Origin of the sequence: Aeromonas jandaei (genome assembly GCF_037890695.1) — a bacterium.
In the GTDB taxonomy this organism is placed as follows: Bacteria; Pseudomonadota; Gammaproteobacteria; order Enterobacterales; family Aeromonadaceae; genus Aeromonas; species Aeromonas jandaei.
Genome location: NZ_CP149571.1, coordinates 3363487 through 3478829, shown reverse-complemented (window position 1 = coordinate 3478829; position 115343 = coordinate 3363487). Strand labels below are relative to the sequence as shown.

Genomic DNA, 115343 nt, shown 5'->3' with positions numbered 1-115343 from the left:
TCAGCAATCTGGAGCACTTCAAGATCGGGTTTGCCATATCGATCCCGGTGCTGCTGGTGGCGGCGCTCAACTTCGTCTTCATGCCCTTCTCCCTACGCTATCTGCTGAAACCCTTCTTTGCGTTTCTCTTTGTGACTGGCGCCATCGTCAGTTACACCATGCTGAAGTATCGGGTCATGTTCGATCAGGAGATGATCCAGAACATCTTCGAGACCAACCAGAGCGAGGCCTACTCCTATGTCAGCCTGCCCATCGTGCTTTGGGTTGCACTGGCCGGTGTATTGCCTGCCGTGCTGCTCTTCTTTGTCAAAATCGAGTACCCGAAAAAATGGTATCTGGGGCTGTTTCAGCGCGCCCTCTCCATGGCAGCATCCCTGGCTGTCGTGGGCATCATAGCGGCGTTTTACTATCAGGATTACGTCTCGGTCGGGCGCAACAACCAGACGCTCAATCGCGAGATAGTGCCGGCCAACTTTGTCTACAGTACCACCAAGTATCTCTACAAACGTTACGTCGCCGAGCCCATTCCGTTCACCACCCTGGGTGATGATGCCAAGCGAGTCGTGAAAGAGGATAAACCGACCCTGATGTTCCTGGTGGTGGGGGAGACAGCCCGCGGCAAGAACTTCTCGATGAACGGCTATGAGAAAGAGACCAACCCCTTTACCAGCCAAGCCGGGGGCGTGATCTCCTTCAAGGACGTGCGCTCTTGCGGCACGGCCACAGCGGTGTCGGTGCCCTGCATGTTCTCCAACATGGGGCGCAAGGAGTTTGATGACAACCGGGCCCGCAATAGCGAAGGTCTGCTCGATGTGCTGCAAAGAAGCGGGGTCTCCATCTTCTGGAAGGAGAACGATGGCGGCTGCAAAGGGGTGTGCGATCGGGTGCCCAACATCGAGATCAAGCCAAAAGATCACCCGCAGTTCTGCGACAAGAACACCTGCTATGACGAGGTCGTGCTGCAGAACCTCGACGACGAGGTGGCGCAGATGAAGGGCGACAAGCTGGTCGGTTTCCATCTGATCGGCAGCCACGGTCCGACCTACTACAAACGCTATCCGGATAACCATCGCCAGTTCGTGCCGGACTGCCCGCGCAGCGACATCGAGAACTGCAGCGATGAAGAGCTGGTCAACACCTATGACAACACCATCCGCTACACCGATTACGTGATTGCCGAGCTGATCACCAAGCTGAAAAAGTATGAAGATAAGTACAACACGGCGTTGATCTACCTCTCTGATCACGGCGAGTCGCTGGGGGCGATGGGGCTCTACCTGCATGGCACGCCCTACAAGTTTGCCCCTGACGATCAGACCCGGGTGCCAATGCAGGTCTGGATGTCGCCGGGCTTTGCCAAAGAGAAGGGGATGGATCTGGACTGCCTGCAGCAAAAAGCGGCAGACAATCGCTACTCCCATGACAACCTCTTCTCCTCTGTGCTCGGGATCTGGGATGTCAGCACGGCGGTGTACGACAAGCGGCTCGATATTTTCAGCCAATGCCGCACCGTGCAGTAAGGTGAGGGCCGACTCGGGGCGCCACTGCGCCCCTTTTTTATCCCCGAAATTGTTCAGTTTTAATGTATGACTCGCTTCATTTGTTTAGATGCTATGTACGAAATGGAGCCGATTGCCATCAAAAGAGGAAGCGAAAATGGCCAAACCTGGCGCTACAGGGATCACCCGGATTATCCATGCCACCCGTTACAGCATGAAGGGGCTTTCGTCCGCCTGGCTGCATGAGGCTGCCTTTCGTCAGGAGCTGCTGCTGATCATATTGCTGATGCCGCTGGCCTTTCTGGTGGGGGATGGGCTGACCCAGATCCTGCTGCTGATGGTCATCAGCTGGCTGGTGGTGATCGTGGAGATCCTCAACTCCGCCGTCGAGGCGGTGGTAGACAGAATTGGCTCCGAACATCACGAGCTCTCCGGTCGGGCCAAGGACATGGGCTCTGCCGCCGTCTTTATCGCGCTGGCGCTCAACGTGTTGGTGTGGGGGGCGCTGACCGGCCGCAATCTGCTGGGCTGGTGGTGATCAGCCGTAGTTGACGAGAGCCCGAATACAAAAAGAGAGGGCGACCCTGTGGTCGCCCTCTCTGTTTTCATCGCCGCTCAGGGTGTGGTGAGGGTCATGTGCTTGGTGATGGCCTGATAGAGCACCGGGTAATCATCCTCAAAGTGGTGGCCGCCCGGCAGAGTGACGGTGGTGACGTTGGGTTGGTTGAGACGGGGGCAGAGGCGGTCGTCGTCATCGTCATCGGCACCTTGCAGGCAGACCATCGGCAGATCCCGGATGGTTTTCACCTGCGGCTCGGTCGGATAGCTGCGCGCCTTGTGGGTCAGCATGTCGCTGACGTGGATCTCGAAGTCCGAGCTGGTGGAGGGGGAGAGCATTACGGCCCCGACCAGCCCCTGACGATAGTGCTCCGGCAACCGGTTGATGACGAAGGGGACAATCTCGGCACCAAACGAAAAGCCGACCAGCAGCCAGCGGGGGCGCTGCCAGCGCGCCTGATAATCATCGAGGATCCGCTCCAGATCGGCGGTCACCTGCTCCGGGGTTTTCTTCTTCCAGTAGTAGGTCAGGGAGCTCCAGCCCACGACCGGCATGCCGTGCAGCTGAAACTGGGCGCTCAACCCCTTGTCGAGGGCCGCCCAGCCACCATCGCCGCTGAGAAAGATCACCATGGGGGCGTCGGATGGCTGCTTGACCGGCAGCTCAATCAGGCTCAGGTCATCCTTGACCGGGGCGGCGTGCGCCGCAAAAGATGAAACGGGCAGTACGAGACTGAGTAACAGCAATATCAAGGCTCTCATTGGCCATGCTCCTATTTCTTGATCAGCCCCAGCGGGCCGCGGCTAATCAGGGTGATCAGGTGAGTCAGGGTTCTGGGCAGTACCAGCTTGCTGCTGCAGAGCAGGTAGCGGGGTTCCCAGCGGGGCGAAAATTTCTCCTTGTAGCGTCTGAGCCCCTGAAAGTTGTAAAAACGGCTGCCACGCACAAACAGGGTATTGCCAAGACGGGCCCAGTAGCTGTTGAGCGGGTGATCGTTGAAGCCGGACATGGGGGCCATCCCCAGATTGAAGCTGGTGTACCCTTGCGCCTTGCCCCACAGCAGCAGCTCGACAAAGAGAAAATCCATTATGGGGGCGGTGCCGGTATCCAGGCTGTAGCGCATCAGATCGATGGAGAGCATCTCCTTGTTATCGCTCACCCAGAGGTTGGCAAAGCCGACGATCTGCCCCTCGTGCCAGACCAGCGCAGCCGGGCTCAAGGTCAGGTAGTCAGGCTCGAAGCGGCCGACCGAGAAGCCCTTCTCCTTGCCCATCTTGCTCTGCAGCCAGGTATCGGAGACGGTCTGCAATCTGGGCAGCAGGGGGGCTATGGCGCTTGCCTCGACCACCTCGAAGGTCAACCCTTCCCGTTTGCCCTTGGCGTGGCTCTGACGCAGGTTGCGCAGCCGGCTGCCCGCCAGATCGAAGGTAGCCAGATCGACCATCGCCTCTTCACCAAGCTTGAAGGGGATCAGCCCCAACTCCAGATAGAGCGGCAGATAACGGGCCGAGACCTGATAAAAGACCGGATTGGCGTCGTGCTCATCGCACCGCTCGCGAAATTGCCAGAGCAGCTCTTCGATCTGCTCGGGGCGACCGACGGGATCCCCCATCACAATCCAGCTGTTGCCCTCGATGCCATACATCAGGAAGGCGTCGCCGGCGGGGTGGAACAGCAGGGACTTGTCCTGCAACTGGGCCAGATAGCCGTGGATCCCCCCTTCGCGCACCACCAGCTCGTGGGCGCGCGCCAGCGTCTCCTTGTCCGGCTTTTCACCGACTACGCGCAGCGGTGCAAGCAGCTGGGCAACCCCGGCAACGGCCAGCACGGCCACCACGCTCCCCATGGCGCGCAGGCCGCGGGCAGCCCCGCCGTGGGGCGAGAAGTGGAACCAGAGGGCGTGGTCATACTCCACCTGACGGTAGGAGAAGAGCAGCAGCCACAGGGCTCCCAGCAGCACGGCGCCGACTGAAATGAGCCAGCCCGGGGTGTACTGGGGATAGAGCAGCGACCCCTTGCGATAGAAGAGAGAGCGGCAGGGGGTCATGATGAGCAGGAAGCTGCCGAGCAGCAGGGCTGACTCCCAGTCACCCCCCTTGAGCAGGGAGAAGGCGATCCCCAGTGCCAGCAGCAGCTGGGTGATGCGAAACGCGGCGTCGTGACGGCGATAGAGGCTGCGCGCCAGCAGGATCAGGAGGATACCGCTCACGCTGCCGAGCACGTGGGAGAGCTCCAGCAGGTGGAGCGGCAGCACCTGCAGCCACACCTCGATGTGGCTGCGCATGGTCGGGATCATGCCCGAGCAGAGCAGCAGGCTGCCGGCGGCGAAGGTACCGACGCTGATAAGGGCTGGCAGAAACTCCTGAATGGCGCTCATGATCCCCTGCAACCGCTGCCAGCGAGCCTTCTGTTGCAACATCTCCTGACTGGTAAAGAGCAGCAGGGCGCAGAGGAAAGGCAGCACGTAATAGATACAGCGGTAGAGCAGCAGCGAGGCGAGCAGCTTGTCGGCCGGCAGGTAGTGGGCCAGCAGCAGGCTCATGCTCGCTTCGAACACCCCGATCCCGCCCGGCACGTGGGCCAGCACCCCGAGGAAGCTGGCCAGCACGAAGGCACTGAGCAGCACGGGGTAGGGGACACTATCGGCGGGTAACAGCACAAACAGCACGGCGGCGGCGGCCATCCAGTCCGCCAGTGCGACCAGCAGCTGCAGCAGGCGTACCTTTATCCCGGGCAGGATCAGGCTGTGTTCGCGCCAGGAGAAGCTGGGACGGGGCCAGAGCAGATAGCACAGCACCAAGAGCAGGGCGCCGGCGCCGGCCAGATGGAGCAGGCTGTATATCCAGCTTGGCCAGTCGGGTAGCAGCTGGGCCGCCGTGCTGCCGAACAGCAAGGCACTGCCGCCCCAGCCGAGCAGCCCGAGGAAGAAGGTGATGGAGCAGAAGAGTACCACCCGTGCCACCTCGCCGGTCGCCAGCCCGAGGGCGGAGTAGATCCGGTAGCGCACCGAGGCACCCGTCAGCAGGGCGAAGCCCAGGGTGTTGGAGAAGGTGTAGGCGATAAAGGAGGTAACACCCACCTGCTGCCAGGGGAGCCGTTTGCCCAGCGCGTGCAGCGCCAGCATGTCATAGCCGCAGAGCAGGCCATAACTGAGCAGGGTCAGCAGCAGGGCGCCAGCCAGAGTGGGCAGCGGTTGTGACCAGATGGCGATACGAATATCGTGCCAGTGCCATGAATGGGTCAGATGATAGAGTACGGTCAGTGCTGCGCCCAGCAGCAGCAAGCTGCAGAGCGGGCCTAGCCATTTAATGAGATGACGCCACATTCCATGTTCCTATTGTCAGTTCAAACGATGAGCGTTGATGAGGTTACGGTAATGGGTTGGATGATGCGCGATAGCCTGAATAATGTGCGGCAGTGTCATGAGGTTATTACGATAGTCGGCATGATGGAACAGCAATGATCTTGTCATGTGGAACCTGCTTGGCAGAGGCAGTTTTCATCATGACCAGATGAAAAGGGAGGCGACCAGCCTCCCTTTTATCTCTCCGCTCTACTCTTGCTCTGTTATGTACAGATTGACGGTCTGGTCGTCACTCAAGGGTCAGAGGCGATTACTTGGTTTTCGGCGCGACTTTGACGGACGGTGCTTTGTGCGCAGTTTTATGGTGCTTTTTCACCACCTTGGTCTGGGTCGCTTGCGGAGCGGCAGTTTTGGTCGGGGTGGCAGCCATGGTGAAACCGGAAGTCAGGGCGAAAACGGCGGCCAGAGTCAGGGGAATGATTTTTTTCATGGTCAATTTCCTTATTCGGATTGGTGGTATGGAGCATTTCTCCATGGCTTCATCCTATGACGCTGACCGCGGTACTTCAGTGAGCACTTGGTGACGGTTTGTATCCAAATGTACAGGGAGGGTGAGGCAGAAGCGGGCCCCCTTGCCGGTGGGAAGCAATGCCACATCACCGCCGTGGTGGAGCGCTATGCTGCGCACAATGGCAAGTCCCAGCCCGGTGCCGCCGGTACGGCGATCCCGACTCTGATCAAGACGCACGAACGGCTCGAAGATCTGGTGCGCCAGTGCGGGGTCGATACCCGGCCCGTCGTCGCTCACCTCCAGCAGATAGTTCTCCTGCAGCCGCGAGATGGAGAGGGTAACCTCGCTTTCGGCGTAGCGCAGGGCGTTGCCGATAAGGTTCTCGACGGCGCGAGTCAGCAGACGATGATCGCCGCACCAGGGCATCTTGATGGGAGGCAGCGCGAGGGTCAGGTGTTTCTCCGGCCGCAGTGCCTGCCAGTCGCCGAGGTGATGCTCTGCCCAGCTGCCCAGTTCCAGCTTATCCCGCTGCAGCGGCAGCTCGGGTCGATCCAGCTTGGCGTAGGTCAGCATCTCTTCGATAAGGGAGTCCAGTGCCCCCAGATCCCGCTCCAGTGCCTGCTGCTCTTCTGCTGCAGGGGCAGGGTCGAGCATGGCAAGCCGATAACGCAATCTGACCAGCGGGGTACGCAGCTCATGGGCGATGGCATCTGTCAGCTGCTTGCGACTGGTGAGCATGGCTTGCAGCTGGGCTGTCATCTGGTCGAAGGTACGTCCCACCCGGGCCAGACTGCTGCCCGGCGGCAGGTTGGTTCGGCAGGAGAGATCGCCATCGCCTACCCGGCGCGCCGTCTGCTCCAGTTGCAGCAAGCCGCGCCAGTGGGGACGCAGCCAGAGCAGGATGGGCAGCCCGAGGGAGAGGCCAATGACCAGCAGTAGCCCCACGTCGACCCAGTGCAGTTCGTGCAGGTAGGAGAGATAGGGCACCGGGCCAACGATAAGCACCTGATCGGTATCGGGGATCCGTTGCAGGAAGGTGTCATCCTCCTCGACGATGACAATATTGCCGGCGGCAAGAAATGCCTGATCCTCGCTGGCAAGGGGCTGATGGGCCAGCTCGCCAACCTTGAGGGGGAGGGTGAACTGGCTGCTCTGCTCGGCCAGCCGATCTGGCCAGCGCTCGGGCGAAATTCTGGCCAGCTCGTCGGTCAGCAGGCCAAGGGATCCCTGCATCATCCGTTCAAGATAACGGTCGCCGGCTCGCTCGGCGGTGACCTGATAGACCACGCCAACCAGCAGAATCGCCAGAGTGAAACAGCCGATCAGCAACAGATAGAACTGGATAAACAGACGGCGCATGGTTGTGCTCCCTGATTAAGGCTATTCCCAGGCGTGAGGGACGAAAAGGTAGCCCTTCTGGCGCACCGTCTTGATCCGGGTCGGGTTGTCGGGGTTATCGCCCAGTTTGCGGCGCAGGCGGGAGATGGCCACATCCATGCTGCGATCCTGACCGTCATACTCTCGGCCGCGCAGGCTGCGGAACAGGGCTTCCCGCCCCAGGATCTGGCCGGCGTGGCTGGCAAGCTCCCATAACAGATCAAAGTCGGCAGTCGAGAGGGCAATGCTCTCGCCATCGAGGCGAACATCCCGCCCCGGCCCATCGACCAGCAGACGGCCAAATTGCAACTGCTGCGGCACACTGCCGGCGGCGGCGATCGGTTGCGCGGCAGTTTGCTGATGCTGGCGGAACTGCACCCGCAATCTGGCCAGCAGCACGGGGGGAGGCGTGGTTTTAAGGATGTAGTCGTTGGCACCCAGCTCCAGGCTCAGGATCTGGTTCATGTCGCTATCCAGCGAAGTGAGCATCACGATGGGGCCATCAAAGCGTGGCCGCAGATCCCGGCAGAGGGACATACCATCCTGTCCCGGCAGCATGATATCGAGCAGCACCAGATCCGGTTGTTCGGCTTCGACCCGGGCAAGTGCCATATCGCCTCTGGGTTCGAGGATCACTTCCATATCGTGGCGGCCGAGCCAGCTGCTGATGAGCTGGCCAATCTCGGGATCATCTTCAACAAAAAGAATGCGTTGCATAGAAAAGCTCCAACCGGAAGCAGGAGAAAAGAGGAGCTGTCAGCATATCAACGCCACCCGGGAAATACAGAAAAAGAACGAGGGAGGGTTATATGGGACGCGCGATGAATAAGAGTGATAGCCGGGGTGGCGGAGCAATGATGAGGCTCTGGGCCATTAGCATTTCAGCCACTCAGGGCGCAGTGCGATGAGACATGCGGGGATATAAACGAAGAAAATGGCGGGGTAGAAACAAAAAAACCGGCCTAGGCCGGTTTTTTGACAAGCCAGAAGGCTTGTATCTTGCCGTATTGGCAGCGTTGTGCCAAACGACGGAATAATGGGGTGGCTGATGGGGCTCGAACCCACGACAACCGGAATCACAATCCGGGACTCTACCAACTGAGCTACAGCCACCACTGAAAACTGCATTGATCCGTCAACGAATTGAGAATCAATGGCGCGCCCTGCAGGATTCGAACCTGCGACCCACGGCTTAGAAGGCCGTTGCTCTATCCGACTGAGCTAAGGGCGCTTTTCTCGACCCGCCTGAGTGGCAAATCGATAAACTTGGTCGGTGATAAAGGATTCGAACCTTTGACCCTCTGGTCCCAAACCAGATGCGCTACCGGACTGCGCTAATCACCGAAATTGTTGCTTTCAACGTGCCAGCATAACGACATGAGCCGTACTGGGCAACGGGGCGGCATCATAACCAAGCAAAAGAGCCAGCGTCAACGACTTTTTCCCCCAGTAAATTCAAGTGCCTACTTATTGCCCGTTGCAGGCCAGACCTCTCTTGGACGCTAACATCCCGGCTAAAAAAATGCGACAATGCGCGGCAGTTGAACACATGGTGAGTGGAGAACGATGTCTGCCAAAATCATAGATGGAAAACAGGTTGCGCAAACGATTCGCAGCCAGGTCGCTGCACAGGTCCAACAGCGGTTGGCAGCAGGGAAACGGGCTCCAGGGCTGGCGGTCATTCTGGTGGGGGCAGATCCTGCCTCTCAGGTTTATGTCGGCAGCAAGCGTCGGGCTTGTGAAGAGGTCGGTTTTCACTCTCGCTCATATGACCTGAGTGCTACTGCAAGTCAGGATGAGTTGCTGGCGTTGATCGATCAGCTGAATGATGATCCAACTGTTGACGGGATCCTCGTTCAGTTGCCGTTGCCGGATCACTTCGATACCACTCTGGTGCTGGAGCGGATCCTCCCTGACAAGGACGTGGACGGTTTTCATCCGTACAACGTGGGCCGTCTTGCACAGCGCATTCCTGCACTGCGTCCCTGCACCCCGAAAGGGATCATGACGCTGATTGAAACCACCGGTATTAAAACCCATGGTTTGCACGCCGTTGTGGTCGGCGCTTCCAACATCGTCGGGCGCCCCATGACCCTCGAATTGCTGCTGGCGGGCTGCACGACCACGACCTGTCACCGTTTTACCCGGGATCTGGAGGATCAGGTTCGCCGCGCAGATTTGCTGGTAGTGGCGGTCGGCAAACCCAATTTTATTCCCGGAGAGTGGATCAAACCGGGGGCGCTGGTTATCGATGTGGGCATCAACCGTCTGGCGGATGGTTCGCTGGTTGGGGACGTGGAGTTTGAAACAGCGCGCAGCCATGCCTCATTCATCACCCCGGTTCCCGGTGGTGTTGGCCCCATGACGGTGGCCAGTCTGATGGAAAATACCCTGATAGCCTGCAACGAGTACCATGACTAAAGCGTGACAATGGTGCGTGCGTGGCTAATGCCAGGCGAGTCACATAAATGAAAATAAAAAACCGGTTGCTCAGAGAGGAACCGGTTTTTTATTTATCCAACGGGTTTTCGTTTATATATTTTGTGCTTCGTTCGGCACAATGACGGAGGCGTGATTTCCTTTCGGCCCCTGTTGCAGTTCAAAGTGGACAGCCTGACCCGCTTTCAGGGTCTTGTAGCCCTCCATTTGAATGGTGGAGTAGTGAGCAAAGATATCTTCACCACCCCCTTCCGGACAGATAAACCCAAATCCTTTTGCGTTGTTAAACCACTTAACTGTGCCGGTTGCCATACTTCTACATCCTTTTATTGATTACCCAGAAGTCGTTGAGTAACCTGCGCCAGCCCATTATAACTAGGGACATGAGCCCATAGCAGACGGGCACAGATTAGCAAGTAACCAATCTAGTCTAACTTTTGAGCGAGTCAAGGAGTTGTTAACAACTGATGTGATCTGGTTAACAAGTCTATTGACAAGCTTGTGTGAGACGGTAGTAATCTAGAGGTACCAAAGCGCGATTATGAGCAAGCAGAAAGAACTCTTTGCTAATGAAGAGATTGCAGAAGCAGAGAAAACAAAGCTGCAGCCGCCACCCATGTATAAAGTTGTGCTGAACAACGATGACTACACCCCGATGGAGTTCGTGGTGGAGGTGCTGCAAAAGTTCTTTGGTATGGATTTGGACAAGGCGACTCAGGTCATGCTGAGTGTGCATTATAGTGGTAAGGGTGTCTGCGGCATGTTTACCGCAGAGATCGCCGAAACCAAGGTTGTCCAGGTCAACACCTATGCACGTAACAACGAACATCCACTGCTATGCACTATGGAAAAGGCTTGAATCTGATGACTTGATGGCGAGTGTGACACCACATTGTAGCTGTACTAGGGGAGGTGCCTATGTTGAATAAAGATCTGGAAAAGACGCTGAACGAGGCTTTCAAACAGGCTCGTGACGAGCGCCACGAATTCATGACTGTCGAGCACCTGTTGTTAGCCCTTCTGGATAACAGCTCAGCCCATGAGGCGCTGAGCTCCTGTGGTGCCGATGTCGAGCAGATGCGCAAGGAGATCCGCGCATTCATCACTCAAACAACCCCGCTTATTCCGCGCGATGACGAAGATCGGGAAACCCAGCCGACCTTGGGCTTCCAGCGCGTACTGCAACGTGCCGTCTTCCATGTGCAATCTTCCGGCAATACCGAAGTCAGTGGTGCCAACGTACTGGTCGCCATCTTCAGCGAGCAGGAGTCTCAGGCCGCTTACTTCCTGAAAAAAGCCGAGATCAGCCGCCTCGATGTGGTGAATTTCCTCTCCCACGGGGTGCGCAAAGACAGCAAACCGGATGTCAGCAATAACAATCCAGAATCTGATGATGATGTCTCTGCCGCCCAGATCGAGAGCTTTGCCACCAACCTGAACCAGCTGGTGCTTGAAGGGCGTATCGATCCGCTGATCGGCCGTGATCAGGAGCTCAATCGTACCATCCAGGTTCTCTGCCGCCGCCGCAAGAACAATCCGCTGCTGGTGGGGGAAGCGGGGGTGGGCAAGACTGCGATTGCGGAAGGTCTGGCTTACCGTATCGTCAAGGGCGATGTGCCCGAGGTGATTGCCGGTAGCACCATCTACTCGCTGGATATGGGGTCTCTGCTGGCAGGAACCAAATACCGCGGCGATTTCGAGAAACGCCTCAAGGTATTGCTCAAGCAGATTGAGCGTCAGGAAGGGGCCATCCTCTTTATCGACGAGATCCACACTATCATCGGTGCAGGTGCTGCGTCAGGTGGCCAGCTGGATGCCGCAAACCTTATTAAACCGCTGCTCTCCAATGGTTTGCTCCGTTGTGTTGGCTCTACTACTTATCAGGAATATGCCCAGATCTTCGAAAAAGACCGCGCCTTGGCTCGTCGTTTCCAGAAGATCGATATCACCGAGCCGACCGTGGATGACACTACCCGTATCTTGATGGGCCTCAAGAGCCGCTATGAGGCTCACCATGGGGTGCGTTATACCGCCAAGGCGATTCGTGCAGCGGCAGAGCTGTCCGCCAAGTACATCAACGATCGTCACTTGCCGGACAAGGCAATTGATGTGATCGATGAGGCGGGGGCTGGCCAGCGGTTGCTGCCGGCGAGCAAGCGCAAGAAAGTGATCAACGTGCAGGAGATTGAAGCGATCGTCGCCAAGATCGCCCGTATTCCGGAAAAATCAGTCTCCTCTTCGGATAAAGAGGTACTGAAGAACCTGGAGCGTAATCTCAAGATGGTGGTCTTTGGTCAGGACAAAGCCATCGAGGTGCTGACCGATGCCATTCGCCTCTCGCGCTCAGGTTTGGGTAACGAGCGTCGCCCGGTAGGTTGCTTCCTCTTCGCCGGCCCAACCGGGGTGGGCAAGACCGAGGTTACTCAACAGCTTGGTAAGGCGCTGGGTGTGGAGATGCTGCGCTTTGACATGTCCGAGTATATGGAGCGTCACACCGTCTCCCGTCTGATTGGTGCGCCTCCCGGATATGTTGGTTTTGAGCAGGGTGGTTTGCTGACCGATGCGGTAATCAAGCATCCTCATTCCGTCGTGTTGCTTGACGAAATTGAGAAGGCGCACCCGGATGTCTTCAACCTGCTGTTGCAGGTGATGGACAACGGTACCTTGACTGACAACAACGGGCGCAAGGCGGATTTTCGCAATGTCATTCTGGTGATGACCACCAACGCCGGTGTGCAGGAGACCCAGCGCAAGTCGATTGGCTTCCAGCAGCAGGATCTGAGCCACGATGCCATGGCGGTGATCAACAAGACCTTCAGCCCGGAGTTTCGTAACCGGCTTGATCACACCATCTGGTTCAACCATCTCGACATAACAGTGATCCACCAGGTGGTCGACAAGTTCATCGTTGAGTTGCAGGTGCAGCTGGATGCGAAAGGGGTATCTCTGGAAGTATCCGAGCGTGCCCGTCACTGGTTGGCCGAGAAGGGGTATGACAGAGCCATGGGGGCCAGACCTATGGGTCGGGTCATTCAGGAGCACCTCAAGAAACCGTTGGCTAACGAGATCCTGTTCGGCTCACTGGTTGATGGGGGAATTGTGAAGGTTGAGTTGGTAAATGACAGCCTCAGCTTTGATTTTCAGGTCAATGTTGAAGCTGTTTCCCACTAAGTAACCGTAATTAGAAAACGACAAAAAACCCCAACCGAAAGGTTGGGGTTTTTTGCTGAATTCCTGGCTTAGCGAGAGCGGAAAACAATACGTCCCTTGGAGAGATCGTAGGGAGTCAGTGCTACCGTTACTTTGTCTCCAGTCAGGATACGAATGTAGTTTTTGCGCATCTTGCCGGAAATATGAGCGATAACCACGTGACCATTCTCCAGTTCCACACGGAACATGGTATTGGGCAGGGTTTCGAGAATAGTGCCCTGCATCTCAATACTGTCTTCTTTAGCCATTGAATCCTCTTGATAAGCCACAACAAAAAACCGCTGGATCATGCCGGATTTAAGGCTATGTGTAAAGTTTACTCGGGCTTGCCGTCGATTTTTTTCCATTCTCCATGAATGAGCACCTCGTGAGGGAGGTAATTGCGCTTGTAATTCATCTTGCGGCACGCCTCAACAAGATAGCCGAGATAGAGCCAGCTTCGTCCGGTACGCCTGGCCAGATCAAGCTGACTCAGAATGGCAAAGGTGCCGAGCGAGCGGTCGGCATAATCGGGGTCGAAGAAGGTATACATGGCGCTGAGTGAGTGGGGCAGCAAATCTGTAGTGGCTACGCCAATAAGGCGACCCTCCTTTCTCATTTCCAGATAGAGGGGTGGCATCCAGTCGCAATGGAGAAAACCGCGGTACTGTTTGCGGTTGGGGGGATACATGCTGCCATCTTGATGGCGTTCGCTGATGTAGCGTTCATAAAGCTGGTAATACTCGGGCTTGTCATCGTAGCTCAGGACGATGTCGATATCCCTGTTGAGCTGGCGGATGCGTTTTTGTCCCCGGCTGGGTCTGAAGTGCTCGCTGTGAATGCGTAGGGATTGACAGGCATGACAGGCGGGGCAGTGGGGACGATAGATGTCGTTGCCACTGCGGCGAAATCCGGCGGTCAGCAGGCGTTCGTAACCGTGGGCGTTGAGCAGGTTGTGATCCATCAGAACCAGCAACTGCTCCTGCTCATGATCCAGATAACTGCAGGGATGCTTGGGGGTTAGCCCAACCTTGAGGATCACTTCTTCGGTCATAAGCGGATCTCTCCCTCTTGCCAGCATGAATCCAATAGCGATTGGCGGCTCAGTTGCGCCAGTTCGGCCAGAAAGCGCGCTCTTGGCCACTCCTCAATGCCCAGTGTGGCCAGAAACGGATTCTGCATCTGGCAGTCGACAAGGGCGCCTCCGTGCCGGGCAAAGTGGCGACAGAGTGCCACCATGGCCAGCTTGGCACCGTTATCGATATGGCTGAACATGGACTCGCCACAGAACAACCGGCCAATCGACAGACCGTAAAGGCCCGCTTGCAGTTTTCCCTCTTGCCAGATCTCGACCGAATGAGCGTGGCCCAGACGGTGCAGCCGTTGGTAGGCTTCGATCATGGGTTGACTGATCCAGGTGCCATCGGCTGTGCGACGAGGCGCGGCGCAGGCATTGATTACCTCATTAAAGGCGCGATTGACGGAAATATCGAATGGGGTGCGGCGGATAATCTTCTGCAAGGTGCGCCCAACATGCAGCTCATCAGGGCGGATCACACCGCGCGGATCCGGTGACCACCACAGGGTCGGCTGGTGTGGTTCGTTCCACGGGAAGATCCCCTTGTGGTAAGCTGCCAGCAATCTGGCAGGGGAGAGATCCCCGCCGATCGCCAGCAGACCGTTGGGCTCTTCCAGGGCATGCGAGGGGTCGGGAAACCAGCAGAGCTCATCATCCAGTTGAGTGAGATAGCGAGACATAAGGCAACGAGGTTCGTAGATGAAGGCCATTATCCTGATAGTATCCAGCTTGCTCTGCTTTGTCACTGCGCCCGTCGGGGCCGAGGTTTACCAGCGCAACACGGCTCGCCCGGTCAATCAGGTGGTGTTTGGCCAGGTCGAAACGGTGCGCAATATTACCCAGCGCCAGATCCTGGAGTCGGAGCGTTCCGGCTGGAAAACCCTCGGCGGTGCAGTACTGGGCGGCTTGCTTGGCAACCAGTTTGGTGGCGGCCATGGCCGTGAAATTGCCACTGCTGTCGGGGCGCTGGCCGGGGCCGCTGCGGCGCAGCAGTATCAGTCAGGTGACACGGTAGTGGAGAACAAACTGGTCGAGCTGCTTATTCGCAACGAGCAGAACGGGCTGGTCAATGTGATCCAGGATTATGATCCCGCCATGGTCTTCAGTAGCGGCGATAAAGTACGCATTCTCTATTTTGATGACGGCGTGCGAGTCGACAAGACGTTTTAAGCCGGTTGATATCAAAAGGTGTCGAGAGGGGAGATAACCCGCAGACTTTCCGGTTGGCAGAAAGTCTTGCGGGCGGTAATACACGGGACTGCGCAGGAAACTAGATGGCGCTCTCTTGCGAGACTATCTTGTCACGGCCGGTGTTCTTGGCCTGATACAGGAGCCGATCCGCTTCGCTCAGCGCCTCGTCCATGGATACCCGCCCGACACTGACCACACCATAGCTGGCGCGAACAAAGAGCGGAACATCCGGTGACAAGGGGTGCTGGCGCAACTGCTGACGCAGCCCTTCAAGACGCTTGATCAACACGGGGACGGTGCAGTGGGGCACCATCAGGGCAAACTCCTCGCCGCCAAAGCGGGCGATCATGGCATCGGGGAAGAACTGGGTCAGCTGGCGGGTCAGATGGCAGAGTAGCTGATCGCCAATGGCATGACCCCAGTGATCGTTGACCTGCTTGAAGTGATCCACATCGAGCACGCAGAGTGAAAGCGTACTCTGCAGCCGCTGCTGCTCCTCGAACCATTTCTGCCCTTCGTTGAACCAGTAGCGCCGGTTGTAAAGACCGGTCAGGTAGTCGCGATTGGCCGACTCCTGAATGCTGTTGAACTGCTCGAGCGCCTCCAGATTGTGGCTGACCCGGCACTGCAACTCTTCCGGCTCGAACGGCTGGTTGAGAAAGTCGTTGGCCCCCTGTTTCAGGTAGCGAGCGGAGAGACCGCGCTTGTCCGAGACCGAGATCCCGATAATCGCCAGCTGTTGCTTGCTGTAACGCTCTCTCAGCATGCGCACCAGACTGATGCCATCGATCTCCGGCATGTAGTAGTCGACCAGTGCCAGCCGGATGCCGGGGTATTGCTCCAGCATCGCCATCGCTTCGCGCGCGTGACTCGCCTCGTGCACCTGCAGCAATTGCTTGCGCAACTGGGCCATGGTGCGGTGGCGGGAGGTGCGCGAATCATCGACGACCAGCACTTCGATGGACTGGTTGAGATAGAGGCGGTGCACCAGGCTGACCGCATACTGCAGCGAGTGGCGCGAATCCTTCATCACATAGTCCAGTACGCCGGTTTCCAGCCAGGCGGCACGTTTATCCTCGCTGATATCGGCGGTGAGGATCACCACCGGCAAGCCGCGCTCCAGCAGCACGCTGACCGCTTCCCCGCGAGGTGCATCCGGCAAGGTCAGATCCACCAGGGCGACCACATACTCATCTCCCCGACAGTGACGGGCACCTTCGAGGGTATCAAAGGCGTCGATCTCCAGACCGGTCTGCTGGGCTATCGCCTGGGTCAGCATACGGCGGATCGTCAGGCTATCTTCGACAATCAATATCTTCTGTTTCATTAGACTCCTTCAAATAAAAAAGGCATACCGACTGGTATGCCTTATATCACATATGCGCTTATTTATTGCGCATCGAGATAGCGTTCTGCATCGAGGGCAGCCATGCAGCCGGTACCGGCAGAGGTGATGGCTTGACGGTAGTTGTGGTCAGCCACATCGCCGGCAGCGAAGACCCCTTCAATGCTGGTCTGGGTGGCAAAACCGTCGAGGCCGCCACGTACTTTCAGATAGCCGTTTTGCATCTCCAGTTGGCCATCGAAGATCTGGGTGTTGGGCTGATGGCCGATGGCAATGAAGACGCCCATCAGCGGCAGCTCGCTGGTGCTGTTGTCCTGGGTGTTGCGCAGGCGCACACCGGTGACCCCCATCTGATCGCCCAGCACTTCGTCCAGGGTCTGGTGAGTGTGCAGCACGATGTTGCCACTCTCGACCTTGTCGTGCAGACGCTTGATCAGGATCTTTTCGGCGCGGAACTCGTCGCGGCGGTGAATGAGGTGCACCTTTTTGGCGATGTTGGCCAGATAGAGCGCCTCTTCCACGGCTGTGTTGCCGCCGCCGATCACGGCCACTTCCTGATTGCGGTAGAAGAAACCGTCGCAGGTGGCGCAGGCGGAGACACCGCGCCCCTTGAAGGCTTCTTCAGAAGGCAGGCCCAGATATTTGGCGGAGGCGCCGGTCGCGATGATCAGGGCATCGCAGGTGTATTCGCCGTTGTCGCCCTTGAGGCGGAACGGGCGCTGGGTCAGTTCGACGCTGTTGATGTGATCAAACAGAATGCGCGTATCGAACTTCTCTGCATGAGTTTTCATGCGCTCCATCAGGGCCGGGCCGGTCAGGCCTTCCGGATCGCCGGGCCAGTTCTCTACCTCGGTGGTGGTGGTCAGCTGGCCACCTTGCTGCATACCCGTGATGAGCAGGGGATTGAGGTTGGCGCGGGCGGCGTAGACGGCAGCGGTGTAACCGGCCGGGCCGGAGCCCAGGATCAGCAATTTGCTGTGAGTGACTTGGCTCATGATGTGATTTCCGAGACGTGATGAGTTTGCGCGATTGTAGGTAATTCGTGATCCGGGGTCAAAGGCCAGTGAGTCGATTGTTTCAATCGCCTTCACGCATCAACGCACGGTTTTGCCGAGCACTAAAAAGAGATAAAAAAACCGCCCATCGCGGGCGGATTTTCACTCATCTTCAACTGGCGCTGGCCAGAGCAGATCAGTTCAGCAGGGTCAGGGGATCCGTGTAGGCAAGGCCATGAGCCACGGCAACCTCCTTGCAGGTGAGCTTGCCCTCCATCACGTTGAGGCCGTGCAGCAGGTTGGGATCGCTCAGCAGCGCCTGACGATACCCTTGCTGGGCCAGCTTGATGATGAAGGGGAGGGTGGCGTTATTGAGTGCCACGGTCGAGGTTCGAGCCACAGCCCCCGGCATGTTGGCCACGCAGTAGTGCACCACATCATCGACGATGAAGGTGGGATCTTCGTGGGTGGTGGGGTGCGAGGTCGCCACGCAGCCACCCTGATCGATAGCCACATCGACGATAGCCGAGCCCGGCTTCATGCGCGCAATGTGGTCACGGCTGACAAGTTTTGGCGCAGTGGCGCCCGGTACCAGCACGCCGCCGATGACCAGATCGGCCGCCAGCAGATGGCGTTCCAGACTTTCGCTGTTGGAGTAGACCACTTTGGCCGCACCCTGAAACTCGTTGTCGAGACGGCGCAGGGTATCGACGTTGTTGTCGAGGATGGTCACGTCTGCGCGCATGCCGATGGCCATGCGAGCTGCGTTGGAGCCAACCACGCCACCACCGATGATCACCACCTTGGCCGGTTCGACACCGGGTACGCCGCCGAGCAGCATGCCGCTACCGCCGCGGGATTTCTCCAGCGCCTGGGCACCTGCCTGAATAGACATGCGACCCGCGACTTCCGACATGGGCGCCAGCAGGGGCAGACCGCCACGGCCGTCGGTGACGGTCTCGTAGGCGATACAGATGGCACCACTTTTCAGCAATGCCTCGGTTTGTGGCAGATCCGGTGCCAGATGGAGGTAGGTAAACAGGGTCTGACCCGGTCGCAACATGGCACACTCGACAGGCTGGGGCTCCTTGACCTTGACGATCATCTCCGCCTTGGCGAAAACCTCGGCGGCAGAGGCCAAAATTTCGGCACCAGCAGCCGTATAATCTGTATCGCTAAAGCCAATCCCGTTTCCGGCACCGCTTTGGACGAAAACAGTATGGTTTCGTGCTGTCAGTTCACGTACACTGGCCGGAACCATGCCTACGCGATATTCATGGTTTTTTATCTCTTTAGGTACACCGATAATCATGCTATCCCTCGTCTATCGATTGGTGTTTCATGTTGCCAAAATGTTAACCAACATTTGCGCCTAGTATATTCAGGTATTGACAGGATTTGTGACCATAATTATAAAATGAATGGTGATTCTTACCAAAAAATAGCCAAAGGATGGAATAAAATGATGGAAGCTAAGAGTCGGCTAAAGGATTTGGACAGGATTGACCGCAACATTCTCAATGAACTGCAAAAGGATGGCAGGATCTCGAATGTTGAGTTGTCCAAACGAGTTGGCCTGAGTCCTACACCGTGTCTGGAACGGGTTCGTCGCCTCGAGCGACAAGGCTATATCGAAGGGTATGCCGCGATTCTGAACCCTCATTATCTGGATGCGTCCCTGCTGGTCTTTGTGGAAATTACCCTCAACCGCGGTGCCCCCGATGTGTTTGAACAGTTCAACAAGGCTGTTCAGGTGCTCGAGGAGATCCAGGAGTGCCATCTGGTCTCGGGTGATTTCGACTATCTGCTCAAGACCCGGGTAAGCGACATGTCGGCTTATCGCCGCCTGCTGGGTGAGACCCTGCTGCGCTTGCCGGGGGTCAATGACACCCGCACCTACGTGGTGATGGAGGAGGTCAAGCAGAGCAGCCGTCTGGTGATCAGCACCCGATAAAGCAGATTATGCCGTGGTATCTTTTCCATATGAGACACTGCGACAGTCAGAAACGAGCGGCCGGTTCGCTCGTTTCTTCTTGTAAAGATGATTGCAAATATGGCCCCGTCCCATCAGGCACAGGCTGACAATCGATGGGCTTTTCGGGGATACTAGGCCCCCTTATTTCCTGCATTACATGTTTTCAGAAAGGAGCCGGAGTTTGGCCGATAAAAAGCTGTTTACTCCTTTATCAGGTACACAACGGATCTTCGAAGCCGTCTTGATCGCCATCACTCTGATGGCCGCTTATCTTCTGCTTGCCCTGTTGTCCTATCATCCCGCCGATCCCGGTTCGTGCCCCAGACCTCGTGGGAAGGGGAGGTCAAGAACCTCGCCGGCAGCGCAGGCGCCTGGCTTGCCGATATCACTATGTTTACCTTTGGTGCCTTCTCCTATCTGGTTCCGCCGCTGGTGGTGCTGTTGGGCTGGAGTCTTTTCTGGCGGCCAAGCCGTCTGCTCGATGTGGATTACCTCACTCTCGGGGTGCGGATCATCGGCTTTATCCTGACCGTGCTCGGCATGTCGGCCATCGCCAGCATGAACTTCAACGATCTGCAGAACTTCTCCGCCGGTGGCCTGGTGGGGGATGTCATCGCCTCCGCCGTGGTACCGCTGTTTGGCGGCGTGGGTGCCAACCTGATGCTGCTCTGCTTCGTGGCGACCGGCATCACCCTGTTTACCGGCTGGTCCTGGCTCACCATCGTCGAGCGCATCGGTGCCGCCTGCACCGGCTCCGTCAGTGCCATCTACCACTTCCCGGGCACTCTGGGTCGCTGGTTGACCGGTGGCTGGCGTCAGCCTCGCGTTGAGGGGCCGGATCCCCTGCTTGAAGGGGGCGTGGGCGCCATCGAACTCGATGAAGAGGATGAGGACGATCCCCACAGCAACTGGGGTCGCCGCGCCAAAGGCAAAAACCAGAAAGGCTCCAAAGAGGAGTGGTTGCCTGAACTGGACGACGATACCTTCGAGTTTGACCCGCAGTTTGATGATGAGGACGATGAACCCGCGCCGGTGGTCAAGGCCAAACGGCCTGCCCCTGCCAGCACGCGTCGCCAGAGCGCCCTTGCCGTCGCCGATGATGAGGACGACGAAGATCTCGACCTGCCGTGGGCTGAGGGCGAGGATGCACCGGTAGCTCCTGTCGTCACCATGCCGACCAAGCCCAAACGTCGCGTGCAGGCCAACCTGCCGCCGCTGCCGAGCCTTGAGCTGCTGGATCGTCCACCCGCCAAGACCCAGATGATGAGCAAGGATGAGCTGGATCGGATGGGTCGTCTGGTGGAGGCCAAGCTTGCCGATTACAACGTGCAGGCTAAGGTGGTCGGTGTCTATCCGGGCCCGGTTATCACCCGTTTTGAACTGGATCTGGCGCCAGGCATGAAGGCGAGCAAGATCACCAACCTGTCCCGCGATCTGGCCCGCTCTCTGTCCGCCAGCAGCGTGCGAGTGGTCGAGGTGATCCCGGGCAAAACCTATGTCGGTATCGAGCTGCCCAACCGGGTGCGCCAGACCGTCTACCTGCGCGAGACCCTCGACTGCGATGCGTTCCGCGATAGCCGCAACCCGCTCACCATGGGCCTGGGTCAGGACATCGCCGGCGAGCCGGTGGTGGTGAACCTGGCCAAGATGCCTCACCTGCTGGTGGCCGGTACCACGGGTTCCGGTAAGTCGGTGGGGGTGAACACCATGATCATCTCCATGCTCTACAAATCTTCGCCGGACGATCTGCGCTTCATCATGATCGACCCCAAGATGCTGGAATTGTCGGTCTACGAAGGGATCCCGCACCTCCTGACCGAGGTAGTGACCGACATGAAGGATGCCGCCAACGCCCTGCGCTGGTGTGTGGGCGAGATGGAGCGTCGCTACAAGCTGATGTCGGCAGTCGGGGTGCGCAACCTCAAGGGCTATAACGACAAGGTACTGGCGGCCATCGAGGAGGGGGACCCCTGCTGGATCCGCTGTGGCGTCCGGGCGACTCCATGGATCAGACGCCGCCGGAGCTGGAGAAGCTGCCCCATATCGTGGTGGTGGTGGACGAGTTTGCCGACATGATGATGATCGTCGGCAAGAAGGTGGAAGAGCTGATTGCCCGTATCGCCCAGAAAGCGCGAGCGGCCGGTATTCACCTTATCCTTGCGACCCAGCGTCCGTCGGTGGATGTCATCACCGGTCTTATCAAGGCCAACATCCCGACCCGCATCTCGTTCCAGGTGTCGAGCAAGATCGACTCCCGTACCATCATCGATCAGGGCGGCGCCGAATCTCTGCTCGGCATGGGTGACATGCTTTACATGCCGGCCGGTACTTCCAACCCGACCCGGGTACACGGCGCCTTTGTCGATGACCACGAGGTGCACAAGGTGGTGGCGGACTGGAAACTGCGCGGTGAGCCGAACTACATCGACGAGATCCTCTCCGGCGAATCTGGCGGTGAAGGTGGCAGCGGCGAATATGGCTGTAGTGACGATGAAGAGCTCGACCCCCTGTTTGACGAAGCGGTCGCCTTCGTGGTGGAGTCCCGCCGTGGCTCGACCTCCAGTGTGCAGCGCAAGTTCAAGATTGGTTACAACCGGGCTGCTCGTCTCATCGAGCAGATGGAAAATCAGGGTATTGTGAGCGCCCCGGGTGGCAACGGTCAGCGCGATGTGCTGGCTCCGCCGCCGGTGCGGGACTAAGGCCCACCCTTTTACTGTTATCCTGGCCATGCCCCTCACGGGCGTGGCCTTTTATCGAGATGGTCGTTATGAAAAGCATGATGAAAAAACAGCTGTTGATCGGATCCATGCTGCTGGTTGCCAGCAGCCAGGTGTGGGCCGACGCGGCCAGCGATCTCAAGCAGAAGCTGGCCAGTGTCAGCCTCTTCTCCGCCAAGTTCTCCCAGACTGTCTACGACAGCAAGGGCAAGGAGCTGCAGCGCGCCAGCGGCGATCTGGTGGTGCAGCGCCCCAACCATTTCAACTGGCATACCACGGCGCCTGACGAGAGCCTGATCGTGGCCGATGGCAAGGATGTCTGGGTATATGACCCCTTCGTCGAGCAGGTGACCGCCCTTAAATTGAAGGATGCGGTGCTCAATACTCCCTTCGTGCTCATTACCGGCAATGACGACAAGCTGTGGAAGAACTACGACGTGACCCAGCAGGGAGATGTCTACACCGTCACCAGCCGTGATCCGAGCGAGCTTATCGCCTCCTTCCGCGTCACCTTCGATCGCGACAACAACATCAGCCGCTTCGATGTGAAAGAGGCACAGGGGCAGTGGACCGAATTTACCCTCAATAACTTCAACCGCAAGCCGGTGCTCAAGGGCAACGAATTTGTCTTCAAGATCCCGAAGGGGGTCGAGCTGGATGATCAGCGCTGATGAGCAATCTCTCGCTGGATTTCTCGTCGGACTTTCGTCCGCTGGCGGCCCGGATGCGGCCGCAAAACCTCGACCAGTACATAGGTCAGCAGCATATCCTGGGGCCTGACAAGCCCCTGCGCAAAGCGATCCTGGCCGGTCACTGCCACTCGATGATCCTGTGGGACGCACCCGGGACCGGCAAGACCACGTTGGCGGAGCTGATGGCTCACTACTGTCAGGCGGAAGTGGAGCGACTCTCGGCTGTCACCTCCGGCATCAAGGAGATCCGCGCCGCCATCGACAAGGCCAAAGAGAACAGCTGGCGCGGAGTGCGCACCATCCTCTTTGTGGATGAAGTACACCGCTTCAACAAGAGCCAGCAGGATGTGTTTCTGCCCCACATCGAAGATGGCACCATCACCTTCATCGGTGCGACCACCGAGAACCCTTCGTTCGAACTCAACAACGCGCTGCTCTCCCGGGCCCGGGTCTATCTGCTCAAGCGATTGGAGGAGGAGGACATCCTCGCCATGATCGATCAGGCGATGCAGGACCCCCGCGGTCTCAATGATCCGGCCCTTGCCTTTGCCCCCGGCGTCAAGGAGGCACTGGCCAAGGCGGTGGATGGTGACGGGCGCAAATCCCTCAACTATCTGGAGCTGCTGGCTGACATGGCCGAGCTCGATGGCAGCGGCCACAAACTTATCGACAGCGCGCTGCTCGCCGCCGTGGCGGGGGAACATGTGGCCCGCTTCGACAAGGGGGGGGATCACTTCTACGACCTCATCTCGGCGGTACACAAATCCATTCGCGGCTCGGCGCCGGATGCGGCGCTTTACTGGTATGCCCGTATGGTGAGTGCCGGCTGCGATCCGCTCTATATTGCCCGCCGCTTGCTGGCGATTGCCTCGGAAGATGTGGGCAATGCCGATCCGCGTGCCATGCAGGTGGCGCTATCTGCCTGGGATTGTTTCCACCGCATCGGACCGGCGGAAGGGGAGCGGGCCATCGCCCAGGCGATCGTCTACCTTGCCTGTGCGCCCAAGAGCAATGCGGTCTACACCGCCTGGAAGGCAGCGCTCAATGATGCCAAAAACCTGCCTGACTTCGAGGTGCCGGTGCACCTGCGCAACGCACCGACCCGGCTGATGAGCGATCTGGGTTATGGCGCCGAGTACCGTTACGCCCACGACGAACCGGGTGCTTATGCCGCAGGTGAGGAGTATTTCCCGCCCGAGCTTGCCGGCAAGCAGTACTATCAGCCGACCGATCGTGGCCTTGAAAAGCAGATCGGCCAGAAGCTCGATTATCTGCACGAGCTGGATCGACAGAGCCCGCAAAAACGGGGCCGATAGCCACTCATTTTGGCCAGCAGAATGAAAATTGGTCAGACACCGGAATAATTGGGGTGTTTGACCCCACAAGTTGGCAAAAACGACCCAAATAGTCCCTGTTCGGGCAGGGGGGCGGTCTGCTACACTGCCCCTCTGACCCCGTTGGTTTCGGCCTGATACCATCTTCTTGATTTCGAAGGCCTGACTCTCAAAACGACGGGGGCGCCAACCGATGTTAACTTCCGGATCTGTTTTCCCGCCCGTCATGATGACTCAGGCCCAGATCCCTTTTACAAAAAGTAGGTAACCCATGCTGGATCCCAAATATCTGCGCAGCGACATCGACGAAGCTGCCGCTCGTCTGGCGACACGTGGCTACGCTCTTGACGTAGCGGCTGTCAATGCTCTGGAAGAGAAGCGCAAGGATCTGCAGTCCCGTACTCAGGAGCTGCAGGCCGAGCGCAACGCCCGCTCCAAGTCCATCGGTGAGGCTGCCCGTCGCGGTGAAGATGTTGCTCCGCTCAAGGCTGAAGTGACCAAGATCAACGACGAGCTGGAGACCAGCAAGGTTGAGCTGGATGCTTTGCTGGCCGAGCTGAAAACCATTGCCGACGCCATCCCCAACCTGCCGAGCGAAACCACCCCGGTTGGTCGTGACGAAAACGACAACGTGGAAGTACGTCGCTGGGGTACCCCGCGTCACTTCGACTTCCCGGTACGGGATCACATCGATCTGGGTGAAGCAGCCAAGGGCGTTGATTTCAAGAACGGCGTCAAGCTCTCCGGTTCCCGTTTCGTGGTGATGAAGGGCCAGATTGCCCGTCTGCACCGCGCCCTGGCCCAGTTCATGCTGGATCTGCACACCCTGCAGCACGGTTACACCGAATGCTACGTGCCTTATCTGGTCAACCCGGACAGCCTGTACGGTACCGGCCAGCTGCCGAAGTTCTCCCAGGATCTGTTCAATACCGGTATTGACGGTGAAGGGGAAGAAGAGGGCAAGGTGCGCAAGTTCTCCCTGATCCCGACTTCCGAAGTGCCGCTCACCAACATGGCTCGCGACGAGATCTTCGAAGAGCAGGAACTGCCGATCAAGATGACAGCTCATAGCCCGTGCTTCCGCTCCGAAGCAGGCTCTTACGGTCGTGATACCCGTGGCCTCATCCGTATGCACCAGTTCGACAAGGTCGAGATGGTACAGCTGGTTCACCCGGAGAAATCCTGGGAGGCGCTGGAAGAGATGGTGGGTCACGCCGAGAAGGTGCTGCAACTGCTGGAGCTGCCGTATCGCGTGATGGCGCTCTCTACCGGTGACATGGGCTTCTGCGCTGCCAAGACCTACGATCTGGAAGTGTGGCTGCCGGCCCAGAACACCTACCGCGAGATCTCCTCTGTCTCCAACTGCACCGACTTCCAGGCGCGTCGCATGCAGGCTCGCGTGCGTGTCGATGGCAAGCCGCAGCTCATTCACACCCTGAATGGCTCCGGTCTGGCTGTAGGCCGTACTCTGGTCGCCGTGATCGAGAACTACCAGCAGGAAGATGGCCGTATCGCCATCCCGGCTGCGCTGCAATCCTACATGGGCGGCCTGACCCACATCGGGTAAGCGCCCGTTGCAGACGACAACGCCATGGCCATGCCATGGCGTTGTGCATTCTGGCGCCGGTCAACCGTTTTTATCGTGAATAAATCTGCGTTTTCGGCGCCTCTTTGAACATGTAACACAATTTTATCAAGCATTGCGCAATCGTTTTTGTTAGACTGCGCCGCAATTTCGCAGGACATCTTTTTCTATGGTCTGGATTGATTACGCCATCATCGGCATCGTCGGTTTTTCTGCACTCATCAGCTTGGTGCGCGGCTTCGTCAAAGAGGCCATGTCTCTCGTCACCTGGTTCGTTGCCTTCTTTATTGCCAGCCACTTCTATCCTGATCTCGCCGCCTATTTTACCTCTTTCTCCGATGCGCTGGTGCGCAACGGTCTGGCCATCGCGGCCCTGTTCGTGGCAACCCTGATCCTGGGCAGCGTGGTGAACTACGTGGTGGGTCTGCTGGTGGACAAGACGGGGCTCTCCGGTACCGATCGGGTGCTCGGGGTCTGCTTCGGCGCAATTCGCGGGGTACTGATCGTCAGTGCCCTGCTTTTTTTCATGGATACCTTCACCAGCCTCTCCCAGAGCGACTGGTGGGCGGCATCCAAGCTGGTGCCGGAGTTCAAGCCGGTGATCCAGTGGTTTTTCGGGTTCATGCTGAACTCTTCGAGTTTTCTTAAACAGGTATAGCGACTTCGAGGTAGCAAATACATGTGTGGTATTGTCGGTATAGTAGGCACCACTCCCGTCAATCAGGCCCTCTACGACGCCTTGACGGTGTTGCAGCACAGGGGACAGGATGCCGCCGGGATTGTGACCATTGACAGTGGGAACTTCCGGCAACGCAAGGCCAATGGCCTGGTCAAGGACGTGTTTGAAGTGCGCCACATGCAGCGCCTGCAAGGGAACATCGGCATCGGTCATGTCAGATATCCCACCGCAGGCAGCTCCAGTGCCGCTGAAGCCCAACCTTTTTATGTCAACTCTCCTTACGGGATCGTGCTTGCCCACAACGGCAACCTGACCAACGCCAAGGAGCTCAAGGAGCAGCAGTTCCGTGTCGCGCGCCGTCACATCAACACCACTTCGGATTCCGAAGTGCTGTTGAACGTGCTGGCTCACGAGCTGGACCGCTGTGACAAGATGGCGCTGGCGCCTGCAGACATCTTCGCTGCAGTGCGCAAGACCCATCAGCAGATCCGCGGTGCCTATGCCGTGGTGGCGCTGGTCATTGGTCACGGCCTCATCGGGTTTCGTGATCCCAACGGCATTCGCCCGCTGGTCCTCGGCCGTCGTCAGGATGAGCAGGGGCAGGTGGAGTACATGCTCGCCTCCGAGAGCGTGGCGCTCGATGCCATCGGTTTCGAGACGGTGCGTGACATCGCGCCGGGTGAGGCCATCTACATCACCGAGCAGGGCCAGCTCTTCTCCGAGCAGTGTGCGGAGAACCCGCAGATGAGCTCGTGCATCTTCGAATATGTCTATTTTGCCCGTCCCGATTCGTGCATTGACAAGGTGTCGGTCTACGCCGCCCGTCTCAATATGGGTCGCAAGCTGGGTCAGAAGATTGCCCGCGAGTGGGAAGATCTCGATGTGGACGTGGTCATCCCCATCCCCGAGACCTCCTGCGACGTGGCGCTGGAGATCGCCCACACCCTGGATCTGCCGTACCGTCAGGGCTTCGTGAAAAACCGCTATATCGGCCGCACCTTCATCATGCCGGGCCAGACCCAGCGCAAGAAGTCGGTTCGCCGCAAGCTCAACGCCATCAGCTCCGAGTTCAAGGGCAAGAAGGTGTTGCTGGTGGACGATTCCATCGTGCGCGGTACCACCTCGGAGCAGATTATCCAGATGGCCCGTGAAGCAGGGGCAGCCAAGGTTTACTTCGCTTCGGCAGCGCCGGAAATTCGCTTCCCCAACGTCTACGGTATCGACATGCCCACTGCCAACGAGTTGATTGCCCACGGCCGCGAAGTGGAAGAGGTGTGCAAGCTTATTGGCGCTGATGGCCTCATCTTCCAGGATCTGGAAGATCTGGAAGCGGCGGTGCGGGAGATCAACCCCGAACTGCGCCACTTCGAGACCTCGGTATTCAATGGCCACTATGTCACTTCCGATGTGGATCAATCCTACCTTGACCACCTCAATGCCTTGCGCAGCGACGACAGCAAGGCTGTACGCGAGTGGCAGGAAGGGACCAGCAATCTGGAAATTTTTAACGAAGGTAGTTAAACGTTTTCTTTTGGTCTGGTTTGCATAACGCAATGGGAGCCTTGGCTCCCATTGTTGTTTTTGCCGCTAGGTGACGAAGGGGGAGAGATGGCATCTGTTTGAAAAAACAGCGCTTATCTTGCCAGATATGGGCATGCAACGGCTGATCCGCTAGCATAGGGCCACTTTTCTCATACGCCTTTAACGAGAGTTCAGATGGATGATCTGCTAGCCCCCGTGCGCCAGTTCTTGCAGTGCGAAACCCCTGACGAGTGGGTGGAGATGGCGCGGGATCCGACCCGTTTGCCAACCCTGCTTATCGATCACGCCAACTGTGAAACCAAGGCTGCACTCACTGCACACAGTCTGGTGCGCCGCTACTGCCTGCCCAAGGGAAAGCGTCATCTGCTGCCCAAACTGGAGTTCTATCGCGAGCTGGACGCCATTCCGGAGAAGGCCGAGATCCTGGGCAAGCGCACCATGGGCGAGTCTGATCGCTCGGTCTTTGCCGAGCTGGAGCGCAATCCGCTGCTGTTTCCCATGGTGCGGCTCATTCAGGAGGAGTTGCACCACTTCGAGCAGGTGCTGGAGATCATGCAGGCCCGCGGCATCGAATATGGTCCGGTCACCGCTTCTCGCTATGCCCGGCAACTGATGCAGCATGTGCGCACCCATGAGCCCGCCACCATCGTCGACAAGATGATCATCGGTGCCTATATCGAGGCGCGCTCCTGCGAGCGTTTTGCCAAGCTGGCGCCCCATCTGGACGAGGAGCTGGGGCGCTTCTACGTCTCCCTGCTGCGCTCCGAGGCGCGCCACTATCAGGATTACCTCGCGCTGGCCGAGCAGTATGCGGGGGAGGACATCAGCGAGCGGGTCGCCTACTTTGGCAAGTTGGAAGCCGAGCTTATCTCGTCGCCAGACCCCCAGTTCCGGTTTCATAGCGGCCTCCCTGTCACATCTGACAGTTGTTGACGCACAGGGGGACAACTACTATTGCCCTGTTCCTACTACGAGCGACAAGTAGTTACTTTTGAGCGCAATTCCCGGCCTTGAGCCGGGATTTTTTTATCCTCCTCATCAGCTCACTGTCAGCACTCCTGTTGAATTTTCACTCACTTTTCCCGTAAGCCCGTCAATTTGTATGGCGTCGTGTCGCCGTTTTTTATGGCGATAAAGTGGCCATTCAGGCGGCGCGAGCTTGTAGAAACGGGCGAAACCGTGTACTTTTTTGCCTTCGCAAGATTTGAATAACCAATCAATAGGAGCGTGTATGCGCATTGTTCTGTTGGGGGCTCCGGGCGCCGGTAAAGGTACCCAGGCTCAGTTCATCATGGAAAAACACGGTATTCCCCAGATCTCCACCGGCGACATGCTGCGTGCAGCGATCAAAGCGGGCACCGAGCTCGGTCTGAAGGCCAAAGCCGTGATGGACGCAGGTCAGCTGGTCTCTGACGACATCATCATCGGTCTGGTCAAGGAGCGCATCGCTCAGCCGGATTGTGCCAAAGGCTTCCTGTTGGACGGTTTCCCGCGCACTATTCCTCAGGCGCAAGCCATGAAGGATGCAGGCGTCAACGTTGATTTCGTGCTGGAGTTTGATGTGCCGGACGAAGAGATCGTCAAGCGCATGAGCGGCCGTCGCGTTCACTCCGGCTCTGGCCGTACCTACCACGTGGTGTTCAACCCGCCGAAAGTGGAAGGTAAAGATGACGTGACCGGTGAAGATCTGGTGATCCGTGCCGACGACGAAGAGACCACAGTGCGCAAGCGTCTGGATGTATACCATCAGCAGACTGCTCCGCTCATCGGCTTCTATGGCAAAGAGGCGGAAGCGGGCAATACCCGTTACGTCAAGATCGATGGCACCCAGCCGGTTGATCTGGTCAGCAAGCAGCTTGCCACCATTCTGGGCTAAGCGTTAATGCCGGCACAGTCCCCTGGGCTATCAGGCAAATGATAAAAAGGGCCCAGCGGGCCCTTTTTTGCATCATGACAGATAGACAGGAAGCCAATGTGACCACGAAAACCGGAATCTTGCTGGTCAATCTGGGTACCCCAGCCGCCCCCACTACCGCCGCCGTCAAAGCGTTTCTCAGCCAGTTTCTGCACGATCCCCGGGTCGTCGATCTGCCACGCTACCTCTGGTGCCCGTTGCTCCACTTCATCATTCTGCCAACCCGCTCTCCCAAGGTGGCCAAGCTCTATCAGCAGGTGTGAACCGAGCAGGGTTCGCCACTGATGGTGATCAGTAAACAGCAGCGGGCTGCGCTGGAGCAGGAGCTCAAGCGTGAAGGGGTCGATGTACCGGTCGAGCTTGCCATGACCTATGGTTCTCCTTCGCTGGAGGAGGGGTGGCAGGCACTCAAGGCCAAGGGGGTCAACCGGGTGATCCTGTTGCCGCTCTATCCGCAATATTCGGTCAGTACCACGGCATCCGTGTTCGATGCCTGGGGCCGGGCGATGAAGCATGAGCGCAACCTGCCCGTGGTGCGGCTCATTCGCGATTACCATGCCCACCCCGAATACATTCAGGCGCTGGCGATGAGCGTGCGTCGTCACTGGGAGCAGCATGGCCGGGGTGAACATCTGTTGATGTCGTTTCACGGTATCCCCGAGCGCTACGAGCAGGAGGGCGATCCCTACGGTCATCAGTGCCGCCATACCGCATCTCTGTTGGCCGATGCGCTCGGGCTGGAGGCGGGGCAGTGGACCGCCAGTTTCCAGTCGCGCTTTGGCAAGGAGGAGTGGCTCAAGCCCTATACCGATGAGACGGTGGGCGGCATGCCTGCCCGAGGCATCAAGCGACTCGATGTGATCTGTCCGGCCTTTGCCGCCGATTGCCTCGAAACGTTGGAGGAGATCCAGGTGCAGAACAAGGAGATCTTTATGGCTGCCGGTGGCGAGGAGTTTGGCTATATTCCGGCGCTCAACAGCGACCAGGCCCATATCAGGATGATGGTCTCGCTTATTTGCCGTGAATTGGCATGAGTGACCGGCTGTCAGTTAAACAAGGAGTCGAGTCATGGTACATATCACGCTGATCTACGCAGGCTTGCTGGGGCTGCTGTTTCTGGGGCTCTCCGCTTGGGTAGTCAGACGCCGCGCCCAGTTCGGGGTGATGATAGGGCAGGGGGAGGCCCCTGAGTTGCTGGCGGCGATCCGGGCTCACGGCAACTTTGCCGAGTACGTACCGCTAACCCTGTTGCTGATGGCCCTAAGTGAAATTGCCGGTGCCAGCGCACTCTTGCTGCATGCCGGCGGCATCATGCTGCTGGTTGGTCGCGTACTGCATGCCATTGGCATCCAGATCCCGCGAGCACCCAATGTTCCCCGTTTCGTTGGCACCTTGCTGTTCTGGCTATCCCTCGGGCTATTCTCCGGGTTGACCCTTTTTCACGGCTTGATCAACGGGTGAATCCTCCCTTTGGATCGCATGTCAAAAACCATCCGCTTTCGGGTGGTTTTTTTGTGGTTAAAGGGCAAACGTTTTTCCTCGCAACCCTTGTCTATACTGACTCCATTATTTAAACAGAGCGACTTTTCGGTGCGACAGATTGTGTTAAAATCCCGCCCCTCTTTCCCCCAGAGCACAAGAACATTGCCATGAAATTTCCCGGTCAGCGCAAGTCCAAACACTACTTTCCTGTGGATCGTCGTGATCCCCTCATCTCCCAGAGTGCGGTGCTTTCGGAGCGGGGCAAGGCCTATGTGGTCGGGATTGACCAGACGCTGGTCGACATCGAAGCCCATGTCGATCTGGCGTTTCTCGAGCGTTATGGCCTGAGCCGTGGCCACTCCATGCTCATCTCCGATGAAGTGGCCGAGCAGATCTACGACGAGCTCAAGAGCAACAACATGGTAGTGAGCGAATTTGCCGGTGGCACCATCGGCAACACCATGCACAACTACTCGGTGCTGGCTGATTCCCACTCCATCCTGCTTGGCGTCATGAGTCAGGACATCCGCATCGGCAGCTACGCCTATCGTTACCTCTGCAATACCTCTTCTCGCGTCAACCTCGACTATCTGCAGCCGGTAGACGGCCCGGTCGGTCGCTGCTTTACCTTCATCACCGAAGGGGGCGAGCGCAGCTTTGGCATCAACGCCGGCAAGATGGATCATCTGGATGTCGAGCACATCCCTGAAGAGATCATCAAGGAGTCCTCCGCTCTGGTCATCACCGCCTATCTGGTGCGCGGTGAAGATGGCACCCCGATGAAAGATGCTGCCATGGCCGCTGTGCGTTATGCCCGCGAGGCCGGTGTGCCGGTGGTGCTGACTCTGGGTACCCGTTTCGTCATCGAGTCCGATCCCCAGTGGTGGCGTGACTTCATCAGCGAGAACGTCACCGTGCTCGCCATGAACGAGGAGGAGGGCGAGGCCCTGACCGGTTTCTCCGATCCGCTGGCCGCAGCCGACAAGGCGCTCGACTGGGCGGACATGGTGCTCTGTACCGCCGGTCCGGTGGGGCTCTATATGGCTGCCTACACCGAAGATGACTTCAAGCGCGAGACCACCTTACCGCTGCTGCCCGGGGTTATTCCCGAGTTCAACATGTACGAGTTCAGCCGCCCCATGGCGCGCGCCAAGTGCCGCAAGCCGGTGCGGATCTACTCCCATATCTCTCCCTACATGGGCGGGCCGGAGAAGATCAAGAACACCAACGGGGCAGGGGATGGCGCGCTTTCCGCCGTGCTGCACGACATGGTGGCCAACTCCTATCACCGGATGAATGTGCCCAACTCTGCCAAGCACATCTCCGAGTTCCTCACCTACTCTTCACTCTCTCAGGTGTGCAAGTACGCCAACCGGGTGAGTTATGAGGTGCTGGCCCAGAGCAGCCCGCGCCTCTCTCGCGGTCTGCCGGAGAAAGAGGATAGTCTGGAAGAGGTTTACTGGGAGCGTTGATCCCGAATTGTTGCAAAACACCGCCATTGGCAGATGTTTTGACGTGAAAAGGGGCCTTCAGGCCCCTTTTTTCCATCAATAACCCCAATATGCTTGAGTCCATGTCGCTTTTGCGACACCATTTGGCCACCGCATTGCCGGCCGGCAATGCCGCCGCACCTGAGAAAATGAGAGAGCCCCATGAGCATGCTTACCGAGAACCTTGACGCCAATTTCCAACTTTTTATCGAACAAGTCCGCGAGTCGGGTCAGGTGTGGGGCCTGCGCTATGGTGAGGACTGGGTGGTCTGCCGCTCTGCCGAGTTTGAAGATGCCGACGTCATGCCGCTCTGGTCTGCCGAAGAAGATGCCCGTCTGCACTGCGTGGACGAGTGGGCCGATTACGAGCCGGAAGTGATCGATCTGGAAGAGTTTCTCGATATCTGGATCAACGATCTGGATGAAGACGATGTGCTGGTCGGCCCGAACTGGAACGCCGATCTGGAAGGCCAGGAGCTCGAACCCATTGAGCTGGCCAAAGCGCTGGTTGAACTGGACGCCTGAAAGCGCCTCCATTGATGGTCTGAATGTACAGAGCATCAAGATTGAGACCGGTATTCGTGAGAATACCGGTCTTTTTTATGGTCGAATGGTTGCGTTGATGAGTTAAATGCCAATTTGCCTTTGCACCTCATCGGGGGATGGTCCGATCATCAACCTTTTGCCATGGGGGGCGCCATGTTTCTATTCGATGTCGCAGGAGCGACGGGAGGACGGGCCAGCATCCGCATCCAGGCGCTGGATTGGGCACAATCCGGGCCGGTCATTTTCCAGTGTGACGATGATGCTCTGGCGGTCGTGCTGCTGAGCGGCTGTCGCTGCGATTCGGTCGGCTTCTTCAATCTGCTGGCTGGCTGCAAACCGCTCTATGTCGAGCAGTGGCTTGCCTATCTACAAGAGAGTGGCCGTATCGGCAAGTGGAGTTTCCAGACCGAAAGCCCGGCCGACAGCCACTATCTGGCAAGAGCCGGTCTGGATAATGAGGAGTTGAATACCCTGCTGGCTCAGGTTTATCAGGTAGCGGGGTTCAATCGCCTGCAGATCAATCGTTACCTCAAGAACCGCCACAACCCCACCACTCTGGCGACCCGTTACGATCAGAAAGAGCTGGAGCGTTATCGCCAGCTCAACGAGATCATTCTGACTCTGTTGAAGTTGAAACATCCTCAGTAAAGAGACCAAGCTGGCTGATATCCGGTCGCAAAGGTTGCGGCCGGGCGATCAGGTAGCCTTGCAGTCCATCGACATACATTCCCTGCAGCAGCTGCTTCTGGCCTAGCTGCTCAACCCCCTCGGCAATCACCTGGCACCCCATCCGGTGCGATACATCGACAATCATCCGCACAAATTGCTGGTTGGTCTGATCCTGCTCCAGTCCGGTGATGAGCGCGGGGTCGAGCTTGATGTAGTCAGGTTTCAGTTCGCGAAACAGGGTGAATGAGCCGATCCCCTTGCCGAAGTTGGCGATGGCCGAGCGGCTGCCATTGCGCCTGAGCAGTTCAAACACCCGCTTGGCGCCGGTCAGATTGCGCTCCAGATGTTCCTCATCGAGTTCAAACACCAGATTGGCGCTGGTGTTGGGATCCTTGAGCAGCTGTCTGTCCAGCCAGATCAGAAAGGCGCTGTTTTGCAACAGGTTGGATGAAAGATTGATCCCCCAGCGACTCTGGTTGGCACCAAAGGCCCGGTACTGGCGCATGATGTGGGTGATGACCAGCTGCTCCAGCCGCATCACCATATCCAGCCGCTGTGCCATGGCAAAGAGGGTATCGGTGGGCAGCGCTGTGCCATCGCTGCCAGCAAAGCGGGTATAGATCTCGTTGTAGGCCAGCATGCTGCGATGCAGCGGCTGGATCGGCTGATAGGTAAAGCCGAGCCGCTCCTGCGCCAGCACCTCAGTCAGTACGTCGCGCCAGTGTTGCTGGCCCTGCATGTCGGAGACATTGTCATCCTGCTGAATGGCCCAGCCATTGATGGTTTCGGTCTGGGCGCGGGCCAGTGCCAGATCGGCCCGGGCCAGCACGGCCTCGATTTTCTGGCCGCTGCTGAGCTTGGTCAGCCCGGAGTAACCGGTGCTCTCCAGCTCGTGTTGCTCCTGATAGTGATCGAACGCGACTTTCAGATCCTGCCCCAGCAGGTGAGGGGGGATATTGGCGGCCGGTTGCACCAGCACCGCGAAGTCAGCCCCCGAGATGCGATAGACCTGATTGCCGGGAAACCGGCTGACCACCCGCTTGATGAGCGCAGCCATGTCCTTGATGTAGGCATCCCCCGATTGAAAACCCCGCTGGGCGTTGATCTTGCCAAGCTCGGTGGCGCGTACCAGCACCAGCGTCGCGGTCTGGGTATCCTGATCCCGTTGCAGCAGCTCCGTCATGTCGCGGCGAAAGGCGTGGCGGTTGAGCAGTTGGGTCAGCTCGTCGGTGGTGGCCAGATTGCTCAGCTCGGTGAGTTGGCGATGGACGTGCTGCTCGGCGCTTTCAAACTGCTCCAGCAATTGTTGCAACGCTTCTTGCGAGCGGGGAGTTTCCAGTAACTGCGGATCCCGGCTGCGCAGTGCTTTTATCCAGAGCTGTTCCTGATGTTGCTGAATGCCGCCCAGGGTGCGCAGAGCCAGCATCAGCAATAGGGCCATGCCGATCAGCGTGGTGCCCAGAATCAGAGCGAGCGTCAGCGGAGTGCTCTGCATAGCCAGCCAAACCCCTTGCAGAAGCAATAGAGGTATGGCCACTATGATGGCGATCAAAACGAGAGGGCGTCCGAGCTTGTGAACCATCTTGTCATCCTTGAAGTGGCTGCTTTATGAGGAAATTTTAACCAAGCTTACCAAGCAAAACATGTTATGACTCGCAACTCGGATAAAAGGGCCAATTGAGATCGGTTAAATGTGAGTGAAACCACTTTCAGTGCTACTGAAACAGGCGAAGATGGGTTGAAAATAGATCAAACAAGGCAGAGGTAAATCATGTTGTTAGAGCCCGAAAATAGTGCCAAAGCACGTCAGTTGTTGAACCAGAGTATGGCACTGGTGTTGGCGGGAGGACGTGGCAGTCGCCTGAAGCAGTTGACCGACAACCGCGCCAAACCGGCCGTCCATTTCGGCGGCAAGTTCCGCATCATCGATTTTGTACTCTCCAACTGTATCAACTCGGGGATCCGCCGCGTGGGGGTAGTAACCCAGTACAAATCCCACAGCCTGCTGCGCCATCTGCAATCAGGCTGGTCTTTCCTGCGCTACCAGATGAACGAGTTCATCGATCTGCTGCCTGCCCAGCAGCGGGTGGACGAGGTGCACTGGTATCGCGGTACTGCCGATGCCATCTATCAGAACGTCGACATCATTCGCGACTACGGCCCCAAATACATAGTGGTGCTGGCGGGGGATCACATCTACAAGATGGACTACGCCGCCATGCTGCTCGATCACGTGCGTCTCGGTGCCAAGGTCACGGTAGCCTGCATCGAGGTGCCGCGCGCCGAGGCGTCAGCCTTCGGCATCATGGATATCGACGAGCAGCGCAAGATCCGCGCCTTCGTGGAAAAGCCGGCCAACCCGCCCGCCATGCCGGGGTGCGATGATCGCTCCCTTGCTTCCATGGGGATCTACATCTTCGAGGCGGAGTACCTCTACCAGCTGCTGGAGGAAGACATTCTCAACCAGGACTCCAAACACGACTTCGGGATGGATGTGATCCCCCGCATCGTGGAGGAAGGGCTGGCCTTTGCTCACCCCTTCAACATGTCCTGTGTCGGGGCACGCGAGGGACAAAAGCCCTACTGGCGTGATGTAGGTACCCTGGACTCCTTCTGGGAAGCGAACATGGACCTTGCCTCCGTGTTGCCCGAGCTCGATATTTACGATCAAAACTGGCCCATCTGGACCAGCCAGACCCTGACGCCACCCGCCAAGTTCGTGCAGGACAGAAATGGCCAGCACGGCATGACCATCAACTCCATGTTTGCCGGCGGAACCATCGTCAGCGGTTCGTTCGTGCTCAACTCGGTGCTCTTTACCAACGTGCGGGTGCACTCCTTCTGTACTCTCGATCAGGCAGTCATCTTCCCGGGGGTCGAGATCGGTACCGGCTGCCGGCTGCGCCGGGTGGTGGTGGACAAGGGCTGCAAGGTGCCAGACGGGCTGGTGGTGGGCGAGAATGCCGATGAGGATGCGCGCCGCTTCTATCGTTCCGAGCAGGGTATCGTGCTGGTGACCAAGGAGATGCTGGACAAGCTGGGTTAACCCAAGCGAATTAATTGAAGTGCCCTGAAATGAAGAGTCAGACGCTGTAATGCAAAGGGAGCCATCAAGGCTCCCTTTTTCATCCGGGTGAAGGGTGCGGATTACTCGCTGACCACCGCTTTGGCGGCCATCACCATGGCGGTGCCGTGCTTGCCACCGGCGGCGGTCACTTGCGGGACGCCATCTTCGTCGGTGTCACCACCGGCGCCTTCGATGACGTTCTCGCCGGAGTCGCCGACCCACTCGGCCATCTGCATGCCGCCGTTGACGGTGCCGCGGAACCAGCTGACGTACTGACCGGTCAACTTGGCCAGCTCCAGTTCGGGCTCCTTCTCGGCCCCTTCGTTGCGCAGGTTCAGCATGGCAGAACGCAGCGCGCCGGAGATGGCTGCCTGGGTCCAGGGAGTGTACTCGCCCTTTTTGCCAGCCAGCCAGGTGCCCGCTTTGGCACTGAAATAGGCCTTGTCAGCGGCGATAAACAGCTCGCGCGCGGCGGTGCGGTACTTGGCATCGGAAGTCGCGAGGAACGCAGCGGTCAGGCCGCGGATAGCAGCAAACTGGGCATCAACGGATTGCGCCTTGTCTACCTTGCCACCCAGTGTCAGACCATCGTGTACCAGCCCGTTGTGCCCCTTGAGATTGGCAAGGATGAAATCGGCCTGTTTGCGGATAAGCTCGAGGGCCTGCTGACCCTGCCTGGTCTTGAGGTTCAGCTCGCCGTTGTCACCGGCGGCGTAACCGACCGGTAGCGCATCCTGAGCGCGCTGGAAGATCTGCAGGGCGACCAGTGCGTAAGCCGCGTCAAAGGTGGTGACGTGCTTGCCCTGTTTACCCGCCAGCCAGCTATCCACCAGAGTGCCGGCTTTGCCATCAAAGTGCAGGGCGGTCAGGTTCTTGAAGGTGAAGCTGGAGAGGTTGAGCGCCAGCGAGAAGGCGTCGCTGCCTGCCACCGCCTTGCCCAGATCGTTGGACTGGTTGGCCTTGGGGGTTGCGGCAAACGGCTCGCCGTCAAACACGGCGTGGAAGGCCGGATTCTGGTTGGTGTTGGCCGTGCGCTGGTCGCTGAATGCGTAGAACTCGGAGAGTGGCCACAGCATCATCCAGGCATCGCGCAGCTGGGCTGAGCCATCCACTACGTCGAGCTTGCCGATGGCGCCCGCATCGTTGTTGCGAGTTTCGGTCACTTTCACCTGATGGGGGAAGTAGATGATGCCCTTGGCCGGATCATACTGCGGGGTGATCTTGGCTCCCAGTTGTTTGCCATCGAAGCCAAGCTGGTTCTGCATGATGGTCAGCTTGTCGATGGATTGTTCGGTCAGCATCATGCCGTTGAAGCCGTCGGCGGCGGAGACGCCGAGCTTGTGCTTGCCATCCTGATCCATGGTGGCGGAGGCGGCTTCAACCTCTTCATCGCTCTCGGCCACGTGCATGCCGCCGAGGAAGTCCTGGGACCACATCACCTCTTTGAGCAGAATGCCGCCCACAGCCGCCGGTACCAGAAGGTTGTCACTGCCGCTCCAGCGCAGGGTGGTGTAGTCGCGGAAGTAGGCCGGAACCTGGATCTTGACGGTTTTCTCGACGCCTTTGGCGGTCTTGATGGTGATCTGGTCACCATTGACCGGAGTGGTATTCACAGCCTCGGCAAACTCCGGGTTAGCGGAGGCGTAGGGCAGGGAGAGGGGATACATGCCTTGCGGGATCTCGTCAGCCGGGAAGCCAACTGCCTCCGCCATGGCCATGACCCGCTTGCCGAGATCGGCCATGGTGCCGCCACGGGCCAGGTTTTGCGGCCCGTTCACCAGATGGGGGCCCATGCCGGACTGATAGTTGAGGGCGTACATCGCCTCTTCGGAGTATTCATAGGATTCGATGCCGGCGGCGAAGTCGAACGGGGTTGGCTCATCGGCGCGATTGGCATCCAGCACGTCCAGATCCAGCCCCAGCGCTTCGGCCAGCGGCTCGCCGGAGAGTTCAAATTCGGTATAGGCCAGCATGTTGGCGGCGGTGTTGAAAGTCTTGTCTTCAACCTTGACGGCTGCGTGTGCGATGCCACTCACCAGAGCACAGGCAACGGCCTGTACCAGAACGGTTTTTCTCATGTCCCTTTTCACCATTGGTTTTATTATTGACGCTTCTCATGACGAATCTAAATGAGAATGGTGTGCATTATGCTCTGTTCGCGCCGGGTTGAGAAGCAAAAAACCGCCCGGCAGCTTGTCTGGGAAGCAGGACAAGAGGCCGGGCGGTTTGCACAACAAAGGTGAGGGGGGAGAAATAGCCTGATCAGAGCACCTTGAAGGGGATCACCAGACGACCCGGTTCCACCTTGAGATCTTCGACCTTGTCCTTGATCCTCGCTTCGTTTTTGCGGCTGCTGTCGAGGCGATAGACCGGCGTCTGCGACAGGAAGAGGGAGAGCGACTGATTGAAGGTAGGCAGGATAGGGGTCAATGCGGCACCTATGTTGGCCGGATCGGTCTGCACCGAGACCAGTTCGAGATCACGCAGATAGATAGCCCCCTGATCGGCGACATATTCCGGGCGGGCGCTCAGGGCAAAACGGACCTTCATCTGCTGGCTGCCAAGGGGGCTGCTTACCTGCAGGTCGCCAGCTGCATCGAGTTCGATGCGATCCGGTTGCTTGCGGCCGATACGGCTCTGCATCTCGTCAAGACGGATCTTGCTCGACATGATGCCGGGGATCCCCAGCTGTTTTTCAAAAGAGACCTGCTTTTTGAGGTACTGGTTGATTTCGGCTTCGCTGACGTTGTACTGGGTCAGCGAGCAGGCCGCCAGCAGCAGGGCGAGGGGGAGTAACAACAGCTGTTTCAGCATGAGAGGTTCCGGTTGGTAAACATAATGGGGCGTATCTTACGCGATAACCCGCCCCGGGCGGGAGTCTGATGACAGGGTTGTTGCAAGGGGCATCTCGGAGGTTGTCTTTTGCCTGTGACGGGGTTCATCATCGAACAGCCGGTTCGGGTCCAGGAGGAGATGTGATGTACTGTCTGACGAGATATGGATGCAGGTGGCTGCTGTGGCTCTGTTGTATGGCGGGGATATGGAGCTCACCTTCGTGGGCCGATGTGAAGGTGATCCCGGTATTCGAGGCGCAGGTCGCGGTGCAGACCCTCAAGGAGATCTATCCCCGGCTCGGAGTAAGCGCCATGGGCAATCAGCTGGTGCTGAGCGGGACGCCGGACCAATTGCAGGAAGCCGAGGCGACTCTGGCGCAAATCAACCAGCCACCGCAAAGCCTGCTTATCGAGTGGCGGGTGGATGGGCTTTCCAGCAGTGAACAACTGGACGCTTCAGTAAGCCGTGACGATGCCAAACGGCAGTGGTTGCTCGATGGCAATGCCCAGCAGTACCAGCGCAGCCAGAACGACAGCTGGCAGGTGCGCGGGCTGTCGGGTCGTCCCGTGTTGCTGCAAATGGGCTCCTATCAGCCGGTCACCTTCTATCAGTGGAACGGGGGCGCGGTGGTGGGGATGATGCCGCTGGTGAACGGCCTCTATGCCACCGCAACCCTGATTGGGGACAGGGTTCAGGTAGCGCTCAGCAGCGAGCAGGCGAGGCTGGAGCATGGAACTATAAATCGTGGGCAGAGTGCCACCGAGGTCAGTGGAGCCCCGGGCCAGTGGCTGACGGTGGGGGAGCTATCCACCAGTTCGGCGCAGCAGGGCAGTACTCTTGGTACACAGTTGCAGGGCGGGCGTGATAGCCAGAGCGATCGCCAGACCCTGCAGATCCGGGTTACTCCTCAATATGACTGAATACCTCGCAAACCTTGTCCAGAGCCCCGTTAGTGGGGCTCGTCGGCCGCATATTCGCGCAACTGGCGACTGCGCAGCAGATACCAGAGCGCCCAGAGGCTGGCGACCAGCACCAGCGCGGTGGGCCAGCTGAACGACCACTTCTGCAGGTTGAGGCTGTGCAGCTGCATCAGCAGGCCGCTGGTGGCAGAGCAGAGCAGCAGCAAGGGACTGTGGCGCCTGAGTCTGGCGCGAATGCCATGGGTCTGCTGATAGGTGCCGCCGCAGGCGAGCAGTGCCAGCATGGCGGGCACATCGGTCAGCAGGCTGATATAGAGAGTGAGCTTGTCGGGATAGAAGAGCTCAAGGATCTCGCTGCCGCTCTGGCGGGTGACGCCAGCCATCAGAAAGAGCCAGACCGAGCGGGTCAGTAGCAGGGCGATGGGCCAGAACCAGAGAGGAGGGCGAAGCTGGCCGTGATCGTCATAGCGGTGTTCGGGGTAGAGGGTCATGGTTACCCGATATCCATTGATAGAGTGCAAGTGATGCAGAGGATATGGGGCGAAGGCGAGCCCTTTGCAAGGCGAGGGAGGGGGCGGGAATTAATCGGGGGGTCATGCCCCCCAATGCGCGAGAATCTTTTTGTGCCGGGCAGCCGGCGTTACAGCCAGCCTTTGCGCTTGAAGAAGAGACCAGTGCCGAGCGATGACATCACCATCAGCACCAGCGAGAGGGGATAACCATACTCCCAGGCGAGCTCAGGCATGCGGCCGAAGTTCATGCCGTAGATACTGGCGATCAGGGTCGGCGGCAGGAAGATTACGGCGGCTACCGAGAAGATCTTGATCACCTTGTTCTGTTCCAGATTGGTCACCCCCATGGAGGCCTCCAGCTGGAAGTTGATCTTGTCGAACAGGAACTGGGTGTGGGGCAACAGTGACTCCACGTCGTGCAGCATCTCGTCGATCCACTTGTTCTGCTCAAGGCTCATGCGCTGGCGCAGGCTGCGCTTGAGGAAGCGCAAGGCGCGGCGGGTATCGTGCAGGGAGAGACGGATCTGGCCGTTGGCCTCTTCCTGCGCCATCAACTCCTTGAGCATGGGGTTGATCTGATCCGGCTCGAAGATCTGGTCAGCGGTGTTTTCCAAGGTTTTGTAACCATCTTCGATAAGGTCGGAGAGGTACTCTACCTTGAGGTTTTGTACCTCCAGCAGGATGTCGAGGGCATCCTCCACCTCCAGCCGATCCTGGCGCATATAGTGGCGCAGCAGGCGAACCAGCCCGATGTCATCTTCACGAATGCTGATCAGCAGGTTGTTGCGCAGGGTAAAGGAGACGTGGACACCCTTGGTGTCACGACCGATCCGCTGGGGAAACAGGGAGTGAATGTGCAGACCATCGGTATCCCAGTAGAAACGGGCTGATGCCTCGATGTCGTCGAGCTCTTCCTTGTCGGGAACCTCTTCCAGGAACAGGCCCGTCAACCATTCTCGCTCTGCCGTGTCCGGCTTGTAGGCATCCAGCCAGACCGTGTTGTCAGGTACTATGTCGTCAGGCCCGAGCGTGACTATATCCAGCACCTTGTTATTGAGAATGTAGGCGGTGATCATCTGTCCCCCCTTAAAAAGTCATGGGTAATCAGGGATGGTTGCACAGGTCATGCGGCCTTAGATCGCTGCAGAAGGCGATCCCGTGGATAAGCAGATCGGGCCGATGGAAAACCTGAATGCGGCGAACTATACAGGGGCGGGCCGCGCTTGTCAGGGGCTATTCATTGGGGATTCAGCTTGTTTGTTCAAAAAAACAGCTGCAAGGTGGCGAGGTCGGAGCAGCTCGTCCCGTTTTGAGTGCTGCTCCTTGTGCATCTCTCCTTGCCTTCCTGCCCCCTTTATCCGAGCCCTTTGTTGCAGGCTCGTCTTCGCAACAGGTGAGCTGCAGCTTACATATTGGGATAGTTGGGTCCGGAGCCCCCTTGTGGCGGTGTCCAGACGATGTTTTGGCTGGGATCTTTAATGTCACAGGTCTTGCAGTGAATGCAGTTGGCGGCGTTGATCTGCAGCTTGGCTACCCCCTCCGTTTCCAGCACCTCAAACACCCCTGCCGGGCAGTAGCGCTGGGCGGGCTCTCCCCAGGTTGGCAGGTTGACCTTTACCGGGATCAGCTCATCCTGCAGCTTGAGATGGCAGGGCTGATCCTCGTTGTGACTAGTGTTGGCGAGATAGACGGAGGAGAGTTTGTCGAAGCTCAGCTTGCCATCGGGTTTGGGGTAATGGATGGGCTCGCAGCGGCTGGCCATGCGCAGCTGGCGGTAATCTGGCTCCTTGTCGATAAGTTTGAAGGGCGAGTTTGCGCCAAACAGCCGTTGCTCCAGCCAGTTAAAGGCGCCACCAAGCCAGGGGCCCCAGCGATGCAGGGCGGCGCCGAAGTTGCGGGCCGCGCCCAACTCTTGTGCCAGCCAGCTCTGGTGCAGTTCGTCGGCATAGTGAACCAGATCCCGTCCTCCCTCATCGCCACCTCGTAGCGCCATCGCGACGGTTTTTGCCGCCAGCATCCCCGATTTCATGGCTGTGTGGATCCCCTTGACGCGGGAAAAGTCGAGGGTGCCGGCATCGCAGCCGATCAATAGGCCGCCCGGGAAGTGCATGCGGGGCAGGGAGTGCCAGCCCCCCTTGGTGATGGCGCGTGCACCATAGCTGATGCGCTCGCCCCCTTGCAGCAGGTCGGCGATAAGCGGGTGATGCTTGAGCCGCTGGAATTCGTCAAACGGGCTGAGCCAGGGATTCTGGTAGTTGAGATCGACGATCAGCCCGACTGAGACCTGATCTCCCTCCATCTGATAGAGATAGAAGCCGCCGTGACTGTGGTTTTCTCCTTCCTTGCCAAGAGGCCAGCCACTGCCATGGAGTACCTGTCCCGCCTTACCCCGGCCAGCGGGAAGCTGCCACAGCTCCTTGAAACCGATGGCATAGTGTTGGGGCTGGGCGGTGTTTTCCAGATTGAATGTAGCGATCAGCTGTTTACCCAGATGGCCGCGGGCTCCCTCGGCAAAGAGGGTATAGCGGCCATAGAGCGCCATGCCGGGAACATGATCCGGTTTTGGATTGCCTGCGCGATCAAGTCCCAAATCGCCGGTGATCACCCCCTTGACCCGTCCCGCTTCCATGATAAGGTCGCTGGCGGTAAACCCCGGGTATATTTCGACTCCCAGCTGCTCCGCCTGCTGGCCAAGCCAGCGGCAAAGATTGCCGAGGCTGACGATGTGGCAGCCCTCATTGTGCATCCGTGGTGGTACTGCCCAGCTTGGCAGCTGCAAAGAGCGGTTCTCGTTTTGCAGCAAATGTACCTGATCGTCGTTGACCGCTATCCCTAGCGGTGCCTGCTGCCAGCTTTGTGGCAGCAGCTCCTTGAGGGCGACGGGGTCGAGCAGGGCGCCGGAGAGCAGATGAGCGCCAATTTCGGCGCCCTTTTCCAGCAGGCAGACCGAGAGGTTGGCATCCTGCTGTTTCAACGCGATGGCGGCGCTGAGCCCCGCCGGGCCGCCACCTACGATGACGACATCAAATTCCATTGCTTCCCGTTCCATCTTGCCTCTGCACCGAAGTTGACCTAGGGTAGTGCTGGTAGTTTACGTAAACGTAAAGTGATTGTAAGCAAAAAATTAAGCGAAACACGGTGCAAAAGTGCAGGGACTGGTGAATGAATTCAATCCAAAGAGACGAGGCATGACCCCATGAAGCTGCTGGTCGCAATCAAACGGGTAGTGGATTACAACGTCAAGATCCGGGTCAGGGCGGACGGCTCCGATGTGGAGCTGGCCAATGTGAAGATGGGGATCAACCCCTTTTGTGAAATCGCGGTGGAAGAGGGAGTCCGGCTGCGTGAGGCCGGTATCGCCAGCGAGCTGGTGGTGGTGACCTTTGGCCCGGATGCTGCCGCCGAGCAGCTGCGTCATGCGCTGGCGCTGGGAGCGGATCGGGCGCGCCACTATGTGACAGACGAGACGCTGGCGCCACTGACGGTTGCACGGGCTTTGCAAAAGGTGTGTGAGCTGGAGCAACCGGATCTGGTGCTGCTCGGCAAGCAGTCCATCGACTCGGACAACGGTCAGGTGGCCCAGATGCTGGCCGCCCTGACCGACTGGCCGCTGGCTACCTGTGCTTCTGCCATCAGGCTGGAAGGAGAGGTGTTGCGGGTGACCAGCGAAATCGATGGCGGGCTTGAAACCCTCGCCATGCCACTGCCTGCTGTAGTGAGCGCCGATCTGCGATTGAACGAACCGCGGTTTGCATCGCTGCCCAACATCATGAAAGCCAAGCGCAAGCCGCTGGAGAGTGCCCCCTTTGCCGATCTCGCCGTTGTGTCTGTCAACCAGACCCGTCTGCTCGGGGTGATGGCGCCACCAGCTCGCAAAGCCGGCATACTGGTCGGTTCGGTGGATGAGCTGGTGGACAAACTCAAGCACGAGGCGAAGGTACTATGAGCGTATTAATCATTGCCGAACATCATCAGGGCCATCTGGCCGACAACGTCGCCCGCCTGGTTACGGCTGCCAGTCAGTTGGGTGGCGAAGTGCATCTGCTGCTGGCGGGGCAGGGGATAAGCGAGGCGGGCCAGCAGGCAGCTGCGCTGAGCGGGGTGAGCAAGGTGCTGTTGGCCGACTCTCCCGCACTGGCGGAAGGGGTGCTGGAGGGGATCGACAAGCTGCTGGCTCGCTGGTGCGAAGGTTACAGCCACTGCATGATGGCGGCGAGCACCATGGGCAAGGCGCTGCTGCCCCAGCTCGCTGCCAGGCTCGGGGTTGAGATGATCTCCGAGGTGACGGCTGTCGAGAGCAGCGATACCTTCCTGCGCCCCATCTATGCGGGCAATGCCATCGCCCGGGTGGCGAGCAGCGCCCCCATCAAGGTGATGACGGTGCGGGCGACGGCTTTTGCCAAGGCAATGGAGGCAGGCAATGCTCCCGTTGAGAGTCTGGTGGTGCCCGAATCGACCCGCCGGACCCGCCTGGTGGAGCGCCTTGCAGTGCAATCGCCCCGGCCCGAGTTGACAGCTGCGCGAGTGGTGGTCTCCGGTGGCCGAGCCCTTGGCTCCAAGGCGCAGTTTGCCCTGATTGAGGCGCTGGCCGACAAGCTGGGCGGGGCGGTCGGCGCATCGCGCGCTGCCGTCGATGCGGGTTTCGTCGCCAACGATCTGCAGGTCGGCCAGACTGGCAAGGTGGTCGCGCCCGAGCTCTATATCGCGGTCGGTATCTCGGGCGCCATTCAGCATCTGGCGGGGATGAAGGAGTCGAAGGTGATTGTGGCCATCAATAAGGACAGCGAAGCGCCCATCTTTCAGGTGGCCGACTACGGTCTGGTGGGGGATCTCTTCACCCTGCTGCCCGAGCTCACCGCCAAGGTGTAAATTTGTCGGAAAGGACAGGGGCAGCCCGTTTATGCGGTCTCTTGACCATTTCTGCGCACGTTCTCTGCAAGCCCTGACCCGTTCAGGGCTTTTTCTACTGAAAAGGGGAGCAAGAGTGACGGTAAAAGGTTGAGCCAGCTCCCAAAAAGCCTTTGATCCGCTGGCTGCTCTTGTGTAAAACCTGACAAGTCATCGATCACACTCATCCACTCACGGAAAGCGTCATGAGCAAACAGGTTTACAACTTCTGCGCCGGCCCCGCCATGTTGCCGGTTGAAGTCATGGAGCGCGCCCAGCGCGAATTTTGTAATTTTCAGGGGCTGGGAGCCTCGGTCATGGAGCTTTCCCACCGCGGCAAGCACTACATGGCGGTCGCCGAGAAGGCCGAGGCCGATCTGCGCGAGTTGCTGGCGGTGCCGGACAACTACAAGGTGCTCTTCATGCACGGTGGCGGCCGCGGTCAGTTCTCTGCAGTGCCCATGAACCTGCTGGGCGGCGCCAACAAGAAGGCTGATTTTTTGCTGACCGGTGTCTGGTCGCAGGGGGCCGTGGATGAGGCGCAAAAGTACGGCGACATCCAGACCTGGCAAGGGGTTGCCAAAAACGAGCAGGGGATTACACATCTGTTGCCGACACCGGCATTTCGCTCTGATGCTGCCTATGTGCACTACTGCCCGAACGAGACCATTGAAGGGATCGAGATGTTCGATATCCCCGCAACCGGCGATGTACCGCTGGTGGCGGATCTCTCCTCGACCATCCTCTCCCGTCCCATCGATGTGAGCCGCTTTGGCATCATCTATGCCGGTGCCCAGAAAAATATCGGTCCGTCCGGGCTTGCCATCGCCATCGTGCGCGATGATCTGCTGGATCAGGCCAGAGCCGATGTGCCCTCGATTTTCGACTACAAGCTCACCGCCAAGAACGACTCCATGTTCAACACGCCGCCCACCTACGCCTGGTATCTGGCCGGTCTGGTGTTCGAGTGGCTGAAAGAACAGGGTGGCCTTGCGGCGATGGAAGCGCGCAACAAGGAGAAGGCCGACTTCCTTTACGACTATCTCGATCAATCGAGCTTCTATAGCAATCAGGTGGATGTCAGCTGCCGTTCGCGGATGAACATCCCATTCCAGCTGAAAAATGCCGAGCTGGACAAGCAGTTCCTGGCTGAATCTGAAGCGGCTGGCCTGCTGGCGCTCAAAGGACACCGCATCGTCGGTGGCATGCGGGCCAGCATCTACAACGCCATGCCGCTGGAGGGTGTGAAGGCGCTGGTCAGCTTTATGGATGAGTTTGCCAAGCGTCACGGCTGATCCGGTCTGCAGTTAATCCTGACGCCGGGCTTGCCCGGCGTCTTTTTTTCAACAACGACTGAATCTTAGCGCGCAGCCCCGTTTTTCCCCTGTCGCTGCCCTTGCCGAGCGGGGCGCGTACTGTTAACGTCCGGTCAGGTCATTTATTTGAGATTGCACAGGAAGTCTATGAATTCGTTGCGTTTGGAACCCATTTCTCGTGTGGCCGGTGAGGTCAATCTGCCCGGATCAAAGAGTGTCTCTAACCGGGCGCTGCTGCTGGCGGCACTGGCCCGTGGTACTACCCGTTTGACCAACCTGCTCGACAGCGATGACATTCGTCACATGCTGGCAGCACTGACCCAGCTCGGGGTCAAGTACAAGCTCTCTGCCGACAAGACCGAGTGCACTGTGCAGGGCCTTGGCCGCAGCTTTGCCGTCAAAGAGCCGATCAATCTGTTCCTGGGCAATGCCGGTACCGCCATGCGCCCGCTCTGTGCCGCACTGTGTCTGGGCTCTGGTGAGTACACCCTGGGCGGTGAGCCGCGCATGGAAGAGCGCCCTATTGGCCATCTGGTTGATGCCCTGCGTGAGGCGGGAGCTCATATCCAGTACCTGAAAAAAGATGGTTTTCCGCCGCTGGTGGTGGATGCCAAGGGGCTGTGGGGCGGCGATGTGCACGTCGATGGTTCCGTTTCCAGCCAGTTCCTGACCGCCTTCCTGATGGCTGCGCCCATGGCGGCTGGCGACACCCGCATCCATATCAAGGGGGAGCTGGTCTCCAAGCCCTACATCGATATCACCCTGCACATCATGAAGCAGTTCGGGGTTGTCATCGAGCACGACAACTACAAGCTGTTCTACATCAAGGGCAACCAGACCTACATCAGCCCGGGGGATTTTCTGGTTGAAGGGGATGCCTCCAGCGCCTCCTACTTCCTTGCGGCTGGCGCCATCAAGGGCAAGGTGCGGGTCACCGGCATCGGCAAGCACAGCATTCAGGGCGATATCCATTTCGCCGACGTACTGGAGAAGATGGGCGCGCGCATCACCTGGGGTGATGACTTTATCGAAGCGGAGCAGGCGCCGCTGCACGGTATCGATATGGATATGAACCATATTCCCGATGCGGCCATGACCATCGCGGTTGCGGCGCTGTTTGCCGAGGGGCCGACCTCCATTCGCAATATCTACAACTGGCGCGTGAAGGAGACCGATCGCCTGCATGCCATGGCGACCGAGCTGCGCAAGCTGGGCGTAGAAGTGGAGGAGGGGCGTGACTTTATTACCGTGACCCCGCCGACGCAGCTCAAGCACGCCGAGATCGATACCTATAACGATCACCGGATCGCCATGTGCTTCTCGCTGGTGGCTCTGTCCGATACGCCGGTGACTATCAACGATCCCAAGTGCACCTCGAAGACCTTCCCGGACTACTTCGAAAAACTGGCCAGCATCAGCCAGCGCGATTAATCCCTCCAACATGATGGGGCCCGCCTTGTGCGGGCCTTTTTATCTCCGGCACGCTCGCAACTAGCAGTATTTCATTAACTTGCAAGATGTAGGTTAAAAAAACTTTCTTTGGTGATGTAATTTTCTATTTACACCGACTCGGCTGCGGGCTATGTTGAGATTTCTTAATCGCAGTTATCTAGCAGGAAGCCTTGTCATGCAGCATCAAACCGACGACGTTCGTATCAGTGAAATCAAAGAGTTACTCCCTCCGGTTGCGGTGCTTGAGAAGTTTCCGGCGACCGAGACCGCCTCATCGACCGTGTTTGATTCCCGTCAGGCCATCCACCGTATCCTGAATGGTGAAGATGACCGTCTGCTGGTGGTTATTGGCCCCTGTTCCATCCACGATCCGGTTGCCGCCATCGAATATGGCAAGCGCCTCAAGGCACTGCGTGATGAACTCAAGGGCCAGCTGGAGATCGTGATGCGGGTCTACTTCGAAAAGCCGCGTACTACCGTGGGCTGGAAGGGGCTCATCAACGATCCGTACCTCGATAACAGCTGCAAGATCAATGACGGTCTGCGCCTGGGTCGCAAGCTGCTGCTCGATCTCAACGACATGGGGCTGCCGACCGCGTCCGAATTCCTCGATATGATCACGCCGCAATACGTGGCTGATCTGATGAGCTGGGGGGCGATCGGCGCCCGTACCACTGAATCCCAGGTGCATCGCGAGCTGGCCTCCGGTCTCTCTTGCCCGGTGGGCTTCAAGAACGGTACCGACGGCACCATCAAGGTAGCCATCGATGCCATCGGTGCTGCCAGTGCCCCCCATCACTTCCTGTCGGTCACCAAGTATGGCCACTCCGCCATCGTGGCCACCAAAGGCAACCCGGATTGTCACATCATCCTGCGTGGTGGCCGTGAACCTAACTACAGCGCAACCCATGTCAGTGAGGTGGTGAAGGGATTGGAGAAGGCGGGTCTGCCGCAAAAGGTGATGATCGACTTCAGCCATGCCAACAGCAGCAAGCAGTTCAAGAATCAGATGGTAGTGGCGGACGATGTAGCTGATCAGCTGCGCGCCGGCAGCAAGGCTGTATTTGGCGTGATGGTGGAGAGCCATCTGGTGGAAGGGCGTCAGGATTTGGTCGAGGGCTGCGAGCTTACCTTCGGCCAGAGCATCACGGATGCCTGCATCGGTTGGGAAGATACCGAAACCCTGCTGCGCAATCTGGCCGATGCGGTCGCCACCCGCAACACCCGCTGAGACGGATATATCAGCGAGCTGATACAGCTAGGAATTGATACAAAGTAAAAGCGCGCCACAGGCGCGCTTTTTGTTGTCGGGGCAGGGCTACCAGCGATAGGTCTTGAGCAGGGCTTCCAGTTTCTGGCACTGCTCGACCAGCTGAACGCTGGCGAGGTTGGCTGCATGAGCCTGACCCAGGGTGTCGTTGGAGGTGTTGCGGATCTGGTTCACCGAGTGGTCCACCTCGTTGCAGACCCTGTCCTGCTCTTCGGCTGACTGGGCCATCTGGGCATTGAGATCGTTGATCCGGGCGATGCGTTCAATGATGTTCTGCATGGCGGCCAGGGTCGCCTCGGTTTTGCTGATGCTCTCGTCCGCTTTGGTTTTTGCATCCCCGATCACCGTAACTGCGCTCTGGGCCTCTTTTTGCAAGGCAGCGATCATCTGGGAGATCTCCTCGCTGGCGGTGCGGCTGCGGTTGGAGAGGGCGCGCACCTCGTCGGCCACCACGGCAAAACCGCGTCCCTGCTCGCCGGCTCGCGCAGCCTCAATGGCTGCGTTGAGTGCCAGCAGGTTGGTCTGATCGGCGATCCCCTTGATCACTTCCAATACCCCATCCACGGCGAGACAGCGGCTGTCGAGCTGCTGGATCACCTGATCCACCCTGTCGATTTCGGTCGACATCTCGCCCATGTCGGTGATGGAGTGCTGAGCGAGACGGCTGGTATTGGCAGCATCCTGATTGGTGAGTGCGGAGAGCTCGGCACTGTGGCGGGCATGTTCGCGTACTTCGTGGGAGCTGGCAGCAAGTTCGCTCACTGCGGCCGCAACCTGGGTGGTCATCCCCTCCTGCTGACGGGCCGAGTTTTCGGTCTGGGTGGCAACCTGGCGGATCTGGCTCGACTCCTGATAGAGCTGATGAGTCGCTCCTTCCACCTCCTGCAAGCTGTGGCGGAAGCCCTGCACCATGTCGTTGACGGCGCGGGTCATCTGGCCCAGCTCATCCTGACTGTTGTTGACGAGAGGGAGCGCGAGGTTACGCTCTTTCGCCATCTGGATCATGGTGAGCTGCAACTGGCGCAGCGGCCGTTTGACGTAGCGCTGCAACACCCACCAGAGCAGGCCGAAACCCAGACCGAAAACAGCCGCCAGACTGCCACTCAGAATAAAGTTGTTGTGGCGGATATCGTCGAAGGTATGGGTCAGGTCATAGCTGATCCGAACCGCCCCCATGACGGTTCCCTCATCCACCTGATGGCAACTGGTGCACTGGGTGCCGCGATACTCCTTGTAGGCCTTGAACGGTTTGATCAGGGTGAGCTGGTTGCCCTGCTGCTTGAGGATGATATCCCCCTTCGTGATGGCGCGTTCATCGAGGGCATCCTGGGCTTTCTGGTCGGGATGGCCCGGGCCAAACAAGTTGCTGACGGCGGGGGCACGGATAAGACGGGCTTCGACAATCCCTGCCTCGCTCTTGAGCTTGGTTTGCACTATCTGCCGGTTGGCCATGCCACCGGTCATCATCAATACGTTGAGCTGATCCATGTAGGTGTTGGCGGCGCTCTCAACCTTCTCTTCCGCCATGCGGATGGCGAGATCCCGTTGCAACCAGGCAGAGAGCTCGAAGCAGAGGGCGAAGGTGGAGCTGATGACCAGCGCAAGGGGGAGAAAGATTTTCCAGTTCAGTGAGAGGTTATGCATAGTGGCCGATCCCATGCCCTTTATCTGTTTTTATTGGTTCCCGTTTCATCTTGAGCGTAGACAAGGAGAGGCGGGTAGACAGTTTCCTATCGGCACACTTTAGTCACTCTTGAGTAAATAATCTGTTAAGCAGATCGGTAATGGAGGTTGCCAACAGGGCAATTTCAGATTGAGTGGCACCAAGAGTTGATCCTGCGCAAAAACACATGAGTGATAATAATTATCATTGCTGTTATTTGCGAGTCATCACCATGATCCATCTAACTCCTTCCATGACCGGCGTGGCTTCGCCGGACCCTCTCAAGTTTGCCTTCAGTGCCAAAACCTCGGCACATGCCAGTCGGGGAGGGATACGCCCCTTGTCACTCGATGAGAACCAATGGCAACAGTGGTGGCTGCAAGAGAGCGATGCCGAAGAGCGCGCCCTCTATCTCCATATTCCGTTTTGTCGCAAGCGCTGCAGCTTCTGCAATTTCTTCGAAAATGGCGCCAATCCGGCGCGGATCAGCCGCTATGTCGACGGGTTGTGCGCATCGCTTGCCAGGGCCGCAGAGACGCCGCTGGTACAAAGCCGCCCCTTCTCGGCCGTCTATGTCGGGGGAGGAACCCCCACCGATATGAGTGCCGATGAGCTGGCGATGCTGGCCAGGATGATCCGGCGCTTTCCTCTGACGGTCGATGCCGAGGTGACACTTGAGGGGCGCCTCAACGGTTTTGATGATGCCAAGTGGCAGGCTGCGCTGGGCGGCGGTTTCAACCGCTTTTCGTTCGGGGTGCAGAGTTTTGATACCGGTGTGCGCCAGCAAGCGGCGCGGATCGATGACAGGGAGAGCCTGCTGACCCGCCTTGGCGAGCTGACTCGCGATGATGCGGCAGTGATCGTGGCGGATCTTATCTTCGGTCTGCCCGGTCAGGATGATGCCGTGTGGCGGCAGGACATCACAGATGTGATGGCGAGCGGCGTGCACGGGGTTGATCTCTACCAGCTTATCGCCATGCCGGGCACCAATCTGGATCGGGCCGGGCAGAAGGGCAAGCTGGGCTGGGCTGCCGATGGTCAGCAGCGGGCCGCCATGTACGCTTACGGCAGCCAGCAACTGGAACGGCATGGTTGGGAGCGGCTCTCCTGCAGTCACTGGCGACGCACTCCAGCCGAGCAGAGTCGCTATAACCAGATGGCCAAGCGCGGTGCCGAGATCCTCCCCTTTGGTGCCGGAGCCGGGGGCACTATCCATGGCTATGGCGTGATGTACGGGCGGGATTTGGCCCAGTGGCACGAAGCGCATGAGAAGGGAGTTCGGGCGCCCGGCATGGTGATGGGGCGCAATCCGAATGCGCGGATCGATGGCCTGCTGCGTGGCGCGCTCGACAGCGGCGTGTTGGCTCTGGCACGCCTGCCAGCCTCACTGCGCAGTCATCTGATGCCGCTGTTCGATGCCTGGCGGCAAAACGGGTTGGCCGATCTTGCTGGCGATCAACTGGTACTGACGCTGGCGGGGCGATTCTGGAACGTCAATATGCAGGCCGGGTTGTTCGAGTTTTTGCAGCACAATCCGGCCGATGGCAGCGAGCCTGCGTTGCTGCATGGCAAGCATCCGGATGGTAAACATCCGGGAGTACGCCACTCGCTGGTGTAGGGGCTTTACCCGATTGCCAAAAGCACAAAGGGAGCCGACGAGGCTCCCTTTGTCTGGTCAATCAGCTGTTTGGCCAACCAGTCTGGCGTAGGCACGGGACGAATTACTCGTCGTCGCTATCCTGATAGCTGTCGCGCTGGGCTCTGGGCAGGCGGCGCATCGGGGTAAATCCGACGTCCTCACCCACCACTTCCCGTTTGCGGGACTTGTTTTGAGGAGACTGGGCAGGCTTCTTGGCGGTATCGCCTTTGGCTTTGCCTGCTGCCGGTTTGCCCTTGCCACCCTTGGCATTGGCTGCGCCACGGGCGCGCGGCGGGTTCTGCACCGGCTTGCTGCCGGGCAGGGTCTGGCGGCTTGGCTTGCCGCTCGGCTCATACCCTTCGAGGATCTCCACGGAGAGGGATTGACCGATCAGGGCCTCGATCGCCTTGAGCTGACCCAACTCATCATGGCTGACCAGCGAGATGGCCTCGCCACCGCGACCGGCACGGCCGGTACGGCCGATACGGTGGATGTAATCCTCCGCCATCTGCGGTAGCTCGAAGTTGATCACGTGGGGGAGCTGATCGATGTCCAGGCCACGGGCGGCGATATCGGTTGCCACCAGCACCCGCACCTTGCCTTCGCGAAAATCGGCCAGCGCCCGGTTGCGGGCTCCCTGACTCTTGTCACCGTGGATGGCGACTGTGTCCAGACCGTCTTTCTGCATCTGATGCGCGAGGCGATCGGCGATCTGCTTGGTACGGACAAACACCAGCACCCGCTGCCAGTTGCCACGGCCAATCATGTGGGAGAGCAGCTCGCGGCGGCGTTCCCGATCGACCTGAATGATGCGCTGGGTCACCTGTTCGGCAGCCGTGTTGCTGGGATCGACCTCAATGAGGGTGGGGTCGTTCAGCAGATCGTCCGCCAGCGCCTTGATCTCGCTTGAGAAGGTGGCGGAGAAGAGGAGGCTCTGCCGTTTGGCGGGCAGTGCCTTCATGATGCGGCGAATATCGACGATGAAGCCCATGTCGAGCATGCGATCCGCTTCATCCAGCACCAGCACTTCCAGCTCGCTCAGGGTCAATGCGCCCTGGGTCAGCAGATCCAGCAGACGGCCCGGGGTGGCCACCAGAATGTCGATACCGAGCTTGATGGCATCCAGGTTGGGCTTGATGCTGACGCCACCGTAGGCGATCAGGGTACGAAACGGCAGGTGGTGGGCATATTTGATGATGCTCTCGCCCACCTGGGCGGCCAGTTCGCGGGTCGGTGTCAGTACCAGGGCGCGCACCTGACGGCGACCGCGGCCATGGTTGGCCAGCAGCAGCTGCAGCATGGGCAGGGTGAAACCGGCTGTCTTGCCTGTGCCTGTCTGGGCTCCGCCGAGGACATCCTGACCAGCCAGAATAGCCGGAATGGCTTGCTGCTGGATGGGGGTTGGCTGTTCGTAACCCAGCTCCTTGACGGCCCGCAGGATGTGCGGGGAGAGACCCAGTTCGTTGAATGACATGTTCGAGAGAAACTCCTCTGGTGAGCCTTTGGCTCAGCGGATGACCGGCGCGGGCGCCAGCCACGATATGGAAATGATAACGGGGGCGTAATATAGCAAAAGAGCGGCCGGTGCGCAGTAGCTGTCGCACCGGCCGCTCTTTATGTGCCGCAAAAAGTAATCAGAGCAGGTCGCGGATGGGGGCGACCAGACTCTCCGGCTTGGTGGTGGGAGCAAACCGCTCTACTACGTTGCCGTCACGGTCGATCAGGAACTTGGTGAAGTTCCACTTGACGTTTTCCAGCCCCAGCAGCCCCGGTTTCTCCTTCTTGAGCCACCGATAGAGCGGGTGGGCCTGCTCGCCGTTGACATCGCACTTGGCCATGATGGGGAAGGTGACCGGGTAGTCAAGGGAGCAGAAACGGGCGATCTCCTCGGCATCCCCCGGCTCCTGCTGACCGAACTGGTTGCAGGGAAAGCCCAGGATCTCCAGCCCCTCGGGCCCCAGCTCGCGATAGAGGGCTTCCAGCCCCTCATATTGGGGGGTAAAGCCGCAGCGGCTGGCCACATTCACCACCAGGATCACTTTGCCGGCCAGTTGGGCGAGCGGGTAGGGGGTGCCATCCAGTTGTTGCAGCGTCAGGTCGGGCAGAGGCATCACATCATCCTTTTGTTGATTGCATGTCGTTGATTGTACATAAGTTGCACAGTGTGCTTGCAGGAGGAAAGGGGGGTATTCCCATGGTCGATACGGTATCGCTTGGCTCTTTTAACGGCAAGGCGTTACGTTAACGGGCACCGAAGCAATGGGGGGCGGCTCACACTTTTCCCCTCCATTACGCACCGGGTGAGGGCAGGATCACAATCGATCCGGAAAAAGGGGGGCGCGGCCTGCCAAATCGGGTATTGATGGTGGGACTTCTCAAGAGAAGCAAACCGGTTTGTGCCTTTAGCGGGAAGCCGCTAAAAAGCGCTCTCTTTTCCACATGTTGCGAGTCAATCTTGGACTATCAAGCCGTCATGGATGCCATCTATACCCGAGGTTGGGTGATAGTGGACGATTTTTTAACTGCCGCCGAGGTGGATGCCCTCAAAGGGTGTCTGCCAGAGGAGTGGCAACCGGCCGGGATCGGCCGTGAAGGGCTCCATCAAGGCAACAGCGAGATCCGCCGCGACCAGATCCACTGGTTGGAGCCGTCGCTCGGTGCGCCGGTCGCCGATTATCTCGCCCGCATGGAGGCGCTGCGTCTGGCTGCCAACCGGATGTTGATGCTGGGATTGTTCGACTATGAGGCACATTTTGCCCGTTATCGCAGCGGCGACTTCTACGCGACCCATCGCGATGCCTTTGCCGGTCGCTCCAACCGTCGCCTGACGACGGTGTTCTACCTCAATAACGACTGGCAACCCGAAGCGGGCGGCGTCCTGCGCTTTTATGACAACGACGAGCAGTTCTTGATGGATGTGAGCCCCAGAGGGGGGCGGCTGGTGATCTTCCTCTCCGAGGAGTTTCCTCACGAAGTGCTGCCCGCCAATCAGGAGCGTTACAGCATTGCCGGCTGGTTTCGCGTCAATGGCAGCGGCATGGGACGGGTCGATCCCCCTCGCTGACCCATGGGGCTGCGCGGTTTTTGACACAGGGCGCCCTTTTTCACCGCAAGATGTGGCTGGCAGGGCAGCCATCAGCTGACAAGGGTTTGTCTCCCTTGCTACACTGGCGCGCACTTATGTTCGTATCTGGCTTCGTCCGGTTTTGAATGCGGTGGTTTTTGAATGGTCATGACGAAGCCGCTTCTCCCAAGGGATCACATCTAATGAAGAACATGCATGTCTTGCTGCTGTGCGGCGGCGGTGGCTCCGAGCACGAAGTCTCTCTGCGCAGCGCCAATTTCCTCGAAAAACAACTCGCTCTCCTGCCCGGCGTCGAAGTGACCCGCGTCGAGATGTTTGCCGACCGCTGGCTCAGCGCCGATGGTCGCGAGTGCAAACTGGGGCTCGACAAGCTGCTCTCGTTTGACAGCGTGGCCCGTCCGGTAGACTACGTGGTGCCCTGCATCCACGGTTACCCGGGTGAGACTGGCGATCTGCAATCCTTCCTCGAGCTGGCTGGCCTGCCCTATCTGGGCTGTGACGCCGAAGCGAGCAAGATCTGCTTCAACAAGATCACCACCAAGCTGTGGCTCTCCGCCATCGGTATCCCCAACACCCCTTATCTGTTCCTGACCGAGCAGGGCGATGCGGCTCTGGCTGAGGCGAAAGCGGCACTGGCCAAGTGGGGCAAGGTCTTTATCAAGGCCGCCTCCCAGGGCTCTTCCGTTGGCTGCTACTCCGCCAGCAACGAAGCAGACCTGGTGAAGGGCATTGCCGATGCCTTCGGTTACTCCGAACAGGTTCTGATCGAGAAAGCGGTCAAGCCGCGCGAGCTGGAAGTGGCGGTTTACCAGTACGGTGACGAGCTGGTGGCCACCTATCCGGGCGAGATCTGCGTGCCGCAGGACAAGTTCTACACCTATGAAGAGAAGTACAGCAGCGCCAGCCATACCGAGACTGCACTGCGTGCCGAAGGGCTGACCCAGGTTCAGGCTGACGCCATTCACGAGTACGCCCTCAAGGCGTTCCGTCAGCTGAAACTGACTCACCTCTCCCGTATCGACTTCTTCCTGACCGACGAGGGCGAGATCCTGCTCAACGAGATCAACACCTTCCCGGGCATGACCTCCATCTCCATGTTCCCGAAACTGCTGGAGCATCACGGTCACGACTTCGCCCGCTACCTTGAGCAGATCCTGCGCAAGGCCAGCTAAGCCGGTCGCTCTTGCTGACGGGGGCTAATACCGTTCCAATAAAAATCCCCGCCAATTGGCGGGGATTTTTTATGCCTTTATCAAGCGGGATAGGGCAGCTTGAAGGGATAAACAGGCGGGGAGGGGATGCGCCTCCCTCACCTGTTGCTACCTGTGGGTATACCTGCCGTTAGCCGCGAGCCACCCGAAAGCGCACGCTGCGGGAGTGGCAGGGCGTCAGCTCGCCAAACTCACCAGCGGCCAACTCAAGGGGTAGGGGCTGCTCGTCCATCCGCACCGCTTGCCAGTCGCTCAGGGTGTGCTGGCTGGTCACCTTGCCACCCTCCAGCACCGCCTGCTCGCTCGGGTTGTAGACCCGGATCACCAGCGCCTCTTCATCCTCGGCCTTTTTCAGGGCGCTCAGCACCGGACCGGACGGATCCATGGTGAGCAGGCTGAAGTGGCGCGGGGTGGTGAAGCTTGCCTTGTTGAGCTTCATGGCATCGAACGGGATCTTGTTGTAGCAGCGCACCGGAGTGAGGTAGCTGCGCGCCGCCTGCATCACGTTGGCGCTGATGTGATCACCGGCAAACGCCAGCAGGCTGAAACGGCAGCTGAGCTTGCCGCGCACCTGGGAGTCCGGGGTGGGTAGCTTGATGCCGGAGGGGCGACCCGGGCGCAGCAGCAGCTCCTCTTTGCCGAGTACGCCGACCCCGCGCAGCAGGGTGAGTGCCAGGGTGTCGTACTGCTCGCCAATCACTTCAAACTCGCGCAGACCGTCGCTCAGTACCGCCAGCCCCTGCTTGCCATCTTGCAGGGCGACGAAGTTCATTAGCTGCCAGACCGGAATGGGGGCCTCTTTCCAATCTTCTGCCTCCCAGTCGGCCATGGCGCTGTCGCGGGTGGGGCGGGTGATGCAGCCAAACTGGTTGTCGGAGACCACTGTGTCGCTCGGGAAGGGGGTGGGGATCAGCACCCGCACTCTGTGATCGTCGGCCTGATTGTCGAGCTCCAGCTCGATGTCGATACGCGGACTCTGGTGCGCCAACGTGATGCGGCAGGTGACATCAAGGTGGCCGCTGCACTGGCGGCTGGCCCGCTCGGCGAGGTTGGCTGGCAAGACCATGCGCAATTTGAGAGTGGCGATGCTCTGCCACGCCTGATGGGTGACCTCGCGGGTCACCGCAAACTCGGTGGAGTAGCGGAGCCACTCGTCCCGCGATGGCGAGTAGTCATATTCGTCGCCATCATCGGAGCCCTCTTCCAGCGTGAGCACCTGATCAAAGGTGGTGCCGCGCAGCTTGTCCAGGATCAGCAGGGTGCCGTTGTCATTGAGGGCGATGCGGTAAAAATCGTTCTCCAGCAGCTCGCCGCTGGCCGTCACCGGTTGCTCCAGTCCCGGCTGGTTGCCTTCGATATGGAGAGTGCAGTAGCCCATGGCCGGCAGGGGATGGCAGAGCTGGATGTCGTACTCCATAAAGGGGTCGTAGTTGCCGTAGTGCACGATCTGTCTGTCTACCAGACCCGGGTCAATCTCGCGCTTGGCGCGGATGAAGTAGGGGATCGGCTGGCCCGCTTCATCGCGCAGGGCAAAGGATTGGGCGCGAATGCGGATGCTGGTGTTGATCACCTCCTGACGGGGGAAGGGCATCAGATTGAACAGGCAGAGCTTGTCGGCCACCTGTACCCCGTCTTCACAGAGCGCCACCGGCATGTTGTCGACAATCTTGCGCATGTAGAAGCGGATCAGGTTCTCGGCCATGTCGTCGGCCAGAATGAAGCGGGTCATCACCTCCTGATGCACCTTGTCGCTGCAGCAGCAGCCGATGCTGTCATGGGCGTGGTTCTTCATGATCTCCTTCCACATCTTCTCCAATAGCCCGTGGTGGTACTCAAAGCCGAGCGCCCAGGCGATGCTCGCCAGCGGTTCGAGGATGTTGACGATCTTGTTCTCGATGGCGGCATGGGCCAGCTTGATGTCCATCCGGGTGGAGGAGATGGTGCGGTGTACCCGCATATATTTGCCGTCGTTGAACTCCCCCTTGAGGGTGGCCAGCTGGTCGCGGCACGCCTCGATGCGCTCGAAGACCTGCTCGAAGCGGCTCATGTGGAATTCACGCTGGGGGTAGATCTCCCGCAGCTTGTCGATGATGGCGAAGATGTTCTGTTGCAGCGGCATCTGGTCGTGGCCGTTGGGCAGCAGGATATCCTGGGTCACCGAGGCCTTCTCCAGCACCTCGAAGTAGGATTCGAGCCGCTTGCGCAGACCTGCCTCATCTTCCGGCAGGTACTTGCCGATGGCGTAGCCAAGTGGTAGCACCTGGGCGGTCACCTCGCTGCCATCGTTGCTCTGCCAGAGGAACTCGGTCTTGTCGGTACCGTGGCGCTCGGAGCAGCCGCGCCAGAACATGGCACGGTCAATCCCGAAGCCGTTGAAGATGTGGGGCAGTTGGGAGGACATGCCGAACGAGTCGGGCAGGTAACCGATCTTCATCGGCTCGCCAAGGCTAAGGCAGTCGCGCATCCCGTAGAGCAGGTTGCGCAGGATGGATTCCCCGCTCACCTGCATGGTGTCGGTCTGGGTGTACCAGGGGCCAATGATGAGTTTGCCCGCTTCCACCAGTGCCTTCACCCGGGCCTTGTTCTCGGGCTGGATGGCGAAGTAATCCTCCAGCACCGCAGTCTGGCCGTCCAGCACATAGAACTTGTAGTCTGGGTCGGATTCAAGCCGCGCCAGGATCTCCGCCATATTGTTGACCAGCAGGATGCGGGACTCCTCGGTGGTGAAGTACCACTCCCGATCCCAGTGCATGTGCGGCGTGATGTGAACTCGTGAAACTGTCATGACAATGATCCTTTGCTGACGCACGGCGGCCCTTGCCTGCCGTGCGGAAAAATAGTCTGTTGAAAAAACGGTGGTGAAGATGAGCCTTACTCTGCGGCGACCACCTGATAGGAGCCGCGCTGCATGGCGTGACGGCGCCAGCCGATCAGCACCACAGTGGAGATAAGGGTGCCCACCAGCGCCGCACCGAGCCAGACGGCGGCAGCCATCAGGGCGCCGTGGCCGCCATCGTGGAGCAGGAACAGGGAGAAGATGCCGGCCCCCGGGGTGGAGAGACCAATCCCCATGGCCCCCACCATGGCGCCAGTGACCACCGAGCCTGCGAGGAAGGAGCCGATCACCCGGATCGGATCTTCGATGGCCATCGGAATGGCGCCCTCGGTTATCCCCGCCAGCCCCAGCAGCCAGGTCGATTTTCCGGTCTCGATCTCGAAGGTCTGGAACAGGCGTGGCGCCAGCAGGGTGGAGGCAGTGACGGTAAAGGCCGAGACCATCTTGACCGCGCCGAAGATGGCGTAGGGGCCGTAGACCCCGTTGGCCATGGCGCCGAGGCAGAAAGCGTAGGCCGCCTTGTTGACCGGGCCACCCAAGTCAAACGAGCACATAAAGCCGAGCAGGGCGCCCAGTACCAGCGCATTGGTGCCGGAGAGGCCGTTGAGCCACTCGGTGAGGCTGTTGTTGAGCCAGGCCACCGGCTGGCCGATGACAAACAGCATCAGGCTGCCCGCTACCAGGGTGCCGATCACCGGATAGAGGTAAAAGGTGAGAAAGCCGTTGAAGTTGGGGCTGAGGCGCACATGCTGCTTGACCCAGCGCATCAGGTAACCGGCGATAAGACCACCGACCACGCCGCCGAGAAAACCGGAGCCAATCATGTTGGCGGCCAGTCCCGCCGCAAAGCCCGGGCCCAGCGCCGGTTTGTCTGCCAGAGAGTAGGCGGTATAGGCCGCCAGTACCGGTACCATCAGGGTGCCCAGCATGCCGCCGCCCAGCTTGCGGTACATCCAGAGCCAGGAGTTCTCGGTGTCAAACAGATGTTGCAGGCCGAAGATCTGGGCCAGCAGCACAGAGACGGCGAGCACGGTACCGCCTGCCACGATCAGCGGTACGGCAAAGGAGATACCGCTCAGCAGCGCCTGCTTGAGCTCGGTCTTGAGGCTCACCTTCTTGCCGGTCGGCGCGTCGCTCTGGCTGGGGTTTGGCGTCGGGGCGGTGCGACCGGCCTTGGCCGCTTCCAGCGCATCATTGAGGATCCGCTCGGCATGGCGGATGGGCTCGGCCACCGGCGTCTCGATACGGGGGATACCGGCGAAACGCTCCTGCTCCTTGATGGCCACCTCGGCGGCGAAGATGCAGGCCACCGCGGCATCGAGCGCTTCTTGCGGCAGGCGATCCTCGATGCCATTGGCACCCTGCTTCTCGACCAGTACCCGAATGCCCAGCTTGCGCCCCGCCTTTTCCAGATACTCGGCGGCCATATAGGTGTGGGCGATCCCCGCCGGACAGGCGGTGACACAGACCACTGTGGGTTTATTTGTATCTAAATTGTCTTCTTTTGCTGGTTGCTTGTTGCTATCCCCTTCGCCATCGAGCAGCGCCATCAGCTGCTCGGCACTTTGGGCCGCCAGCACCGCCTCGCGGGTATCGTCATCCACCAGAGCGGTGGTGAGGGTGGTGAGCAACTGCATATGGGTGGAACCCGCCTGATCGGTCGGGATCGCCAGCATGAAGATCAGGTTGACCGGCTCGGGACCATCGATCCCCTCCCAGCCCAGCTCCTCGCTCAGGGTGGCGACGGCAAAGGCCGCTTCGCGTACCGCATCGCACTTGCCGTGGGGCACCGCCAGCCCTTCGCCAAGGGCGGTGGGGCCCTGCGCCTCGCGGGCCATGACCGCGGCCAGAAAGGCGGCCTTGTCGTGCAGCTTGCCGGCCTGATCGAGCCGATCAGCCAGGGCATGGATGGCCGCATCCCGATCGGCAAACCGGGTTTGCAGCGTGATGAGATGGGGGCCGGTAAGACTGGTCAGGTTCATGATGATCCTCTGTCAGGTTGGCTTGCCAGCAAGCCGTCATGGTGAAAGTGACAGCGATGCTAACAAACCGGCCGACTGATTTTTGTGAGTGGTATCATACAATTCGTTATTTGTATTGTTTTTGTATTGTTTGGTCAAGGGGATTTGTTAGGTCAAATGAGGCTGAGCCGTTTTGTCTGCCGGGCAACTGGGGTAGAATGGCGCCTCTTCCATTTATCATGGCGCAGAGCCGACGAGGTGGCCTTTCGTGTCGAAAAAACCCATGTATCGCCAGATAGCCGACACCATCCAGCAGTGGATTGCGCAAGGGGAGCTGGCCCCCGGCGATGCCCTGCCCACCGAAGCCGAGCTGCGCGAGCAGTTCGGGGTGAGCCGGGTGACGGTGCGTCAGGCCCTCAAGCAGCTGACCGAACTCAACGTCATCGAGAGCATTCAGGGCAGTGGCAGCTACGTGCGCCAGGAGAAGGTGAACTACGACATCTATCAGCTCACCAGCCTCTATGAGAAGGTGACCGATCCGGCGGCCGAGACCCACAGCGACATTCTCGCCTTCGAGGTGATCAAGGCGAGCAGCGAGCTGGCCGATCGGCTCAATCTGGTGGAGGGTGCGCTGGTCTATTACGTCAAGCGGGTGCGCTTTATTCGCCAGATCGCGGTAACGCTGGAGGAGACCTGGATGCCGCTCGCTCTCTTCCCCGATCTCAGCTACGCGGTGATGCAGGGCTCGAAGTACCACTACATCGAAGAGGTGAAGCAGCTGGTGATCGACCGCAGCGAGCAGGAGATCATTCCGGTGCTCCCCTCGGCGCAGGTAGTGGAGGCGCTCGGTATCGACCCGGCCAAGCCCATTATCGAGAAGGTCTCCCGTGGCTTCTTGCAAGATGGCACCGTGTTCGAGTTCAGTCGCAACTTCTTCAAGAGCGATGATTACAAGTTCACCCTGGTCGCCCGCCGCGCCAAGGGGTGAGGTCGCAAGCACCCGAGACCAAAAAGGCCACCACCGTGTTTGCGGTGGTGGCCTTTGTTTTTGGCAGATTGCCGAGCTGAATAGCAGATTGGCTGGTGGTTTGATGCAGCCGCTCTACTGCGCAGAGTCTTTGATAACTTCCTCGACCCGCACCTGCAGGCTCCCTTGCGCCAGAGTGGTGACGAGCTGGTCGCCGCTGCTGACCTGATCGGCGCGGCTGATGACTTCACCACGCGCAGTGCGGGTGATGGAGTAACCGCGCCCCAGAGTGGCGAGCGGGCTCACCCCGTCGAGGCGGGCGGTGAGCATGGCGAGGCGGTGGCTCGCAAGGTCTTGCCGCTTGGCAATCAGGGCATGAAGCCGCTCCTCGGCCAGCTGGTGGCGGCGCTTGCCAGCTGCCAAGAGGCGCTCCGGACTTTTGCCCTGCAGGCGCAGCTCAAGGTTGGCGAGGCGCCGCTCACCCTGATGCAGCCGCTGGCGTAGCAGCTGCTGCAAACGAGTAGATAGCTCGTCGAGGCGCTGGGATTGCTGCTCCAGCCGCCGTTTCGGATCCTGATGGTCGAGCCGTTTTTGCAGCAGGATGAAATCGTGGCGGGCGGCGGTCTGCTGGCGGCTCATCGCCTGCAGCAGCCGCTGCTTGAGGTGAACCAGACGCTGGGCACGGGCGCTCTGATCCGGCGCCACCAGCTCGGCGGCAGCCGACGGGGTAGGGGCGCGCAAGTCGGCGGCAAAGTCGCTGATGGTGACATCCACCTCGTGGCCCACTGCGCTCACCACAGGGATGGCAGAGTGGGCAATGGCACGCGCCACCGCCTCTTCGTTGAAGCACCAGAGATCTTCGAGCGAGCCGCCGCCACGCCCGACGATCAGCACATTCACCTCGGCGCGCTGGTTCGCTTTGGCGATCGCCGCGACGATCTGGCTGATGGCGGCGCTCCCCTGCACCTGAGTCGGGTAGATAAAGACCGGCAGATCCGGCGCGCGCCGTTTAAGCACCGTCAGCATATCGTGCAGGGCGGCGCCAGTGGCGGAGGTGACAAGGCCCACCGCCCGCGGTTCACGGGGCAGCGGCCGCTTGCGGCCTTCGTCAAACAGTCCCTCGGCGCCGAGACGGCGCTTGAGCTCTTCAAAACGCAGCGCCAGCACGCCATCGCCTGCGGGCTGCATCGACTCGATGATCAGCTGGTAGTCGCCGCGCGGCTCATAGAGGGAGACCCGCGCCTGCACCAGCACCTGCATGCCATCCTGCGGGCGGAAGGCCACCCGCCGGTTGTTGCCCTTGAACATGGCGCAGCGCACCTGCGCCGACATGTCCTTGAGGGAGAAGTACCAGTGACCGGAGCTTGGCATCGCCAGATTGGAGAGTTCGCCGGTCAGCCACACCAGCCCCAGATCCTGCTCCAGGATCATGCGCACGGCGCTGTTGAGGCGGGTGACGGTAAAGACCTGCTGCTCGCGGCCGTTCGTCGCACTGGATGGGGTAAATCGGTTCAATGGCGTACCTGTGATCTGCCCCGGCGGGGCGGGGATAAAACGATGGCCGCTATCTTACCCCAGCACGGGGCAGGTGCCGAGCCTCTATCAGCCCGAGCACCCGATATCGCCTTTGCAGGGCGTTCATTCGTTCTGTGGCTGGCTGACCAACGCGATCTTGTGCAGGCCGTGGCGAGACGCAGCTGCCATGACGTTGGCGATGGTGCCATATTCGACCCGTCGGTCGATGCGCAGCTGGATCTCGGGCAACTCGCCGGGAGCTTTGCTGGCGCTCTCCATGCGGGCCAGCAGCGCCGTTTCATCCACCTCCTGCTCGTTCCAGTAGGTCTTGCCCGCGCTGTCGATGGAGAGAGTGATCGCCTCCGGTTTGGGCTGATTGAGCTGGCTGCTCGCCTTGGGCAGATCGAGTTTGACCGCGTTGGTGAGCAGGGGCGCGGTGATCATAAAGACGATAAGCAGCACCAGCATCACATCGATCATCGGGATCATGTTGATTTCGCTGAGGGGCTGCTCATCCTCATCGCCGGGCAGGGAACCGAATGCCATTATTGACCTCCCGTTTTGGCTGAGCGCTGGGCAAGGCGGGTGACATTGCTTGCCGCCGGTTCAAAACCGGTCAGCAGCAGGGCAAACAGGTCGTGGGCAAAGGCATCCAGCTCAGCCATTTTCAGGCGGTTGCGTCGCACGAAGAAGTTGTAGACCAGCACGGCGGGCAGGGCGACAGCCAGACCAAAGCCGGTCATGATCAGTGCCTCGCCAACCGGGCCGGCTACCTTGTCGAGGCTGCTCTGGCCAGCGGCGCCGATGGCAAGCAGGGCGTGATAGATGCCCCAGACGGTGCCAAACAGCCCGATAAAGGGGGCTGCTGATCCCACCGAGGCGAGAAAGGCGAGCCCCTGCTCCAGCCGTATCTTCTCCTGAGCGAGCCCCTGACGCAGGGCGCGCAGCAGATACTCGTCAGGAGATCCCAGACCCAGTGAGCGGGGGCGGGCATCGGCTCGTTCCAGCTGGCCGATGGCTATCAGCGCCGCATTGGTCAAGCGGCTATAGGCGTCTTGCGGGATCTCTTTGGCCAGTCGCTGCTCCATCTGTTGCACGTTCTCGTGTTGCCAGAACTGCTCGACAAACTGTTTGCCAAGGCGTCGCTCGCGCCAGGCAAACCAGAGCTTGAGCAGAGCAAAGTAGCAGGTGCCGAGCGACATCAGTACCAGCAGCACAAATGGCAACAGGCCAACACCGCTGTTTTGCGTGAGCAGATGGGCAAGCCCCATCCCGTTGTTGGCAATCTCCGGATCCATGGTTAACCCCTTATCTGAAAAATGATGGTGACTCTTGCCCAGGCCGCGACGGCCACATTGTTCTGTTTGCCGGGAATAAAGCGCCAGCGGCTGACTGTGCGGCGCGCTTCCCTGTCGAGCCGGTAATACCCGCTGCTCTGATCGATCTCCACCGAACTTGCCGTGCCATCGGCGTTGACCCGTACCTTGAGGATGACCCGACCCTCTTCCCCCCGACTGCGCGACTCGTAGGGGTAGGGGGGCTCGGGATTGTGCAGGGAGGGATCTCGCGCAATGGGGGCGCTGCTGCCAGTGGTGGCGTGTTGGTTGTTGCTGCCTGCCGGCGCCGTGGAGTGGCTGCTGCCTGTATTCGAACTGTTGTCGGTGACCGGACTCACGGGCATCGCTGCAGGCGTTTGCGATTGTTGGCTGACCGCTGATCCGGCAGGTTTGGCGGCCGCATGGGCAACCGGTTTGACGATGGGTTTGCTGACTCTCTTTTTGACCACCGGTTTGGGGCGCGCAGGCCGAACCTGCTTTGCTGCAGGTTTCGCGGTTGGTGCTGCCTTTCTGGCCGGTTGTTTGGCAGTCGTGCTTTCACCTGCCCAGCGAGCGGACAGAGTGATCGGCAGGGGCTGGGCAACAGGTGCGGGAGCTCGCTCATAGGCAAACCAGAAGATAGCGGAGTGCAGAGCGATGGCCATGGCCAGAGAGATAAGCTTGGCAGGCCCGATAGCACTATCCATTGGCAGCGAGATTGGCTCCGATCCTAGATAGCTGGATGCCATGACCTGATTCCCTTCCTGAACGTCATATTGATACTCAAATGGCAAGTATGAGACGCCTGACCCGGCGCAAAGGCTGCTAGCTTGCCTCACTCGATAGTCAGCAAACAATAACTATTATCAATCGCGTTTTAATCGGTTTGGCTTGATGAGAGGCAGACCGATCGAGGCTCAATGCGGCGCTTCGTCGGTGTTAAAAGCCCACTTGTCAGCCTGCTGCCTGTTACAAGAGGGCTTTTGATTCTGTTCCTGATGATGCCGGTGGTGCCGTGTCAAAGCTCCAGCAATACCCCCAGCTCCACCACCCGGTTGGCCGGAATATGGAAGAAATCGGTCGCCTTGAGGGCGTTGCGATTCATCCAGACAAACAGCCCCTCGCGCCAGCGGGCCATGCCCGGAATATCGGTGCTGACCAGATTCTCGTGAGAGAGGAAGAAGGAGGTCTGGCTCATGGCGACTTTGAGATCGTGCTGGGCGCAGGCTTGAAAGATCTCCTCCATGTCGGGGGTCTCCTTGTAGCCAAAATGGGCGACAACTTGCCAAAAACCCTCCCCAAGCTGCTTGAGCTGGACCCGTTCGCTAAAGGCGAGCCAGGGTTCATCCTTGATGCGAACGGTGAGGAAAATGATCCGTTCGTGCAGGATCTTGTTGTGTTTGAGATTGTGCAGCATGGCGTGGGGCACCACCATCTCGGAGCGTGACAAGAACACGGCTGTGCCCGGCACCCGCAGCGGTGGGTGCTCAAGCATGTTGTCGACAAAGCGGGTCAGGGCAAACGACTTGTTCTCCAGTTTGTCGAGCACCAGCTCGCGCCCCCGCTTCCAGGTAGTCATCACCAGAATGGCGAGCAGGGCAAACAGAATGGGGAGCCAGCCGCCCGCCAGCAGCTTGGTACTGTTGGCGGCAAAGAAGGTGGCGTCTACCAGCAGCAGCGGCGCGCACACCAGCGCAATCAGCCAGCGTGGCCACTTCCAGCGTGTGGCGGCTACCACCATCAGCAGCAGGGTTGTGAGCACCATGGTACCGGTGACGGCGATACCGTAGGCGGCGGCCAGATTGCTTGAGGTCTGGAACCAGAGGGTCACGATGACAATCCCTGCCAGCAGCAACCAGTTCACCAGCGGCAGGTAGATCTGGCCAATCTCCCGCTCGGAGGTGTGGCGGATCTCCTGACGGGGCAGATAGCCGAGCAGGATCGCCTGACGCACCACCGAGTAGGTGCCGGAGATAACCGCCTGCGAGGCGATGACGGTCGCCATGGTGGCCAGCACCAGCAGTGGCAGGGTGAGCCAGGAGGGGGCGAGCAGGTAGAAGGGGTTCTCGACGGCGGCGGGATTACGCAGCAGCAGCGCGCCCTGACCGAAGTAGTTGAGCAGCAGGGCCGGCATCACCAGCGAGCCCCACGCCAGTCGGATGGCACCGCGGCCAAAGTGACCCATGTCGGCGTAGAGCGCCTCCGTGCCCGTCACGCAGAGCACTACGGCGCCCAGGGTAATGAAGGCAACACCGGGTCGCTCGACAATAAAATCAATGGCATAAAGCGGATTGATGGCCTGCAGAATGACCGGATTCTGGATGATTTCGATCGCCCCCAGCAGGGCCAGCACGCCAAACCAGAGCAGCATGATGGGGCCGAACAGCTGACCTATCCCCGCAGTGCCGTAATGCTGGGCACCAAAGAGGATCACCAGCACGATCAGCGTCACTGGGAGCACGAAGGGGGCGAGATCCGGGGCGATCACCTCCAGCCCCTCGACGGCAGAGAGCACCGAGATGGCGGGGGTGATCACCGCATCTCCGGCAAAAAGTCCCACCCCGACCAGGCCAAGCAGCATGGCGATAGCACGGGCGCGGGGCGAGAGGCGGCGTGATGCCAGCGAGGCGAGGGTCAGTACGCCCCCTTCACCCTTGTCGTCGGCACTCAGCACCAGCAGCACATATTTGAACGAGACCACCACCATGATGGTCCAGAAGAAGAGGGATATGAGGGAGAGAACCTCCTGTGGGCCCGGCTGCAAACCGATGTGGCCGGCAAAGCACTCCTTGAGGGCATAGAGCGGGCTGGTGCCCAGATCGCCGTAGACGACCCCGAGCGCTGCCAGCGTAATCGCCGCCCGTCCTTGGTGAAGTTGTCGACCCATCATGAAATTCCATTTCAATTCAGCGTGTTAGTCATGATACGCAAGAGTCGGATGCAAAGGAACAGGATTATCGGGAAAGCACTTGCCAGTACGAAAACGGGCAATTTTTGCACCAGTGAAACCATCAAGGCAGACAGCGTTTCGTAGGTGCAACAGTGCAGTTTTATGCCTCCGAAGTGTGGCAATAGTGCGGCAATAACGGGGACCTGACTGCCTCTCCGAATCGGTGATTTTCGCTCTGGATTGCGGCTGTTTTTACCGGGAAAAGTGGTGAAAAAATAAGCGGTTTGGCGGCGCTGTTCGGGTGGTTTTGACAGGGGGAAGGGGAGCCATTCTGACCGCTTGGGGAGGAGCGTTTGGCAAACGGGCAGGGTGCATAAAACACCACTTTGCCAACTCTTTTGCCCCGAAATGGCGGTTTTCGTACTGATAATCTTGGTTTTTTGGCGTTTTGGCCTCCTAAATGAGGGCTACGCCATAAAAAATTCAAAAAACTTCTTTACCAGTGACCAATCCGTGAGTAAACTTCGTCGGCAATATTTTACACCCCCACTTCCTCAACGGTGAGATATTGCCATGCTCAGGATTGCCAAAGAAGCGTTAACCTTCGACGATGTACTGTTGGTTCCCGCCCACTCCGAAGTTCTTCCCAATACTGCCGATCTGCGTACCAAGCTGACCTCCGCCATCAGCTTGAACATCCCGATGATTTCCGCTGCCATGGACACAGTGACCGAAGCCCGTCTGGCTATCGCACTGGCCCAGGAAGGCGGTATCGGCTTTATCCACAAGAACATGTCCATCGAGCAGCAGGCTGCCGAAGTGCGCAAGGTCAAGAAGTACGAGAGCGGCGTGGTCACTGACCCCGTTACCGTGCGCCCTGACATGACCATCGCCCAAATCAAGGAGCTGAGCCACAAGAATGGCTTCGCCGGTTACCCCGTGGTGACTGATGGCAATCAGCTGGTCGGTATCATCACCGGCCGTGACGTGCGCTTCGTGATTGACCTCTCCCAGACCGTTGAACAGATCATGACCCAGAAAGATCGTCTGGTCACCGTGCGTGAAGGGGCCCCTCGCGAAGAGGTGGTTGCCCTGATGCAAAAGCACCGTATCGAAAAAGTGCTGGTGGTGAACGCCGACTTCAAACTCAAGGGCATGATCACCGTTAAAGATTTCCAGAAAGCCGAGCGCAAGCCCCACGCCTGTAAAGATGACAAGGGTCGTCTGCGGGTCGGCGCTGCCGTCGGTGCCGGTGCCGGTAACGAAGAGCGCGTTGCCGCGCTGGTGGAAGCCGGTGTTGACGTGCTGCTGATCGACTCCTCCCACGGCCACTCCCAGGGCGTGCTGGATCGCATCAAGGCCACTCGTGAAGCCTATCCGGATCTGCAGATCATCGGTGGCAACGTGGCGACCGCCGCTGGCGCCAAGGCGCTGGTTGCTGCCGGCGTCAACGCCGTCAAGGTCGGTATCGGCCCGGGCTCCATCTGTACTACCCGTATCGTGACCGGCGTGGGCGTGCCCCAGATCACCGCCATCTCCGATGCCGTTGATGCGCTGGAAGGCACCGGCGTACCGGTTATCGCCGACGGCGGCATCCGCTTCTCCGGCGACATCGCCAAGGCCATCGCCGCGGGCGCCAGCTGCGTCATGGTTGGCTCCATGTTCGCCGGTACCGAAGAAGCGCCGGGCGAGATCGAGCTCTATCAGGGTCGCTCCTTCAAATCCTACCGTGGCATGGGTTCTCTGGGCGCCATGTCCAAAGGCTCCAGCGACCGCTACTTCCAGACCGACAACGCCGCCGACAAGCTGGTACCGGAAGGTATCGAAGGTCGCGTGCCTTATAAAGGTCGCCTCAAAGAGATCATCCATCAGCAGATGGGCGGCCTGCGCTCCTCCATGGGCCTGACCGGCAGCGCCACCATCGACGACATGCGCACCAAGGCTGAATTCGTGCGCATCTCCGGCGCCGGGATGAAAGAGTCCCACGTCCACGATGTGACCATTACCAAAGAAGCCCCCAACTATCGGATGGGCTGATAAAACGGGGCCCTGCGCCCCGTTTTTCCACCCTTTTTTTATCCCGTGCCCTTTGTGACAACATCAGCCTGATGCAGGAATAAAATGACTAAAGACATTCACCAGCACCGTATCCTTATCCTCGACTTCGGTTCCCAGTACACCCAGCTGATCGCCCGCCGCGTGCGCGAAATCGGCGTTTACTGCGAACTGTGGGCCTGGGACGTAACCGAAGAGCAGATCCGCGAATTCAATCCGAGCGGCATCATCCTCTCCGGCGGCCCCGAGTCCGTCACCGAAGCGGGCAGCCCGCGCGCCCCCGAGTATGTGTTCAACGCCGGTGTCCCTGTGTTCGGTATCTGCTACGGCATGCAGACCATGGCCGAGCAGCTGGGTGGCAAGGTGCAATCCTCCACCGAGCGTGAATTCGGTTACGCCAAGGTGGAAGTGCTGGGCGAAGCTGGCAAGAGCAGCGCCCTGTTGCGCAACATCGAAGATGCCATCGCCGACAACGGCAATGCCCTGCTGGATGTCTGGATGAGCCACGGTGACAAGGTCACCACCATTCCGGCCGACTTCACCACCATCGCCCGGACCCCGACCTGCCCCCACGCGGCCATGGCCAACGAAGCCAAGCGTTTCTACGGCGTGCAGTTCCACCCGGAAGTGACCCACACCCGTCAGGGTGCCCGCATGCTGGAGCACTTCGTCAAAGACATCTGCGGCTGCGAATGCCTCTGGACACCGGCCACCATCATCGACGACGCCGTTGCCCGCATCCGCGAGCAGGTGGGTGACGATGAAGTGATCCTCGGCCTCTCCGGCGGTGTCGACTCCTCCGTGGTTGCCATGCTGGTGCACCGCGCCATCGGCGATCGCCTGACCTGCGTATTCGTGGACAACGGCCTGCTGCGCCTGAACGAAGGCACCCAGGTGATGGAGATGTTTGGCGATCACTTTGGTCTCAACATCGTCAAGGTCGATGCCGAAGAGCGCTTCCTCTCTGCCCTGGCCGGTGTTGACGAGCCGGAAGCCAAGCGCAAGATCATCGGCCGCGTCTTCGTCGAAGTGTTTGACGATGAAGCGAAAAAGCTGAAAAACGCCAAGTGGCTGGCGCAAGGCACCATCTATCCGGACGTTATCGAATCCGCTGCCAGCAAGACCGGCAAGGCCCACGTCATCAAGTCTCACCACAACGTCGGTGGCCTGCCGGAAGAGATGAAGATGGGTCTGGTCGAGCCGCTGCGCGAACTGTTCAAAGACGAAGTGCGCCGCGTCGGCCTTGAGCTGGGTCTGCCTTACGATATGCTCTACCGTCACCCGTTCCCGGGCCCGGGTCTGGGCGTGCGCGTTCTTGGCGAAGTGAAGAAAGAGTACTGCGATATCTTGCGCCGCGCCGATGCGGTCTTTATCGAAGAGCTGCGCAAAGCCGATCTCTACAACCAGGTCAGCCAGGCGTTCGCCGTGTTCCTGCCGGTGCGCTCCGTTGGCGTCATGGGCGATGGCCGCAAATATGACTGGGTCATTGCCCTGCGCGCCGTCGAAACCATCGACTTTATGACCGCCCACTGGGCTCACCTGCCGTACGACTTCCTCGGTCACGTATCGAATCGCATCATCAACGAGATCAACGGTATCTCCCGCGTGGTGTACGACGTCTCCGGCAAGCCGCCCGCAACCATCGAATGGGAATAAGCGGCACGCGCCCTGCTGCCCATCGAGCATAAAAATGCAAAAAAGACGCCCTTGCGGCGTCTTTTCTTTTTCCAATCGTTTGCGCCGCAATTTTCTGCCCGCTAGCAGCTTTGCCCGGGCGCGCCCCTGTCACATCTAACAGGAGGCGATTTCTGGCATCGGCACTAGGCTCTTTCATGCCCATTGCGACCGGCCCCTGATGATAGAGCGCCAGCAAGCCTTATCAGACAAGGCGGGCGGCAACAGGGCCGCGATGCGGCAAAGGGGAGTCAGCGTGCCTACCGGCAGCGGCTCCCGGTGGAGACCGGAAACCACTTGAATCAACGGGGCGCAGCCCGATCGGCCAAACGAATCGGGATCATAGAGCACGGAGAGTTTGATATGTCAGAACAAGCAGTGTTGGTAGGTGGATGGACCGCATATCACAAGCTGACCGCCGAAGATCAGGCAGTGTTCAACCAGGCGATGAAAGGATTTGTCGGGGTACAGTACACCCCCTTTGAAGTCTCCACCCAGGTGGTGGCTGGTACCAACTACCGCTTCAAGTGCAAGAGCACAGTGCCGCTCGCCCAGCCGATCCATGGCGAAGCCGTGGTGCAGATCTTCCAGTCTCTGGATGGCTCGGCCCATATCACCTCCATCACCCCGATCTGATTGGGTTGCGGAGCAAGACGGGGAGGGGGAGTAGCTTCCAACCTGCTTGCTCCGAATCCTGTAATAAGAAAGACGCCTTAGGGCGTCTTTCTTATTACAGGAGTTTGCATGTCAATATTTTTCAGACAACAGAACTGTGGAGGAATGAAACTCATGTGACTGTTAATATGGGTAGATTTTTTGGTCGAAATGCAATCACCTCCCGGTATAGGTCACACCATTTCCTGTACAAGTAGATAATTGATTTGTATGTGAATAACATAGTGGCCTTCTAACTCGGAAGCATCAGAGGGCATCGTGGCGATTTTTGATATTGAGAAAGATGACTTACTCCGGCTCTCTGATAGCCAGCTTGAAGAGTTAATAGCGCGCCTTGCCGAGGCGGAAATTGCAGCCCATGGTCATAGCCCTGCTTATGTACACTGGTCAGGCTCTATAAATGCTCCCGACGGCGGTATCGATGTGCACGTTAAAGTACCGGTCGAGCAAATGAGCACTGGCTTTATTGAAAGACCTGATACGATCTTTCAAGCAAAAATACACGATATGCCGAAATCGGCAATCAGCAAAGAAATGGCTCCCACAGGAAAATTATCACGTGCTATCGCAGGGCTAGCGGCAAAGCGCGGTAGCTATATCATCGTCAGCTTGGGTGATAATTGCTCTCCTCTTATGAAAGAGGACCGCCTGCAAGCAATGCAGTATGCGGTAGCGGATGATCCTAATCACTCCAATATTCACTTGGATTTTTACGACCGATCGAAACTGGTGCAATGGCTGCGGCAGCACCCGTCAGTCATGCTCTGGGCCAAAAAAATACTTGGTCAGGGATATTCTGGGTGGCAGCCATATGGGGCTTGGAGCAATCCTCCTCAGGGGGCAGAAGATACCTTGATTTCAGCACCAGGGGTGATAATTACTCTGCCATCAGGAAAAGGGCAAAAGCTAGCCATTCAGGACGCTATCGGGCCAATGCGTGAGCTGATTCGCTCAACCAATAAAGCTGTTCGGATTACGGGATTATCCGGTGTTGGAAAGACCCGAATTGTACAGGCTCTTTTCGATGAATCAGTCGGAGCAGATGCGCTCGATCGGACTATCGCAGTTTATGTTGATACTGGTGAAAACCCGGAACCCTCTGCAACAGCAATGTTGGATAGACTGATCGCTGAGGGACGACGGGCCATTATGATCCTCGATAATTGTCCTTCTGAATTGCATACCCTCTTGGCCAGTAAAGTGACGGCAAACGGCTCGCAGGTGAGACTTATCACAGTTGAATATGACATTAAAGAAGGTGATAGACCGCAATTTACAGAAGTTATTCATATAGAGACTGTTGGGCCAGAGGTTGCTGAACAGCTTCTTTTTCGTCGCTTTCCTGATATTGGTCGAAATAACGCCCGCCGAATAGCAGAGTTTGCTGATGGTAATGCGCGGGTTTCTCTGGCTATCGCTGAGAGAGTTGAGGAAGGTGAAAGTCTGGCTCAGCTTTCAGATGCACAGTTGTTTAACCGCTTGTTCGAGCAGCAGAAAAATCCGGATGATGGTCTACGGGAGCAGGCGGAAATATTGTCTCTGGTTTATTCATTTTCGGTTTCATCGGCGAAGGAAAGCCAAAACGAACTGGAAGTATTGGGTTCTATCTCGGGGTATTCCGTAAAGCAGTTGTTCCAAGCAACAAGCAAGTTGTCAGAACGCCATATCGTACAAAAGAGGGCTCATTGGCGGGCCATTTTGCCTCATGCAATTGCCAACAGGTTGGCGTCATCGGCACTGAATTGTATTCCGGTTAATCAACTCAGAGTTATTTTTGAAACTTCCGGCCACCAACGTTTACTCATGTCGTTCGCGCACAGGTTAGGGCTGCTGCACGAGCATCCCGTGGCTAAAGAGATTGTGGAGAATTGGCTTGAACCAGATGGGCTGTTAGGGAATATAACAGCGTTGAGCGAGATATCGGCACGAATGCTGGATTATATCTCCCCAGTTGCACCTGAATATTTGCTTGACAGGATTGAGGCTGTACTTACCTCCTCTGATTTTAATGGCATAAAATCGGGTTATAATTCACACCGAACATCAATTATTAATATTTTATGTCAATTAGCATATGAGCCAAAAGCCTTTGAACGTTGCATGAAACTCCTGATCCATATGGCTGATTATGAGAAGGGAAACGATGGTAATAACTCACTGACAAGGCAGATAACGAATTTCTTCCAAGCATATTTGTCTGGCACGCACGCTACTTTAGTTCAGCGAATTGCCATTATGAATGAATGTTTTTTATCTGATGTAGCTAGACGTAGATCATTGGGTTTCAAGATGCTTTCGACAGCCCTCGAGGATCGCTGGACTGGTTTTGGAATGAATGCGTTTGGTGCTCGGCCGAGAGACTATGGACTTCACCCTAATCATGATGAGCTTGTGCAGTGGCGCCGCGCTTTTATCGATGAGGCTGTACAATTGGGCACTTCTGGCGATCCTGCTCTTGAAGTCCCTGCACGACAGATCATGGCTAATACATTTCGAGGGATGTGGAACCAGCAAGCGATGAGGGAAATACTGATTGATGCAGCTCGAAAATTACATGCACATCATCCTTGGGGCGAAGGCTGGAAAGCCATCCGTACGATGATATATTTCCACCATCATACCAAGCATAAAATATCTAATTATTTTGTGCCCATGCCAGATGCCCTTGTTGCACTGGAGAAAGAGCTGGAGCCTCATGATTTGCTTCCGACAATCATGATGTATGTGCTCAGCAGAGTACATGGCCCTTGGACGCTGGATACGGATTTTGATCACAACGATCATAACAAGTATCAGGAAGCCGAAAGGCGACTTACAACCAAGGCATTCCAATTGGGTGAGGAGTTTGCAGTCTCAAATCATAATTTCGATGAACTGGGGCCTAACCTATTTTCTAATGACTACATGCCTTACCGTACAGCATTCGGGAGAGGTTTGGCCAAGGGAGGGCATGATTTATATTCTGCTTGGCTAAAACTTGTCGAGTATCTTGAGATACAGCCTGCAGGATATAAAAACTTGTTAGTGTTTGAGGGCTTTATCGAAGAAGTTGACAGTATCGACCCAGCTCTTTCAAAGGTATTACTTGATCAGTGTGCACAACATCCTCAACTTCGACACGGTTTGGTTGAGCTGCATCCTCGATGGAATTTCACTGAAGCCGATCTGGATCGTTGTATGAATATTATGGATGACTCTGATATTCACCCGAGTATGTATGAATCAATCCTATGGCGGGATGAATATGGGGATTTATCCAGAGACCGAGTAATTGATCTTGCGATTCGACTCCTGAGAAAACCGAGAGGTTGTGATGTGGTGCTGCGTGCGTTAAGTATGCGGTTACATGATAAAGAATCAGGAGATCAGCTTGGCCTTGATTTTCGTCAGATTGGTCTTAAAGCGGCGATTTTAAGTCTTCCAAAGGATCACTGTGATCCCTCTGGGATGGATGATTACAACATGGAATGCGTCATCAATGCTGCATTACGTTTCGATGGCAATGAGCCAGAAAAACAGGAGTGGTTGGACGCGATCTTTGCTGTTGTTGACTTGCACTATGGTGATGTCCATTCATATGAAAGCGCCATTGAGACAACCGCCTCGCTGATGCCAGAGGCATTTTTAAACCGAGTTTTTGAAGGCACTGAAGAGCAACAGAAACGACGGCGGTTTTTTATTTGTAACAGCGACTTACGATTCTCACCTCTCTCCCATATTAATATGGATTTTCTGATTGCATGGTGTTGTGCCCGAAATGAGCCACGCGTATGGGGAGCTATTGCAGCAAGCATTAACTTGTGGGACAAGGATGAAGAGATTGAAAAACTTGAGATATCAGAGTTAGCTCTCAGGCTGCTTGAGGCATCTCCTGCCCCTGCAATTGTTCTGGAAATATTCGCCGAGCGTGTCACTCCTTCATCTTATTCTGGCAGTCGAGCCGAAGTAATGCAGTCCAGAGAGAAGGCTATTCGTAAGTTGGTTGAACATGAAAGAGCAGATATTTCGACTGCGGCTCAAAGAGTTTCTGCAAACTTGATTCAGCTAATCGAGCGCCAGAAAGAACGAGAGCTGCGGGAGGATATGGAACACGAGCAGCGGTTTGAATAAAAACTATCTGTTTCGAGTCCGTAGGGTGCAATGAAATTGCACCGCTCATTTGGTTTCTGCTGTTTTGCTCAAAAGCCGCTCTGAAAACGGTGCAATGCGCTGCGCTTATTGCACCCTACGTATTTTCGTCAATCTGCAGGGGTGGGGCGGCTGAGCGCTGAGCCTTGCCAAAGCAACAAAAGGGGCGATCTGCGTCCCGAATTCTTTATAATGCCCCCCTTTAAAATCGCCGGACCCGGGTTCGGCGCGCGCTGATGGTCGCTGTGCCATCAGGCAGATCATCAGGATTGAGAAACGGTTATGCATACTCTGGAACAGCTGCGCGCAGGTGAACTGTGCGGTGCCCGCCATTTGAAGCTCTCTGAAAACCTTGCGGTTTTCCCCAGCGAGATTTTGAGCCTGAAAGAGACGCTGGAGGTGCTGGATCTCACCGGCAACCAGCTAAGCACGCTGCCGGACGAGCTGGCCGGGTTTGGCAAACTGCGCATCATCTTCTGCACCGAAAACCGCTTTACCGAGCTGCCCGAGGTGCTGGGGCGCTGTCCGGCGCTGACCATGGTGGGCTTTAAGGCCAACCAGATTGCCACCGTGCCGGCCAAAGCGCTGCCCGCCGGTTTGCGCTGGCTGATCCTGACCGATAACGCAATTGAACGGCTGCCCGATGAGCTGGGTCAGTGCGATGCCCTGCAAAAGCTGATGCTGGCGGGCAACCGTCTGCGCGAGCTGCCGGCCAGCCTTGCCAATTGCCGCAAGCTGGAGCTGCTGCGCATCGCCGCCAACCGCATCGAGCGCTTCCCCGAGTGGCTGCTCGCGCTGCCGCGCCTTGCCTGGCTTGCCTACTCCGGCAACCCCTTTAGCGAGGGGGCGGAGGCGCGCGCCATCAGCGATGAGCAGGTTGCCTCCTTGCCGTGGCAGCGCCTTGCGATCGGCGAGCTGTTGGGGCAGGGGGCTTCTGGCGTGATTCATCGCGCGGCCATGCACAGTGAGCCGCTGGTGGCCGAGCGGATAGCCGATGAGTCGCGCGATGCCATTGGCGCGAGCGAGGTGGCGGTCAAGATCTTCAAGGGGGCGGTGACCAGCGATGGCTTGCCCCAGTGCGAGATGGCGGCGTCGCTGGCGGCAGGCGCTCACCCCAACCTGATCCCCGTCTTGGGGCGGGTGGCCGATCACCCCTCCGGCATGCCGGCGCTGGTGATGGCGCTGATCGACCCGGCCTTTGCCAATCTGGCGGGGCCGCCGAGTCTGGCCTCCTGCACCCGCGATGTTTATGACGAAGGGCTGCGCTTTACCCTGGCCGAGGCGCTGACGCTGGCCCTGGGGATTGCCTCGGTGGCGGGTCATCTGCACCAGGCCGGCATCATGCACGGGGATCTCTACGGTCACAATATCCTCTTTACCCGCGGGCCCTCTGCCCACGCCCTGCTCGGCGATTTTGGCGCCGCTTCCCTCTATGACCTGCATGAGCGCGAGCTGGCGCAGGGGCTGGAGCGACTGGAGGTACGCGCCTTTGGCTGCCTGCTGGAGGAGCTGCTGGCACGCTGCGATGGCGATGTTGATGAAGCGCAGCTTGCCGGTTTGCACCAGCTAACGGCGGCTTGTCTCTCTGAACTTCATGGCGATCGCCCCGATTTTGCCGAGATCGGCCGTCAGCTTGCGGTTGCGCGCAGCACCCTGTTGTGACCTTGCGGGCCTAATTGGCCCGTTAAATCCTCCTCTTTTACTCATTAATCATCACCAACCCATGCCACTTTGGCATGGGTTTAAGCCCCTGTTTGCCTGCCGGAGAGGCCAGAGTACCCCGCAGGCCATCACGGGAGATGCGGTGAGGGGCCGCCCGATAAAAAGGGTGGGCAGAGGGTTGCGTGGTGCCGGTTAAGTTGTGATATTGAGGCATCTTTTAGTAAGCAATTTTTCGTAAGCAATGGGGAATCATGATGGAAGCTGCGTTTTGGCATCAGCGTTGGGAAGAGAACCGAATTGGCTTTCATCAGGCAGATTTCAACCGCTGGCTGCAATCCTGGTGGTCGGCGCAGCAGCCGGATGAGCCGGTGCTGGTGCCCCTGTGCGGCAAGTCTCGCGACATGCTCTGGCTGAGCGGGCAGGGTCATCCGGTCGATGGCTTCGAGCTCTCCTCCGTCGCCATCGCCAGCTTTTTCAGTGAAAACAGCCTAAAGGCGGCGGTGAGCGAGGTGGGCCCCTATCAGTGCCATCAGGTCGAGAGCCTGCGCATCTTCGAAGGGGATTTCTTTGCCGCACCCGAGCTCGGTCGCCGCTATCGGCTGGTCTATGACCGGGCGGCGCTGATCGCCCTGCCAACCGCGATGCGCCGCCAGTATGCCGCGCTGATGAGCCGGCTGGTGGAGGAGGGGGGCCAGATCTTGCTGGTGACCCTTGAATATCAGCCGGAGCAGCAGAGCCAGCCGCCCTTCTCGGTGGGGGAGATGGAGGTGCGGGCGCTGTTTGAACGGGACTTTCGGGTCGAGGTGCTGGGGCGGGCTGCCGAGGTGGATCACCCGCGAGTGCTCTCCGGTCAGCTCTCCTATTTTGACGAAGTGGCCTATCGCCTGATCCGCCGTGCCTGAGAGGCGGCAAAGAGTGATCCGGCAGGGCAAATGAGTCGTCAGGTGGACTCTTCGCTACCTCCTTTGACGTAGATCAACGTGGTTTTCGGGGGGAGTGCCTAAGATGTGGCTGTTTCTCAATCACTGTTGGCATTGTACGGCGAGTTCAAGGGGTTTCCTGCTTGCCTGTCATCAACTCAGTGTCTGATTTTCACGCTCATGTTCACTTTTGGCGGCTTTGTCGCAATTGTTATGGTTTTTCCAGCCGACCCTCGTGGGTCGGCTTTTTATTGGCTGCGATTTGCCGTGGAAGGAAAAACGGGAAGATGCGAGGCCTGATCAGGCCTCGAAGGTGGCGGCATTGAGCCGGAATGCTCGCGGGTCGTCGATAAACTGGCCGGTGATCCGCTCCTCGTGCTCGTGGCCCTGCCCGTAGCTGCAGAGGATCAGCCGATCGGAGGTGCGTGAACGCAGCTGGGTGATAAAGCGCACCAGATCGGCGCGCGTCAGCTTGCCGACCTCCTCGCAGACCCGTTCCCGTTGATCGAACCCCAAGTCCTTGTTGCCGATGCTGACCCACAGCCGCTGGCCGCGGCTGCGCAGATTGGCGTCGCGCTCGCTGAGCTGGGCCTGCAGCCCGGCCTTGCTCTCCTGCCACTGCTGCTCGGTAAATTCGAGCATGGCCAGCGGGAAGAGGTCGATAAACTCCTCCACCGCGTCGAGCAGATGCTGGGGCCCCGCCACCGGCGACTGGATATAGAAGATGAGACCCGGGTGGCGATTGAGCGGCAGGTTGCCTGCCCCCACCACATAACCGAGCTGCTGGCGGGTGCGCAGCTCGTGGAAGAAGGTGGAGGACATGATGTGGTTGGCCAGGGTAAAGCAGGCGAGATCCCGTGCCCGGGTTGTGCGGGACTGGTAGTAGACCAGCAGGGCCGAATCTTCGTGCTCGCAGCCCTGCTCGCGGATCAGGGTGCCCCTGTCCTGAATCGAGATAAGCGGGCGGCGGGTCTCGCCACTCGGTTTGCTGCTGGTGCCATTGATATCGCTCAGGTGGCGCTCCATCAGCGCCGCCAGCTCCAGCGCCTCGGCCGCGGTCCAGTCGCCGTGCACCAGCGTCTCGATATGCACCTCGGCAAAGAGGCTTGCCACGAAGTCAGGCATCTCGGAGAGCTCGACGGTGCGCAGGTGGCGCAGCAACTGCTCGAACGGCGGGTTATTGGGTTGCAGCAAACTGGTGAGCTGGTTGAACAGCTGGGAGATGGGACGCGCCTTGGACTGGTTGTCCCAGTTGCGAATGAGCGCCTCCTTGATCTCGCTAAAGCGGCCCGGGTCGGGATAACCCAGGGTGCGGTTGCCGAGGATCATGTCGAGCAGCAGCGGCTGCTTGTCGGCAAAGCCGCTCAGGTTGATGGTAAAGCCCCCCTGATGGGCATAGATCTGGTAGCCCAGCCCCGCCAGCTCCGCCGGATAGGTGAGGGCATTGAGGTGGTCGGCCAAAAGCTCCACCGCAAGGCGCGCCATGGCGATGTGGCGCGGGCTTTTGACCGCGTGTTCGCTGTCGATGGAGATGTAGAGGTTGCCCTTGGGCACGCTAAAGAGGTGCTCGTGAAGGTGCCAGAGGCGAAAGCCGGGGCGATCGATAAGGCAGGCCGGCATCTCGGCGGCGATCTCCGGCGTGCGCGGATCGAGTCGGCTGCTGATAAAGGGGTTGGGCTTGGGCAGCGCCAGTGCACTGTCCGGCTCGCTCTGCTGCCAGCGGATCTTCTCCGCCTCGGTGATGGTCGCCACGTTGTAGGGGGTCTGATACCAGCGGGCCAGCCGGTCGGTAGTCACCTCCGGCGCCGTGATGGTCATGCGCAGGTTGTGCGGGGTGAGTTTGGCGAGGAAGCGACGGATCAGCGCCTCGTCATACTCCCGCATCATGTAGTCACCGTGCAGCAGATCCTCCGGCTGGTAGCTAAAGAGGTTAAGCACCAGCCCCGAGACGGTATCGAGCGGGCGGCCGCGCTCCTGAAAACGGAATGCCGATTCGAGCACGGTGCGCTTCTCGTCGTAGCGCCAGGCCTGCAGCCCTGCTCGGTCGATAAGCTTGAGGTAGCCAAACAGGAAGGCCACGATCTCGTCCACATGTTCAAGGCCGAGCGGGGTGAGGCCGAAGTTGACGCCAAAATCCTTGAAGTTGGCGCCGCTGATGCCGCCGCCTGCCGAGAGCTGGTTGACCCAGCCTTTCGCTTTAAGCAATGAGAGCAGGCTGCCATCTCCTTCGTAGCCGATAAGGTGGCTCAGGAAGGTGAGGGGCTTTTTGTCATAAAAAGCGTCCACATTGGGCAGCGGGAAGGTGAGCGCCAGTTTGCGGGTCTCTTTCACCGGCTTGATCTGGATGCGGATGCCAAGATCGTCGAGCCGGTAGAGTGGCATATCGAGAGTCGGCGTTCCCAAATTGCGATTCAAAATGGGAGCGAAATAGCGACAGCACCACTGCAGCTGGGTGTCGATGTCGGCGGGCGACATCATCACCAGCGCCATGCGATCCGCGCTGTAGTGGCTCTCGTAGAAGTTGATGAGATCGGAGCGCAGATCCCGTCCCGGCAGATCGGCCAGGGTATCGAGGTTGCCCACCGAAAACTTGGCAAAGGGGTGAGCGGGATTGACCGTCTCCTTGTGTACCTGATAGCTGCGGCGCACATCATCCTGCAGTTTGAGGCGATATTCGGAGTCGACCGCGTTGCGCTCCTTGTCGACCCACTCCGGATCGAACGTGGGGCAGATGAAGAACTGGGCGAACCGGTCGAGACCCGCCTCGAAGAAGCCGTTGTCGATCTCGAAGAAGAAGTTGGTGAACTCGGTGCCGGTCCAGGCGTTGTTGCTGCCGCCATGACGGCTCATAAATTGCTGGTACTCACCTGGCTTGGGGTAGGTAGCGGTACCGAGAAAGAGCATGTGTTCGAGAAAGTGAGCCATCCCCTGCCGGTCGGCCGGATCGTCAAAATGGCCGGTATTGACCGCCAGAGATGCGGCGGATTTATCGGTATCGGGATCGCAAATCAACAAGACCCTGAGCCGGTTTGCCAGCTCCAGATAGTGGTATTGCCGATGGTCATTGGGACTGGCATATGGGCTCATTGGTGGGCGACTCACGTTGGATTTATTTGAATTTAAACATGATTATCGACCCCGCTACCCGGTGAGGCAAACCCTTTTCTGAGAGGTAGCGCAATTGTTTCAACACCCGTGGCGGGGTAAGATCCCCCGGCTATCAAAACAGGCCCGTTGGGCGAGGTTGTAATGAAGATCTATATCATGCGTCATGGCCAGGCTGGCATGAATGCGAAAACTGATGAACAGCGTCCATTGACCGAGCAGGGCATTGAAGAGTCCCTTCTGATGGCCCGCTGGTTGGCGCCTCAGCTGACCGGTCGTATCGATCGGGTGATCCACAGCAACTATCTGCGCGCCCGCCAAACCTGGCAGACCATATGCAAGGAATTACCAGACGCCGTCGTGGTGGAGGAGAGCGGTGACATCACCCCTTATGGTGATCCCGCCTTTGTCTCCAGCTACCTGACCGCGCTGGCAGAACGGCATCAGCAGATCATGCTGGTGAGCCATCTGCCGCTGGTGGGATATCTGGTGCAGAGCCTCTGCCCGGCCGCTGGAGCCCCCATGTTCGCCACCTCGGGCATAGCCTGCATCGAGTGGCACAATGGCAAAGGATCCTTGCTCTGGCTCGAAGGGCCGCATACAATAGGCTAAAAGTTAATAAAAAGTTATAGATTGAATTTTTTGGGAAGAGATGGGCGAGTTTTCCGGATTTTTATGATTATTTTACGGAATTAATTCGCAGAAGCTGCTGTCATACGGATACAACTGCAAGAGGTTGCAAACGATGAGAGTGTTCAAGAAGTACCTGCCACTGATGGTGGCAAAACACGTCAAAACCTTCTTTAAAGGTCGGATCTATATCCATGGTCGGGGGCGGTTTGATTTTCAGTCCGGTTTGTTACTCATGCCGAGCCAGGCGGACATTCCCCACCGTCAGACAGTCACCGAGGTCAATGAGCTGATCTCCAGACTGCACATGGATGCGGCGTGATAATCTTCTGAGCGTGTTTCTGCACGGATATGCCCGCGTTATGCGGGCATATTTGTTTTTGTCGATCCGCTTTTCTCTCTTGTGCCTGCCTTGATGGCGGCTTTGTTTCTCACCCGTTGCCCCCTATACTGCCTCGCTCAATTCTCGTTCGGGATGCCGGAGCCGTTGATGCCCCTTGCCTTTCTATTCCCTCTCTCCTGCATTGCCATCTGGGCTGGCAATGGTGTCGTCAGCAAACTGGCGGTGGGCGTTTTGTCGCCCGCCGCGTTCGCCTGGTCCCGCTGGGTGGTGGCTGCGCTGGTTCTGACCCCTTTTCTGGCTCGCCGGGTATGGCGCGAGCGTGCCCGCCTGCGTGCCGGTATCTGGCAGATCGCTGCACTGGCGCTGCTTGGCATGGTGCTAAACCAGACTTTCGGCTACTACGCGGCGCAAACCATGGGCGCCACCGAGATGGGGCTGATGATGGGGCTGACGCCGCTGCTCACCGTGTTGTTCAGCATCTGGTTGCTGCGCGAACGTCCCACATGGGGTGCCATCCTGGGGGCTCTGCTCTCCATCATGGGGCTGGCCATTTTGCTGGGGCAGGGGGATCCGACCCGGCTCTTTACCCACGGCATCCAGATTGGCTCGGTCTACATGCTGCTCTCGGCCGGCACCTATGCGCTCTACAGCGTGCTGCTCAAGAAGTGGGATCTGGGGCTCGACAACTGGTCGCTGCTCTACAGTCAGGTGCTCTGCAGCGTGGTGCTGCTGACCCCCTTCTATCTGCTGGTGGATGGTCAACTGCCTGAGGCTCGCGCGCTCTGGCTCATCTTCTATGCGGGGATCCCCGCGTCGGCGCTCTGCCCCTGGCTCTGGATGCAGGGGATCACCCTGATCGGTGCCAACCGCACTGCCATCTTTATGAACCTGTTGCCGGTGATGACGGCAGGGCTTGCCATCTCACTGCTCGGGGAGCGGTTGACCGCCTACCACCTTATCGGCGGTGGCCTGACCCTGCTCGGGGTGCTGCTGGCCCAGCTGCTGGTGCAGCCGGTGGTATTGAGACGTCGTGCTAGGCAGGAGATGGCCGTCTGTCAGGATGAGTGATGGTGTTTATCGCAAGAGCGAAAATGAAAGCGCCTGCAGTAATGCAGGCGCTTTTTATGGTCACATCTTGCCGAGCTGGTTACTGGGCAACCAGATAGAGCTCCTTGCTGTAGACCACATCCTGAGGGTTAAGGTGGGGATAGCCTTTCACGAAAGGCTTGAGCAATCTGGATTTGACCGAGAAATAGATAGGTGCGATGGGGGCATCCGCATCAATGAGTGCCTCTGCTTGTTGATACAGGGTGTTGCGTTCAGCGGGATCCAGCGAGTCGTGGGCCTTGGCCAGCAGGGCGTCGTACTCCTTGTTGAACCACTTGCCGCTGTTGGCACTGCTGCTGGAGGTCATGATGTCGAGGAAGGTGGAGGCGTCGTTATAATCCCCGTTCCAGCCATAGCGACTCACTCCGAAATCCCCCTCGTTGAGTGCCGAGACCATGGTCTTCCACTCCATGTTGTTGAGGGTGGCGGTGACCCCAAGGTTGTGTTTCCACATGGATGATATGGCCAGCGCGATCTTCCTGTGGCTCTCGTTGGTGTTGTAGAGAATGTCCACGGTGAGTGGCTTGTCCGGGCCATAACCTGCTTCGGTCAGCAGAGCTTTGGCCTGCTTGATCCGCTCCTCTTTGCTCTGCAGCTGGCTAGCCGGTTTTTTCAATTCAAAACCGTCCACAATGGGGGGCGTGAAGCTATATGCGGCAATTTGTCCCTGACCCAGGATCTTGTCGGTGATGGTCTCCCGATCGATGGCGAGCGACAGCGCCTTGCGCACTTTCGGGTTGTCGAACGGTTTGCGCTGGGTATTGAAGACATAGTAATAGCTGGCCAGCGTGGGGACGCTGACCAGCTCCTCCGGACTCTGGCTCTTGAGCTGTTTGTACTGCTCCAGTGGATAGGTGGTGTAGTGCAACTCGCCAGTGCGGTAGCGGTTGTAGGCGGAGGTCTCCGACACCACCTCCAGATAGATCACCTTGTTCAGCACTGTGTGCCGGTTGTCCCAGTAGTGCGGGTTGCGCTCGGCGGTCAGCCGCTCATTGGGGGTCCACTCCTTGAGCACAAAGGCGCCGTTGGAGACGATATTGCCGGGCTTGACCCACTCCTTGCCATATTTCTCGATGGTGGCTTTGGGGGCCGGGAAGGTGGTGTAGTGCGCCAGCGTCTTCAGGAAGAAGGGAACCGGTTTTTTCAGGGTCACCTGCAGGGTATGTTCATCCAGCGCCTTGACCCCCAGTGCATCGGGGCTCTTCTTGCCCTGAATCACCTCACTGGCATTGGCGATACCCATCAATTCGATAAACCAGGCGTAGTTGGAAGCGGTCTTGGGATTGGCCGCCCGCTGCCAGCCGTAGACATAGTCGGCGGCAGTGACTGGCTCGCCGTTTGACCACTTGGCCTCCGGCCTCAGCTTGAAGGTGTAGACGGTGCCGGTGCTGTCGAGCTCATAGCTGAGCGCGCCAGCAGGCTGGGTCTTGCCGCTGGCATCCAGCACATAGAGACCTTCGAACAGATCGTTGACGATGGCACTACCGGCGGTCTCTTCCACCAGTTGCGGGTCTATGGTGGTGGGCTCGGTGCTGATATTGGTGACAAAGATCTGTTGCTCCGGGGGCAGTAGCTTGGTGCCTGCCGGCACTTCGGCAGCCCAGACGGGCAGGGAGAGCAATCCGGCTACCGTGCCGGCAATGATAGTCTTGTTCATTGATAATCCTTATGTTTTTGCTTCCAACGGAAAACGAGTGTGCGTGATTGGCGTTTGGAACTCAATAGGGGAGAGGCCACCCGTATCTGGTGGGCGAAACGACAGGCCAAAGAGGGGGAAATGTCAGCAAGGTCGCTGTTTGGCGCCGTTTTTTGGCGCAAAATAAGAGGCTGAAAGTTACCGTATGGCCCCCTTTTTATGACTGGGACGAGTACAAATCGGGTTCAAATTGCCGTTTTATTAGCCCGCTTAATTCGCTGCAAAAACAAAAAACAGACGTTACATTAAGTTACAAAACAACACGGCCGAGGATCGGCTCTTTTTTTGTCGATGCTTGCAAACGTTTTCAACGCCAACGGAAACGCTCTTAAAGGACCAAAAATGCGAAACATGATCACCATGGGCGAGTTCATCGTCAAAAAGCAGGCTGATTACCCTACCGCGACCGGCGAACTGACCTCGCTGCTGAGCTCAATCCGCCTTGCCGCCAAGGTGGTGAACCGGGAGATCAACAAGGCCGGGCTGGCCGATATCATCGGCTCCATGGGGGCTGAAAACGTGCAGGGTGAGGTGCAGCAGAAGCTGGACGTCTACGCCAACGAGCGCTTCAAGGCTGCGCTGGAGGCGCGCGGTGAGGTGTGCGGCATGGCCTCCGAGGAGGAGGAGGACTTCGTCGCCTTTGACTCGCCGCTTTCCAAAAATTCCAAATACGTGGTGCTGATAGACCCCCTCGACGGCTCTTCCAATATCGACGTCAACGTCTCGGTCGGAACCATCTTCTCCATCTATCGTCGGGTCAGTCCGCAGGGCTCCCCCGTCACCCTCGAGGATTTCCTGCAGCCGGGCAACCGTCAGGTCGCGGCCGGTTACGTGGTTTACGGCTCCTCCACCATGCTGGTCTACACCACCGGCTTTGGCGTAAACGGCTTTACCTATGACCCCTCCATCGGCTGCTTCTGCCTCTCCCACGAGAACATTCGCATTCCGGAAGAGGGAAAGATCTACTCCATCAACGAGGGCAACTACATCAAGTTCCCGGACGGGGTGAAGAAGTACCTCAAATATTGCCAGGAGCGGGATGAAGCGACCCACAGACCCTACACCTCCCGCTATATCGGTTCGCTGGTTTCCGATTTCCATCGCAACCTGCTCAAGGGTGGCATCTACATCTATCCGTCCGGCACCAACTCGCCGAACGGCAAGCTGCGCCTGCTCTATGAGTGCAACCCGATGGCGTTTCTGGTGGAGCAGGCAGGCGGCAAGGCCTCTGACGGTTTCAACCGCATCATGGATATCCAGCCCACCGCGTTGCACCAGCGCACCCCCTACTTCGTCGGTTCTACCAAGATGGTGGAGCGGGCAGAGGCCTTTATGCGCGAATTCTCCTCCCACGAGGACCCGGCCAGTCAGGGGTAATTCTCTGATTTATCGCGAGTGAATAAAAAACGGGAGCCCTTGCGGCTCCCGTTTTGTTTTGGTACTTGCAGCCGTTACTGGCTGTGACTGGCAAGATCCGCCAGCAAGCCATCCACCAGCTTGAGGCGCATGGCTCTGTCCTGAGTCGGCACCTGGAAGCGCAGCCGGGTCGGCCCGTCCATCTTGTAGATGCGCGGCTGCTCGGAGAGGAGCTTGACCAGATAGGTCGGATTGACCTTGGTCTCCTGGGTGAAGTCGAGATAGCCACCGCGCTCGCTCATCTCCACCCGGCGAATGCCAAGGGCGGTAGCGCGCTGACGGAAGGCCGCCAGCTCCAGCAGGGTTTTGGTTGCCTCCGGCAAGAGGCCGAAGCGGTCGATCAGCTCCACTTTGAGTTCGCGCAGCTCCTGCTCGTCCGCCGCGCTCGCAATTCGCTTGTACATGGAGAGGCGCATGTTGACGTCCGGGATGTAGTCGTCCGGCAAGAGCGCTGGCAGGCGCAGCTCCACCTCGGTGTGCTGGCTCATCAGTTGCTCCAGCGACGGCTCCTTGCCCGATTTCAGCGCCTCGACCGCCTGCTCCAGCATCTCCATGTAGAGGGTGAAGCCGACCGATTCGATCTGGCCGCTCTGATCGTCGCCAAGCAGCTCGCCTGCGCCACGGATCTCCAGATCGTGGGTGGCCAGCGCAAAGCCGGCGCCGAGATCTTCAAGCGAGGCGATCGCCTCCAGCCGCTTGGCCGCATCCTTGGTCATCAGCTTGGGATGGGGGGTGAGCAGGTAGGCATAGGCCTGATGGTGGGAGCGGCCAACCCGGCCCCGCAGCTGGTGCAGCTGGGCCAGACCGAGGTGATCCGCCCGATCCATGATGATGGTGTTGGCGCTCGGTACATCGATGCCGGTCTCGATGATGGTGGTGCAGACCAAGAGGTTGAAGCGCTGGTGGTAGAAGTCCGACATCACTCGCTCAAGCTCGCGCTCGCGCATCTGGCCGTGGGCGATGCCGATGCGCGCCTCCGGTACCAGTTCGGCAAGGTCTGCCGCGCACTTCTCGATACTCTCCACGTCGTTGTGCAGGTAGTAGACCTGCCCGCCACGCTTCAATTCCCGCAGCACCGCCTCGCGCACCACCGCCGGTTCGTGCTGGCGCACGAAGGTCTTGATGGCGAGCCGCTTGGCGGGCGGGGTGGCGATGATGGAGAGATCCCGCATGCCCGACATCGCCATGTTGAGGGTGCGCGGAATGGGGGTGGCGGTGAGGGTGAGGATATCCACGTCGGCCCGCAGCGCCTTGATCTTCTCCTTCTGGCGCACCCCGAATCTGTGCTCTTCATCGACGATGAGCAGCCCCAGATCCTTGAAGGTGAGTTCGGAGCCGAGCAGCTTGTGGGTGCCGATGATGATATCCACCTTGCCCTCGGCCAGCTCCTGCATGACGCTGTTTTGCTCCTTGGCAGAGCGGAAGCGGCTCAGTACTTCGACCCGCACCGGCCAGTTGGCGAAGCGGTCGCGGAAGTTGTCGTAGTGCTGCTGGGCGAGCAGGGTGGTGGGCACCAGCACGGCAACCTGTTTGCCGCCATGGACTGCCACAAATGCTGCACGCATCGCCACCTCGGTCTTGCCAAAGCCTACGTCGCCGCACACCAGCCGATCCATGCTCTTGGCCTGACACATGTCCCCCAGCACCGCATTGATGGCGTTGAGCTGATCCTCGGTCTCCTCGAACGGGAAGCCGGCGGCAAACTGGCGATAGGCCTCGCGGTCGTGTTTGAAGGCAAAGCCGGCGCGAGCGGCGCGGTGGGCGTAGACATCGAGCAGCTCGGCCGCCACGTCGCGCACTTTTTCCGCCGCCTTGCGCCGCGCCTTGCTCCAGGCCTCGCCGCCGAGCTTGTGGCTGGGCGGGTTGTCAGAGCCGGTGTAGCGGCTGATAAGGTGCAAACTGGTAACCGGCACGAACAGTTTGTCGCCGCCGGCATATTCGAGGGTCAAAAACTCGGTGGGCAGGCCACCGGCGTCGATGGTTTCAAGCCCCAGATAGCGGCCGACCCCGTGATCGAGGTGCACCACCGGCTGGCCCTGGGTCAGCTCGCCGAGGTTTCTGATCACCGCATCGGAGCTTAAGTTTTTGCTCTTCTCCCGTGCCCGCTTGCTGCGAACCTTGCCACCCAGCAGCTCGGTCTCGGTGATCAGGGCCAGTGGCTGATTACTGGCATCAGCTCCGGCCTCTTGCCACAGGAAACCGCGCTCGAGCGGTGCAACCAGCAGGCCGTGGCGATCCTGGCTCGCCATAAAGGCGTCGAGGGAGGGGAACTCCTTGGGTTGCAGCGCGATGCGGGCCAGCAGCTCGCCCAGCACTTCGCGCCGACCCTCGGACTCCACCGCAAACAGGGTACGACCGGCAAAGCCTTGCAGGAACTGGTTGAGCGCCAGCAGCGGCTGCTCCTTGCTGTGGTCGAGTTGCAGGTCCGGCAGCGTGCTTGCCGGCATATCGTGTTGTCCCGCATCGCCGGCGGTCGGCCCCTCCTGCAACCTGACTGCACCGTAGTTACCCAGGGCGGCAAAGAGCTGCTCCACCGGCAGGTAGAGCTGGGCCGGGGGGAGCAGGGGACGGGTATTGTCCCAGCGCCTGTCCTCGTAGCGTTGCTCGATGTCGTTCCAGAAGCGCTGGGCGGCGGGGTAGATATCCCCCACGGTGAGCAGCAGGGTCTCTGCCGGCAGGTAGTCAAACAGGCAGGCCGTCTGGTCGAAGAAGAGCGGCAGATAATACTCGATGCCGGCAGGCCAGCGCCCCTTGCTCACCTCCTGATAGACGGAGCCCTCGGCTCGGGAGATCTCGAACTGCTCACGATAGTGGCCGCGAAACAGCTCGATGGCCCCCTCATCGGTCGGAAACTCCCGGGCTGGCAGCAGGCTGACGCTCTTGACCGGCTCACTGGAGCGCTGGGTCTCCGGATCGAACGGGCGGATGGAGTCCACTTCATCGTCGAAGAAGTCGATGCGATAGGGGCTGCTGCTGCCCATGGGGAAGAGGTCAAGCAGGGAGCCACGGGCGGCAAACTCGCCGTGCTCCAGCACCTGATCCACCGCCACGTAACCCGCTTCGGCTAGGCGCCCGCGCAGCTGTTGCAGGTTGAGGCGCTGGCCGCTTTTCACCATCAGGCTGTATTTGTCGAGATAGGCGCGCGGTGCACAACGCAGCATCAGGGTCGAGACGGGGACGATCAGTACGCCACTGCTCATCTGCGGCAGCTTGTAGAGGGTCTCGAGCCGCTGGGAGATGATGTCCTGATGGGGGGAGAAGGTGTCATAGGGCAGCGTCTCCCAATCCGGGAACAGCAGTACCGGGCAGCCCTTGTCGGCCAGCAGGTATTGCAGTTCCTGCTCGAGGCGCAGAGCGCTCGGGGTGTCTGCAGTGAGCAGCAGCACGGGCCCCTTGTTTTGTGTAATGAGGCGAGCGGCGATGAGCGAGAGGCTGCTGCCGACCAGTTGGCCGAGCGTGATCTTTTGGCCCGCTTTGGCGGGCAAGGCGGGGAGTGTCATTGGCATCGTTCGATTCTTTTAACGTTGTTGGCGCTCTTGGGCACGCAGTTTGAGCTGTTTGGATTGCACATGGAGGCTGGCACGTACCAGCAGTTCACGGTCATCTTCACGGATCCGCACATAGTCGAGCACCACATGGGTGCCATGCTCGCCCGGGGTGACCTCCCTGACCTGGCCATAGCAGTAGATGGCGGCAGCCTCTTCGCGCAGGAAGATCTTGAGGCGCACTATCTGGTGCGGATGCGGTGCATCCCCGTGGCCATGATAGGGGTGCAGGTAGGTGAGTTCGCCAGCGCCAAAGCGCAGGGTGTGGAAGCGCTGCTCGGGGTGATCCTGCATGGAGAGCACATAGCCCATGATCATGTCGATCTTGCGCGACTGCTGATTGACGATCTCGACCAGGTCGTGCATCGATTCGTTCTGATTGCGCAGCAGCCGGCTGGTCACCATGTCGATGGAGGTGATGGCCGAGGAGATGCGAAAAGGCTCCGGCAGCTCAGCGTCCAGCTCCGTGAGCGAAGGGAGATGGAAGTCTGCCGGCATGGGGATCACATTGACCGGCATGGCATGAGTAACGCTGAAGAACTGTTCCTGCATGGAGGCTATCCCTTGTTGTCATGGACGGTTTCCCTTTATTATCAGGTATCTTATTTTGTTGGCAACGTAGATATCCTTGAAGACCGGACTTTTTCAGCCCCTTTCGCTGGCCATCGGCCTGCGTTATGCAGGCTCGAAGCGCAGCAACCGCTTCGTCTCATTTATCTCCCTGTTCTCCACCTTCGGCATTGCTATCGGGGTCGCGGCCCTGATGGTGGTCATTTCGGTGATGAACGGTTTCGAAGGCCAGCTCAAGGGGCGCATCCTCGGGGTGATCCCCCATGTGGTGGTTACCAACGAGGCTGGCCGCATTGATGCCGCGCCGCAAGGGCTGCCGGACCTGGCCAGGCTGCCTCATGTGGTGGCCACGGCTCCCATGCTCGACAGCGAAGGGATGCTGCAAAGCCCCGGTCAGCTCACCGGCGTCAGCGTGCAGGGGATCGATCCTGCCCTCTGGCCCAAGGATGACATCCTGCACTCCCAGATGCTGGGGGGGCGCCTCGATACCTTGCAGGCCGGTCACTACCGCATCGTGCTGGGGCAGGGGGTGGCGCGTCGCCTCAATGTCACCATCGGCGATCAGGTTCGTCTGATCCTGACCGAAGGCTCCCGCTTTACCCCCTTTGGCCGGGTGCCGGCCCAGCGCCTCTTTACCGTCTCCGGTATCTTCGGAGTGGGTGCCGATGTGGATAACCAGATTGCGTTCATTGCGCTGGGGGATGCCCAGCGTCTGCTGCGGCTGCCGACAGAAACCGTCGGTGGTATTCGCCTCTGGCTCGATGATCCGTTTGCTGCTGATCAGGTGATCAAGACGCCGCTGCCCGATGGGCTGCTGTGGCAGGATTGGCGCCGTGAGCGGGGCGAGCTGTTCCAGGCGGTCGCAATGGAGAAGCGGATGATGGGGCTGATGCTGGTACTGATCATCGCCGTTGCGACCTTCAACATCCTCTCCGCGCTGGTCATGGTGGTGACGGACAAGGAGGGCGAAGTGGCCATCCTGCGCACCATGGGCATGAGCGAGTCGGGGATTGTCAAAATCTTCATGGTGCTCGGTGCTTCCAGCGGGGTGATTGGCTCCCTGTTTGGTGCGCTGGCGGGGCTTGGCCTGACCCTCGGCCTCAACCCGCTGCTCAACGCGGTGGGGCTCAACCTCTATATGGCTGCGGGCGGGAGCGGCTTGCCGGTGATCGTCGAGCCAGCCCAGGTTGTCACCATTTTGCTGGGCGCCGTGCTGCTCAGCTTCAGCGCCACCCTTTATCCAGCAGCCCGCGCGGCGCGCGTGAAGCCGGCGGAGGCGCTGCGTTATGAATAATTCATCTTCTGTTGTTACCTCTGGTGCGATTACTGGAGCAAGTGGAGCCCCCTTTATGAATGAAGCCGTATCCCGTGAGCCTCTGCTGCGTTGCCAGGCCCTCAACCATGTCTACAAAGAGGGCGAGCTGGAGACCCAGGTACTCAAGGGGATCGATTTGAGCGTCGCACCGGGCGAGATGCTGGCGGTAGTGGGGAGCTCGGGCTCCGGCAAGACCACCCTGCTGCACCTGATGGGGGCGCTCGATAACCCCTCCAGCGGCGCCGTGCTGTTCAAGGGGGAGGATATTCACCATTGGGATAGCCGTACCCAGGCCCGTTTTCGCAATCAGGAGCTGGGTTTCGTCTATCAGTTCCACCACCTGCTCTCCGAGTTCAGTGCGCTGGAAAATGCGGCCATGCCGCTGCTGATCGCCGGTGAATCGGTAGCGGTCGCTACCGAGAAGGCGACCCGGATGCTGGGGCGGGTAGGGCTCTCCCACCGTCTCAACCACAGACCGTCCGAGCTCTCCGGTGGCGAGCGCCAGCGGGTGGCGATTGCCCGTGCGCTGGTCAACGAACCGAGTCTGGTGCTGGCGGACGAGCCGACCGGTAACCTGGATCACGCCAGTGCTACCGCCGTCTACGAGCTGCTGTGCGAGCTCAACCGCGAGTTGGGCACTGCGTTTGTGGTGGTCACCCATGATTTGAGTCTGGCGGCCAAGCTCCATCGTCGGGTTACGCTGGTGAGCGGCGTGATGGCGGAGGTTGCCTGATGTTCAAACCGCTGCCCCTCTTTCTGGGCCTGCGCTATAGCCGCTCCCGTCGTCGCAACGGGTTTATCGCCTTTATTTCCGCTTCTTCCCTGATCGGTATCGCCCTCGGGGTGATGGCGTTGATTTTGGGCCTCTCCGCCATGAACGGTTTCGAGCGTGAACTGAAAGACCGGGTGCTCTCTGTGGTGCCGCAAGGGGAGCTGGATGCTGTCGAGCGGCCGTTGCCGGATTGGCCGCGTCTGCGCGACTACCTGCTGGCGCAGCCCGGGGTGGAAGCTGCCGCCCCCGTCATTCGTCTCAACGGTTTGCTGGAGCACGGCTCCGCCCTCAAGGGGGTTCAGCTGCGTGCCGTGCTGCCCGATCTGGAGGCCAATCTCTCCGATGCCGGCAAATACATGACGGGCCGTGGCCTGCGTGAGCTGCAGCCCGGCGAGCGGGGGGTGATCCTCGGCAAGACCATCGCCGACAAGCTGGGGGTGAAAGTTGGCGACACCCTTGCCCTGCTGTTGCCGCAAGGGGGCGATCAGACGGGGATCAAGAATCCCCGCCGGGAAACCCTGACCGTGGTCGGGTTGCTGGAGATCGGCGGCCAGCTCGATGGCCTGCTCGGTTTCATGCACCTGACCGATGCGCAAGCGATCACCGGCATGGGCAGCGATGTGGAGGGCTTCAGCCTGCGGGTGAGCGATGTGCTCAAGGCGCAGTCCATCACGGTCGCGGCGGCCCAGCGCTTCCCTCATCACGTCTATATCCGCAGCTGGATGAACAGCCAGGGTTACCTCTATCAGGACATCCAGATGGTGCGTACCGTCATGTATGTGGTGATGCTGATGGTGGTGGCAGTGGCCTGCTTCAATATCGTCTCCACCCTGGTGATGGCGGTGAACGAGAAGCGCAGCGAGATCGCCATCCTGAAAACCATGGGGGCGAGCCCGGGTCAGATCCGGCTTACCTTCGTCATTCAAGGGATGGTCAACGGCGTGGCCGGTGCCCTGCTCGGTGCGCTGCTGGGGGGCCTGCTCTCCAGCAAGCTGACCCAGATCCTGGGTGTTATCGAGAAGCTCATTGGCCACCGCTTCCTCAATCCGGATATCTACTTTATCGACTTCCTGCCGACCGAGCTGCATATGCAGGATCTGCTTATCGTGACGGGGGCGGCCATCCTGATGAGTCTGGTTGCGACCCTCTATCCCGCTTGGCGGGCGAGCGGTCTGGTGCCGTCTCGCGAGCTGGGCCACTGATGCGCTGCATCTGATCCGCTGATAAAGACGAAGAGCCCGCCGGTGTTAAACCGGCGGGCTCTTCTGTTTTTCTGTCTGTGTGTCGATGTGGTGAGCGGACTTAGTGGGCGTTAAGCTCATCGAGCGGCAGGGAGAAGCTCGCTACGAAGGTGTCGATAAAGTAGCGCATCTCCTCGCTCATCCGCGCAGCCAGCATCGCCTCGAGGCGTTTGCGAGCCGGTTCAAACTCCCGGTTGCCGGCGTTGATCTCCTCCAGACACTTGGTATAGGCGCAGAGGGTGTCGGCATCCTTGACCAGTCTGGCCAGCTCGCCATCCTGGGCTGCCGAATCGAGCAGCGGGCGAAAGTCCTCCACCAGTTCCGGCGGCAGCATGCCAAGCAGGCGCTGCTCGGCGGCCAGCTCTATCTTCTTGTACTCACGGGCGATCTCGGGGTTGAAGTATTTGACCGGGGTGGGCAGATCGCCGGTCAGCACCTCGCTGCTGTCGTGGTAGAGCGCCATCACGGCGGCGCGGTCGGCATTCACAGTGCCGCCAAAGAGCCGGTTTTTGATGATGGCCAGAGCATGGGCCACCATGGCGACCTGCAGGCTGTGCTCGGCGATGTTCTCCGGTTGGATGTTGCGCATCAGTGGCCAGCGGTAGATGAGCTTCATGCGGGCGAGATTGGCAAAAAAGTGGCTGGGGAGCATGGGATGCCTCGAATGGATGCAATGACAAAGGGCAGACCTTAGTCTGCCCTTTTTTTGCAATACAGGCACCGCCTGCCATCCGATTTTTAACCCGCTCAGCGGATATAGCGGCCTGATTCGGCTTCCTGATTGGTCACGATCATCTGGCCGATGGGGGCCAGACTGATGATGGCCAGCTTGAGGTGCTGGATGCCAAACGGGATGCCGACGATGGTGATGAAGCAGGCAAGCGCCGAGGCAATGTGGCCGATGGCCAGCCAGATCCCGATCAGCACGAACCAGATGATATTGCCAATCAGCCCGAGGGTGCCGGTGCCGATATCACCTTGACCCGTCATCGCCTTGCGACTGACCGCCTGCTTGCCGAAAGGGAAGAAGGTGAAGGTGCCGATGACGAAGCAGGCGCGCCCCCAGGGGATGCCGACCAGCGAGATAAAGCAGAGCAGACCGGCCAGCCACCAGGCCAGGCCCATAAAGACACCTCCCAGTACAAACCAGAGCAGATTGAACAAGAAGCGGAAAAAGGCCATGTGGGATACTCCAGACTTATCAAGTTGGTTGCCACCATAACGAGGGAGGGCAGGGGACGCAACGATTGATTGGCCCGGATTCATCGGGCTGGACAACCCGGGTCGTGATACCACCTATGGGCAGCGGGTATCCAGTTGCCGGATATTGACCAATAGATCGGCGTTTCAGGCAAATTTGCACAGAAAAGGTGAGCAAGCGCAAAAATATTGCGCAATGCCTGTTGAAGTTCGGGCTGCAACTCCCCATATAAAGAGCACTTTTGCACGAATTGTGCCTCTGCGGCGCCCAATGTGGGGGTTGTGTGGCTCGACTCGACCAGAGTGCGCCGCTATAATGCCGCGTCATATTTTCTCATCACAAAGACATATTGTTGTCTTTATAAACAGGAAGACTCCGGCTTTGCCCGGAGGCAATAAAGGGTCAGCACACAGTGCTGAGTTGAACGAGGTAGAAGAATGCAAGTTTCTGTAGAGACAACCCAGGGTCTGGAACGCCGTCTTACCATCACTGTACCGGCTGCTACCGTAGACGCCGCTGTGCGCAAAGAATTGAACGGCCTGGCCAAAACCCGTCGCATCGACGGTTTCCGTCCTGGCAAGGCTCCGGTTGCCATCATCAAGAAGATGTTTGGTGCCATGGCTCACGCCCGTGTTGCCGATGAAATGATGCAGAACAACTTCATCAAAGCCATCATCGAAAACAAACTGAGCCCGGCTGGCGCGCCGACCATGGATCCGAAAGAGATCAAAGAAGGCGAAGATTTCGAATTCACCGCCACTTTCGAAGTGTACCCGGAGTTCGAAGTTGCCGGTCTGGAGAGCATCAAGGTTGAGAAGCCGGTTGCTACCGTGAAGGACGAAGATCTGGCCAACATGATCGACACCCTGCGCAAGCAGCACGCTACCTGGGCTGAAGCTGACGTGGCTGCTGCCAACGGCATGCGTGTGACCATGGACTTCGTCGGTTCCATCGACGGTGAAGAGTTCGAAGGTGGCAAGGCTGAAGGTTTCAACCTGGTACTGGGTGCCGGCCGCATGATCCCTGGCTTCGAAGATGCCATTCTGGGCAAGAAAGCGGGCGACGAGTTCACCATCGAAGTGACCTTCCCGGCTGACTACCACGCTGAAAACCTGAAAGGCAAAGCGGCCAAGTTCGCTTCCAAGCTGAACAAGGTTGAAGAGCAGATCCTGCCCGAGCTGACCGAAGAGTTCGTCAAGCGTTTCGGCATCGAGAGCGGTTCCGTTGAAGAGCTGAAAGCCGAAGTGCGCAAGAACATGGAGCGCGAACTGGCTCAAGCCCTGAAAAACAGCGTGAAAGAGCAGGTTCTGAATGGTCTGGTTGAAGCCAACCAAATCGATCTGCCGAAAGCTGCCGTTGCGCAAGAGATCGACGCGCTGCGCCAGCAGGCTCTGCAGCGCTTCGGTGGTTTCCAGGGCGGCAACGCTCCGGAGCTGCCGGCTGAGCTGTTCCAGGCTCAGGCCGAGCGTCGTGTACGCGTAGGTCTGCTGCTGGGCGACGTGATCCGCACCAACGAAATCAAGGCTGACGATGCTCGCGTGACCAGCATCATCGAATCCATGGCGACTGCGTACGAAGATCCGAAAGAAGTGATCGAGTACTACCAGAAGAACGAACAGATGCTGAACGGCGTTCGTAACCTGGCCATCGAAGATCAAGCTATCGACCTGATTCTCTCCAAAGCGCAAGTGACCGAAAAAGAAGTTGCCTTTGACGAAGTGATCAACAAGTCTGGCGCCGCTGCCTAAGAACATTTGACTTAAGGTCAAGACTGTTAAGTATAATGGCTCGTGTGATCTCCACTCGGGCCATTTTATTTTAGGGACAATGCCTTATGTACAAGAACTATAACGATGTGACCGATTCTCCCAGCAATGCGCTGGTCCCCATCGTGGTCGAACAGACTGCCAAGGGTGAGCGTTCCTACGATATTTACTCCCGTCTGCTGAAAGAGCGGGTGATCTTCCTGACCGGTCAGGTTGAAGATCACATGGCCAATCTGGTGGTTGCCCAGTTGCTGTTCCTCGAGTCCGAGAATCCGGACAAGGACATCTACATCTACATCAACTCTCCGGGCGGCTCCGTGACTGCCGGCATGTCCATATATGACACCATGCAGTTCATCAAGCCGGACGTGAGCACCGTCTGCATGGGGCAGGCCTGCTCCATGGGCGCCTTCCTGCTGGCTGGCGGTGCCAAGGGCAAGCGTTTCTGCCTGCCCAATGCCCGGGTGATGATCCACCAGCCGCTGGGCGGTTTCCAGGGCCAGGCATCTGATATCCAGATCCACGCCCAGGAGATACTGAAGATCAAAAATACCCTGAACGAGCGTTTGGCTTTCCATACCGGTCAGGATATGGCTACCATCGAACGCGACACCGACCGCGACAACTTCATGTCTGCCGAGCAGGCAGTCGCTTACGGTCTGGTCGACGGTGTCTTGACTCAGCGCGGCTGAGCAGGGTGTCCCGGTCTGTTGTAAACTCAACAGGCCGACCCATCCTCTATTGATAAAACGAGGTTGCTGAATGACAGAAAAACGCAAGGGTGAGGGTGATAAGCTGCTCTACTGCTCTTTTTGCGGCAAAAGCCAGCATGAAGTGCGTAAGCTGATCGCTGGCCCTTCCGTCTACATATGTGATGAGTGTGTCGAGCTGTGCAACGACATCATCCGCGAGGAGATCCGCGAGATCTCTCCCAAGCGCGATGGTAACGAGCTGCCGACCCCTCATCAGATCCGCGCTCATCTCGATGACTATGTGATCGGGCAGGAGTACGCCAAGAAGGTGTTGGCCGTTGCCGTCTACAACCACTACAAGCGCCTGCGCAACAGCGGCGAAAACAGTGGTGTGGAGCTGGGCAAGTCCAACATCCTGCTGATTGGTCCGACCGGTAGCGGCAAGACCCTGCTGGCCGAGACCCTGGCTCGCCTGCTGGATGTGCCGTTCACCATGGCCGATGCGACCACCCTGACCGAAGCCGGTTATGTGGGCGAGGACGTGGAGAACATCATCCAGAAGCTGCTGCAAAAGTGCGACTACGACGTGGAGAAGGCCCAGCGTGGCATCGTCTACATCGACGAGATCGACAAGATCTCCCGCAAGTCGGACAACCCCTCCATTACCCGCGATGTCTCCGGGGAAGGGGTGCAGCAGGCCCTGCTCAAGCTGATCGAAGGGACCATCGCTTCCGTGCCGCCGCAAGGTGGTCGCAAGCATCCGCAGCAAGAGTTCTTGCAGGTTGATACCTCCAAGATCCTCTTCATTTGTGGTGGTGCCTTTGCCGGTCTGGACAAGGTGATTGAGCAGCGTTCCGTCAAGGGAACCGGTATCGGTTTTGGTGCCGAGGTGAAGTCCAAGGATGCCAAGGCTTCCTTGAGCGAAACCTTCGCCAAGGTAGAGCCGGAAGATCTGATCAAGTACGGTCTGATCCCCGAGTTTATCGGCCGTCTGCCGGTAGTGGCGACCCTGACCGAACTGGACGAGGCTGCGCTCATCCAGATCCTGCAAGAGCCGAAAAACGCGCTGACCAAGCAGTATGCCGCGCTGTTCGATCTGGAAGGGGTTGAGCTGGAGTTCCGTGAGGATGCGCTGCACGCCATTGCCCGCAAGGCGATGGAGCGTAAAACCGGTGCTCGTGGTCTGCGTTCCATCGTGGAAGCTGTGTTGCTCGATACCATGTATGACCTGCCTTCTCTGGAAGGGGTCAGCAAGGTGGTGATCGACGAGACCGTGATCAAAGGGGACTCCGCGCCCTTGATGATCTACGAAAATCCCGAGACTCAAGCTGCCGCATCAGAGTAACAGTCTGATTTTTAATCAAATGGAAGGGGCTTTTTGCCCCTTTCATGCTTTTTGCGGTTTAGACGATTGAATCTCGTTGGAGCGCCCCCATATACTCAGCCAAGCGCTTTGCCAACGGTATAACAAGCCGAGAGGACATATATGAACCTAGAGCGTTCAGAACGCATCGAGATTCCCGTCCTGCCTCTTCGTGACGTGGTGGTTTATCCCCACATGGTCATTCCACTCTTTGTGGGGCGGGAAAAATCCATTCGCTGTCTGGAAGCGGCCATGGAGCAGGACAAGAAAGTTCTGCTGGTGGCCCAGAAGGATGCGTCAACCGATGAGCCGACCGTGGAGGAGATCTTCACCGTCGGGACAGTGGCCAATATTCTGCAGATGCTCAAACTGCCGGATGGCACCGTCAAGGTGCTGGTAGAGGGTGGGCAGCGTGCTCGCCTGGAGCGGATGATCGACGACAAGGACTTCTTTGTCTGCGAGGCCCAGTACATCTCCTCCAAGGCCATTGACGACAAGGATCAGGAAGTTCTGGTTCGCTCCGCCATCGGCCAGTTTGAAGGTTACATCAAGCTCAACAAGAAGATCCCGCCCGAGGTGCTCACCTCGATTTCGGCGATCGACGATGCTGCGCGTCTGGCCGATACCATGGCCGCTCACATGCCGCTCAAGCTGGAAGACAAGCAGAAGGTGCTGGAGATTGTCTCTGTCTCCGAGCGCATCGAATTCCTGATGGCGATGATGGAGTCGGAGATTGACCTGCTGCAGGTTGAGAAGCGCATCCGTACTCGCGTCAAGAAGCAGATGGAAAAGAGCCAGCGCGAGTATTACCTCAACGAGCAGATGAAGGCCATCCAGAAAGAGCTGGGTGAGCTGGAAGATAGCCCGGATGAGTTTGAAGCCCTCAATCGCAAGATTGAAGAGGCTGGCATGCCGGAAGATGCTCGCGAAAAGGCCCAGGCCGAGCTTGCCAAGCTGAAGATGATGTCTCCCATGTCTGCCGAGGCTACCGTGGTTCGCAGCTATGTGGACTGGATGGTACAGGTGCCGTGGAAGGCGCGCTCCAAGGTCAAGAAAGACCTGGGCAAGGCGCAAGAGGTGCTGGATGCCGATCACTATGGCCTTGAGAAGGTCAAGGATCGCATCCTCGAATATCTGGCGGTGCAGGCGCGGGTGAACAAGCTCAAGGGCCCCATCCTCTGTCTGGTTGGCCCTCCCGGTGTGGGCAAGACCTCGCTGGGCCAATCCATCGCCAAGGCGACCGGCCGCAAATATGTGCGGATGGCCCTCGGTGGGGTGCGTGACGAAGCGGAGATCCGCGGACACCGTCGTACCTACATCGGTTCCATGCCCGGCAAGCTCATCCAGAAGATGGCGAAAGTTGGCGTGAAGAACCCGCTGTTCCTGCTCGACGAAATCGACAAGATGAGCTCGGACATGCGTGGCGATCCCGCTTCCGCTCTGCTGGAGGTACTCGATCCCGAGCAGAACAACAGCTTCAACGATCACTATCTGGAAGTGGATTATGACCTGTCGGACGTGATGTTCGTGGCCACCTCCAACTCCATGAACATCCCGGGCCCGTTGCTGGACCGGATGGAAGTGATCCGTCTCTCCGGTTACACCGAAGACGAGAAGCTCAACATTGCCAAGCAGCATCTGGTTGCCAAGCAGATCCAGCGCAACGGCCTGAAAGCCTCCGAGATCACCATCGAGGATTCGGCACTGGTCGGGGTGATCCGCTACTACACCCGTGAAGCGGGGGTGCGGAGTCTGGAGCGTGAAATCTCCAAGATCTGTCGCAAAGCGGTCAAGCGCATTCTGCTGGACAAGAGCATCAAGCATGTTCAGGTCAACCAGGAGAACCTCAAGGAGTTCCTCGGGGTGCAGCGCTTCGATTACGGCAAGGCCACCGACCAGAACCAGATTGGTCAGGTGTGTGGTCTGGCGTGAACCGAGGTGGGGGGCGACCTGCTCACCATCGAGACCACCAACATGCCGGGCAAGGGCAAACTCACTTACACCGGTTCTTTGGGTGATGTGATGCAGGAGTCTATCCAGGCTGCCATGACTGTCGTACGTGCCCGTGCCGAGAAGCTGCGCATCAATGCTGACTTCTACGAGAAGCGTGACATTCACGTGCACGTACCGGAAGGGGCGACCCCGAAAGATGGTCCGAGCGCCGGTATCGCCATGTGTACTGCGCTGGTCTCCAGCTTGACCGGTAATCCGGTTCGTGCTGATGTGGCCATGACAGGTGAAATCACCTTGCGTGGTGAAGTGCTGCCCATCGGTGGTCTCAAAGAGAAACTGCTGGCTGCTCACCGTGGTGGTATCAAGCGTGTGCTGATCCCGAAAGAGAACGAACGTGACCTCGAGGAGATTCCGGCAAACGTCAAACAAGACCTTGAAATCTATCCCGTTCGCTGGATAGACGAGGTGCTGGAACTGGCGTTGCAGGACAATCCGCAAGGGTTTGAGCGCGTTTCTGTCGTGTAAATTTTGATGCGCCGCAAATTTGGCGCATTCGGGGGGTGGTTAAGGCTTGCATGCATCCCATAACGGAAGTAGCCTTGACCACCGATCGGGTTCTCGTGATAAGTCGCAATGCGTTGTGTGGCGCGGGTTTGCGCCAGATTGTCACTTGCAACTGGTCAGGAGGCTTGCTATAAAACCTCCACTTGTTGTGGCCAGGGAAATCAGCGCCGCAGCGGTGTTCGATAAAAGGGGAATATAAGAGTGAATAAATCTCAACTGATTGACAAGATTGCAGACGGTGCTGATATCTCCAAGGCTGCTGCCGGCCGTGCGTTGGATGCCTTCATTGACGCTGTAGGTGAAGCTCTGAAAGAGGGTGACCAGGTTGCTCTGGTTGGTTTCGGTACTTTCGCTGTACGCGAGCGTGCTGCCCGTTCTGGCCGTAACCCGCAAACTGGCGCGACCATCGAAATCGCTGCTGGTAAAGTTCCTGCCTTCAAAGCCGGTAAGGCCCTGAAAGACGCGGTCAACTAAGTCGGGCGCCGATGATATGTCGGCTACCGTCCTTGGTCGCAGACCAGACAGGTTAGAGAGTCCTCTCTCATACTGATTGACCAAGGCGCATCGCAATCGGTGCGCCTTTTCATTATTTACGCCCATCGAGTCGGGAGCATAAGTACAAACATGATGTTGGATAAACTACGCGAAGGGGCGCAAGGCAAGGTAGCCAAGGTTATCTTGGGCCTGATCATCCTCTCCTTTGCTTTGGCTGGTGTAGGTAGTTACCTGAATGGTCCGGCCCGTACCGCCCCCGCCACTGTCAACGGCACAGATATCAGTGCAGCCGCACTGGAGAACGCCTACCGCAACGAGCGCGCCCGCATGGAATCCCAGATGGGAGAGGCATTCAGCCAGCTGGCCGCGAACCCCGATTACATGAAACAGTTCCGCCGCGGTGTGCTGGATCGCCTGATCGATCAGGCGTTGCTGGACAGCAAGGCTCGCGAGCTGGGTCTGCGGGTCAGCGATGAGCAGATCAAGCAGGCCATCGTTGCCATGCCCGAGTTTGCCGAGAACGGCAAGTTCAACAATGATCGCTACCTGCAGCTGATCCGTCGTGCCGGCATGACCCCCGAAATGTTCCGCGATTCCCTGCGCCAGGACATGGTGCGTCAACAACTGATGAGTGCCTTGCTGGGTACCGAGTTTTCCCTCAAGGGTGAAGCGGAGCAGCTCGACAAGCTCTACAACCAGACTCGCGATCTGCGTCTGGTGCGTCTGGCGGCTGCCAACTATGTGGCTGACGTACAGGTTTCAGACAACGAGCTGGAGCAGTACTACAAGGCCAATGGCGCCCACTTCATGAATGACGAGCAGGTGAAAGTAGACTACTTGCTGCTGGATGCGACCAACCTCGCCAAGGATATCAAGGTCACCGAACAGGATGCCCAAGATTACTACGACCAGCATCAGGATCTGTTCCAGCGTCCCGAGCGTCGTCATGTTGCCCATATCCTGATCCCGTTTGGCAAAGATGAGAAAGCGGCCGAGCAGAAAGCAGAAGCCGTGTTGGCCAAAGCCAAGGCGGGTGATGATTTCGCTGCGCTGGCCAAGTCCGACTCATCTGATACCTTCTCCGCCAAAAAAGGCGGCGAACTGGACTGGTTCGAGAAAGGGGTGATGGATCCGTCCTTCGAGAAGGCGGCCTTTGCCCTGAACAAGGCGGGCGATCTCTCCGCCGTCGTCAAGAGCCCGTTCGGTTTCCACATCATCAAGCTGCTGGGTGTTGAGCCTGCTCAGACCAAGCCGTTTGCCGATGTGAAGGAAGAGACCATCAACCGTCTGCAGAGCGACAAGGCCAAAGAGCGCTTCTTTGCCGAGCAGCAGAAGATGGCTGACAACAGCTTCGAAAACCCGGATTCGCTGGACATGACCGCCGAGGCCATGGGTCTGAAGGTGCAATCCTCCGACTACTTCAGCCAAGGTTCTGCACCTGCTCCGCTTAACGATCCCAAGGTGCTCTCCGTGGCGTTCTCCGAGCAGCTGCGCGATGACAACACCAACTCCGACGTGATCGAGCTGGCTGACGGCAAGGCGCTGGTGCTGCACATCACCGGTCACAAGCCCAAAGCGGTCAAGCCGCTGGCCGAGGTGAAAGAGCAGGTGATTGCCGCCATCAAGCATGACAAGGCCGGTGAAGTGGCCCGTGGCAAGGCTCAGGGCCTGCTGGACAAGCTCAAGGCTGGCAAGAGCATCGATGGCGATCTGGCTGCGCTGGGTCTGAAGGTACAAACCCACAAAGGGGTGTCCCGTTTCGATCGCGAGATGGATCAGAATCTGGTTACCGAAGCCTTCACGCTGCCCCATCCCAAGGATGGCAAGCCGAGCGTGGCTCTGGTTGCCGAGAGCAACGGTGACCGAGTAGTGGTGGCGCTGGACAAGGTGAACGTACCTGCCGAGCCTTCCAAGATGGTTGCCATGCTGCAAGGTCAGCTGGGTCAGGGCAAAGCACAAGTGGATTACAAGTCTCTGATCGACGAGTTGCGTAAAGCTGCCAAGATCGAGTACTTCACCAGCGTGGAAGCGACTGTCGAGTAATCGTCAGTTCAATCCAGTGAAAACGGCTCCTTGATGGAGCCGTTTTTTTATCTGTGGGCGAGTGGAATAATCAAGCCCTGCTCCCAGTGATCGCTGCGCAGCCGTAAGCCATATCAGTCGCCATAAACATGGGACACAAAAAAACCGGCACATAAGTGCCGGTTTCTCATTGCGAGTTTGTGCAGGGTAGGGAGTTACACCACGCCCTGAGTGCGCAGGTAATCCTCGTAGGTACCACCGAAGTCGCGGATGCCATCTTCGGTCAGCTCCAGGATGCGGGTCGCCAGAGAGGAGACGAATTCGCGGTCGTGGGAGACGAAGATCAGGGTCCCCTGGTAGAGCTCCAGCGCCATGTTCAAGGATTCGATGGATTCCATGTCCAGGTGGTTGGTCGGCTCATCCATGATCAGGATGTTGGGGCGCTGCATCATCAGCTTGCCGAACAGCATGCGACCCTGTTCACCACCAGAGAGCACCTTGACCGGCTTCTTGATGTCGTCCTGAGAGAAGAGCAGACGGCCCAGAATGGAGCGTACAGCCTGCTCGTCTTCGTTCTCCTGTTTCCACTGGGCCATCCAGTCGAACACGTTGAGATCGGTGTCGAAATCTTCGGCGTGATCCTGAGCGTAGTAACCGATCTGGGCGTTCTCGGACCACTTGATGGTGCCGGTATCCGGAGCCAGTGCGCCGACAAGGGTCTTGATCAGAGTGGATTTACCGATACCGTTGGTACCCAGGATGGCTACCTTCTCGCCCACTTCCATCATCATGTTGAGGCCCTTGAACAGGGGATCGTCGCCATAACCCTTGGATACACCTTCCACTTCCAGGATGTTGCGATAGAGCTTTTTGTCCTGCTCGAAGCGGATGAAGGGGTTCTGGCGGCTGGAGACCTTGACGTCCTCAATCTTGATCTTGTCGATCTGCTTGAGACGGGAGGTCGCCTGACGAGACTTGGAGGCGTTGGCGCTGAAACGGGAGACGAAGGATTGCAGATCGGCGATCTGGGCCTTCTTCTTGGCGTTGTCGGCCAGCAGACGTTCGCGCGCCTGGGTGGCGGCCAGCATGTAGTCGTCGTAGTTGCCCGGGTAGACGCGCAGCTCGCCGTAGTCCAGATCCGCCATGTGGGTACAGACGGAGTTCAGGAAGTGACGGTCGTGAGAGATGATGATCATGGTGCTTTCACGATCGTTGAGCACCTGCTCCAGCCAGCGAATGGTGTTGATGTCCAGGTTGTTGGTCGGTTCGTCCAGCAACAGGATATCGGGGTTGGAGAAGAGGGCCTGTGCCAGCAGCACCCGCAGTTTCCAGCCCGGCGCCACTTCGCTCATCGGACCGTTGTGCTGCTCGAGCGGAATGCCGACACCCAGCAGCAGCTCGCCTGCGCGCGCTTCGGCGGTGTAGCCGTCATACTCGGCAACCAGACCTTCCAGCTCGGCGGCCTTCATGTAGTCTTCGTCGGTGGCTTCGAGGTTGGCGTAGATGGCATCGCGCTCGGCGATGGCTGCCCACAGCTCGGTGTGGCCCATCATGACCACGTCCAGTACGCGCATCTCTTCGTAGGCGAACTGATCCTGACGCAGCTTACCGATGCGCTCGTTGACGTCCAGGCTCACATTACCGCCAGTGGGCTCCAGATCACCACCGAGGATCTTCATGAAGGTGGACTTGCCACAGCCGTTGGCGCCGATAAGGCCATAGCGGTTGCCGCCGCCAAACTTGACGTTGATGTTCTCAAACAGCGGCTTGGCGCCGAACTGCATGGTGATGTTGTTGCTGCTTAACAAGGTATGTGTCCCGGTTGTCTGTCAAATGGCGCGCATTATGGCACAGATCCCCCAAAAGTTTTAGCAAGAACTGTGATCTTGATCGGTGCAAGCGTGGCGCGTAGCCGATTGACGGGTAATAAAAAAAGCCGGCATGAAGCCGGCTTTTGCGTGATGGCTACCCGTTAGTGGGAAGTGGCACCGGAGGCGCCCAGCCCGGTCTGGGAGCGGACGAACTGCGGCAGGAACTTGGCATGCTCGTCAGCCGCGCTCTGGGAGCTGTCGGTGATGGAGAAGAACCAGATCCCGACAAACGCCAGCGCCATGGAGAAGAGCGCCGGGTACTCGTAGGGGAAGATGGCCTGGGCATGACCCAGCACCTTCACCCACACGGTCGGGCCCAGCACCATCAGGGTGACTGCGCTCGCCAGCCCCAGCCAGCCACCGTAGACGGCGCCTCGGGTGGTCAGGCGTGACCAGAACATGGAGAGGAACAGTACCGGGAAGTTGCAGCTGGCAGCGATGGAGAAGGCCAGCCCCACCATGAAGGCGATGTTCTGCTTCTCGAACAGGATGCCAAGGCCGATGGCGACCACACCCAGTACCACGGTAGTGAGCTTGGAGACCCGCAGCTCGTCCGCCTCGTTGGCCTTGCCATGCTTGATGACGTTGGCGTAGAGGTCGTGGGAGACCGCAGAGGCACCGGCCAGGGTCAGGCCTGCTACCACCGCCAGGATGGTGGCAAACGCCACGGCGGAGATGAAGCCGAGGAACAGGCTGCCACCCACGGCATTGGCCAGATGGATCGCGGCCATGTTGGTGCCGCCCAGCAGGGCGCCGGTGGCATCCTTGAAGGCCGGGTTAGTGCTGACCAGCAGGATGGCGCCAAAGCCGATGATAAAGGTGAGGATGTAGAAGTAACCGATAAAGCCGGTGGCGAAGAAGACGCTCTTGCGCGCCTCCTTGGCATCGCTCACGGTGAAGAAACGCATCAGGATGTGAGGCAGGCCGGCGGTGCCGAACATCAGTGCCAGACCGAGCGAGATGGCGGAGATGGGGTCAGCAACCAGACCACCCGGGCTCATGATGGCGATCCCTTTCTCGTGTACCTTCACCGCTTCGCTAAAGAGGGTGCCGATGTCGAAGTTGACCGATTTCATCACCATGATGGCCATGAAGCTGGCACCGGAGAGCAGCATCACTGCCTTGATGATCTGCACCCAGGTGGTGGCCAGCATGCCGCCAAACAGCACGTAGAGCACCATCAGGATACCGACCAGTACCACGGCCACATGGTATTGCAGGCCGAACAGCAGTTCGATCAGTTTGCCGGCTCCGACCATCTGGGCGATGAGGTAGAGGGCGACCACCACCAGCGAGCCGCAGGCGGAGAGGGTGCGCACCTCGGTCTGCTTGAGGCGGTAGGAGGCAACGTCGGCGAAGGTATATTTGCCGAGGTTGCGCAGCCGCTCTGCGATCAGGAACAGAATGATGGGCCAGCCCACCAGAAAGCCGATGGAGTAGATGAGACCATCGTAGCCGGAGGTGTAGACCAGCGCCGAGATCCCGAGGAAGGAGGCGGCAGACATGTAGTCACCGGCGATGGCCAGGCCATTCTGGAAGCCGGTGATGCGGCCACCCGCTGCATAGTAGTCAGAGGCCGAGCGGTTGCGCTTGGAGGCCCAGTAGGTGATGAACAGGGTGGCGGCCACGAAGACCACGAACATCAGAATGGCCGAGATATTGAGGGGCTGGCGGTGCACCTCGCCACTTATCGCATCGGCGGCCAGCAGGGGTGAAGAGGCCAGTGAGGCCAACAACAAGAGTTTGCCTTTCATTTTTTCACCCCCTTGAGGATCTTCTGGTTCAGCTCGTCAAACTCGCCGTTGGCGCGAAACACATAGACGCCGGTCAGCACGAAAGAGGAGAGGATCAACCCCACTCCGACCGGGATGCCACGGGTAATGGTCGACCCCTCGCTGAGCGGGGTGCCGAGCCAACCGGGATCAAAGGCGATGAGCAGGATAAACGCCAGGTAGAGTCCCAGCATCAGAGCCGAGAGGGCCCAGGCAAAACGCTGGCGCTTGGCGACCAGCTCCTGGAAGGTGGGATCTTGCTGGATCCTCAGATAGCTTTGCTGTTCCATTGCAGTTCTCCATGACATATGAGTGTCAGCGGTGGATGGGGTAACCCCGACGAGCAGGCAATCTGCTCATGTAAGCAAAATGTGAATTAAATGTTATTTGTCGACAATTAGACTTTGGGATAAGTGAGCGGCGAGCCACAGGTCAGGCGCAGGTAGATGAGCGCGGCCGTGGTGGCATCGGCAAGGGCATCGTGGGCTGGCAGGGATGGGAGCTCAAGGTGGCTGCAGATGGCATTCAAGTGGAGGTCAATCGCAGCATCGGGATAGCGGCGATAGAGGTGATCGTGATAGAGCTGGCTCACCTCTATGCCTCGTTGTGGCAAGGTCAGCCCCCACAATTTACGGCAAGCGAGGTTGAGAATACGCAGGTCATAGGCGATGTGATAACCCACCAGTTCGCGTGGGCCTATAAAGTCGAGCAGCAGGCGCAGTGCGGCTTCCAGCGTTATACCCTGTTGCAGATCCTGATGGCGCAGACCGTGGATCACCACCGACTGCTCGCTCAGTGTGGCGGGCGCTTGCACCTTGATGGTGAGGGCCTCGCCGGTCAGCAGCCGGTTGCCCTGGATGCGCACCGCACCGATAGAGACTATTTCGGCTTGCTCGGGATCAAGGCTGGTGGTCTCGAAATCGAGGGCGACCAGCTCATCATCGGGAGTGGGCAGGAATAGCCTGGCGAACTCCCCTTGCCGGAAATCCCGGCCATACCAGATGCGGCGAAGATGGCTCAACATGGCTACTGTCTCAGACGAAAGTGCAAGGTGAGCCACTGCTGGAATTTCTTCACCTGATGCAGAGCCTGACGCAGCAGATCCCGTTCGCTGTGGCTAAGCTCGCTGACCTGTACCCGGCTGTTGCCTGCCTTGAGCTGGCTGCGTAGCCTCAGCCGGATAAAGAGCCGAAACGCTTCGGCCAGGTTGGTGCCAAAGCTGGTGCTGAGCCGCTCGGCCGCTACCAGCGCATCGATGCGCCCCAGGGTTGAGGTCTCCAGAATGCCTGCCTCAAGGGCCAGCATCCGGATGCCATGGACCAGCGGGAACAGGCCGCCGCGTTTGAGATCAAGCCCTTCGGGGCGCTGCTCAAGCCGGCCAAACAGGGTAAGGGGGGCGTGAAAGGCCACCGCCGGTCGCACCATCTCTGCCAGCAGATCTCGCCGCTCGGCCAGCTGCTCGCGCAGCGCTCTGGCAACAGGCAGATGGAGTTGACGATCTCCGGCGATGGGGTGGGCGTCAGCCAGGGTGGCCAGCCAGAGCAGCTCCTCCTCAGTGGCCGTGGTGCAGGCGCTGGCAATGGCGCTTTGCCACTCATCGCCCGTTTTTACCCACGCCGGATTGTTCACCATGACTTGGCCCGGGCAGAGGGGATAGCCGAGGCGCTCCAACAGCGCGCTGAATGCGGCCAGATCGGCTGCCTGGGTGGGCCACGGCAGCGCTTCCGGCAGGATCAGGGCATTGTCCTGATCGGTTTTGAGGATCTGCTCGCCACGCCCCTCCGAGCCCAGCATCAGCAAACACACCTTCTCTTGCACCTCGGGCGGGATAACCAGCGCAAACGCCTTGGCGATCAGTTGCTCGTTGATGGTGGCGATGAGCTTCATCAAAAAGGCGGTGTGGATACCCTGGGCAAACAGCGAACGGGTCAGCTGTTGTTGTTCGCGGGCGACCGCCTCCAGCGCGGGTAGCGTGTCGGCGCGGGCGATACGCAACGTCAGTACGTGGGAGTGGGTCGAGAAGAGTCCCAGCACCTGGGTCAGCTGCAGGATCCCCGCCACCTCGTTGCCCTGCCAGATCACCAATCGCTTGATGCGATGACGGGTCATCAGCAGCAGGGCATCAAACAGATAGCTCTCCAGTGGCAGACCGATGAGCTGCGTGGGGGTCAGTACCGAGAGGGGCGCCGTCAGTGGCAATCCCTTGAGGGTCAGGGCGTGGAGCAGGGTCTTGCGGGTGACCAGCGTGAGCGAACCGTCATGGGCGGGGTAGAGCAGACAATCTGTCCCCTGAGCGACCATGGCTTCGGTGGCTGCCAGCAATGACAGCCTGCTGTCGACGATAAGCGGCGCTTGCAAATGACCGGGTTCGATGCGGGTCAGGATAAACTCCGCCAGATTCTTCTGTCCCAGCTGTTCGCGCTGCTCCTGTTGACGCTGGCGTTCAGCCAGATTGGCGGTGAAGTAGCTGGCAAACTGCGAATCTTGTTCGCAGAGAGAGAGAAAGGCCGAGCGGGGGATGAGCTGGCAGAGGGTGTCTTCCAGCGCAGTAAAAGTATGGCGGCAGCGGCCGTCAAACTGGGCGCGCACATCGAACAGATCGTCGACGCCATAGTCACCAAACTGGTGGTGGGGAGCCGACTCTTCCACCGCACCCTTGATGATGAGATAGAGCCCGGGAGGTTCATCTCCCGCGTTGAGCAGAGTATCGCCAGCACGAAAGTAGCAGAGCGAGAGGTGGCGGGCGAGCTGCTCACGCGCCTCTTCATCCAGCCGGTCAAACGGTGGTCTGGCAAAATTGAACAGAATTGACATGACGGCGTCCTCGGGCGGGATAGGGCACCCCTTGTGCCCAGTGTGACAAAGGGGAACAGCGCCGACCAGCCGACTTTAGTCTCAGCTGTACCGTCTGTTCACACTCTGATAACTTGGTGGTATGACCAGTGTGTTCATTATCGGGATCAAGGAGAGGACAGGGGAGATGGAAAAACCAAGGGTCAAGTGCGAGGTCCACGACGGCATCGCTGAAGTGGTGCTGTCGCGGGGAGAGAAGCTCAATGCGCTGGACAGGGCCATGTTCAGCGCTATCGATGAGACGCTGAAGCAACTTGCACAACTGAAGGGATTGCGAGCGGTGATCCTGCATGGCGAAGGGCGTGCCTTCTGCGCTGGACTGGATGTGAAATCGATGCTGCGCCAGCCGGTTGCCGCCCTCGATATTCTCAAGCGCGAGGCGGACGAGGCGACCAATCTGGCCCAGCGGGTCGCCTATGGTTGGCACCAGCTGCCGGTGCCGGTGATTGCGGTCACTCAGGGAGTCTGTTTTGGCGGTGGCTTGCAGATCGCCCTTGGCGCCGATTTTCGGTTCAGCACCCCCGATTGCCGTTTCTCGGTGATGGAGATCAAGTGGGGCATCATCCCCGACATGAGCGGCAGCGTCACCATGCGCAACCTGATGGGGTTGGATACCGCCATGGAGCTGGCCATGAGCGGGCGCGAGCTGGATGCGGTCGAGGCGAAATCTCTCGGGATGGTGAGCCGGGTCTGCGCTGATCCGCTGGTGGAGGCGCGGGAGTTTGCCCGCACTCTCATCACCAAGTCCCCGGATGCGCTGGCTGGGATCAAGCAGCTCTACAGTCAGGCCTGGGCCCGCAGTGACGAGGCGATGCTCAAAGAAGAGACCCGGTTGCAAAAGCAGATCCTGGGGCGCCCCAATCAGTGGCGCGCCACCTTCAACAGCCTGTTTTGCTGGCGGCTGCCCTTCGGGCCACGGCGCAACGCACTCTGAGGTGGAACAGCAGGAAAAGAAAATGGCAGCCGAAGCTGCCATTTTTTATACGTGTTTTAGTTGCTGGCATCAGGAGATCTTGCGATCCAGATCCGGCTCGAAGGGGTGACCTGATTTCTCCTGCTCCAGGTTGTCTTCGGAGCGATGGCCAGCCCAGTAGTCGGCGTTCTTGATACCGAGTTTCTCCGGGTGGAACACCGGATCCAGCCCTTTGGCCTGCTGTGCCTCATAGTCGCGCAGACAGGCAAAGGCGGTCTTTTGCAGCAGCAGGATGGCGATGATGTTGAGCCAGGCCATCAGACCTACCCCGATATCACCCATTCCCCAAGCGAGCTCGGCTGTCTTGACTGTACCGTAGACGGTAGAGGCCATCAGGGTCAGTTTGAGCACAAAAGTCAGCCAGGGACGGTTCACCTTGCGGTTGATGTAGGCGATGTTGGTCTCGGCGATGTAGTAGTAGGCGACGATGGTGGTGAACGCGAAGAAGAACAGCGCGATGGCTACGAACATGCTGCCAAAGCCCGGCATCATGCTCTCCATGGCGGTCTGCACATAACCCGGGCCCGCTGCCACGCCGGAGATGCCGGTGTAGAGGGCTGCGCCATCCGGTCCCTGCACGTTGTAGAGGCCGGTGATGAGCAGCATAAAGCCGGTGGCGGAGCAGACGAACAGGGTGTCGATGTAGACGGAGAACGCCTGCACCAGACCCTGTTTGGCCGGGTGGCTCACTGCGGCAGCAGAAGAGGCGTGCGGCCCGGTACCCTGACCCGCTTCGTTGGAGTAGACCCCGCGCTTGACCCCCCACATGATGGCCAGACCCAGAATGGCGCCAAAGCCGGCATCAAAACCGAAGGCGCTTTTCCAGATCAGCATGATCACGCCGGGCAGGGCATGAATGTTGAGGGCGATGATGACGCAGGCCACGATGATGTAGCCGAGCGCCATAAAGGGCACCACGGTACTGGCAAAGTTGGCGATGCGCTTGACGCCACCGAAGATGATGAAGCCGAGCAGCAGTGCCAGACCGGCCGCAGTCACGTTCGGATCGATATCAAACGCAGTCTGCAGACTGGCGCCGATGGAGTTGGCTTGCACGCCCGGCAGCAGTACACCGCAGGCGAAGATGGTGGCGATGGCAAAGGTCCAGGCATACCACTTCATGCCAAGCCCTTTCTCGATGTAGAAGGCCGGCCCGCCGCGGTATTCGCCGTTGATCTTCTCCTTGTAGACCTGACCCAGGGTGGACTCCACGAAGGCGGAGCTGGAGCCGAGGAAGGCGACCATCCACATCCAGAACATGGCACCCGGGCCACCGAAGGTAATGGCGGTGGCAACACCGGCAATGTTGCCGGTGCCGACGCGACCGGCGAGGGTCATGGCCAGCGCCTGGAAGGAGGAGACCCCCGCATCCGTGCTCTTGCCATCAAACATCAGCCGGACCATTTCGGCCATATGGCGCAGTTGCAAAAAGCGGCTGCGTACTGAGAAGTAGAGGCCTACCCCCAGGCACAGATAGATGAGCGCAGGGCTCCAGATCACACCGTTGAT

88 protein-coding genes, 3 tRNA genes and 3 pseudogenes (2 of these 94 only partly in view) are annotated in these 115343 nt (G+C 58.7%); 51 read left to right on the top strand and 43 right to left on the bottom strand.

From position 1 onward, the window contains the following. A protein-coding gene (locus WE862_RS16210; protein WP_042032311.1) for an MCR-3-related phosphoethanolamine--lipid A transferase crosses the window boundary here: on the top strand, nt 1–1520 show its 3' portion. The gene continues 97 nt to the left of window position 1, outside the view; only the last 1520 of its 1617 coding nucleotides appear in the window; its start codon lies beyond the left edge, outside the window; its stop codon occupies nt 1518–1520. A 136-nt stretch (nt 1521–1656) separates the two neighbouring features. Next, on the top strand, nt 1657–2037 hold the full coding sequence (locus tag WE862_RS16205; protein WP_033115157.1) for a diacylglycerol kinase: 381 nt from the start codon (nt 1657–1659) through the stop codon (nt 2035–2037). 77 nt (nt 2038–2114) lie between these two features. Here the strand turns inward: WE862_RS16205 and WE862_RS16200 are convergent, their stop codons facing one another. The 8 genes from WE862_RS16200 to WE862_RS16165 form a co-directional block, all read right to left on the bottom strand. Next, nucleotides 2115–2819, bottom strand: a complete 705-nt coding sequence (locus tag WE862_RS16200; RefSeq protein ID WP_042032312.1) for an AcvB/VirJ family lysyl-phosphatidylglycerol hydrolase — start codon at nt 2817–2819, stop codon at nt 2115–2117. A gap of 11 nt (nt 2820–2830) precedes the next feature. Continuing rightward, nucleotides 2831–5383: a bifunctional lysylphosphatidylglycerol flippase/synthetase MprF gene (mprF, locus tag WE862_RS16195; protein ID WP_042032313.1), complete on the bottom strand. Its 2553-nt coding sequence runs from the start codon at nt 5381–5383 to the stop codon at nt 2831–2833. A 289-nt stretch (nt 5384–5672) separates the two neighbouring features. Then, a complete protein-coding gene (locus WE862_RS16190; protein WP_033115160.1) occupies nt 5673–5852 on the bottom strand; it encodes a hypothetical protein in 180 nt (59 codons plus the stop codon). A gap of 54 nt (nt 5853–5906) precedes the next feature. Next, on the bottom strand, nt 5907–7232 hold the full coding sequence (gene rstB, locus WE862_RS16185; protein WP_042032314.1) for a two-component system sensor histidine kinase RstB: 1326 nt from the start codon (nt 7230–7232) through the stop codon (nt 5907–5909). 21 nt (nt 7233–7253) lie between these two features. Next, entirely contained in the window at nt 7254–7967 is a 714-nt protein-coding gene (rstA, locus tag WE862_RS16180; RefSeq protein WP_042032315.1) for a two-component system response regulator RstA, read from the bottom strand. Nucleotides 7968–8287: 320 nt separating this feature from the next. Next, nucleotides 8288–8363, bottom strand: a tRNA-His gene (locus tag WE862_RS16175). 41 nt (nt 8364–8404) lie between these two features. Then, a tRNA-Arg gene (locus tag WE862_RS16170) sits at nt 8405–8481 on the bottom strand. 36 nt (nt 8482–8517) lie between these two features. Then, nucleotides 8518–8594 (bottom strand) — tRNA-Pro (locus tag WE862_RS16165). Nucleotides 8595–8816: 222 nt separating this feature from the next. On the opposite strand from WE862_RS16165, the gene folD reads away from it, so the two are divergent. After that, a complete protein-coding gene (folD, locus tag WE862_RS16160; protein ID WP_042032316.1) occupies nt 8817–9671 on the top strand; it encodes a bifunctional methylenetetrahydrofolate dehydrogenase/methenyltetrahydrofolate cyclohydrolase FolD in 855 nt (284 codons plus the stop codon). A 111-nt stretch (nt 9672–9782) separates the two neighbouring features. On the opposite strand, the gene cspD is transcribed toward folD, so the two are convergent. Continuing rightward, the gene (cspD, locus tag WE862_RS16155; RefSeq protein WP_033115164.1) at nt 9783–10001 is read right to left on the bottom strand and encodes a cold shock-like protein CspD; all 219 of its coding nucleotides are present in this window, start codon (nt 9999–10001) and stop codon (nt 9783–9785) included. Nucleotides 10002–10230: 229 nt separating this feature from the next. Here cspD and clpS point away from each other — a divergent pair, with 229 nt between their 5' ends. Then, nucleotides 10231–10548 (top strand): ATP-dependent Clp protease adapter ClpS, encoded by a 318-nt coding sequence (gene clpS, locus WE862_RS16150; RefSeq protein ID WP_005337111.1) that lies wholly within the window; start codon nt 10231–10233, stop codon nt 10546–10548. Between the two features lie 59 nt (nt 10549–10607). Further along, a complete protein-coding gene (gene clpA, locus WE862_RS16145; RefSeq protein ID WP_042032317.1) occupies nt 10608–12860 on the top strand; it encodes an ATP-dependent Clp protease ATP-binding subunit ClpA in 2253 nt (750 codons plus the stop codon). Nucleotides 12861–12928: 68 nt separating this feature from the next. Here the strand turns inward: clpA and infA are convergent, their stop codons facing one another. The 3 genes from infA to aat form a co-directional block, all read right to left on the bottom strand. Then, nucleotides 12929–13147, bottom strand: coding sequence for a translation initiation factor IF-1 (gene infA / locus WE862_RS16140; protein ID WP_005300033.1), 219 nt, complete (start codon nt 13145–13147; stop codon nt 12929–12931). 68 nt (nt 13148–13215) lie between these two features. After that, nucleotides 13216–13932 (bottom strand): arginyltransferase, encoded by a 717-nt coding sequence (locus tag WE862_RS16135; RefSeq protein ID WP_042032318.1) that lies wholly within the window; start codon nt 13930–13932, stop codon nt 13216–13218. Then, nucleotides 13929–14636 carry a leucyl/phenylalanyl-tRNA--protein transferase gene (gene aat / locus WE862_RS16130; protein WP_042032319.1) on the bottom strand — a complete coding sequence of 236 codons (708 nt, stop codon included), beginning with the start codon at nt 14634–14636 and terminating at the stop codon, nt 13929–13931. The genes WE862_RS16135 and aat overlap by 4 nt, the downstream gene beginning before the upstream one ends. A 19-nt stretch (nt 14637–14655) precedes the next feature. Between aat and WE862_RS16125 the strand changes: the two genes are divergently transcribed. Beyond that, entirely contained in the window at nt 14656–15126 is a 471-nt protein-coding gene (locus tag WE862_RS16125; protein WP_042032320.1) for a glycine zipper 2TM domain-containing protein, read from the top strand. A 100-nt stretch (nt 15127–15226) separates the two neighbouring features. Here WE862_RS16125 and WE862_RS16120 read toward each other — a convergent pair whose 3' ends face one another. The 3 genes from WE862_RS16120 to ald form a co-directional block, all read right to left on the bottom strand. Beyond that, complete coding sequence (locus tag WE862_RS16120) at nt 15227–16474, bottom strand: diguanylate cyclase (RefSeq protein ID WP_042032321.1); 1248 nt, start codon at nt 16472–16474, stop codon at nt 15227–15229. A 62-nt stretch (nt 16475–16536) separates the two neighbouring features. Next, nucleotides 16537–17487: a thioredoxin-disulfide reductase gene (gene trxB / locus WE862_RS16115; RefSeq protein ID WP_041207482.1), complete on the bottom strand. Its 951-nt coding sequence runs from the start codon at nt 17485–17487 to the stop codon at nt 16537–16539. A gap of 196 nt (nt 17488–17683) precedes the next feature. After that, nucleotides 17684–18799, bottom strand: a complete 1116-nt coding sequence (gene ald, locus WE862_RS16110; protein ID WP_042032322.1) for an alanine dehydrogenase — start codon at nt 18797–18799, stop codon at nt 17684–17686. 150 nt (nt 18800–18949) lie between these two features. Between ald and lrp the strand changes: the two genes are divergently transcribed. The 14 genes and pseudogenes from lrp (at nt 18950) to WE862_RS16040 (ending at nt 34092) form a co-directional block, all read left to right on the top strand. Next, nucleotides 18950–19441: a leucine-responsive transcriptional regulator Lrp gene (lrp, locus tag WE862_RS16105; RefSeq protein ID WP_005300047.1), complete on the top strand. Its 492-nt coding sequence runs from the start codon at nt 18950–18952 to the stop codon at nt 19439–19441. A gap of 202 nt (nt 19442–19643) precedes the next feature. Further along, a pseudogene (locus WE862_RS16100) lies at nt 19644–22161 on the top strand (DNA translocase FtsK 4TM domain-containing protein). Between the two features lie 80 nt (nt 22162–22241). Further along, nucleotides 22242–22850: an outer membrane lipoprotein chaperone LolA gene (lolA, locus tag WE862_RS16095; RefSeq protein ID WP_033115213.1), complete on the top strand. Its 609-nt coding sequence runs from the start codon at nt 22242–22244 to the stop codon at nt 22848–22850. Beyond that, a complete protein-coding gene (locus WE862_RS16090) occupies nt 22850–24187 on the top strand; it encodes a replication-associated recombination protein A (protein WP_339058644.1) in 1338 nt (445 codons plus the stop codon). The genes lolA and WE862_RS16090 overlap by 1 nt, the downstream gene beginning before the upstream one ends. Before the next feature lie 289 nt (nt 24188–24476). Further along, nucleotides 24477–25772 (top strand): serine--tRNA ligase, encoded by a 1296-nt coding sequence (gene serS, locus WE862_RS16085; protein WP_042032324.1) that lies wholly within the window; start codon nt 24477–24479, stop codon nt 25770–25772. Nucleotides 25773–25959: 187 nt separating this feature from the next. Continuing rightward, on the top strand, nt 25960–26448 hold the full coding sequence (locus tag WE862_RS16080; protein ID WP_033115174.1) for a CvpA family protein: 489 nt from the start codon (nt 25960–25962) through the stop codon (nt 26446–26448). 21 nt (nt 26449–26469) lie between these two features. Then, nucleotides 26470–27990, top strand: coding sequence for an amidophosphoribosyltransferase (purF, locus tag WE862_RS16075; RefSeq protein ID WP_033115175.1), 1521 nt, complete (start codon nt 26470–26472; stop codon nt 27988–27990). 195 nt (nt 27991–28185) lie between these two features. Then, nucleotides 28186–28944 carry a tRNA isopentenyl-2-thiomethyl-A-37 hydroxylase MiaE gene (gene miaE, locus WE862_RS16070; RefSeq protein WP_042032325.1) on the top strand — a complete coding sequence of 253 codons (759 nt, stop codon included), beginning with the start codon at nt 28186–28188 and terminating at the stop codon, nt 28942–28944. A 298-nt stretch (nt 28945–29242) separates the two neighbouring features. Continuing rightward, nucleotides 29243–29887, top strand: coding sequence for an adenylate kinase (adk, locus tag WE862_RS16065; protein WP_041207488.1), 645 nt, complete (start codon nt 29243–29245; stop codon nt 29885–29887). 98 nt (nt 29888–29985) lie between these two features. Next, nucleotides 29986–30960 (top strand): annotated as a pseudogene (hemH, locus tag WE862_RS16060) (ferrochelatase). 34 nt (nt 30961–30994) lie between these two features. After that, nucleotides 30995–31387: an MAPEG family protein gene (locus WE862_RS16055; protein WP_041207490.1), complete on the top strand. Its 393-nt coding sequence runs from the start codon at nt 30995–30997 to the stop codon at nt 31385–31387. Nucleotides 31388–31575: 188 nt separating this feature from the next. Continuing rightward, entirely contained in the window at nt 31576–32880 is a 1305-nt protein-coding gene (locus WE862_RS16050; protein WP_033115180.1) for an inosine/guanosine kinase, read from the top strand. A 180-nt stretch (nt 32881–33060) separates the two neighbouring features. Further along, nucleotides 33061–33423, top strand: a complete 363-nt coding sequence (locus WE862_RS16045) for a DUF2750 domain-containing protein (protein ID WP_033115181.1) — start codon at nt 33061–33063, stop codon at nt 33421–33423. A 174-nt stretch (nt 33424–33597) separates the two neighbouring features. Further along, nucleotides 33598–34092, top strand: a complete 495-nt coding sequence (locus WE862_RS16040; protein WP_033115182.1) for a hypothetical protein — start codon at nt 33598–33600, stop codon at nt 34090–34092. On the opposite strand, the gene WE862_RS16035 is transcribed toward WE862_RS16040, so the two are convergent. After that, the gene (locus tag WE862_RS16035; RefSeq protein ID WP_042032327.1) at nt 34055–35695 is read right to left on the bottom strand and encodes an EAL domain-containing protein; all 1641 of its coding nucleotides are present in this window, start codon (nt 35693–35695) and stop codon (nt 34055–34057) included. The genes WE862_RS16040 and WE862_RS16035 overlap by 38 nt on opposite strands. A gap of 189 nt (nt 35696–35884) precedes the next feature. Here WE862_RS16035 and glgC point away from each other — a divergent pair, with 189 nt between their 5' ends. Next, on the top strand, nt 35885–37159 hold the full coding sequence (gene glgC / locus WE862_RS16030; RefSeq protein ID WP_041207494.1) for a glucose-1-phosphate adenylyltransferase: 1275 nt from the start codon (nt 35885–35887) through the stop codon (nt 37157–37159). A gap of 101 nt (nt 37160–37260) precedes the next feature. Here glgC and WE862_RS16025 read toward each other — a convergent pair whose 3' ends face one another. Together WE862_RS16025 and WE862_RS16020 are read right to left on the bottom strand one after the other, a co-directional pair. Next, a complete protein-coding gene (locus WE862_RS16025) occupies nt 37261–39258 on the bottom strand; it encodes a hypothetical protein (protein WP_042032328.1) in 1998 nt (665 codons plus the stop codon). A 184-nt stretch (nt 39259–39442) separates the two neighbouring features. Continuing rightward, entirely contained in the window at nt 39443–39994 is a 552-nt protein-coding gene (locus tag WE862_RS16020; protein ID WP_042032329.1) for a lipoprotein, read from the bottom strand. Between the two features lie 164 nt (nt 39995–40158). On the opposite strand from WE862_RS16020, the gene WE862_RS16015 reads away from it, so the two are divergent. Beyond that, the gene (locus WE862_RS16015; RefSeq protein ID WP_042032330.1) at nt 40159–40935 is read left to right on the top strand and encodes a hypothetical protein; all 777 of its coding nucleotides are present in this window, start codon (nt 40159–40161) and stop codon (nt 40933–40935) included. A 29-nt stretch (nt 40936–40964) separates the two neighbouring features. Here WE862_RS16015 and WE862_RS16010 read toward each other — a convergent pair whose 3' ends face one another. The 3 genes from WE862_RS16010 to WE862_RS16000 all read right to left on the bottom strand — a co-directional run bounded on the left by WE862_RS16010 (nt 40965) and on the right by WE862_RS16000 (nt 44496). Then, a complete protein-coding gene (locus WE862_RS16010) occupies nt 40965–41426 on the bottom strand; it encodes a DUF2919 domain-containing protein (RefSeq protein WP_042032331.1) in 462 nt (153 codons plus the stop codon). 149 nt (nt 41427–41575) lie between these two features. After that, nucleotides 41576–42523: a magnesium/cobalt transporter CorA gene (gene corA, locus WE862_RS16005; protein ID WP_026456618.1), complete on the bottom strand. Its 948-nt coding sequence runs from the start codon at nt 42521–42523 to the stop codon at nt 41576–41578. Between the two features lie 329 nt (nt 42524–42852). After that, nucleotides 42853–44496 (bottom strand): electron transfer flavoprotein-ubiquinone oxidoreductase, encoded by a 1644-nt coding sequence (locus tag WE862_RS16000; protein ID WP_042032332.1) that lies wholly within the window; start codon nt 44494–44496, stop codon nt 42853–42855. 147 nt (nt 44497–44643) lie between these two features. Here WE862_RS16000 and WE862_RS15995 point away from each other — a divergent pair, with 147 nt between their 5' ends. The 5 genes from WE862_RS15995 to aroG all read left to right on the top strand — a co-directional run bounded on the left by WE862_RS15995 (nt 44644) and on the right by aroG (nt 50333). Next, on the top strand, nt 44644–45393 hold the full coding sequence (locus WE862_RS15995) for an electron transfer flavoprotein subunit beta/FixA family protein (protein ID WP_042032333.1): 750 nt from the start codon (nt 44644–44646) through the stop codon (nt 45391–45393). Next, nucleotides 45390–46316, top strand: a complete 927-nt coding sequence (locus WE862_RS15990; protein ID WP_042032334.1) for an electron transfer flavoprotein subunit alpha/FixB family protein — start codon at nt 45390–45392, stop codon at nt 46314–46316. The genes WE862_RS15995 and WE862_RS15990 overlap by 4 nt, the downstream gene beginning before the upstream one ends. A 224-nt stretch (nt 46317–46540) precedes the next feature. Further along, nucleotides 46541–47629, top strand: a complete 1089-nt coding sequence (serC, locus tag WE862_RS15985; RefSeq protein WP_042032335.1) for a 3-phosphoserine/phosphohydroxythreonine transaminase — start codon at nt 46541–46543, stop codon at nt 47627–47629. A 168-nt stretch (nt 47630–47797) separates the two neighbouring features. Beyond that, a complete protein-coding gene (aroA, locus tag WE862_RS15980) occupies nt 47798–49081 on the top strand; it encodes a 3-phosphoshikimate 1-carboxyvinyltransferase (RefSeq protein WP_042032336.1) in 1284 nt (427 codons plus the stop codon). Between the two features lie 196 nt (nt 49082–49277). Beyond that, nucleotides 49278–50333 (top strand): 3-deoxy-7-phosphoheptulonate synthase AroG, encoded by a 1056-nt coding sequence (aroG, locus tag WE862_RS15975; RefSeq protein WP_042032337.1) that lies wholly within the window; start codon nt 49278–49280, stop codon nt 50331–50333. An 87-nt stretch (nt 50334–50420) separates the two neighbouring features. Here aroG and WE862_RS15970 read toward each other — a convergent pair whose 3' ends face one another. Next, on the bottom strand, nt 50421–52016 hold the full coding sequence (locus WE862_RS15970) for a methyl-accepting chemotaxis protein (RefSeq protein WP_042032338.1): 1596 nt from the start codon (nt 52014–52016) through the stop codon (nt 50421–50423). Nucleotides 52017–52267: 251 nt separating this feature from the next. Between WE862_RS15970 and hutW the strand changes: the two genes are divergently transcribed. Continuing rightward, nucleotides 52268–53653, top strand: a complete 1386-nt coding sequence (hutW, locus tag WE862_RS15965) for a heme anaerobic degradation radical SAM methyltransferase ChuW/HutW (protein ID WP_042032396.1) — start codon at nt 52268–52270, stop codon at nt 53651–53653. Nucleotides 53654–53756: 103 nt separating this feature from the next. Here the strand turns inward: hutW and WE862_RS15960 are convergent, their stop codons facing one another. Together WE862_RS15960 and WE862_RS15955 are read right to left on the bottom strand one after the other, a co-directional pair. After that, complete coding sequence (locus WE862_RS15960; protein ID WP_042032339.1) at nt 53757–55148, bottom strand: DEAD/DEAH box helicase; 1392 nt, start codon at nt 55146–55148, stop codon at nt 53757–53759. Between the two features lie 160 nt (nt 55149–55308). Beyond that, nucleotides 55309–55785 (bottom strand): glutathione peroxidase, encoded by a 477-nt coding sequence (locus WE862_RS15955; RefSeq protein WP_042032340.1) that lies wholly within the window; start codon nt 55783–55785, stop codon nt 55309–55311. Between the two features lie 344 nt (nt 55786–56129). On the opposite strand from WE862_RS15955, the gene WE862_RS15950 reads away from it, so the two are divergent. After that, nucleotides 56130–56738, top strand: a complete 609-nt coding sequence (locus WE862_RS15950; RefSeq protein WP_042032341.1) for a 2OG-Fe(II) oxygenase — start codon at nt 56130–56132, stop codon at nt 56736–56738. A gap of 203 nt (nt 56739–56941) precedes the next feature. After that, entirely contained in the window at nt 56942–57931 is a 990-nt protein-coding gene (locus tag WE862_RS15945) for a D-alanine--D-alanine ligase (protein ID WP_042032342.1), read from the top strand. 169 nt (nt 57932–58100) lie between these two features. Here the strand turns inward: WE862_RS15945 and mngB are convergent, their stop codons facing one another. Further along, on the bottom strand, nt 58101–60755 hold the full coding sequence (mngB, locus tag WE862_RS15940; RefSeq protein ID WP_042032343.1) for a mannosylglycerate hydrolase: 2655 nt from the start codon (nt 60753–60755) through the stop codon (nt 58101–58103). Between the two features lie 86 nt (nt 60756–60841). Next, nucleotides 60842–62788, bottom strand: coding sequence for a PTS 2-O-a-mannosyl-D-glycerate transporter subunit IIABC (gene mngA, locus WE862_RS15935; protein WP_042032344.1), 1947 nt, complete (start codon nt 62786–62788; stop codon nt 60842–60844). A gap of 247 nt (nt 62789–63035) precedes the next feature. Here mngA and WE862_RS15930 point away from each other — a divergent pair, with 247 nt between their 5' ends. Beyond that, nucleotides 63036–63755, top strand: coding sequence for a GntR family transcriptional regulator (locus WE862_RS15930; RefSeq protein ID WP_042032345.1), 720 nt, complete (start codon nt 63036–63038; stop codon nt 63753–63755). A gap of 114 nt (nt 63756–63869) precedes the next feature. Here WE862_RS15930 and xseA read toward each other — a convergent pair whose 3' ends face one another. The 5 genes from xseA to WE862_RS15905 all read right to left on the bottom strand — a co-directional run bounded on the left by xseA (nt 63870) and on the right by WE862_RS15905 (nt 69470). Further along, nucleotides 63870–65249 (bottom strand): exodeoxyribonuclease VII large subunit, encoded by a 1380-nt coding sequence (gene xseA / locus WE862_RS15925; protein ID WP_042032346.1) that lies wholly within the window; start codon nt 65247–65249, stop codon nt 63870–63872. Between the two features lie 123 nt (nt 65250–65372). After that, on the bottom strand, nt 65373–65795 hold the full coding sequence (locus tag WE862_RS15920) for an ExbD/TolR family protein (protein WP_042032347.1): 423 nt from the start codon (nt 65793–65795) through the stop codon (nt 65373–65375). Continuing rightward, complete coding sequence (locus WE862_RS15915) at nt 65795–66547, bottom strand: MotA/TolQ/ExbB proton channel family protein (RefSeq protein WP_042032349.1); 753 nt, start codon at nt 66545–66547, stop codon at nt 65795–65797. The genes WE862_RS15920 and WE862_RS15915 overlap by 1 nt, the downstream gene beginning before the upstream one ends. A gap of 2 nt (nt 66548–66549) precedes the next feature. Continuing rightward, nucleotides 66550–67272: an energy transducer TonB gene (locus WE862_RS15910; RefSeq protein WP_042032350.1), complete on the bottom strand. Its 723-nt coding sequence runs from the start codon at nt 67270–67272 to the stop codon at nt 66550–66552. Nucleotides 67273–67583: 311 nt separating this feature from the next. Further along, complete coding sequence (locus WE862_RS15905) at nt 67584–69470, bottom strand: potassium transporter Kup (RefSeq protein ID WP_082035501.1); 1887 nt, start codon at nt 69468–69470, stop codon at nt 67584–67586. A gap of 558 nt (nt 69471–70028) precedes the next feature. Between WE862_RS15905 and guaB the strand changes: the two genes are divergently transcribed. The 6 genes from guaB to WE862_RS15875 all read left to right on the top strand — a co-directional run bounded on the left by guaB (nt 70029) and on the right by WE862_RS15875 (nt 80551). Beyond that, nucleotides 70029–71492 (top strand): IMP dehydrogenase, encoded by a 1464-nt coding sequence (gene guaB, locus WE862_RS15900; protein WP_041207517.1) that lies wholly within the window; start codon nt 70029–70031, stop codon nt 71490–71492. An 84-nt stretch (nt 71493–71576) separates the two neighbouring features. Continuing rightward, nucleotides 71577–73166 carry a glutamine-hydrolyzing GMP synthase gene (gene guaA / locus WE862_RS15895; RefSeq protein ID WP_042032353.1) on the top strand — a complete coding sequence of 530 codons (1590 nt, stop codon included), beginning with the start codon at nt 71577–71579 and terminating at the stop codon, nt 73164–73166. 381 nt (nt 73167–73547) lie between these two features. Beyond that, a complete protein-coding gene (locus tag WE862_RS15890; protein ID WP_033115211.1) occupies nt 73548–73820 on the top strand; it encodes a hypothetical protein in 273 nt (90 codons plus the stop codon). A 297-nt stretch (nt 73821–74117) separates the two neighbouring features. Then, nucleotides 74118–77969, top strand: a complete 3852-nt coding sequence (locus WE862_RS15885; RefSeq protein WP_042032355.1) for a hypothetical protein — start codon at nt 74118–74120, stop codon at nt 77967–77969. Between the two features lie 300 nt (nt 77970–78269). Then, entirely contained in the window at nt 78270–79649 is a 1380-nt protein-coding gene (locus WE862_RS15880) for a leucine-rich repeat-containing protein kinase family protein (protein ID WP_042032357.1), read from the top strand. A gap of 254 nt (nt 79650–79903) precedes the next feature. After that, nucleotides 79904–80551, top strand: coding sequence for a thiopurine S-methyltransferase (locus WE862_RS15875; RefSeq protein WP_042032358.1), 648 nt, complete (start codon nt 79904–79906; stop codon nt 80549–80551). Between the two features lie 318 nt (nt 80552–80869). Here the strand turns inward: WE862_RS15875 and WE862_RS15870 are convergent, their stop codons facing one another. Further along, on the bottom strand, nt 80870–83656 hold the full coding sequence (locus tag WE862_RS15870; RefSeq protein ID WP_042032360.1) for an insulinase family protein: 2787 nt from the start codon (nt 83654–83656) through the stop codon (nt 80870–80872). A 162-nt stretch (nt 83657–83818) separates the two neighbouring features. Here WE862_RS15870 and sixA point away from each other — a divergent pair, with 162 nt between their 5' ends. From sixA to WE862_RS15855, 3 genes are all read left to right on the top strand, one after another. Beyond that, nucleotides 83819–84286: a phosphohistidine phosphatase SixA gene (sixA, locus tag WE862_RS15865; RefSeq protein WP_041207521.1), complete on the top strand. Its 468-nt coding sequence runs from the start codon at nt 83819–83821 to the stop codon at nt 84284–84286. Nucleotides 84287–84419: 133 nt separating this feature from the next. Continuing rightward, nucleotides 84420–84626, top strand: coding sequence for a DUF1107 domain-containing protein (locus tag WE862_RS15860; RefSeq protein WP_026457339.1), 207 nt, complete (start codon nt 84420–84422; stop codon nt 84624–84626). Between the two features lie 168 nt (nt 84627–84794). Continuing rightward, a complete protein-coding gene (locus tag WE862_RS15855; RefSeq protein WP_042032361.1) occupies nt 84795–85715 on the top strand; it encodes a DMT family transporter in 921 nt (306 codons plus the stop codon). A gap of 79 nt (nt 85716–85794) precedes the next feature. Here WE862_RS15855 and WE862_RS15850 read toward each other — a convergent pair whose 3' ends face one another. Further along, nucleotides 85795–87411, bottom strand: coding sequence for a peptide ABC transporter substrate-binding protein (locus tag WE862_RS15850; RefSeq protein WP_042032362.1), 1617 nt, complete (start codon nt 87409–87411; stop codon nt 85795–85797). Nucleotides 87412–87792: 381 nt separating this feature from the next. Between WE862_RS15850 and fbp the strand changes: the two genes are divergently transcribed. Next, nucleotides 87793–88827, top strand: coding sequence for a class 1 fructose-bisphosphatase (fbp, locus tag WE862_RS15845; RefSeq protein ID WP_041207524.1), 1035 nt, complete (start codon nt 87793–87795; stop codon nt 88825–88827). Between the two features lie 74 nt (nt 88828–88901). Here the strand turns inward: fbp and mfd are convergent, their stop codons facing one another. Beyond that, the gene (gene mfd / locus WE862_RS15840; RefSeq protein ID WP_042032363.1) at nt 88902–92366 is read right to left on the bottom strand and encodes a transcription-repair coupling factor; all 3465 of its coding nucleotides are present in this window, start codon (nt 92364–92366) and stop codon (nt 88902–88904) included. An 18-nt stretch (nt 92367–92384) separates the two neighbouring features. Beyond that, nucleotides 92385–92963 carry a PilZ domain-containing protein gene (locus tag WE862_RS15835; protein WP_033113131.1) on the bottom strand — a complete coding sequence of 193 codons (579 nt, stop codon included), beginning with the start codon at nt 92961–92963 and terminating at the stop codon, nt 92385–92387. Between the two features lie 76 nt (nt 92964–93039). Between WE862_RS15835 and WE862_RS15830 the strand changes: the two genes are divergently transcribed. From WE862_RS15830 to lolE, 3 genes are read left to right on the top strand one after another with little or no spacing between them, the layout of a single operon-like run. Continuing rightward, nucleotides 93040–94275, top strand: coding sequence for a lipoprotein-releasing ABC transporter permease subunit (locus WE862_RS15830; RefSeq protein WP_042032364.1), 1236 nt, complete (start codon nt 93040–93042; stop codon nt 94273–94275). Nucleotides 94276–94330: 55 nt separating this feature from the next. Continuing rightward, a complete protein-coding gene (gene lolD / locus WE862_RS15825) occupies nt 94331–95029 on the top strand; it encodes a lipoprotein-releasing ABC transporter ATP-binding protein LolD (protein WP_033113129.1) in 699 nt (232 codons plus the stop codon). Further along, on the top strand, nt 95029–96270 hold the full coding sequence (gene lolE, locus WE862_RS15820; protein WP_041207527.1) for a lipoprotein-releasing ABC transporter permease subunit LolE: 1242 nt from the start codon (nt 95029–95031) through the stop codon (nt 96268–96270). Before lolD ends, lolE begins: the two co-directional genes overlap by 1 nt. Nucleotides 96271–96370: 100 nt before the next feature. Here lolE and yfbR read toward each other — a convergent pair whose 3' ends face one another. Then, nucleotides 96371–96961 carry a 5'-deoxynucleotidase gene (yfbR, locus tag WE862_RS15815; RefSeq protein WP_042032365.1) on the bottom strand — a complete coding sequence of 197 codons (591 nt, stop codon included), beginning with the start codon at nt 96959–96961 and terminating at the stop codon, nt 96371–96373. Between the two features lie 95 nt (nt 96962–97056). Then, nucleotides 97057–97491 (bottom strand): YccF domain-containing protein, encoded by a 435-nt coding sequence (locus WE862_RS15810; RefSeq protein WP_042032366.1) that lies wholly within the window; start codon nt 97489–97491, stop codon nt 97057–97059. A 456-nt stretch (nt 97492–97947) separates the two neighbouring features. On the opposite strand from WE862_RS15810, the gene tig reads away from it, so the two are divergent. From tig to ppiD, 6 genes and pseudogenes are all read left to right on the top strand, one after another. Then, a complete protein-coding gene (gene tig / locus WE862_RS15805; protein ID WP_041207530.1) occupies nt 97948–99258 on the top strand; it encodes a trigger factor in 1311 nt (436 codons plus the stop codon). An 86-nt stretch (nt 99259–99344) separates the two neighbouring features. Next, complete coding sequence (clpP, locus tag WE862_RS15800) at nt 99345–99968, top strand: ATP-dependent Clp endopeptidase proteolytic subunit ClpP (RefSeq protein WP_033113124.1); 624 nt, start codon at nt 99345–99347, stop codon at nt 99966–99968. A 70-nt stretch (nt 99969–100038) separates the two neighbouring features. Continuing rightward, nucleotides 100039–101313, top strand: coding sequence for an ATP-dependent protease ATP-binding subunit ClpX (gene clpX / locus WE862_RS15795; RefSeq protein WP_033113123.1), 1275 nt, complete (start codon nt 100039–100041; stop codon nt 101311–101313). A 141-nt stretch (nt 101314–101454) separates the two neighbouring features. Further along, nucleotides 101455–103809, top strand: a pseudogene (gene lon, locus WE862_RS15790) (endopeptidase La). 240 nt (nt 103810–104049) lie between these two features. Further along, nucleotides 104050–104322: a nucleoid-associated protein HU-beta gene (hupB, locus tag WE862_RS15785; RefSeq protein ID WP_005315375.1), complete on the top strand. Its 273-nt coding sequence runs from the start codon at nt 104050–104052 to the stop codon at nt 104320–104322. 150 nt (nt 104323–104472) lie between these two features. Then, the gene (gene ppiD, locus WE862_RS15780) at nt 104473–106386 is read left to right on the top strand and encodes a peptidylprolyl isomerase (RefSeq protein ID WP_042032367.1); all 1914 of its coding nucleotides are present in this window, start codon (nt 104473–104475) and stop codon (nt 106384–106386) included. Nucleotides 106387–106580: 194 nt separating this feature from the next. On the opposite strand, the gene WE862_RS15775 is transcribed toward ppiD, so the two are convergent. The 5 genes from WE862_RS15775 to WE862_RS15755 all read right to left on the bottom strand — a co-directional run bounded on the left by WE862_RS15775 (nt 106581) and on the right by WE862_RS15755 (nt 112822). After that, complete coding sequence (locus WE862_RS15775; RefSeq protein WP_042032368.1) at nt 106581–108173, bottom strand: ABC-F family ATPase; 1593 nt, start codon at nt 108171–108173, stop codon at nt 106581–106583. A gap of 164 nt (nt 108174–108337) precedes the next feature. After that, nucleotides 108338–109990, bottom strand: a complete 1653-nt coding sequence (locus WE862_RS15770) for a cation acetate symporter (protein WP_042032369.1) — start codon at nt 109988–109990, stop codon at nt 108338–108340. Then, nucleotides 109987–110298 (bottom strand): DUF485 domain-containing protein, encoded by a 312-nt coding sequence (locus WE862_RS15765; protein ID WP_041207535.1) that lies wholly within the window; start codon nt 110296–110298, stop codon nt 109987–109989. The genes WE862_RS15770 and WE862_RS15765 overlap by 4 nt, the downstream gene beginning before the upstream one ends. Before the next feature lie 107 nt (nt 110299–110405). Continuing rightward, the gene (locus WE862_RS15760; RefSeq protein WP_042032370.1) at nt 110406–111032 is read right to left on the bottom strand and encodes a 3'-5' exonuclease; all 627 of its coding nucleotides are present in this window, start codon (nt 111030–111032) and stop codon (nt 110406–110408) included. 2 nt (nt 111033–111034) lie between these two features. Next, nucleotides 111035–112822 (bottom strand): putative nucleotidyltransferase substrate binding domain-containing protein, encoded by a 1788-nt coding sequence (locus WE862_RS15755; RefSeq protein WP_042032371.1) that lies wholly within the window; start codon nt 112820–112822, stop codon nt 111035–111037. A 166-nt stretch (nt 112823–112988) separates the two neighbouring features. Here WE862_RS15755 and WE862_RS15750 point away from each other — a divergent pair, with 166 nt between their 5' ends. Beyond that, the gene (locus tag WE862_RS15750) at nt 112989–113795 is read left to right on the top strand and encodes a crotonase/enoyl-CoA hydratase family protein (protein WP_042032373.1); all 807 of its coding nucleotides are present in this window, start codon (nt 112989–112991) and stop codon (nt 113793–113795) included. Between the two features lie 69 nt (nt 113796–113864). Here WE862_RS15750 and WE862_RS15745 read toward each other — a convergent pair whose 3' ends face one another. Continuing rightward, a protein-coding gene (locus tag WE862_RS15745; RefSeq protein ID WP_042032374.1) for an alanine/glycine:cation symporter family protein crosses the window boundary here: on the bottom strand, nt 113865–115343 show its 3' portion. 21 nt of this gene lie beyond the right edge of the window; 1479 of the gene's 1500 nt are visible here — the last part of the coding sequence; the start codon falls outside the window, past its right edge; it ends in the stop codon at nt 113865–113867.

Coding starts and splice junctions, on each gene's coding strand:
- WE862_RS16205 (WP_033115157.1), top strand. CDS start 1,657: ATGGCCAAACCTGGCGCTACAGGGATCACCCGGATTATCCATGCCACC.
- WE862_RS16200 (WP_042032312.1), bottom strand. CDS start 2,819: ATGAGAGCCTTGATATTGCTGTTACTCAGTCTCGTACTGCCCGTTTCA.
- mprF (WP_042032313.1), bottom strand. CDS start 5,383: ATGTGGCGTCATCTCATTAAATGGCTAGGCCCGCTCTGCAGCTTGCTG.
- WE862_RS16190 (WP_033115160.1), bottom strand. CDS start 5,852: ATGAAAAAAATCATTCCCCTGACTCTGGCCGCCGTTTTCGCCCTGACT.
- rstB (WP_042032314.1), bottom strand. CDS start 7,232: ATGCGCCGTCTGTTTATCCAGTTCTATCTGTTGCTGATCGGCTGTTTC.
- rstA (WP_042032315.1), bottom strand. CDS start 7,967: ATGCAACGCATTCTTTTTGTTGAAGATGATCCCGAGATTGGCCAGCTC.
- folD (WP_042032316.1), top strand. CDS start 8,817: ATGTCTGCCAAAATCATAGATGGAAAACAGGTTGCGCAAACGATTCGC.
- cspD (WP_033115164.1), bottom strand. CDS start 10,001: ATGGCAACCGGCACAGTTAAGTGGTTTAACAACGCAAAAGGATTTGGG.
- clpS (WP_005337111.1), top strand. CDS start 10,231: ATGAGCAAGCAGAAAGAACTCTTTGCTAATGAAGAGATTGCAGAAGCA.
- clpA (WP_042032317.1), top strand. CDS start 10,608: ATGTTGAATAAAGATCTGGAAAAGACGCTGAACGAGGCTTTCAAACAG.
- infA (WP_005300033.1), bottom strand. CDS start 13,147: ATGGCTAAAGAAGACAGTATTGAGATGCAGGGCACTATTCTCGAAACC.
- WE862_RS16135 (WP_042032318.1), bottom strand. CDS start 13,932: ATGACCGAAGAAGTGATCCTCAAGGTTGGGCTAACCCCCAAGCATCCC.
- aat (WP_042032319.1), bottom strand. CDS start 14,636: ATGTCTCGCTATCTCACTCAACTGGATGATGAGCTCTGCTGGTTTCCC.
- WE862_RS16125 (WP_042032320.1), top strand. CDS start 14,656: ATGAAGGCCATTATCCTGATAGTATCCAGCTTGCTCTGCTTTGTCACT.
- WE862_RS16120 (WP_042032321.1), bottom strand. CDS start 16,474: ATGAAACAGAAGATATTGATTGTCGAAGATAGCCTGACGATCCGCCGT.
- trxB (WP_041207482.1), bottom strand. CDS start 17,487: ATGAGCCAAGTCACTCACAGCAAATTGCTGATCCTGGGCTCCGGCCCG.
- ald (WP_042032322.1), bottom strand. CDS start 18,799: ATGATTATCGGTGTACCTAAAGAGATAAAAAACCATGAATATCGCGTA.
- lrp (WP_005300047.1), top strand. CDS start 18,950: ATGATGGAAGCTAAGAGTCGGCTAAAGGATTTGGACAGGATTGACCGC.
- lolA (WP_033115213.1), top strand. CDS start 22,242: ATGAAAAAACAGCTGTTGATCGGATCCATGCTGCTGGTTGCCAGCAGC.
- WE862_RS16090 (WP_339058644.1), top strand. CDS start 22,850: ATGAGCAATCTCTCGCTGGATTTCTCGTCGGACTTTCGTCCGCTGGCG.
- serS (WP_042032324.1), top strand. CDS start 24,477: ATGCTGGATCCCAAATATCTGCGCAGCGACATCGACGAAGCTGCCGCT.
- WE862_RS16080 (WP_033115174.1), top strand. CDS start 25,960: ATGGTCTGGATTGATTACGCCATCATCGGCATCGTCGGTTTTTCTGCA.
- purF (WP_033115175.1), top strand. CDS start 26,470: ATGTGTGGTATTGTCGGTATAGTAGGCACCACTCCCGTCAATCAGGCC.
- miaE (WP_042032325.1), top strand. CDS start 28,186: ATGGATGATCTGCTAGCCCCCGTGCGCCAGTTCTTGCAGTGCGAAACC.
- adk (WP_041207488.1), top strand. CDS start 29,243: ATGCGCATTGTTCTGTTGGGGGCTCCGGGCGCCGGTAAAGGTACCCAG.
- WE862_RS16055 (WP_041207490.1), top strand. CDS start 30,995: ATGGTACATATCACGCTGATCTACGCAGGCTTGCTGGGGCTGCTGTTT.
- WE862_RS16050 (WP_033115180.1), top strand. CDS start 31,576: ATGAAATTTCCCGGTCAGCGCAAGTCCAAACACTACTTTCCTGTGGAT.
- WE862_RS16045 (WP_033115181.1), top strand. CDS start 33,061: ATGAGCATGCTTACCGAGAACCTTGACGCCAATTTCCAACTTTTTATC.
- WE862_RS16040 (WP_033115182.1), top strand. CDS start 33,598: ATGTTTCTATTCGATGTCGCAGGAGCGACGGGAGGACGGGCCAGCATC.
- WE862_RS16035 (WP_042032327.1), bottom strand. CDS start 35,695: ATGGTTCACAAGCTCGGACGCCCTCTCGTTTTGATCGCCATCATAGTG.
- glgC (WP_041207494.1), top strand. CDS start 35,885: ATGTTGTTAGAGCCCGAAAATAGTGCCAAAGCACGTCAGTTGTTGAAC.
- WE862_RS16025 (WP_042032328.1), bottom strand. CDS start 39,258: ATGAGAAAAACCGTTCTGGTACAGGCCGTTGCCTGTGCTCTGGTGAGT.
- WE862_RS16020 (WP_042032329.1), bottom strand. CDS start 39,994: ATGCTGAAACAGCTGTTGTTACTCCCCCTCGCCCTGCTGCTGGCGGCC.
- WE862_RS16015 (WP_042032330.1), top strand. CDS start 40,159: ATGTACTGTCTGACGAGATATGGATGCAGGTGGCTGCTGTGGCTCTGT.
- WE862_RS16010 (WP_042032331.1), bottom strand. CDS start 41,426: ATGACCCTCTACCCCGAACACCGCTATGACGATCACGGCCAGCTTCGC.
- corA (WP_026456618.1), bottom strand. CDS start 42,523: ATGATCACCGCCTACATTCTCAATAACAAGGTGCTGGATATAGTCACG.
- WE862_RS16000 (WP_042032332.1), bottom strand. CDS start 44,496: ATGGAACGGGAAGCAATGGAATTTGATGTCGTCATCGTAGGTGGCGGC.
- WE862_RS15995 (WP_042032333.1), top strand. CDS start 44,644: ATGAAGCTGCTGGTCGCAATCAAACGGGTAGTGGATTACAACGTCAAG.
- WE862_RS15990 (WP_042032334.1), top strand. CDS start 45,390: ATGAGCGTATTAATCATTGCCGAACATCATCAGGGCCATCTGGCCGAC.
- serC (WP_042032335.1), top strand. CDS start 46,541: ATGAGCAAACAGGTTTACAACTTCTGCGCCGGCCCCGCCATGTTGCCG.
- aroA (WP_042032336.1), top strand. CDS start 47,798: ATGAATTCGTTGCGTTTGGAACCCATTTCTCGTGTGGCCGGTGAGGTC.
- aroG (WP_042032337.1), top strand. CDS start 49,278: ATGCAGCATCAAACCGACGACGTTCGTATCAGTGAAATCAAAGAGTTA.
- WE862_RS15970 (WP_042032338.1), bottom strand. CDS start 52,016: ATGCATAACCTCTCACTGAACTGGAAAATCTTTCTCCCCCTTGCGCTG.
- hutW (WP_042032396.1), top strand. CDS start 52,268: ATGATCCATCTAACTCCTTCCATGACCGGCGTGGCTTCGCCGGACCCT.
- WE862_RS15960 (WP_042032339.1), bottom strand. CDS start 55,148: ATGTCATTCAACGAACTGGGTCTCTCCCCGCACATCCTGCGGGCCGTC.
- WE862_RS15955 (WP_042032340.1), bottom strand. CDS start 55,785: ATGCCTCTGCCCGACCTGACGCTGCAACAACTGGATGGCACCCCCTAC.
- WE862_RS15945 (WP_042032342.1), top strand. CDS start 56,942: ATGAAGAACATGCATGTCTTGCTGCTGTGCGGCGGCGGTGGCTCCGAG.
- mngB (WP_042032343.1), bottom strand. CDS start 60,755: ATGACAGTTTCACGAGTTCACATCACGCCGCACATGCACTGGGATCGG.
- mngA (WP_042032344.1), bottom strand. CDS start 62,788: ATGAACCTGACCAGTCTTACCGGCCCCCATCTCATCACGCTGCAAACC.
- WE862_RS15920 (WP_042032347.1), bottom strand. CDS start 65,795: ATGGCATTCGGTTCCCTGCCCGGCGATGAGGATGAGCAGCCCCTCAGC.
- WE862_RS15915 (WP_042032349.1), bottom strand. CDS start 66,547: ATGGATCCGGAGATTGCCAACAACGGGATGGGGCTTGCCCATCTGCTC.
- WE862_RS15910 (WP_042032350.1), bottom strand. CDS start 67,272: ATGGATAGTGCTATCGGGCCTGCCAAGCTTATCTCTCTGGCCATGGCC.
- guaB (WP_041207517.1), top strand. CDS start 70,029: ATGCTCAGGATTGCCAAAGAAGCGTTAACCTTCGACGATGTACTGTTG.
- guaA (WP_042032353.1), top strand. CDS start 71,577: ATGACTAAAGACATTCACCAGCACCGTATCCTTATCCTCGACTTCGGT.
- WE862_RS15890 (WP_033115211.1), top strand. CDS start 73,548: ATGTCAGAACAAGCAGTGTTGGTAGGTGGATGGACCGCATATCACAAG.
- WE862_RS15880 (WP_042032357.1), top strand. CDS start 78,270: ATGCATACTCTGGAACAGCTGCGCGCAGGTGAACTGTGCGGTGCCCGC.
- WE862_RS15875 (WP_042032358.1), top strand. CDS start 79,904: ATGGAAGCTGCGTTTTGGCATCAGCGTTGGGAAGAGAACCGAATTGGC.
- WE862_RS15870 (WP_042032360.1), bottom strand. CDS start 83,656: ATGAGCCCATATGCCAGTCCCAATGACCATCGGCAATACCACTATCTG.
- sixA (WP_041207521.1), top strand. CDS start 83,819: ATGAAGATCTATATCATGCGTCATGGCCAGGCTGGCATGAATGCGAAA.
- WE862_RS15860 (WP_026457339.1), top strand. CDS start 84,420: ATGAGAGTGTTCAAGAAGTACCTGCCACTGATGGTGGCAAAACACGTC.
- WE862_RS15855 (WP_042032361.1), top strand. CDS start 84,795: ATGCCCCTTGCCTTTCTATTCCCTCTCTCCTGCATTGCCATCTGGGCT.
- WE862_RS15850 (WP_042032362.1), bottom strand. CDS start 87,411: ATGAACAAGACTATCATTGCCGGCACGGTAGCCGGATTGCTCTCCCTG.
- fbp (WP_041207524.1), top strand. CDS start 87,793: ATGCGAAACATGATCACCATGGGCGAGTTCATCGTCAAAAAGCAGGCT.
- mfd (WP_042032363.1), bottom strand. CDS start 92,366: ATGACACTCCCCGCCTTGCCCGCCAAAGCGGGCCAAAAGATCACGCTC.
- WE862_RS15835 (WP_033113131.1), bottom strand. CDS start 92,963: ATGCAGGAACAGTTCTTCAGCGTTACTCATGCCATGCCGGTCAATGTG.
- lolD (WP_033113129.1), top strand. CDS start 94,331: ATGAATGAAGCCGTATCCCGTGAGCCTCTGCTGCGTTGCCAGGCCCTC.
- lolE (WP_041207527.1), top strand. CDS start 95,029: ATGTTCAAACCGCTGCCCCTCTTTCTGGGCCTGCGCTATAGCCGCTCC.
- yfbR (WP_042032365.1), bottom strand. CDS start 96,961: ATGCTCCCCAGCCACTTTTTTGCCAATCTCGCCCGCATGAAGCTCATC.
- WE862_RS15810 (WP_042032366.1), bottom strand. CDS start 97,491: ATGGCCTTTTTCCGCTTCTTGTTCAATCTGCTCTGGTTTGTACTGGGA.
- tig (WP_041207530.1), top strand. CDS start 97,948: ATGCAAGTTTCTGTAGAGACAACCCAGGGTCTGGAACGCCGTCTTACC.
- clpP (WP_033113124.1), top strand. CDS start 99,345: ATGTACAAGAACTATAACGATGTGACCGATTCTCCCAGCAATGCGCTG.
- clpX (WP_033113123.1), top strand. CDS start 100,039: ATGACAGAAAAACGCAAGGGTGAGGGTGATAAGCTGCTCTACTGCTCT.
- ppiD (WP_042032367.1), top strand. CDS start 104,473: ATGATGTTGGATAAACTACGCGAAGGGGCGCAAGGCAAGGTAGCCAAG.
- WE862_RS15770 (WP_042032369.1), bottom strand. CDS start 109,990: ATGAAAGGCAAACTCTTGTTGTTGGCCTCACTGGCCTCTTCACCCCTG.
- WE862_RS15765 (WP_041207535.1), bottom strand. CDS start 110,298: ATGGAACAGCAAAGCTATCTGAGGATCCAGCAAGATCCCACCTTCCAG.
- WE862_RS15760 (WP_042032370.1), bottom strand. CDS start 111,032: ATGTTGAGCCATCTTCGCCGCATCTGGTATGGCCGGGATTTCCGGCAA.
- WE862_RS15755 (WP_042032371.1), bottom strand. CDS start 112,822: ATGTCAATTCTGTTCAATTTTGCCAGACCACCGTTTGACCGGCTGGAT.
- WE862_RS15750 (WP_042032373.1), top strand. CDS start 112,989: ATGGAAAAACCAAGGGTCAAGTGCGAGGTCCACGACGGCATCGCTGAA.